This window comes from Streptomyces cinerochromogenes (assembly GCF_014648635.1).
Taxonomy (GTDB): Bacteria; Actinomycetota; Actinomycetes; order Streptomycetales; family Streptomycetaceae; genus Streptomyces; species Streptomyces cinerochromogenes.
This window is the reverse complement of the sequence record NZ_BMRM01000011.1, coordinates 167,538-282,880: the sequence shown is the minus strand read 5'-3', so window position 1 is coordinate 282,880 and position 115,343 is coordinate 167,538. Positions and strand designations below refer to the sequence as shown.

At 74.1% G+C, this 115,343-nt stretch carries 85 protein-coding genes and 3 pseudogenes (2 of these 88 cut by a window edge); 37 read left to right on the top strand and 51 right to left on the bottom strand.

All coding sequences use genetic code 11. The features are described 5' to 3' along the window. The 4 genes from IEZ20_RS22705 to IEZ20_RS22690 all read right to left on the bottom strand — a co-directional run. Window positions 1–673, bottom strand: partial view of a MurR/RpiR family transcriptional regulator gene (locus IEZ20_RS22705; RefSeq protein WP_189301622.1) — the 5' portion only. 245 nt of this gene lie to the left of the window's left edge; the window shows 673 of its 918 coding nt (coding positions 1–673); its start codon is at window positions 671–673; its stop codon lies off the left edge, out of view. A gap of 78 nt (window positions 674–751) precedes the next feature. Continuing rightward, entirely contained in the window at window positions 752–2,665 is a 1,914-nt protein-coding gene (locus IEZ20_RS22700; RefSeq protein WP_189301620.1) for a phospholipid carrier-dependent glycosyltransferase, read from the bottom strand. Window positions 2,666–2,757: 92 nt separating this feature from the next. Next, complete coding sequence (locus IEZ20_RS22695; protein WP_189301608.1) at window positions 2,758–4,665, bottom strand: phosphatase PAP2 family protein; 1,908 nt, start codon at window positions 4,663–4,665, stop codon at window positions 2,758–2,760. A 267-nt stretch (window positions 4,666–4,932) separates the two neighbouring features. Beyond that, window positions 4,933–5,574, bottom strand: a complete 642-nt coding sequence (locus tag IEZ20_RS22690; protein ID WP_189301606.1) for a nucleoside/nucleotide kinase family protein — start codon at window positions 5,572–5,574, stop codon at window positions 4,933–4,935. 85 nt (window positions 5,575–5,659) lie between these two features. Here IEZ20_RS22690 and IEZ20_RS22685 point away from each other — a divergent pair, with 85 nt between their 5' ends. Together IEZ20_RS22685 and IEZ20_RS22680 are read left to right on the top strand one after the other, a co-directional pair. Continuing rightward, window positions 5,660–6,400, top strand: coding sequence for an HAD family hydrolase (locus IEZ20_RS22685; RefSeq protein ID WP_189301603.1), 741 nt, complete (start codon window positions 5,660–5,662; stop codon window positions 6,398–6,400). Continuing rightward, window positions 6,397–8,751 (top strand): glycoside hydrolase family 65 protein, encoded by a 2,355-nt coding sequence (locus tag IEZ20_RS22680; RefSeq protein ID WP_189301601.1) that lies wholly within the window; start codon window positions 6,397–6,399, stop codon window positions 8,749–8,751. The genes IEZ20_RS22685 and IEZ20_RS22680 overlap by 4 nt, the downstream gene beginning before the upstream one ends. A gap of 96 nt (window positions 8,752–8,847) precedes the next feature. On the opposite strand, the gene IEZ20_RS22675 is transcribed toward IEZ20_RS22680, so the two are convergent. Beyond that, on the bottom strand, window positions 8,848–9,339 hold the full coding sequence (locus IEZ20_RS22675; protein ID WP_189301599.1) for a BlaI/MecI/CopY family transcriptional regulator: 492 nt from the start codon (window positions 9,337–9,339) through the stop codon (window positions 8,848–8,850). 105 nt (window positions 9,340–9,444) lie between these two features. Here IEZ20_RS22675 and IEZ20_RS22670 point away from each other — a divergent pair, with 105 nt between their 5' ends. From IEZ20_RS22670 to IEZ20_RS22660, 3 genes are all read left to right on the top strand, one after another. Next, window positions 9,445–11,181: a hypothetical protein gene (locus IEZ20_RS22670; RefSeq protein WP_189301735.1), complete on the top strand. Its 1,737-nt coding sequence runs from the start codon at window positions 9,445–9,447 to the stop codon at window positions 11,179–11,181. 141 nt (window positions 11,182–11,322) lie between these two features. Then, window positions 11,323–12,177 (top strand): proteasome subunit beta, encoded by an 855-nt coding sequence (gene prcB / locus IEZ20_RS22665; RefSeq protein ID WP_189301597.1) that lies wholly within the window; start codon window positions 11,323–11,325, stop codon window positions 12,175–12,177. 434 nt (window positions 12,178–12,611) lie between these two features. Next, a complete protein-coding gene (locus IEZ20_RS22660; RefSeq protein ID WP_189301595.1) occupies window positions 12,612–13,100 on the top strand; it encodes a DUF5709 domain-containing protein in 489 nt (162 codons plus the stop codon). Between the two features lie 77 nt (window positions 13,101–13,177). On the opposite strand, the gene IEZ20_RS22655 is transcribed toward IEZ20_RS22660, so the two are convergent. Then, window positions 13,178–13,384, bottom strand: a complete 207-nt coding sequence (locus IEZ20_RS22655; RefSeq protein ID WP_189301594.1) for a hypothetical protein — start codon at window positions 13,382–13,384, stop codon at window positions 13,178–13,180. Between the two features lie 243 nt (window positions 13,385–13,627). On the opposite strand from IEZ20_RS22655, the gene IEZ20_RS22650 reads away from it, so the two are divergent. The 3 genes and pseudogenes from IEZ20_RS22650 (at window position 13,628) to IEZ20_RS22640 (ending at window position 16,185) form a co-directional block, all read left to right on the top strand. Next, window positions 13,628–15,466 carry a glycoside hydrolase family 15 protein gene (locus tag IEZ20_RS22650; RefSeq protein ID WP_189301592.1) on the top strand — a complete coding sequence of 613 codons (1,839 nt, stop codon included), beginning with the start codon at window positions 13,628–13,630 and terminating at the stop codon, window positions 15,464–15,466. 117 nt (window positions 15,467–15,583) lie between these two features. Beyond that, window positions 15,584–15,847, top strand: a pseudogene (locus IEZ20_RS22645) (FG-GAP repeat protein); the annotation flags it as partial. Between the two features lie 101 nt (window positions 15,848–15,948). Then, window positions 15,949–16,185, top strand: a complete 237-nt coding sequence (locus IEZ20_RS22640) for a hypothetical protein (protein ID WP_189301589.1) — start codon at window positions 15,949–15,951, stop codon at window positions 16,183–16,185. A gap of 12 nt (window positions 16,186–16,197) precedes the next feature. Here the strand turns inward: IEZ20_RS22640 and IEZ20_RS22635 are convergent, their stop codons facing one another. The 9 genes from IEZ20_RS22635 to IEZ20_RS22595 all read right to left on the bottom strand — a co-directional run bounded on the left by IEZ20_RS22635 (window position 16,198) and on the right by IEZ20_RS22595 (window position 28,574). Continuing rightward, window positions 16,198–17,541, bottom strand: a complete 1,344-nt coding sequence (locus tag IEZ20_RS22635) for a tetratricopeptide repeat protein (RefSeq protein WP_189301587.1) — start codon at window positions 17,539–17,541, stop codon at window positions 16,198–16,200. A gap of 62 nt (window positions 17,542–17,603) precedes the next feature. Next, window positions 17,604–20,342, bottom strand: a complete 2,739-nt coding sequence (locus IEZ20_RS22630) for a SpoIIE family protein phosphatase (RefSeq protein WP_229896203.1) — start codon at window positions 20,340–20,342, stop codon at window positions 17,604–17,606. Window positions 20,343–20,477: 135 nt separating this feature from the next. Next, window positions 20,478–22,991, bottom strand: coding sequence for a SpoIIE family protein phosphatase (locus IEZ20_RS22625; protein WP_189301585.1), 2,514 nt, complete (start codon window positions 22,989–22,991; stop codon window positions 20,478–20,480). Between the two features lie 204 nt (window positions 22,992–23,195). After that, window positions 23,196–24,641 carry an NAD(P)/FAD-dependent oxidoreductase gene (locus tag IEZ20_RS22620; protein WP_229896202.1) on the bottom strand — a complete coding sequence of 482 codons (1,446 nt, stop codon included), beginning with the start codon at window positions 24,639–24,641 and terminating at the stop codon, window positions 23,196–23,198. A 32-nt stretch (window positions 24,642–24,673) separates the two neighbouring features. Then, window positions 24,674–25,810 (bottom strand): MAB_1171c family putative transporter, encoded by a 1,137-nt coding sequence (locus IEZ20_RS22615; protein ID WP_308434682.1) that lies wholly within the window; start codon window positions 25,808–25,810, stop codon window positions 24,674–24,676. Between the two features lie 79 nt (window positions 25,811–25,889). Beyond that, window positions 25,890–27,053, bottom strand: coding sequence for a hypothetical protein (locus IEZ20_RS22610; RefSeq protein WP_189301581.1), 1,164 nt, complete (start codon window positions 27,051–27,053; stop codon window positions 25,890–25,892). After that, window positions 27,050–27,664, bottom strand: coding sequence for a toxin (locus tag IEZ20_RS22605; RefSeq protein WP_444545261.1), 615 nt, complete (start codon window positions 27,662–27,664; stop codon window positions 27,050–27,052). Before IEZ20_RS22605 ends, IEZ20_RS22610 begins: the two co-directional genes overlap by 4 nt. Next, window positions 27,661–27,831, bottom strand: coding sequence for a hypothetical protein (locus IEZ20_RS22600; protein WP_189301579.1), 171 nt, complete (start codon window positions 27,829–27,831; stop codon window positions 27,661–27,663). The genes IEZ20_RS22605 and IEZ20_RS22600 overlap by 4 nt, the downstream gene beginning before the upstream one ends. Before the next feature lie 125 nt (window positions 27,832–27,956). Then, a complete protein-coding gene (locus IEZ20_RS22595) occupies window positions 27,957–28,574 on the bottom strand; it encodes a helix-turn-helix transcriptional regulator (protein WP_229896200.1) in 618 nt (205 codons plus the stop codon). A gap of 253 nt (window positions 28,575–28,827) precedes the next feature. Here IEZ20_RS22595 and IEZ20_RS22590 point away from each other — a divergent pair, with 253 nt between their 5' ends. Further along, window positions 28,828–29,895: an ATP-grasp domain-containing protein gene (locus tag IEZ20_RS22590; protein ID WP_189301577.1), complete on the top strand. Its 1,068-nt coding sequence runs from the start codon at window positions 28,828–28,830 to the stop codon at window positions 29,893–29,895. Here IEZ20_RS22590 and IEZ20_RS22585 read toward each other — a convergent pair. Both IEZ20_RS22585 and IEZ20_RS22580 read right to left on the bottom strand, forming a co-directional pair. Continuing rightward, window positions 29,876–30,196 carry a DUF1232 domain-containing protein gene (locus tag IEZ20_RS22585; RefSeq protein WP_189301575.1) on the bottom strand — a complete coding sequence of 107 codons (321 nt, stop codon included), beginning with the start codon at window positions 30,194–30,196 and terminating at the stop codon, window positions 29,876–29,878. The genes IEZ20_RS22590 and IEZ20_RS22585 overlap by 20 nt on opposite strands. Before the next feature lie 126 nt (window positions 30,197–30,322). Next, a complete protein-coding gene (locus tag IEZ20_RS22580; RefSeq protein ID WP_229896199.1) occupies window positions 30,323–31,570 on the bottom strand; it encodes a hypothetical protein in 1,248 nt (415 codons plus the stop codon). A 520-nt stretch (window positions 31,571–32,090) separates the two neighbouring features. On the opposite strand from IEZ20_RS22580, the gene IEZ20_RS22575 reads away from it, so the two are divergent. Further along, the gene (locus IEZ20_RS22575) at window positions 32,091–32,486 is read left to right on the top strand and encodes a PadR family transcriptional regulator (protein ID WP_189301724.1); all 396 of its coding nucleotides are present in this window, start codon (window positions 32,091–32,093) and stop codon (window positions 32,484–32,486) included. 79 nt (window positions 32,487–32,565) lie between these two features. Beyond that, window positions 32,566–33,489: a hypothetical protein gene (locus IEZ20_RS22570; protein WP_229896198.1), complete on the top strand. Its 924-nt coding sequence runs from the start codon at window positions 32,566–32,568 to the stop codon at window positions 33,487–33,489. A gap of 83 nt (window positions 33,490–33,572) precedes the next feature. Here IEZ20_RS22570 and IEZ20_RS22565 read toward each other — a convergent pair whose 3' ends face one another. Continuing rightward, the gene (locus IEZ20_RS22565; RefSeq protein WP_189301573.1) at window positions 33,573–34,538 is read right to left on the bottom strand and encodes a DUF1152 domain-containing protein; all 966 of its coding nucleotides are present in this window, start codon (window positions 34,536–34,538) and stop codon (window positions 33,573–33,575) included. Window positions 34,539–34,695: 157 nt separating this feature from the next. Between IEZ20_RS22565 and IEZ20_RS22560 the strand changes: the two genes are divergently transcribed. Then, window positions 34,696–39,288 (top strand): hypothetical protein, encoded by a 4,593-nt coding sequence (locus tag IEZ20_RS22560; protein ID WP_189301571.1) that lies wholly within the window; start codon window positions 34,696–34,698, stop codon window positions 39,286–39,288. A 76-nt stretch (window positions 39,289–39,364) separates the two neighbouring features. On the opposite strand, the gene IEZ20_RS22555 is transcribed toward IEZ20_RS22560, so the two are convergent. Together IEZ20_RS22555 and IEZ20_RS40740 are read right to left on the bottom strand one after the other, a co-directional pair. Beyond that, a complete protein-coding gene (locus IEZ20_RS22555; RefSeq protein WP_189301569.1) occupies window positions 39,365–40,729 on the bottom strand; it encodes an FAD-dependent oxidoreductase in 1,365 nt (454 codons plus the stop codon). 267 nt (window positions 40,730–40,996) lie between these two features. After that, window positions 40,997–42,865 (bottom strand): C40 family peptidase, encoded by a 1,869-nt coding sequence (locus IEZ20_RS40740; protein ID WP_373303955.1) that lies wholly within the window; start codon window positions 42,863–42,865, stop codon window positions 40,997–40,999. A 362-nt stretch (window positions 42,866–43,227) separates the two neighbouring features. Here IEZ20_RS40740 and IEZ20_RS22545 point away from each other — a divergent pair, with 362 nt between their 5' ends. Together IEZ20_RS22545 and IEZ20_RS22540 are read left to right on the top strand one after the other, a co-directional pair. After that, window positions 43,228–45,294, top strand: coding sequence for a DUF1996 domain-containing protein (locus tag IEZ20_RS22545; RefSeq protein WP_189301719.1), 2,067 nt, complete (start codon window positions 43,228–43,230; stop codon window positions 45,292–45,294). A gap of 79 nt (window positions 45,295–45,373) precedes the next feature. Then, entirely contained in the window at window positions 45,374–46,003 is a 630-nt protein-coding gene (locus IEZ20_RS22540; protein ID WP_189301567.1) for a GNAT family N-acetyltransferase, read from the top strand. A 25-nt stretch (window positions 46,004–46,028) separates the two neighbouring features. On the opposite strand, the gene IEZ20_RS22535 is transcribed toward IEZ20_RS22540, so the two are convergent. Further along, complete coding sequence (locus IEZ20_RS22535) at window positions 46,029–46,742, bottom strand: lipoprotein (RefSeq protein ID WP_189301565.1); 714 nt, start codon at window positions 46,740–46,742, stop codon at window positions 46,029–46,031. Between the two features lie 85 nt (window positions 46,743–46,827). Beyond that, window positions 46,828–47,469, bottom strand: a complete 642-nt coding sequence (locus IEZ20_RS22530) for a class I SAM-dependent methyltransferase (RefSeq protein WP_229896197.1) — start codon at window positions 47,467–47,469, stop codon at window positions 46,828–46,830. A gap of 173 nt (window positions 47,470–47,642) precedes the next feature. Here IEZ20_RS22530 and IEZ20_RS22525 point away from each other — a divergent pair, with 173 nt between their 5' ends. The 4 genes from IEZ20_RS22525 to IEZ20_RS22515 all read left to right on the top strand — a co-directional run bounded on the left by IEZ20_RS22525 (window position 47,643) and on the right by IEZ20_RS22515 (window position 51,228). Then, window positions 47,643–48,101, top strand: a complete 459-nt coding sequence (locus IEZ20_RS22525; protein ID WP_189301563.1) for a flavodoxin family protein — start codon at window positions 47,643–47,645, stop codon at window positions 48,099–48,101. A 1,226-nt stretch (window positions 48,102–49,327) separates the two neighbouring features. After that, window positions 49,328–49,987, top strand: coding sequence for a hypothetical protein (locus IEZ20_RS22520; RefSeq protein ID WP_189301561.1), 660 nt, complete (start codon window positions 49,328–49,330; stop codon window positions 49,985–49,987). A gap of 326 nt (window positions 49,988–50,313) precedes the next feature. Continuing rightward, window positions 50,314–50,439, top strand: a complete 126-nt coding sequence (locus tag IEZ20_RS40440; RefSeq protein WP_256464649.1) for a hypothetical protein — start codon at window positions 50,314–50,316, stop codon at window positions 50,437–50,439. Window positions 50,440–50,478: 39 nt separating this feature from the next. Next, the gene (locus IEZ20_RS22515; protein WP_189301559.1) at window positions 50,479–51,228 is read left to right on the top strand and encodes a bestrophin-like domain; all 750 of its coding nucleotides are present in this window, start codon (window positions 50,479–50,481) and stop codon (window positions 51,226–51,228) included. Here the strand turns inward: IEZ20_RS22515 and IEZ20_RS22510 are convergent. Continuing rightward, window positions 51,210–52,202 carry an acyl-CoA desaturase gene (locus tag IEZ20_RS22510; RefSeq protein ID WP_229896196.1) on the bottom strand — a complete coding sequence of 331 codons (993 nt, stop codon included), beginning with the start codon at window positions 52,200–52,202 and terminating at the stop codon, window positions 51,210–51,212. The two genes, IEZ20_RS22515 and IEZ20_RS22510, sit on opposite strands and share 19 nt — an antisense overlap. A 229-nt stretch (window positions 52,203–52,431) precedes the next feature. Here IEZ20_RS22510 and IEZ20_RS40435 point away from each other — a divergent pair, with 229 nt between their 5' ends. After that, window positions 52,432–54,600 carry a hypothetical protein gene (locus tag IEZ20_RS40435; protein ID WP_189301557.1) on the top strand — a complete coding sequence of 723 codons (2,169 nt, stop codon included), beginning with the start codon at window positions 52,432–52,434 and terminating at the stop codon, window positions 54,598–54,600. Window positions 54,601–54,634: 34 nt separating this feature from the next. Then, on the top strand, window positions 54,635–54,895 hold the full coding sequence (locus IEZ20_RS22500) for a hypothetical protein (RefSeq protein ID WP_189301555.1): 261 nt from the start codon (window positions 54,635–54,637) through the stop codon (window positions 54,893–54,895). 57 nt (window positions 54,896–54,952) lie between these two features. Here the strand turns inward: IEZ20_RS22500 and IEZ20_RS22495 are convergent, their stop codons facing one another. Together IEZ20_RS22495 and IEZ20_RS22490 are read right to left on the bottom strand one after the other, a co-directional pair. Then, window positions 54,953–56,572, bottom strand: coding sequence for a peroxidase family protein (locus IEZ20_RS22495; RefSeq protein WP_229896195.1), 1,620 nt, complete (start codon window positions 56,570–56,572; stop codon window positions 54,953–54,955). A 113-nt stretch (window positions 56,573–56,685) separates the two neighbouring features. After that, window positions 56,686–57,975, bottom strand: a complete 1,290-nt coding sequence (locus tag IEZ20_RS22490) for a cytochrome P450 (RefSeq protein ID WP_189301552.1) — start codon at window positions 57,973–57,975, stop codon at window positions 56,686–56,688. 89 nt (window positions 57,976–58,064) lie between these two features. On the opposite strand from IEZ20_RS22490, the gene IEZ20_RS22485 reads away from it, so the two are divergent. From IEZ20_RS22485 to IEZ20_RS22475, 3 genes are all read left to right on the top strand, one after another. Then, a complete protein-coding gene (locus IEZ20_RS22485) occupies window positions 58,065–58,751 on the top strand; it encodes a lysophospholipid acyltransferase family protein (protein ID WP_189301551.1) in 687 nt (228 codons plus the stop codon). A gap of 270 nt (window positions 58,752–59,021) precedes the next feature. Next, complete coding sequence (locus IEZ20_RS22480) at window positions 59,022–60,269, top strand: beta-ketoacyl-[acyl-carrier-protein] synthase family protein (protein ID WP_189301549.1); 1,248 nt, start codon at window positions 59,022–59,024, stop codon at window positions 60,267–60,269. Window positions 60,270–60,338: 69 nt separating this feature from the next. Continuing rightward, window positions 60,339–61,274 (top strand): acyl-CoA desaturase, encoded by a 936-nt coding sequence (locus IEZ20_RS22475; RefSeq protein ID WP_189301546.1) that lies wholly within the window; start codon window positions 60,339–60,341, stop codon window positions 61,272–61,274. A gap of 42 nt (window positions 61,275–61,316) precedes the next feature. Here IEZ20_RS22475 and IEZ20_RS22470 read toward each other — a convergent pair whose 3' ends face one another. Continuing rightward, window positions 61,317–61,973 carry a GNAT family N-acetyltransferase gene (locus tag IEZ20_RS22470; protein ID WP_189301544.1) on the bottom strand — a complete coding sequence of 219 codons (657 nt, stop codon included), beginning with the start codon at window positions 61,971–61,973 and terminating at the stop codon, window positions 61,317–61,319. Between the two features lie 964 nt (window positions 61,974–62,937). Between IEZ20_RS22470 and IEZ20_RS22465 the strand changes: the two genes are divergently transcribed. From IEZ20_RS22465 to IEZ20_RS22455, 3 genes are all read left to right on the top strand, one after another. Continuing rightward, window positions 62,938–63,813, top strand: coding sequence for a Sco1979 family transcriptional regulator (locus IEZ20_RS22465; protein WP_189301542.1), 876 nt, complete (start codon window positions 62,938–62,940; stop codon window positions 63,811–63,813). A 71-nt stretch (window positions 63,814–63,884) separates the two neighbouring features. After that, the gene (locus tag IEZ20_RS22460) at window positions 63,885–64,700 is read left to right on the top strand and encodes an SAM-dependent methyltransferase (protein ID WP_189301540.1); all 816 of its coding nucleotides are present in this window, start codon (window positions 63,885–63,887) and stop codon (window positions 64,698–64,700) included. Between the two features lie 191 nt (window positions 64,701–64,891). Further along, complete coding sequence (locus IEZ20_RS22455; RefSeq protein WP_189301538.1) at window positions 64,892–65,401, top strand: hypothetical protein; 510 nt, start codon at window positions 64,892–64,894, stop codon at window positions 65,399–65,401. Between the two features lie 66 nt (window positions 65,402–65,467). On the opposite strand, the gene IEZ20_RS22450 is transcribed toward IEZ20_RS22455, so the two are convergent. Both IEZ20_RS22450 and IEZ20_RS22445 read right to left on the bottom strand, forming a co-directional pair. Next, complete coding sequence (locus tag IEZ20_RS22450; protein WP_189301536.1) at window positions 65,468–66,544, bottom strand: glycerophosphodiester phosphodiesterase family protein; 1,077 nt, start codon at window positions 66,542–66,544, stop codon at window positions 65,468–65,470. 292 nt (window positions 66,545–66,836) lie between these two features. Next, complete coding sequence (locus tag IEZ20_RS22445) at window positions 66,837–67,988, bottom strand: PP2C family protein-serine/threonine phosphatase (protein ID WP_189301534.1); 1,152 nt, start codon at window positions 67,986–67,988, stop codon at window positions 66,837–66,839. A gap of 156 nt (window positions 67,989–68,144) precedes the next feature. Between IEZ20_RS22445 and IEZ20_RS22440 the strand changes: the two genes are divergently transcribed. The 3 genes from IEZ20_RS22440 to IEZ20_RS22430 are packed head-to-tail and all read left to right on the top strand — an operon-like array spanning window position 68,145 to window position 69,834. Further along, window positions 68,145–68,831: a nucleotidyltransferase family protein gene (locus IEZ20_RS22440; RefSeq protein ID WP_189301532.1), complete on the top strand. Its 687-nt coding sequence runs from the start codon at window positions 68,145–68,147 to the stop codon at window positions 68,829–68,831. Next, complete coding sequence (locus tag IEZ20_RS22435) at window positions 68,828–69,106, top strand: BON domain-containing protein (protein ID WP_189301529.1); 279 nt, start codon at window positions 68,828–68,830, stop codon at window positions 69,104–69,106. Before IEZ20_RS22440 ends, IEZ20_RS22435 begins: the two co-directional genes overlap by 4 nt. After that, the gene (locus IEZ20_RS22430; protein WP_189301527.1) at window positions 69,103–69,834 is read left to right on the top strand and encodes a metallophosphoesterase family protein; all 732 of its coding nucleotides are present in this window, start codon (window positions 69,103–69,105) and stop codon (window positions 69,832–69,834) included. Before IEZ20_RS22435 ends, IEZ20_RS22430 begins: the two co-directional genes overlap by 4 nt. A gap of 49 nt (window positions 69,835–69,883) precedes the next feature. On the opposite strand, the gene IEZ20_RS22425 is transcribed toward IEZ20_RS22430, so the two are convergent. The 8 genes from IEZ20_RS22425 to IEZ20_RS22390 all read right to left on the bottom strand — a co-directional run bounded on the left by IEZ20_RS22425 (window position 69,884) and on the right by IEZ20_RS22390 (window position 78,352). Then, window positions 69,884–71,128, bottom strand: coding sequence for an MFS transporter (locus IEZ20_RS22425; protein WP_229896194.1), 1,245 nt, complete (start codon window positions 71,126–71,128; stop codon window positions 69,884–69,886). Window positions 71,129–71,449: 321 nt separating this feature from the next. After that, the gene (locus IEZ20_RS22420; RefSeq protein ID WP_189301524.1) at window positions 71,450–72,439 is read right to left on the bottom strand and encodes an aldo/keto reductase; all 990 of its coding nucleotides are present in this window, start codon (window positions 72,437–72,439) and stop codon (window positions 71,450–71,452) included. 205 nt (window positions 72,440–72,644) lie between these two features. Continuing rightward, window positions 72,645–73,871 (bottom strand): cytochrome P450 family protein, encoded by a 1,227-nt coding sequence (locus IEZ20_RS22415; protein WP_189301522.1) that lies wholly within the window; start codon window positions 73,869–73,871, stop codon window positions 72,645–72,647. Window positions 73,872–73,965: 94 nt separating this feature from the next. Then, a complete protein-coding gene (locus IEZ20_RS22410; protein ID WP_189301520.1) occupies window positions 73,966–75,177 on the bottom strand; it encodes a cytochrome P450 in 1,212 nt (403 codons plus the stop codon). After that, window positions 75,174–75,800 carry a GTP-binding protein gene (locus IEZ20_RS22405; RefSeq protein WP_373303954.1) on the bottom strand — a complete coding sequence of 209 codons (627 nt, stop codon included), beginning with the start codon at window positions 75,798–75,800 and terminating at the stop codon, window positions 75,174–75,176. Before IEZ20_RS22405 ends, IEZ20_RS22410 begins: the two co-directional genes overlap by 4 nt. Next, a complete protein-coding gene (locus IEZ20_RS22400; RefSeq protein ID WP_189301518.1) occupies window positions 75,781–76,140 on the bottom strand; it encodes a DUF742 domain-containing protein in 360 nt (119 codons plus the stop codon). Before IEZ20_RS22400 ends, IEZ20_RS22405 begins: the two co-directional genes overlap by 20 nt. Next, window positions 76,137–76,544, bottom strand: a complete 408-nt coding sequence (locus tag IEZ20_RS22395; RefSeq protein ID WP_189301516.1) for a roadblock/LC7 domain-containing protein — start codon at window positions 76,542–76,544, stop codon at window positions 76,137–76,139. The genes IEZ20_RS22400 and IEZ20_RS22395 overlap by 4 nt, the downstream gene beginning before the upstream one ends. Next, complete coding sequence (locus IEZ20_RS22390) at window positions 76,541–78,352, bottom strand: ATP-binding protein (RefSeq protein ID WP_189301514.1); 1,812 nt, start codon at window positions 78,350–78,352, stop codon at window positions 76,541–76,543. The genes IEZ20_RS22395 and IEZ20_RS22390 overlap by 4 nt, the downstream gene beginning before the upstream one ends. An 829-nt stretch (window positions 78,353–79,181) precedes the next feature. On the opposite strand from IEZ20_RS22390, the gene IEZ20_RS22385 reads away from it, so the two are divergent. Then, entirely contained in the window at window positions 79,182–82,556 is a 3,375-nt protein-coding gene (locus IEZ20_RS22385) for a pyruvate carboxylase (protein WP_189301512.1), read from the top strand. Here IEZ20_RS22385 and IEZ20_RS22380 read toward each other — a convergent pair. The 6 genes and pseudogenes from IEZ20_RS22380 to IEZ20_RS40430 form a co-directional block, all read right to left on the bottom strand. Next, window positions 82,536–85,730 carry a caspase, EACC1-associated type gene (locus IEZ20_RS22380; RefSeq protein WP_189301510.1) on the bottom strand — a complete coding sequence of 1,065 codons (3,195 nt, stop codon included), beginning with the start codon at window positions 85,728–85,730 and terminating at the stop codon, window positions 82,536–82,538. The two genes, IEZ20_RS22385 and IEZ20_RS22380, sit on opposite strands and share 21 nt — an antisense overlap. Before the next feature lie 122 nt (window positions 85,731–85,852). Further along, entirely contained in the window at window positions 85,853–86,842 is a 990-nt protein-coding gene (locus tag IEZ20_RS22375) for an NHL repeat-containing protein (protein ID WP_189301508.1), read from the bottom strand. A gap of 189 nt (window positions 86,843–87,031) precedes the next feature. Continuing rightward, a complete protein-coding gene (locus tag IEZ20_RS22370) occupies window positions 87,032–87,496 on the bottom strand; it encodes a hypothetical protein (protein WP_189301506.1) in 465 nt (154 codons plus the stop codon). A 164-nt stretch (window positions 87,497–87,660) separates the two neighbouring features. After that, the gene (locus tag IEZ20_RS22365; RefSeq protein WP_189301504.1) at window positions 87,661–88,875 is read right to left on the bottom strand and encodes a chitinase; all 1,215 of its coding nucleotides are present in this window, start codon (window positions 88,873–88,875) and stop codon (window positions 87,661–87,663) included. A gap of 144 nt (window positions 88,876–89,019) precedes the next feature. Next, window positions 89,020–91,176, bottom strand: a pseudogene (locus IEZ20_RS22360) (glycoside hydrolase family 31 protein); the annotation flags it as partial. A gap of 643 nt (window positions 91,177–91,819) precedes the next feature. Beyond that, on the bottom strand, window positions 91,820–91,951 hold the full coding sequence (locus IEZ20_RS40430; protein WP_268253077.1) for a hypothetical protein: 132 nt from the start codon (window positions 91,949–91,951) through the stop codon (window positions 91,820–91,822). A gap of 280 nt (window positions 91,952–92,231) precedes the next feature. On the opposite strand from IEZ20_RS40430, the gene IEZ20_RS22355 reads away from it, so the two are divergent. Next, window positions 92,232–94,967, top strand: coding sequence for a tetratricopeptide repeat protein (locus IEZ20_RS22355; protein WP_189301502.1), 2,736 nt, complete (start codon window positions 92,232–92,234; stop codon window positions 94,965–94,967). Between the two features lie 186 nt (window positions 94,968–95,153). Here the strand turns inward: IEZ20_RS22355 and IEZ20_RS22350 are convergent, their stop codons facing one another. After that, complete coding sequence (locus tag IEZ20_RS22350; protein ID WP_189301500.1) at window positions 95,154–96,161, bottom strand: Ppx/GppA family phosphatase; 1,008 nt, start codon at window positions 96,159–96,161, stop codon at window positions 95,154–95,156. Between the two features lie 500 nt (window positions 96,162–96,661). Here IEZ20_RS22350 and IEZ20_RS22345 point away from each other — a divergent pair, with 500 nt between their 5' ends. The 3 genes from IEZ20_RS22345 (at window position 96,662) to IEZ20_RS22335 (ending at window position 102,440) form a co-directional block, all read left to right on the top strand. Next, complete coding sequence (locus IEZ20_RS22345) at window positions 96,662–97,819, top strand: FAD-dependent oxidoreductase (RefSeq protein WP_189301498.1); 1,158 nt, start codon at window positions 96,662–96,664, stop codon at window positions 97,817–97,819. Window positions 97,820–97,972: 153 nt separating this feature from the next. Beyond that, window positions 97,973–99,760, top strand: a complete 1,788-nt coding sequence (locus tag IEZ20_RS22340; protein WP_229896193.1) for an RICIN domain-containing protein — start codon at window positions 97,973–97,975, stop codon at window positions 99,758–99,760. 139 nt (window positions 99,761–99,899) lie between these two features. Further along, window positions 99,900–102,440, top strand: a complete 2,541-nt coding sequence (locus IEZ20_RS22335; RefSeq protein WP_189301493.1) for a discoidin domain-containing protein — start codon at window positions 99,900–99,902, stop codon at window positions 102,438–102,440. Window positions 102,441–102,448: 8 nt separating this feature from the next. Here the strand turns inward: IEZ20_RS22335 and IEZ20_RS22330 are convergent, their stop codons facing one another. After that, window positions 102,449–103,399, bottom strand: a complete 951-nt coding sequence (locus IEZ20_RS22330; RefSeq protein WP_189301491.1) for an AraC family transcriptional regulator — start codon at window positions 103,397–103,399, stop codon at window positions 102,449–102,451. 132 nt (window positions 103,400–103,531) lie between these two features. Between IEZ20_RS22330 and IEZ20_RS22325 the strand changes: the two genes are divergently transcribed. Further along, complete coding sequence (locus tag IEZ20_RS22325) at window positions 103,532–103,888, top strand: ANTAR domain-containing protein (protein ID WP_189301489.1); 357 nt, start codon at window positions 103,532–103,534, stop codon at window positions 103,886–103,888. A 22-nt stretch (window positions 103,889–103,910) separates the two neighbouring features. On the opposite strand, the gene IEZ20_RS22320 is transcribed toward IEZ20_RS22325, so the two are convergent. Beyond that, complete coding sequence (locus IEZ20_RS22320; RefSeq protein ID WP_189301487.1) at window positions 103,911–105,077, bottom strand: amidohydrolase; 1,167 nt, start codon at window positions 105,075–105,077, stop codon at window positions 103,911–103,913. 141 nt (window positions 105,078–105,218) lie between these two features. On the opposite strand from IEZ20_RS22320, the pseudogene IEZ20_RS22315 reads away from it, so the two are divergent. Continuing rightward, window positions 105,219–106,672: pseudogene (locus IEZ20_RS22315) on the top strand (aminotransferase class I/II-fold pyridoxal phosphate-dependent enzyme). Between the two features lie 395 nt (window positions 106,673–107,067). After that, complete coding sequence (locus IEZ20_RS22310) at window positions 107,068–109,350, top strand: catalase (RefSeq protein ID WP_189301485.1); 2,283 nt, start codon at window positions 107,068–107,070, stop codon at window positions 109,348–109,350. 57 nt (window positions 109,351–109,407) lie between these two features. Here the strand turns inward: IEZ20_RS22310 and IEZ20_RS22305 are convergent, their stop codons facing one another. The 6 genes from IEZ20_RS22305 to IEZ20_RS22280 form a co-directional block, all read right to left on the bottom strand. Continuing rightward, the gene (locus IEZ20_RS22305) at window positions 109,408–111,075 is read right to left on the bottom strand and encodes a PP2C family protein-serine/threonine phosphatase (RefSeq protein WP_189301483.1); all 1,668 of its coding nucleotides are present in this window, start codon (window positions 111,073–111,075) and stop codon (window positions 109,408–109,410) included. After that, on the bottom strand, window positions 111,059–112,111 hold the full coding sequence (locus tag IEZ20_RS22300) for a SpoIIE family protein phosphatase (protein WP_373303957.1): 1,053 nt from the start codon (window positions 112,109–112,111) through the stop codon (window positions 111,059–111,061). The genes IEZ20_RS22305 and IEZ20_RS22300 overlap by 17 nt, the downstream gene beginning before the upstream one ends. Before the next feature lie 5 nt (window positions 112,112–112,116). After that, a complete protein-coding gene (locus tag IEZ20_RS22295) occupies window positions 112,117–112,563 on the bottom strand; it encodes an ATP-binding protein (protein ID WP_189301479.1) in 447 nt (148 codons plus the stop codon). After that, entirely contained in the window at window positions 112,563–112,940 is a 378-nt protein-coding gene (locus tag IEZ20_RS22290) for an STAS domain-containing protein (RefSeq protein WP_189301477.1), read from the bottom strand. The genes IEZ20_RS22295 and IEZ20_RS22290 overlap by 1 nt, the downstream gene beginning before the upstream one ends. Further along, window positions 112,937–113,830 (bottom strand): STAS domain-containing protein, encoded by an 894-nt coding sequence (locus IEZ20_RS22285; protein WP_189301475.1) that lies wholly within the window; start codon window positions 113,828–113,830, stop codon window positions 112,937–112,939. The genes IEZ20_RS22290 and IEZ20_RS22285 overlap by 4 nt, the downstream gene beginning before the upstream one ends. 341 nt (window positions 113,831–114,171) lie before the next feature. Beyond that, window positions 114,172–115,343, bottom strand: the 3' portion of a protein-coding gene (locus IEZ20_RS22280) for an acyltransferase family protein (RefSeq protein ID WP_189301473.1). 4 nt of this gene lie beyond the right edge of the window; only the last 1,172 of its 1,176 coding nucleotides appear in the window; its start codon lies off the right edge, out of view — the gene reads right to left on this strand; it ends in the stop codon at window positions 114,172–114,174.

The window sequence follows — 115,343 nt, the reverse complement described above, 5'->3', positions numbered from 1 at the left end:
GCGCCACCCGGACGGCGTGGAGCGTCTCCTGGGAGTGCCGGGGCATGGCGAAGGCCAGCACCCAGCTGCCGCCGGCCTCACGGGACTGCAGCAGCGCGTCGTAGGCCACGCTGCCGCCGCGGGTCACCAGCCGCACGTCCGGGTGGATGCGGCGGGCGGCATAGCCGAAGTACTCGGCGAGCGACACCGAGATCCGCAGGCCCAGCACGGTCAGCGGGGTCGAGCGGGACAGCTCGCGGCCGACGCGGATGACCCGGTCGGGGTCGGCGAAGTCCCGCCGCAGGTTCTCCAGGTTCGCGATCTCGGCGTCGACGGCGGCCTGCAGCTCGTTCGCCCGGTCCTCCTCGCCCGGCCCGCCGGCCAGGCTGCTCAGCGCGATCGACTGGAGTTTCTCGCGCAGCGCGGGGTAGCCGCTGAAGCCGACGGCACCGGCGAAGCGGGTCACCGAGGGCTGGCTGACCCCGACCCGGTCCGCCAGCTCGGTGATCGACAGGAACGCGGCCTCGGTGATGTGCTCGATCAGGTACTGGGCGATGCGCCGCTGCCCCGGCGACAGACGCGGCCCGTCGAAGAGCTCCCGCAGCCGGGAGGTCGGGGCGGCCTCGGCCTGGGGCACCGTCTTGCCCGACGTGATCGCTGACGCCTGTGCGCGTGCCTGCTGCGGCGAGGGCACCGGTCGGCCTCCTTTGTCTGCCACGATCACTCAACATAGCTCACCGACCGCCGTGACCAGCGGGTTGGAGCAGCGGCATCACCTCCGGTACAGGCTGATGGAGCGGCCCACCGAGTCGACCGGCCGGCTGCTCGCGATCAGCTCGGCGAGCCGCCCGCGCGCCTTGGCGACGGCGGAGTCCGACACCACCAGCAGTCCGTGCACCCGGCCGGGCGGCACGGTCCGCGGATCGGCGGCGTGGATGCCGTAGTACGACGGCACCCCGCTGCCCTTGTAGACCAGCCACACCCGCTCGCCCGGGTACCGCTCCCGGAGCCGGTCGGCGAGCCGGCCCAGGTCCTGACCCCAGTCCACGTTCGAGTCGTGCAGCAGCCGGTGCGTGTGCGCCGGCCCGCCGAACGCCTCGTTCGCGTACGGCAGGTAGTACGGGAACGTCCGCACCGAACTCACCGCCACCCACAGCATCAGCGCGCCCGTCAGCAGCCCGGACCAGCGACGGCGCGGCGTGGGCACACAGGCCGCGGCCACCGCGCAGAACACCGGCACGAACAGTGCGTACCGGGTGCCGAAGTCCCGCGATCCCGTCATCGCCGCCGCCAGCAGGACCGCCGGCGGCAGCAGCAGGTACGGCGCCGCTGGGCGCAGCCGGCGCCGCGCCACGACCGCCACGGCACCGGCCGCGCCCAGCGCCAGCAGCCCCAGCGGGGTCTTCACCAGCAGGGCGGCCGGCAGGTAGTACCAGAGCGAACCGGTGTACAGGTGCCCGAACAGGTACCCCTGCCAGGGGAGGTCCTCCAGCCCGAACTGCACCCGCATTCCCGCCCGGTACGCCCGCGGCACCGGCAGCAGCTCCACCAGCCGTCCCCGCGGCCCGTGCACGGCCGGCACCGGCTCGGCGGGCAGGAACCGCAGCCGCGGGTCGACGGCCAGGTACACGGCCCACACGACGACGACCGCGACGACCGCCACGACGACGGCGCCCACGAGCGCCCCCGCGGCCCGTCGTTCCGCGAGCCGCCGCAGGACCGCCCGGGCGGAGCGGAGAGGGCCGGAGAGGGGCGGGCCGGAGAGGGAAGGGCCGGAGGGAGAACGGCCGGAGGGAGAGCGGCCGGAGGGAGAACGGCCGAGGGAGAGGGGCCGGGGCAAGGAAGGCCGGCCGGAGGGGAAGAGCCGGGACAGGGAAGGCCGGCCGGAGGGGAGGGGCCGCGGCAGGGAAGGCCGGGGCGGGAAAGGCGGTGGCGGCCGATGCGCGGTCCACGCGGAGACCGCCGCCAGGCCCATCACCACCGGCACCGCCGGCAACGCGCTCATCTTGGTCGCCACGGCCGCGCCCAGGGCCGCACCCGCGAGCGGCAGGTAGAGCACCGGGCGGCGCCGGGCCCGCCAGGCGAGCCAGGCCGAGGTCAGGACGGAAGCGGCCGCCGGCAGGTCCAGTGTGGCCAGCGAACCGTGGGCGATCACATCGGGGGAGAAGGCGTACAGGGCGAGCGCGGCCGACCCGGCCGCCGTACCCGCCAGGTCCCGGGCGAACGCGAAGACCACCAGCCCGCACAGCAGCGTCAGCGCGATCACCGGCAGCCGCGCCCACAGCATCAGCCGCCAGGGGTCGTTGCCCGAGGCGTACAGCAGATGCCGTCCCACCTCGCCCTGGCTGCCGGTGTACGACGGGTCGTAGTGCGGGGCCGCCACCGCCACCCCGGCCGCGATCAGCAGCTTCCCGAGCGGCGGATGCTCGGGGTTGTAGCGCAGCCGGTGCTCGCGCAGGTAGTCGGTGGCCGTCGCGACGTACACCGGCTCGTCGATCGTGGGGGTCTGCTGGACCGCCGTGGTGACCATCGCCGCGGCCATCTGCGCCAGCAGCAGGACGACCAGGAGCGGCACCAGCCACCGCCGGTGCCGGCGCAGCGGCGCGTACCGGCCGGCCGGGACCTGCCGTACCGGCCGCGCGGGAGCCTCCGAGGTGAGGACCGGGTGCTGTTCGTGCGCCATCATCCGCCCAGCGGCTGCACCCGCCCTGCGGTGGCCGGAGGGCGCGGGGACCTGATCATGGCCCTACTGTCGCACCGTTCCCGCCGCCGCGGCCGTCACCGCCGCACGAGTCCTACCGACAGACCTTCTGCCGTGTACACCGGTACGGCCCGCAGCCCCCCGGAGTTCACCTCGATCCGCTCGAACCGTCCGGCAAGCCTCGGCGCGGCGAGGACCGGCAGCGTGCTGCCCGCGGCCGGCGGCCGTTCGGCGTCCAGTCGCAGCACCAGCACCGCCGCGCCGCCGAGCAGCGCCCGGTGCCCGGCCGTCAGCGGCGCCTCGCCACCGGCCCGCACGGTGACCTCCAGCGTGCCCGCCTCCTGGGTGTAGGCGCCGCGGACCCGCAGCCGCCGGGCCACCCGCAGCGTGCCGCCCGTCACGCGCACCTCCCCGTGGCCGAGGGCGTCCTCGGACCCGGCCGCCAGCGTGCCCCCGGCCAGCACGGTGCCGCCGGTGTACCGGTTGCGGCCGGTCAGCGTCAGCGTGCCCGTGCCCCGCTTGGCCAGCCCGCCGCGCCCGTCGATGTCGTTGCGCCAGCTGTCGGCCGCCGAGAAGCCGCCGTCCGCCGCGTCCATGGTGACGGTGACGTCCGTGTCGAAGGCGCCGTAGCCGTCCGCCGCCGCGAACAGGTCCAGCCGCCCCCACTGCTCGAACCCGTCGAGCAGCGCGAACCCGGAGGGCAGCCCGGTGGTGCGCAGGACCTCCCGGCGCTGGTCCGCCGTCAGGTAGGGCAGCCGGGTCTCCAGCAGCACCTCCGCGCCCTTCGGCACGGTCAGCGGCAGCTCGCGGCCCTGCCGGGGCAGGACGTACGTCAGCCGGTGCCGCACCGCGCGCCGGTTCGCGGCCCGGTCGCCGTAGGGGTCGCCGGCCGGGTGGGCGTAGGCGTACAGCGTGTCGGCGGTCGTGCCGGTCCGCTCCGTGAGGTAGGCGAGCGCCTGGGCGCGGGCGGCGGCCTTCAGCGCGGCGTTGGCCGGGTCGGCGAGCGCGGCCGCGGCGAGCGCGGTGGCCATGATCCGGCCCCCGACGACGTCCACCGGGTGGTGCATGCCGGCCGTGATCCGGGTGTGGCTCAGCTCGAACGCCCGCGTCACCAGCTCCTGGAACCGCTCCGGCACGGCGTACGCGTACGCCAGCGCGGCCAGGTGGAAGGCGTTGGTGTGGCCGCTGGGGAAACCGCCGTCGTCGGCGGGGGAGGTGCCGCGCTGGCGCAGCAGCTGCGGGGCCACGACCACCTCGGACTCGTACACGGGGAACCCGAACGCGTCCGTCCGGCCGGTGTCCACGACCTCGCTGTCCCCGGTCAGCCGCCACGGCCGCGGGTACTGGTAGGCGTACTTGGCCGGGTTGCCGGAGGCGTACGGGCCGCGCACCGTGTCGACCAGTTCGGCGACCTTGCCCAGCGCCGAGTCGTGCGCGCCGGCGCCGAGGGCCGAGCCCGCCGGGGCGTTCGCGGGCACCGTGTCGCTGACCGGGGCCGCCGGGGTGCCGTCGGGCGCGCTGGTGATGGAGGTGACCGCCTTCGCGCCCGTCCGGTACGGGTCGGCCAGCGGGCCCAGGCCGGCGATCAGGGCGTGGCTCTGGTGCTGGCGGTCGTAGACGAACGCCTCCTTGGCCTCGGCGTCGGTGCGGCCGGCGGTGACCCGCGCGCAGTAGCGCAGGTCGGCGCGCAGGATGTCGGGGCGCAGCGGGGTGCCGGAGTGCCAGTCGGGCCCGGTCTTCCAGAGCCGGGCGAAGCCGTCGAGGACGCGGACCACCGCGTTCGTCTCGGGCGTGAGGTTGGCCGGGGTGTTGGTCCGGTAGTCGTCGACGAACGCGGCCGGGCCGGTCGCGGCCTTCGCGTCGGCCACGGGCAGCCAGACGGCGGCGGCCGGCACGGTGAGCACACCTGCCGAGGCGGCCAGCGAGGTGGTGAGGAACCCGCGCCGGTTCGGAACGAGGGTGCGGTGCCCGGCGGTTGACGGCATGCCTGTGCCTCTCGGAAAGGGGTCCCGGCAACGCACATGCCGCTGTGCGGACTTGTGCGGTTCCGGGAGAAGCGGTGGAGCGGGAGGACGAACGGGTGCATGTCTAGGGCCGGTTCGTGTCCGGTCGGGGAGGGCCCGGCGACGGGTGGGTGTGCGACGGGTGAACGCGCCGCCGCGAGGCACACGACCGAACGCGGATCCCCGCGCCCCCCGCACCCCCGTGCTCAGCGCGGCACGTCGGTCCCAGCGCCCCGCACCCCCCGTGCGTCAGCGCAGCACGTCGGCCGGTACGACCAGGTCCGCGCGCTCCCGTGTCGTCGCGACCAGGTCGGCGTTGCGCTGGTCGGTGCCCCGGACCCAGGCCACGGCCGCCGTGTGCTCCTTGCCGAACTCCTCGTGCCGGGCGACCAGTCGGCGGATCCGTTCCTCCTCGTCGACCTCGCAGAACCACACCTCGTCCAGGCACGGCCGCACCCGCGCCCACGAACCCTCCTGCAACAGCAGGTAGTTGCCCTCGGTCACCACCAGCCGGGCCTGTGGCGGCACCGGGATCGCGCCGGCGATCGGCTGCTCCAGCACCCGCTCGAAGCCCGGCGCGTACACCACGTCGTCGGTCTCCTCGCGCAGCCGCCGCAGCAGCGCCGCGTACCCGCCCGCGTCGAAGGTGTCCGGCGCGCCCTTGCGGTCCCGGCGGCCCAGCCGGTCCAGTTCGACGTCGGCTAGGTGGAAGCCGTCCATGGGCACGTGCGCCGCCCAGGGCGGGCCGTCCCCGTTGAGGGCGGCCACCAGCCGCTCGGCCAGGGTCGTCTTGCCCGCGCCGGGGCTGCCCGCGATGCCGAGCAGGGCCCGCCCGCCGTCCCGGGGCAGGGCGCGGGCGCGGAGGAGGAGGTCGTCGAAGGTCAGCGGCACACAGCAGAGTGTGTCACCGCCCGCCCGCGCGGTATGTGGCGTGCGCCACTCACTGGAGTGCTCCGGACGGGGAACAGTCCCCGGTATGAGTCAGCTCGGTCTGCCCGACACCATCCAGGCCTGCCTGTTCGACCTCGACGGGGTCGTCACCAAGACGGCCATCGTGCACGCGGCGGCGTGGAAGGAGACGTTCGACGCCTTCCTGCGCGCCTACGAGGGCGAACAGGGACGGCCGTTCGACGCCGTCGCCGACTACGACGAGTACGTCGACGGCCGCCCCCGCGCCGACGGCGTCCGCGCCTTCCTCGCCTCGCGCGGCATCCACCTGCCCGAGGGCGGCCCCGACGACCCGCCGGACGCCCGCACCGTCCACGGTCTCGGCAACCGCAAGAACGAGCTGCTGCTGGAGCGGATCCGCACCGGCGGGGTCGAGGCCTACGAGGGCACCCTGCGCTATCTGGAGGCGGTCCGCGCCGAGGGTCTGCGCACCGCGATCGTCTCCTCCAGCGCCAACTGCCGCGACGTGCTGCGCTCCGTCGGCGCCGAGCACTTCTTCGACGTACGCATCGACGGTGTGGTGGCCGCCCGGCGGAACCTGCCGGGCAAGCCGCACCCCGACACCTTCCTCGCCGCCGCCCGGGACCTGGGCGTGGAGGCGTCCCGCGCGGCCGTCTTCGAGGACGCGCTGGCCGGCATGGACGCGGGCCGCGCGGGCCGCTTCGGATACGTCGTGGGCGTGGACCGGGTGGGCCAGACCGACGCGCTGTACGCGCACGGCGCCGACATCGTCGTGAAGGACCTGGCCGAACTCGGAGGCAAGCAGTGATCACCGACCGGTCGTACGCCGTCGAACCGTGGACCGTCCGGGAGACCGCGCTCGACCTCGACGTCCTCGCCCAGAGCGAGTCGGTGTTCGCCCTCTCCAACGGACACGTCGGCTGGCGCGGCAACCTCGACGAGGGGGAACCGCACGGGCTGCCCGGCAGCTACCTCAACGGCGTCCACGAGGTCCACCCCCTGCCGTACGCGGAGGCCGGCTACGGCTACCCGGAGTCCGGGCAGACCGTCATCAACGTCACCAACGGCAAGATCCTGCGGCTGCTCGTGGACGACGAGCCCTTCGACCTGCGCTACGGCCGGCTCGTCGCCCACGAACGCGTCCTCGACCTGCGCCGCGGGGTGCTGGAGCGGACCTGTGAGTGGACCTCGCCGGCCGGCTCCACGGTCCGGGTGCGCTCCACCCGGCTGGTGTCGCTGACCCAGCGGGCGATCGCCGCCGTCGCCTACGAGGTGGAGGCCGTCGGCGACCGCAGCCGGGTGGTGATCCAGTCGGAGCTGGTCGCCAACGAGAGCCTGCCCGAACCCGACGGCGACCCGCGCGCGGCGAGGGCCCTGAAGTCACCGCTGGAACAGGAGGACGGCTTCGCCGCCGGCAACCGGCTGCGGCTGGTGCACCGCACCCGGCGCAGCGGGCTCCGGGTCGCCGTGGCCGCCGACCACGTCGTCACCGGCCCCGAACGCACCACCACCAGCAGTGAGAGCGGCATCGACGTCGCCCGGCTCACCGTCACCTCCGTGCTGGAGCCCGGCCAGACGCTGCGGGTGGAGAAACTGGTCGCGCACGGCTGGTCCGGCACCCGGTCGCTGCCCGCCATGGCCGACCAGGTCGACGCCGCGCTCGCCGCCGCGGGCCATGACGGCTGGCAGGGCCTGCTCGACGGCCAGCGGTCCTGCCTGGACGACTTCTGGGCCCGCGCCGATGTCGAGGTGGAGGGCGACGAGGAGATCCAGCAGGCCGTCCGCTTCGCGCTGTTCCACGTCCTGCAGGCCGGTTCCCGCGCCGAGCAGCGCGCCATCCCGGCCAAGGGACTGACCGGCTCCGGCTACGACGGACACGCGTTCTGGGACACCGAGATGTTCGTGCTGCCCGTCCTCACCCACACCGCGCCCGCCGCCGTCGCCGAGGCGCTGCGCTGGCGCCACCACACCCTGGACGAGGCCCGCGAACGCGCGGTGCAGCTGGGGCTGGCCGGGGCCGCGTTCCCCTGGCGGACCATCGCGGGACCGGAGGGCTCCGCGTACTGGCCGGCCGGCACCGCCGCCTTCCACGTGAACGCCGGCATAGCCGACGCCGTCGTCCGCTACGTCGAGGCCACCGGCGACACCGCCTTCGAGCGGGAGACCGGCGTGGAGCTGCTGGTCGAGACCGCCCGGCTGTGGCGGTCGCTGGGCCACCACGACACCCACGGCGTCTTCCACCTCGACGGCGTCACCGGCCCCGACGAGTACAGCGCGGTCGCCGACGACAACACGTACACCAACCTGATGGCCCGCCAGAACCTGCGCGCCGCGGCCGACGCCGTGGAGCGCCATCCGGCCGAGGCGCGGCGGCTCGGCGTCGACGAGGAGGAGAGCGCGGCCTGGCGGGACGCCGCCGACGCCATGCACATCCCCTACAACCCCGAACTCGGCGTCCACGAACAGCACGCCGGGTTCACCCGCTACCAGCGCTGGGACTTCGAGGGCACCCGCCCCGACCAGTACCCGCTGCTGCTGCACTTCCCGTACTTCGACCTCTACCGCAAGCAGGTCGTCAAACAGGCCGACCTGGTGCTGGCCATGTACACCTGCGCCGACTGGTTCGAGGAGGAGCACGACGAGGAGCAGATCGCCCGGAACTTCGCCTACTACGAGCCGCTGACCGTCCGCGACTCCTCGCTGTCCGCCTGCTGCCAGGCCGTCATCGCCGCCCGGACCGGCCACCTGGACCTCGCCTACGCCTACACCGCCGAGGCCGCGCTGATGGACCTGCACGATCTGGAGCACAACACGCGGGATGGGCTGCACATCGCCTCGCTCGCGGGCACCTGGATGGCGCTGGTCGCGGGCTTCGGCGGCATGCGGCGCGCCGGCGACCGGCTGCGGTTCGCGCCCCGCCTGCCCGAGCGGCTGCGCCGGCTCGCCTTCCACGTCCAGTTCCGCGGGCGCCGGCTGCGCGTGGACATCGGCGCGGACAAGGTGACGTACGCGCTGCTGGACGGGCCGCCGCTGACGCTGAGCCACCACGGCGAGCTGCTGGAGGTCGCCACCGACGAGCCGGCCGTCCGGGCGGTACCGCCGGTGATCCGCCGTCCGGCCCCCGAACAGCCGCCGCACCGGGCGCCGAACAGCGGCTGAACCGGGCGCCCCACAGCGCTGAACCGGGCGCCGGACAGCTGCTGTCCGGCGCCCGTCGCATTGGCCCGGGCCGGCCTCGGACGCCCCCTGCGGCCGCTATCCGGCGGCCGCGCTCGCCGCTCCGCCCGAGGTTCCGTCTTCGGGTCCGCTTCCGTCGTCGGGTCCGTCTGCGGGTCCGTCCGCGGTTCCGTCTCCGGCTCGGTCTCCGGTTCGGTCTCCGCCGAGCAGCTCGCGCAGGGCCCCCTCCTCCTCGGCGCTCAGGCCGGTCACGAAGTGCCGGAGCGCCGCGATCGGATCCGGGTCCCGGTCCAGGGCCTCGTGCATCACCGCGGCGGTCATCTCGGCGGCCTTCCTCGCCGCCCGGTACGCGCCGCGCCGCCCGTCGGCGTCGCGCCGCACCAGCCCCTTGTCGTACAGGCGGGTGAGGATGGTGTGCACCGTGTTGTACGCGAGTCCGCCGCCGATCCCCTGCTGGATCTCCGCAGGGGTCAGCGGTCGCTCGGTGGCCCAGAGGACGGCCAGCACCTCACTCTCCAGCTCCCCGGCGCCGCGCCGCTCCGCCCTGCCGCGGGACCCTGTGCCAGCCATACTCCAACCTTACAGCGCGTAGGGCCGTCGGCCGGATGGCCCTGTTCGCCGGGCCGCCGCGGGGCGGGCGGCGCTAGTTTGGCCGTGATGTCCGAAGGGGTGGTCATGGCCGGCAGCGCGCACGCGACACTCGATGCGGTGAGCCGCGAGGGCGCGCGCCGCACGTCCGCCGGTTCCGCTCGCGCCTCCCGGCCGGCGGCGGCCGTCGCCGCGCTCTTCACCCTCGCCCAACTCGTCCTCGTGGGGCCGGGCCTGGGGCTCGGCTGGGACGAGACGGTGTACGTCAGCCAGGTCAGCGGACACGCGCCCGCCTCCTTCTTCAGCGCACCCCGCGCGCGGGGCGTCTCCCTGCTGGTCGCGCCGGTCGCGGCCTGGTCGTCGTCCACCGTCCTGCTGCGGGTCTACCTCGCCGTCCTCTCCGGCCTCGCCCTGTTCCTGGCGCTGCGCGCCTGGCGCGGACTCCTCCACGGCCGTGTACTCGCCCTCGCCGGCGCCCTGTTCGCCTCCCTGTGGGTGACCCTGTTCTACGGCCCGCAGGCCATGCCCAACTACTGGGTCGCCGTGGCCGCCCTGGCCGCGGCCGGCTGCTTCCTGCGCGCCCCCGCCGAGCGGACCGCGCTGTGGGGTCTGGCGGGCAACGCGGTGCTCATGGCGTGGATGCGGCCGGTGGACGCGGTGTGGGCGACCCTGCCCCTGCTCGCCGTCGGCCTGACCCGCCGCCACCGGCGGGCGCTGCTCGTTCTGCTCGCCGGGCTCGCGGCCGGCGCCGCGGAGTGGGTGATCGAGGCGTACACGAGCTACGGCGGCCTGGCGCGCCGGCTGTCCGACGGTTCGCAGATCCAGGGCGGCCTCGGCTGGCACCTCGCCGTCGTGGACCAGCTGCGCAGCCTGGGCGGGCGCACGCTCTGCCGGCCGTGCACCGGCGCCCTGCCGCACCCCCTGCTCACCCTCTGGTGGTTCGCGCTGCCCCTGCTCGCCGTGCTCGCCCTCGCGGTCGCCGCCCGCGCCCGGCGTACGGCGTCCACGGCACTGCCGCTCGCCTGCGCGGCGACCGCCGCGTTCCCCTACCTCTTCCTGATCGGCTACGCGGCGCCCCGCTTCCTCCTCCCCGCCTACGCCCTCCTCGCGATCCCCGCCGCCACCACCCTCACCCACCTGCTGACCCCTTCCTCCTCCCGGCCCCGAGGCCGGGCCACGCCCCCGACCCGCGGCCGGACCCCGTGGTGGCGCCGCCGACCGGCTCGGCGCCCGGACCCGAGCGGGGGCGGCCGTCTCCCCAGCGGTCCGGACCGGGGCTCCCGCCGACGCCCGTCCCGGCCCCCGACCACGACCGCGGCCCGGCCCCCGGCCTCCTCCCCGCTGCCCACAGCTGCCATCCGGCCCCCGCTCCCCGCAGCCGCGACCCGAATCCCGGCCTCACCCCCGGCCACCCCGCCCCCGTCCCGGCACCCGCTCGTCACCGTGCTGGTCTGTGCCGCGCTCGTCGCTCACTTCGCGGTGCAGCTCGCCGTGCTCGTGCACACGGTGGGCAAGACCGCCGCGGCCCACCGGGAGTGGGCCCGTACCGCGGTCGAGCTGGGGCGGCGCGGGGTCCGGCCGCCCTGTCTGGTGACCGGGCACGAGGCCATTCCGGTCGCCTTCGCCGCCGGGTGCTCCTCGGGCGCGACGGCCGGGCCCAACGCGAACACCACCGAGGACGGCATCACCCGGACCAGCCGGCGGATGCCGGTCGCCACGCTGGTGCCGGCCGGGTCCGCGCCGCCCGGCTACGCCCGCGACTGGCCGTCCGCAGCCGTCGGCGCGGTCCGCCTCTACTACGTCCTCCCGGGCGCCGGCCCATGACGGCCCCCGGCCGGACCCAGCCGGCGGGTGGGGGGACGGTGAGTGCCGGTGTTCCGGGAAGCTCTGTGAGACCGGGGAGTTTCCCGGGCGCCCGGGGCAGGTAGGACACGGGTACTGCCGGCTGACACAGGAGGGGGAGTCATGCGGGGGAACGACAGCGCGGGCCTGCCGAGCGCGGCCTTCTTCACACCGGGGTCGTCGTCCTTCACCGAGTTCCTGGCCGCGCACCGCCCCCGGCTGCTGCCCACCGCGCCGCCGCTGCCGCCCGGCACCCGGATGGCGCCCGGCCGGTTCCCGCACGGCACCACCGTGCTCGCCCTGACCTACCGCGACGGCGTGCTGATCGCCGGCGACCGCCGGGCCACCATGGGCAACCTCATCGCACAGCGCGACCTGGAGAAGGTGCACCCCGCCGACGACCACACGGCCGTCGCCTTCGCCGGCACCGTCGGCCTCGCCCTGGACATGGTGCGGCTTTACCAGGTGGAACTGGCCCACTTCGAGAAGATCGAGGGCGTTCCGATGACCCTCGGCGCCAAGGCGACCCGCCTCGCGGCCATGATCCGGCAGAACCTGGCCCAGGCCATGCAGGGACTCGCCGTCGTCCCGCTGCTCGTCGGCTACGACCTCACCGCGCCCGGCGGCGGCCGAGGCCGCATCTTCAGCTTCGACGCGGCCGGCGGGCTCTACGAGAAGCAGCGGTTCCACGCCGAGGGCAGCGGCTCGCCGTACGCCCGGGGCGCCCTGAAGAAACTGCACCGGCCGGACCTGACCCGCCGGGAGGCGGCCCTCGTCGCGCTCCAGGCGCTGTACGACGCGGCGGACGACGACTCGGCCACCGGCGGCCCGGACCTCGGCCGCCGGATCTTCCCCGTCGTCTCGGTCATCACCGAGGACGGCTTCGAGCGGTTGCCGGAGACGGAGACGGAGCAACTCAGCCGGGACACGGTCCGGCAGCGCACCGACCGCCCGGACGGCCCGCACGCCACCCTCTGACCACCCCACCCGCCCCCGCTCCGACCGCCCCACCCCGGCTCCGAGCGCCCCACCCCCGGCTTTCCCTCCCCATGGGGAAGGCCTGCCGAGCCCTTTACTGCACATGGGTTGCAGCTACGGATGGAGGGCACAAGGCTGTGGACGGCCGCCCCTGATCCCGCTCCGCCCCTCCCCGCCCGGGCCGGCATCCCTCACCGCCGGGCCCGGCACCGCGTCCGAGGCTCCCGACGCGGCAGGAGTGGATCAGGGTCGGCGGGACGGCCGGCGCGGTGCTCGAACGAGCGCCGCCGGCCGGCCTGTCCGGGCGTCGGCGGCGTCGTCGACCCGGCCTGGGTCAACCCAGAGGGTCAACCCAGGGGGTCAACCCAGGGGGTTAACGGCCCGGCCACGGGAAACGCGGACCAGGACCGTCCGCGAACCCGAAGGAGGCGACCATGAGCGACCAGCAGTCCGAGCAGACCCCGATGGCCGACGACGCCTACCAGCCCACCGGCAGCAACGAGGAACAGGAGGACGCCGGTCCCCTCGACCTGCAGGACGCGGTCGGTGAACGCACCTACGACGACATCCTCGACGAGGGATACTCCCCGCCCGAACGCCCCCTCGGCGTCACCCGGCACGGCACCACCGCCGCCGAGCAGCACGAGGGGGAGACCCTGGACGAACGGCTCGGCCAGGAGGTCCCCGACGTGACCCCGCCGGCCGGCGACGAGATCGGCGACCTGCCCGGCGGCGAGGGCGAACCGGTCGACCCGGAGGCGGGCGAGAGCCGCGCCGGCCGCCTGGTCGCCCCCGACGAGGGCGCCCACACCGACACCACCAAGGAGGAGGTCGCCCAGGACGTCGGCATCGACGGCGGAGCAGCCGGCGCGGAGGAGGCCGCCGTGCATGTGATCCCGGACGGGACCGGACTGCCGGAGTGAGCGCACACGGCACCGGCCGGGCGTGCGCACGCCCGGCCGGTGCCCCCGTTGGTGTCCCTGAACTTCCCCGGACCGCCCTAGGGCAGCAGCTTCTCGATGGCTGCCGGGCCCTCCGACTCCAGCTTGCGACGCGCCCAGTCGAGGGTCTTCGGTGTGACGTCCCTGCCCGCCGCCATCACCAGGTCCTCAGGGGTGACGTCCCTGGGGGGCGCGGAGTGGAGCAGGGCGTCCGGGGTGCAGACGTCGTCCGACGAACGGGACTCTTCGGGTGTGGATGTCGACATGATGCCTCCTCCTCGGTCCGGATGACCGCATCCGTGCCGGTGCCTGTCGAACGGGGCACACTCTCACCATTCCCCTCCCCGGCGGACCCTGCATCTCCAGGCGCGTCGGGAACGGGTGAGGAGCGCGTTCCCCCACCACACGGAATCACTCGCTCCTCTTAAGCTGGAAACCACGCGCACCAGCAGCACACCGGACCGCACCGCACACCGCACCCCACCGCACCGCTCACGGGGAGGCCGCCGATGGCCGAGACCGCGTATCCCGAGGACACCACCCGCAGCCCCGGTTACCTGCCCATCGCCGAGCACGGGCTCATCGGCGACCTGCGCACGGTGGCCCTGGTCGGCAGCAACGGCACGATCGACTGGTACTGCTGCCCCTCCTTCGACTCCCCGAGCGTCTTCGCGGCCGTCCTCGACGCCGAACGCGGCGGCTGTTTCGAGCTGGCCGCCGCCGTACCGGCCCGCACCAAGCAGTTCTACTTCCCCGACACCAACGTGCTGATCACCCGGTTCTTCACCGAGGACGGCGTCGGCGAGGTGCAGGACTTCATGCCGGTCGCCGACGACACCCGCGCCGAGGCGGGCCGGCACCGGCTGATCCGGCGCGTGGTGTGCGTCCGCGGCACCGTCCCGTTCCGCGTCCTGGTCGCGCCCCGCTTCGACTACGGTGCCGCCCCGCACACCCTGAGCGCCCTGGACGGCATGGTGGTGTTCGAGTCCCCCGCCCAGTCGCTGGCGCTCACCTCCACCGTGGCCCTGGAGTGCGACGCACGCGACGCCCGTGCCGACTTCAAACTCGGCGAGGGCGAGTCCGCGGTGTTCGCCCTCGACCAGGTCACCGGCCAGGTGACCCCGCGCGGCTGCGCCCACGCCGAGGCGGAGCACCAGTTCAGCGCCACGGTCGCCTACTGGCGGCGCTGGCTGCACCAGTCCCGCTACCGGGGCCGCTGGCGCGAGATGGTGCACCGCTCCGCGCTCACCCTGAAGCTCCTCACCTACGCCCCCACCGGCGCCATCGTCGCCGCCCCCACCACCAGCCTGCCCGAGCAGCTCGGCGGCGAACGGAACTGGGACTACCGGTACGTGTGGGTGCGCGACGCCGCCTTCGCCGTGTACGCGCTGCTGCGGCTCGGCTTCAGCGGGGAGGCCGAGGCGTTCATGGGGTTCGTCACCACGCACGTCAGCCCCGGCTGCGGCGACGGCTCCGGCCCGCTGCAGATCATGTACGGCATCGACGGCCGCACCGACCTGCCCGAACGCGAACTGCCGCACCTGTCCGGCCACCAGGGCTCGGCCCCCGTCCGGGTCGGCAACGCCGCCGCCGGCCAGCTCCAGCTCGACATCTACGGCGCCCTGATCGACTCCATCTACCTCTACGACAAGTGGGCCCAGCCCATCTCCAGCGGCCAGTGGGACGACGTCTGCCACCTGGTGGACTGGGTGTGCGACCACTGGGACCAGCCCGACGAGGGCGTGTGGGAGACCCGCGGCGGACGCAAGGACTTCCTGTACTCGCGACTGATGTGCTGGGTGGCGATCGAGCGGGCCATCCGCCTCGCCACCCACCGCGGGCTGCCCGCCGACCACCGGCGCTGGCGCCAGGCCCGGGACGCCATCTACCGGCGGATCATGGACCGCGGCTGGTCGGAGCGCCGGCGCGCCTTCGTGCAGTACGAGGGCGGGGACGTCCTGGACGCCTCCCTGCTGATGATGCCGCTCGCCAAGTTCATCGCCCCCACCGACCCCAAGTGGCTGTCCACCCTGGACGCCCTCACCGAGGACCTCGTCTCCGACTCGCTCGTCTACCGCTACGACCCGCAGGCCAGCCCCGACGGACTCCGCGGCGACGAGGGCACCTTCTCCATCTGCTCGTTCTGGTACGTCGAGGCGCTCGTCCGGGCCGGCCGGCTCGACGAGGCCCGGCTGGCCTTCGAGAAGATGCTCACTTACGCCAACCACCTCGGCCTGTACGCCGAGGAGATCGGCCGCACCGGCGAGCAGCAGGGCAACTTCCCGCAGGCGTTCACCCATCTCTCCCTCATCAGCGCCGCCTTCAACCTGGACCGCGCCCTCGGCTGACCCCCGCCGTCCCCGGGCCCGGTGATGATCTGTCACCGCAGTCTCACAGACCGTCCGCGCCCCACAACCACCCCCGCTCCCTCCGGCACCCAGGGCCCCGGCACCGCCCCGCAGTGGTGGTCGCAGAACTCCCCGCACGTCCCCGGCACGGCGGAGGCCGACGACGCCTGGGGCGCCCAGGTCCGCCTCGCCGACACCGACGGCGACGGCCGCGCCGAACTCATCGCCGCGGCACCCGGCGAGAACGCGGGCGACGGCGCGCTGTGGTTGCTCCCCGCGAGCCGGACCGGACTGCTCGCCGACGGCTCCTGGTCCTACGGCGCCGCCTCCCTCGGCGCCCCCGTCCACGGCGCCCGCTTCGGCGCCGTGCTCGACGAGTAGGAACGGCCACCCGATCGGGCGGTGTGTCCGCAGGTCGCACGGGTACCCGGGGCGTCGACAAGCGGAACCGACACAGGGTCCACAGAAGGAGGACACCCCGGATGACCAGCACCAGCGAGACCGGCGACGTCACCGGCACCCGTGACAAGGACTACAACCTCATCTGGTACGTCGAGGCGTGCCTGAGTAACGCCCTGCGCCTGGAGCAGTACATCCAGGACGCCGAGCGCGACAAGGACAACGAGGTCGTCGAGCTGTTCCGCAAGGCCCAGGCCGACAGCCGCAAGGGCGCCGAAATGGGCAAGCAGCTGCTGCGCTCCCGGCTCGACGGCGGCTGACCGCCGCGCCGCTCAGGCGAACCGGGAACCGGGAACGGGCCCGGCGGACCGCACTCGCGCCCGGTCGCCGCGCAGCCACGTGCCGGCCACGGCCGTGGCGAACGCGGTGAACCCGGCGTCGCCGTCCGCCGGGCCGTCGCCGTTCCCGTCGCCCTCGCCGTCCTCGGCGGCGGCCGGGTCCGCACCGGTGACCTCGGCGGCGATCTCCGCCTCCGGCCGGTCGTCCGCCGGCCCCCGTTCGAGCCGCCCGTCGGCGCCCGCCCGCAGCTGCTCGCCCCACGGTGCCACCACCGACTGGTGCAGCAGGGCGGCGCTGTCCGGGGTGACCGCGGGAGGGTCCGTCCAGCAGCACGCGTGCGCGTGCAGCACCTGCCCGGGCGCCCGGTCGAACAGCTCCCCGATCAGCTCCGGCCCGCCGTCGTGCGCCGCGAGCCCGTCCAGGTCGTACGCCACGACGACCGTGTCCGCCCGTCCCGGCGCGAACGGCTCGGCCGGCAGGTCCAGTACCTCCGCCGCGGCGAGACCGAGGATCCGCGAGTCCCGGTCCGGCAGCAGCGACACCGACCGCGGCCGCGCCCCGGTGGCGGACAGCAGCGTCCGCAGCCGCAGCAGACCCCGCAGGCACAGGTCCGGGCTGTCCTGCAGCCAGGCGTAACGGCCGTTCATCCCGGCGTCGAAGCCGTACGGCGACAGCGTGCCGAGGACCGTCCCGCCCATCACGTACTGCCAGCCCCGCAGATCCGCCGCGTCGAGCGGGCCCGCCCGCCCGGCGTCCGCTGCCCGCGCCAGCATGCGGTTCTGCCGCTCCCGTGCGGGCCGCCACCGCGCGTCCTCCGGATCGGACAGCAGCGCGTGCCGGCGCCGGGCCAGCTCCAGGTCGCCCGCCAGCACGGCGTTGAACACCAGCAGATAGCGGTCCGGCCAGTCGGCCAGGCGGTCCTCGTGCCGGACGAGTTCGGCCACCGCCTCCCGGTGCCGGCCCTCGTCCTCGTACGCCGACACCAGCTCCCGCAGCACGGGCAGGGCCCCGCCGCTGCGGCGCAGCGCCTCCCGCAGCGCGGGAATCGCCAGGTCCGGCACCCCGCGCTCCACGCACGCGTACCCGAAGTCGTACAGCGCCCGCGCGTCCTCGGGAGCGGCGGCCAGGGCGGCCGAGGCGTCGGCGAGGTCGGTGAAGCCGGCCTCGCCGGCCGCCCGCCCCACCACCAGGGCCACCTCGGCGAGCGGCGGGCCCTCCCCGGCGGCCCGGACCTGCCGCAGGGCACCGGGCACGTCCCCGGCGTCCAGGGCTTCCCAGGCGGCGAGCAGAGCGGGGGAGGAGGGGCGACGCGTGCGGCGGTTCCTGCGCGAGAACATGCCGGAGATCATCACCCGCCGCACACAGCGCCCTCAAGGGAATTCCCCGGCGCCCCGAACGCTCAGGGCAGCGGCTGCTCCGCCCAGATCACCTTGCCGTGCGGGGTGTAGCGGGTGCCCCAGCGGTCGGCGAGCTGCGCCACCAGGAACAGGCCCCGGCCGCCCTCGTCGGTGCTCGCCGCGTACCGCAGGTGCGGCGAGGTCGTGCTGCTGTCGGAGACCTCGCAGATCAGCGTGCGGTCGCGCAGCAGCCGCACCTCGATCGGGCCGCGCCCGTAGCGGATGGCGTTGGTGACCAGCTCGCTCAGGACCAGCTCCGTCGTGAACGCCAGCTCCTCCAGACCCCAGTCGGCCAGCCGCCGGGTCACCGAGGCCCGCACCTGCGACACGGCCGCCGGATCGGTGGGCACCTGCCACTGCGCGACCCGGTCGCCGCCCAGCACCCGGGTGCGGGCGACGATCAGCGCCACGTCGTCGCTCGGCCGGGCCGGCAGCCGGTCCAGCACGGTACGGCAGGTGTCCTCCGGGGAGTCACCCGGCGTCCGGAGCAGGGAGTCCCGCAGCAGACCGAGCCCCTCGTCGATGTCCCGCTCCCGGTCCTCCACCAGCCCGTCGGTGTACAGCACCAGCCGGCTGCCCTCCGCCAGCTCCAGCTCCGCCGTCTCGAACGGCAGCCCGCCCAGGCCCAGCGGCGGTCCCGCGGGCAGGTCGGCGAACTCCACGGTGCCGTCCGGGTGCACCAGCGCGGGCGGCGGATGGCCGGCCCGGGCCATGACGCACCGCCGGGACACCGGGTCGTAGATCGCGTACAGGCAGGTCGCGCCCGTCACCACGGCACCGCCCGACGCCGGGGTCTCGTCCTGGTCGATCCGGCCGACCAGCTCGTCCAGCAGGCCGAGGAGTTCGTCCGGGGGCAGATCGAGGGAGGAGAAGTTGTGCACGGCCGTACGCAGCCGGCCCATGGTCGCCGCCGCGTGCAGCCCGTGCCCCACCACGTCCCCGACGACCAGCGCCACCCGGGCCCCGGACAGCGGCAGCACGTCGAACCAGTCGCCGCCCACCCCCGCCTGCGCCGGCAGGTACCGGTAGGCGATGTCCAGGGCACCCTGCTCGGGCAGGGACCGCGGCAGCAGGCTGCGCTGCAGGGTGACCGCCATGCTGTGCTCGCGGGTGTACCGGCGGGCGTTGTCGATCGACACCGCCGCCCGCGTCACCAGCTCCTCCGCGAGGGCCAGTTCCTCGGCGTCGAACGGCTGCGGCTTCTCCGCCCGCCAGAAGTTCGCGACACCCAGCACCAGACTGCCCGCCCGCAGCGGCACGGTGATCAGCGAGTGGATGCCGTACGCCAGGACCTCGTCGGTGCGCTCCAGGTCCTGCGCCCGCCAGCCCCGCTCCCCGCGCAGCCGCTCCACCACGACCGACTGCCCCGTGGTCAGGGCGCGGGTCTGCGGCGAGGTGGCCACGAACCGGATCCGCTCGCCGACCGGGTACAGCGGGGCCTCCTTGCGGACGCCGGCGCAGGCCGCGCGGCGCAGCGCCGTCCCCGGCCGCGGTTCCTCCCCGCTCAGCACCGCGTCGAACAGGTCCACCGTCGCGAAGTCCGCGAACCGGGGCACCGCCAGCCCGGCCAGCTCCTCCGCCGTCCGCGTCACGTCCAGGCTGGTGCCGATACCCACCCCGGCGTCGTACAGCATGTTCAGCCGCTCCCGCGCCACCTCCGCGCGGCCCGACAGGGCCCGCAGCTCGGTGGAGTCGCGCAGCGTGGTGACGCTGCCGGGCGGGCCGCCGCGCAGATCGGTGGGCCGCTGGTTGATCGCCAGCAGGCGGTCCTTGACCAGGTGCACCTCGTCCGTGGCGACCCGGCCCGAGGCCAGCAGCGCCGCCGTGTCGTCGTCCAGGCCCAGCTCCCGCACATGCCGCCGCTCGGCGTCGGCGGGCAGGTCCAGCAGCCGGTGCGCCTCGTCGTTGGCGAGCAGCAGCCGGCCGTCCCCGCCGACGATCAGCACACCCTCCCGGACCGCGTGCAGCACGGCGTCGTGGTGCTCGTACATCCGGGTCATCTCGTACGGGCCCAGGCCGCGTGTCTGGCGCAGCAGCCGCCTGCTGACCAGGGCCGTGCCCGCGGTGGCCAGCACGAGTGCGGCGGCCGCCGCGGCCAGCAGCAGCGGCAGTTGCTGGTCGGCGGCCCCGCCCACGTGCGCGGTGGTGATCCCGGCCGCCACCAGGCCCACCACGGTGCCGTCGCGGTCCTTCACCGGCACCACGACCTGCACCAGCGGCCCGAGGGTGCCGGTGATGTGCTCGGTGACCGTGCCGCCGGCCAGCGCCGGGGCGATCGTGCCGACGAACTTCTTGCCGATGCGGTCGGCCCTGGGGTGCGTGTAGCGGACGCCGTCGGTGTTCATCACGACGATGAAGTCCACGCCGGTCGCCCGGCGGGCCGCCTCCGCACGGGGCTGCAGTACGGCCGTGGGGTCGGGGGAGCGCAGCGCGGCGGCCGTGCCGGGCGCGTTGGCGAACGTCTCGGCCACGGCGAGGGAACGGTTCGTCGCCTCCACGTCGCTGTCGTGCCGCACCTGGAGGACCTGGGCCACCACCGCCGCGACGACCAGCAGCAGCACGATCACCACCTGCAGGAGGAACACCTGACCGGCCACGCTGCGCCCGGTCACCGCCGAGCGCAGCACCCCCGGCCGGCTGCCGCCCGCACCGTCTGCCCGCGGCGGTGGGCTGTGCGGTGCGCGCGGGTGCCCGAGAGAACGGGGCGGCCGGGTCGCGGGCCGGCCGGGCAGTCGCACCATGTGCCCATGTCTACACTGCCCGGCGCCGTCAGGCGAGACCGTCACCCAAGGCGCCGTTCGACTGGAGACGGGGCGGCGGTCCTTGCGGTGCGCGGCGGGACGGCGCGGTCCCGTCCGGCCGGCGCAGCCGCTCGGTCATCCGCCGGGGGAGACGGCCGGGCGGCGGGCGGCGAGGAGGAGGGCGACGTCGTCGGGGCGGTCGGTGGCGTGCCGGGCGGTCGCGGTGAGCCGGTCGGCGACCCCGGACAGGGACCGTCCGGCGCCCCGGCCCGCCGCGGCGCCGGCCTCGGCGAGGGCCAGCCGCAGCGCCGTGATGCCGTCGTCGATGTCGGCGCCGGGCCGCTCCACCAGGCCGTCGGTGTACAGCGCGAGGATCGCCTCCGGTTCGAGGAGCAGCTCCGTCACCGGGTACCGGGCCTGCGGATCCACTCCGAGGACGACACCGCCGGGGACGTCCAGCAGCCGGGTGCGGCCGTCGGGGCAGCGCAGCAGCGGCGGCGGATGGCCCGCCCGGGCGATCCGGGCGCGGCCGGTCACGGGGTCCAGGCGCAGGTAGCAGCAGCTGGCGAACTGGCCTGGGTCCAGGTCGATCAGAAGGTGGTTCGTGCCGCTCAGCACCTCGTCCGGCGGCCGGTCGCCCAGCGCGAACGCGCGGACCGCGCTGCGCAGCTGGCCCATGGTGGCCGCCGCCTGCACCCCGTGCCCCTGCACATCGCCGATGACCAGCGCGAGCCCGTCCCCGGCCTCCACCACGTCGTACCAGTCACCGCCCACGTCCATGCCCTGGGTGCCCGGCAGATAGCGCCCCGCGGTCTCCACCCGGGGATGGGCGGACAGCCGGCGCGGCAGCAGCGCCTGCTGCAGACCGCGGGCGAGGGCCGCCTCGTCGTCGTAGCGGCGGGCCCGCTCCAGCGCGTGCGCGATCAGCCCGGCGAGCGCGGTGAGGACCGTACGCTCCTCCGTGCTGAAGTCGCGGGAGCCGTCGAAGCCGAGGATGCAGGAGCCGACCGGCCGGCCTGAGGCGATCAGCGGAAGGAAGGCCCGCGCCCCCTCGACCGCGTCGAGGGCGATCCCCGGGTAGCCCGCCGCGATCTGCTCCATCGACTCGAAGAACAGCGGCCGGCCGGTGGTCAGGGTCTCCACCCCGGGCAGGTGGGCGTCGAGGCCGACGCCTTCGAACGAGGCGAGGAAGCCCTGCGGGAACCCCGTCTCCCAGGCCAGGTAGAGGTGCCGGTCCTGGAGCAGGTAGATGGCCAGGCGCCGCCCTCCGAACGCGGGCAGCAGCTCCTGCATGACCACCTCCGACACCTGCCGGGCCGTCACCGCGTCCGTCAGCGCGATGGCCAGCGCGATCGGCCGGTACAGCGGCGCCATCGCGTGACCGCGCGCCGCCGAGTCCTCGGAGGGGTGCGGGTCGGGGGCCGGTCGCCCGGTGGCGTCCATCCGGGTGGCCGGGGCGAGCGTGCAGGTCAGCAGGTCCGTACCGGGGTGCACGGAGACGGCCAGCCAGTCGCCCTCGCCCTCGCCGGTGCCGTCCTGCTCGTCGGCGGGCCGCAGGGCGTGGAAGTGCACCGGTTCCGGGGACAGCAGGGCACCCCGCAGATGGTCGTCGTACGGCGGTCCGGTCAGCCAGGGCAGCGCGTCCCACAGCGCCCGCCCGAGCAGCGCCCGGACGGGCCGGCCCGCGAGCCGGGCCGCCGCCGGGTTGGCGTACACGATCAGCCCCAGCCGGTCCAGGCAGAACACGCCCTCCGGCAGCAGATCGGCGGCGCCGTCCCCGGCGGCGGACGTACCGGGGTCGAACACCATTCCGAGGACCGCCGGCCCGGCCGTCTCGGCGTCGCCCGGCCACAGGTCCAGCAGCCGCGGTGTGCCGTCCCGGGCGCGCAGGCTCAGGGGCGCGCCCGGGGGCTTCCCGGCGCCGGCGTCACGCAGCGCGGCCAGGATCCGGTGGGCGTCGGCCGGGGCCACGGCGTCCGCGAGCGCCGCCGCCGTCCCCGTGAACTCGCCGGGGCCGAGCCCGAGGAGGGCGTGCAGCCGGTCGTCCGCGTGTACGGCGGACGTCGCCGGGTCCCAGCTGAACCGTCCTACGGCGGCCCGCGCGGACCCGCTGACGGGCGGCCGCAGGCACAACGGCTCCCCGTCCCAGGACACCGCGTTCGTGTCCCCGCCGGCCAGCCCGAGCAGCTCGGTGCCCAGGCGCTCGGCCAGCCGGACGAGCACATCGCGGTCGAACAGCTCGTCCACGGTGTCCGACACTGCCGGGTGGAGCACGGTGAGCACCCCGAGCGGCTCGGTCCCGCCCGGCACCGGCAGGTACACGGACCCGAACGGGAAGGGCAGGCCGGCCGCGAACTGCGGGTACCGGCGCATGGTCTCCGTGGCGTTCGGGAGGACCACCGGGACACCGAGCCGGTAGGCGTCGGCGACCGGGAACGGCCGGTCGACGTGCAGCCGCCACCAGGGCCGGAACAGCGGCCCGGGCAGTCCCACCAGCACCGACAGCCTGAGCAGCCCCGGCACCCCGGACCGCAGGTACACCCCCGCCCCCCGCCCTCCGGCCGCGGTCAGCGCCTCGGTCGAGGCGTCGGCCAGCAACGCGGTCAGCCGGGCCCGCCCCCGGACCGCCTCCTCGTCGCTCCCAGCCATCGGCCCTACCTCGTCCCGTGCGCCTCCGGGTGGATGACACAGCAAGAATGCGCCACGAGACACACGGAACGCACGTGGGCGGGAGGGGAGAGCGGAGAGAAGCGGAGGAGAGGGGGGAGAAGGGGAGGGAAGCCGGCCGATGGCGGGGCGGCGCGGGCCGGCGCCGGGCCGGGCTCGCGCCGCCCGGCCGATGCCGGAACGGGACTAGCGAAGGGGGCCGGAAGCGGGTGAGGGCTCCAGGCCCTTCCTGAGCCGGTCGAGGATCTCGCGCTCCGCGGGCCGCAGCGGCGGCTCCGGGATGTGCGGGAGGGGCGGGCCGGTCAGGGCGGCCAGCAGGGCCCTGGGGTGCAGGACGCGCGTCGGGGCCGCCCTGAGGCTGGTGACGTCCCACAGGGCCGCCGCAGCGTCGAAGGAGCCCGTGGCGGCTCTGGTCAGCCGGCGCGCGTAGCGGGCGGCGACGCGGTCGGCGAAGCCGGGCTGTCCGCCGACCACACCGGGGTACAGGACGTCCATGCCGACGGCGGTGGCCCACGCGGTGTCCACGTGCCGGGCCGCGCCGTGCAGGACACGCCGGGACAGGCCGGGGGCGGCGAGACCGGTCCGCCGCAGCTCGCGGGCCAGGACCTGGGCGCCGAGCGCCGCCACCGACATGCCCTGGCCGTAGGCGGGGTTGAAGGTCGCCAGCGCGTCGCCGAGCACGATGAACCGCTCGGGCCACCGCGCCGACCTCTCGAAGTACCGGCGGGCGTTGCTCGTGCTGCGGCCGCGGCTGACCACCACGTCGGTCAGGGGCTCCGCGCCGGCGATGAGCTGACCGACGATCGGGTGGGGAAGGTCGAGCGTGTACCGGAGGAAACCCTCCGGGTCCTGGGGAGGTTCGCCCCCGCGCGTGCCCCCCGCGCTGACCATCCACCGGTTCCCCTCGATCGGGAGCACCATCGCGCTGCGGCCCGGCCGGCCGTCGTAGGGGTTGGCCTGCACCACCGTCAACGGGAACGACTCCGCGCCCGCCGGTGTGCGGTAGATCCGGGTGGCGTTGGTGAGGCCGGAGTCGAGCCTGCGCTCCTCCACGCCCGTGATGCCGATCCCGGCGAGCCACTTCAGGCTGCCCGAGCCGCGGCCGCTCGCGTCGATGACGAGGTCCGCCTCCACCGCGGACCCCAGGCGCTCGTCCGCGCCGCTGATCCGGACCCCGTGGACCCTGCCGGCATCGCCGAGGAGCCCTTCCACCGTGGCCTGGTGGATCGAGACGTTCGGGCAGGAGTCGAGCAACGCCTGCCGCACGACCCAGTCCAGCAGGGCACGCGTGCAGGCGATCATGTGGGGGCCGCTCCGCCGCCACCTGCGCAGCCAGCCGCTGTCCGGGGTGCGGGCCAGCATCCCGTTGCCGAGGGCGATCTCGTGGGCCCCCGCGTCCAGGAGCCGGTCACGCACGCTCACCGGGAAGAGGGACTCCAGGGCGGACAGTCCGCCGGCCATGAGCAGATGGGCATGCTGACCCTGGGGGACGCCCCGCCGGTTCTCGGGTCCCTCCGGAAGCTCGTCCCTGTCGAGAACGACGATCCGCAGCGCGGGCTCGGCGAGGGACAGGGCCGCGGCGGCCACCAGCCCGGCGATGCCGGCTCCGACCACGACAGCTTTGTGCGACAACTGGTTCTCCTTGTAGTGCTGTTGAGCCGACGTCACTGGGTTCTCACCTGATCCGGTGCCGCCTCACCGAGGCGGTGCACGGCGTGCGCGAGCTCGACCAGATCGATGGTGACGCGGAACTTCTCCGGTGGGTCGGCGGGGCCGTCGCCCCTGCCCGACGCCCGGCGGATCCCGTCGATGATCATCGCCTCCTCCGAGGCGATGCGCGCCCTCTCCCGCTGCTCGCCGCGCTCCACGGCGGCCGCGTACGTCGCGTGGCCGACCCGTTGGTCGAAGTACGCCGTCAACTGCAGCAGCGCGTCACGGATGTTGGCCTCCAGCAGGTAGAGGCGGTTGCTGGGCAGCTGCCACCACAGCTGCCACCAGGTCGGTTCCGCGACCGGTGTCGCCGCCACGTCCTTCACCGCCGACCACAGGGGCCGCAGCGCCCGGTAGGTGGCCAGGCTCTGCCGCTCCGCGGCGGCCGCGGAGGCGAGACGCGGCAGGACGAACCCGGCGGAGTAGATCAGGGCGCCGAGCGCGGCGGCCGGCGGCGCGACGGAGGTGGACAGGAAGTCCAGGTCGTACCCCAGCCAGCGGGCGACGACCGCGGTGACCTTGGCGAGGGTGAATCCGAGGGCGTCGAGCAGCAGACCGGCCAGGATCAGCCGCAGGCCGAGGCGGAGCAGCCCGGTGACCTCGTCGCGGGCCCACTTCAGGCAGACGGCGCTCAGGACGATCGTGCTCGCCAGATGGCCCATGAGGTAGAGGGCGATCATCTCCCGCATGTACGGGGTGTTGGCGTAGTACGTGTCCAGGTCGGTGAGGCGCTCCGTGTGCGCGTCCGCGAGGCTGAACAGCACGACGATGGCGACGATGAGCGTGCCGTAGACGGCCACCGCCATCCGGGTCATCCGGCGTATCTGCTCCTTCGGGCCGCCCTTCCAGTGGATCAGCAGGATGATCAGGGAGCAGCTCAGGGCGGAGATCGAGCCGTAGGTCAGCGGGGCGCCCACGTTGGGGATGCCGGTGGCGTGGTTGACGGCGGCGAGCGTCACCGGAGCGGACCAGAAGAAGCACACGGCGGCGATGAACGCGGTGGCCCGGGTGGCGATGGACAGCGGAGAGCGGGGAGTCCTGCGCGGCCGGCGAAGCATTATGGCGGCCAGAGCCAGAAGGAGAGACGCCATATACACGACAAGGCTCATCTTTCGGTGGCTCCGTTCAGGTCCTGCGGCTGTGGGGGGATGCGTGCGCTCGGTCCGCCGGTCATACCGACCGAGCCGCGGCGGGGCCCGGCTCGACGGCCCGTGCCTCACGCTCGCACCTCTTGACGGCGTCGGCGATGAGGACGAGGGACTCGGCGTCGCGCGGGTGTGAGAGCCGGGCCGGCGCACCGGCGGGCTCCAGCGCCGGCTGGGTGCTGCGCCGCACGGCCGCGGCGATGGTCGCGGCCCACGCGGCGGAGGTGGCTCGGGACCAGTCGCCGGTCCTCTCGAACTCCGCGTCGAGCGTGTGGTCGTAGAGCCTCTCGTCGTAGAGCGTCTCGATCGCGAGGAGACCGTTGTGAATGGTGCTCCAGCGCCAGGTGCCCCACAGCAGCGGCGAGCGCGGCCGCTCGACCCGCAGGGCACGATCCGTGAGCACCGGATCCAGCACGGCATCGAGAGGCGCCAGGCGGAAGAAGTCACGCCAGGCCGCCAAATGGTGGCCGGCCATGGGCAGGAGGACCCCCACCACGGTGAGCACCGCCCCCAGACCGGCGCACAGCGGCGGGATGGACGTACCGAGCACCGCCCAGTCCCGGCCGGTCCACCGGGCGACCACCGCGATCAGTTTGCAGACGCTGTACCCGGAACTGATCACCGTGCCCGTGCCGATCGTCAGCAGACTGGCCCGCAGCCAGGGCCGCCTGCGCACCTCCGCTTCGAATCCCCAGCGCAGCGACCAGACCGCACTGACCGCCGCGGCCGTCAGATGAGCGATCAGGTACAGGACGACCATTTCGGAGATCCAGGGAGTCGTCGCGTAGTACGTGTCGAAGTCGCTGCTGCGCTCCTCGGGGGCGTCCCCGGCCATGAACAGGGCGCCGATGACGGTGAGTACGGCCGTGTACCCGTAGATCCAGCTCCGCGTCGTCCGGCGCAGCGAGGGGCCGCCCCGCCAGCAGGCGATCATGATCAGCAGTGCCGCGCTGTACGCCGTGATGGACGCGTAGGTCAGGGGAGCGGCCAGGTTGGGCACACCGCTGACCCGGTTGATCACCTGCACCGAGGCGGGCGCTCCGAAGAGGAAGCAGAGCGAGGCGAGCGCCAGCACCCCGTTGACCGCGCGAAGCGAGCGTTCGCTCCAGTGCCGGATCAGATCGGGCAGCTTGACCAGCAGACCGATCCACAACAGGCCGCAGCTTATGTAGTTGATCGCCCCGCTCATCTCCGGTTCCCCCGATAGTTGAGAGAGTCCGCGATGCGGCGGGCCGTCTCGCCGGTGATCACATCGCGCTCCATCAGTGCGCGCATCTCCTGCCCGACGCGGATCCCGAACAACTCGGCTTCTTTCTCGGGATCCTCGTCGAAACGGGAACGCGCGGCGGCCGGCTGCGCGCCGTGTACGTGCCCGGCCTCCAGCGCTTCCCAGGCACCGTCCGCCAGCTGCTCGGGGGTGAAACCGTCCTTCTGCCGCATGTGCCACAGCTCGTGGCCGAATATCTGTGCCTGATGCCAGATCTCCGCGTCCTGCTCGATGATGACGTCGTCCTGGTCCGTGCGTTCCAGCCACATCCCGGTGGCCTTGAACTCACGCGGGATGTGGACCCGGTGCACCACGAGCCTGCGGTCGCCACGCCACCGCCGGGCCGACTCGACCAGGGCCTCGAACAACGACTCGGGATCCTCCGGGGCCTCTCCGGCGGACAGCTCCTGGTCCGCTCCGGTGCTGCTCAGCCTCGCCCGGACCGGGGCGATGAGCAGCTCGGCGAACTGCCGCATCTCCCTGTCGCGCTGCCGTAACCGCTGCCATTGACGCAGCCGGGTCATCGCGGTCACAGGCCGCCGTCCCGCCCGCCGGGAGCAGGGGCCTTCGGGGGCTGGGGCGAGCTGAGCGTTCCGGCGGTCAGGGGTGAGCCGGTCACGGCCGCGGTCAGGGGTGAGCCGGTCACGTCGGCGGTCCGAGGCGAGCCGGTCACGTCGGCGGTCAGGGGTGAGCCGGTCACGTCGGCGGTCCGTGGCGAGCCGGTCACTCCGGCGGTCCCTGGTGAGTCGGACACCCCAGCGATCCGTGGCGGGCGGGACACTTCGGCGGTCCGTGGCGAGCGGGACGCCCCGGCGGACCCGCGGATCACCACGCGGCCCCCTTGCGGTCCGGGCCGCCGCCGTCGGCGCCGGATACGGCGGGCCGGGTGATGCCCTCCGCCCACTGCGCCATCGCCCGCACCCCGCTGGGCGACAGCAGTCCCCGCGCGGCCAGCCGGAGGATCTCGGGCGTACGCAGCTCGGCGAGCGGATCCGACTGCGACTCAAGGCGTTGCAGATGCCGTTGCAGCGCCTCGTTGAGCGCCTCCGGCTCGTCGGCGAAGAAGAAGCCGGGCGGCAGGGAGAAGAACCGCCGCAGCCGGTCGGCGGACTCCAGACTGGGCAGGCCCTTTCTGCGCCACTCGCTCATCGTCTGACGGGTCACGCCCGCGGCGGCGGCGATCTCTTCGAGGGTGTACTTCTTCCCGTCCTCGCGCCGGCGCGTCTCGCGGAGGAGGTCCAGCCGCTGCCGTACGCGCTCCGCCACCGAGACCTCCCGGGCCCGCCCGCCGGCGAGCAGGTCCTCGACCACGGCCTGGGGGATCCCCGTCTCGAAGGACAGGTCCCGCGTGTTCAGCACGTCCGTCAACGCGCCCGGTCCGACGGCGTGGTGGAGGCGTTCCAGGGTTCCGGCCAGTCTTGCGTAGGCATCGTCTGCTGCCACCGAGCATTCTCCTGGGCGCGTCGCTGATCAGGGGCGGGGGGACGTACGCGAGGGTATCCGCATCGTCTCCACCGGTCGACAGTGTCGAGAAAACCTGCATGGGAGCGCAGGCTGAGTTGACATTCCGTGGCGTCCAGTAGCAGGATCACCGCGCAGGGTGATCCAACAAACCAGCTGTGCGGTTTGGTTGTCGTAGCCGAGCCTCCCAGCGGAGTCCAGGCTGTCCGCCCCTACCCCGCCGTGAGGTGACGCGATGTCTGAGCCCTTGTTACTGATCGGCGCCGGATCGGCAGCCGCCGGGGCGGAGTTCCATCTCGCGCGGATCGCCGCCGCGCACCCGGTCGTACTCGTCGACACCACCGCGCCGGCCTGGGCCAGACCTTATCTGCTGAAGCACATCGCGGCCGACCCCGCCCACTGTCCGGCCACCGAGGACGCGGTCATGGGCCACGCCTCTCGTCACGACGTGTGCGGGGTGCTCAGTCACGTGCCGGACCATCTGGTCACGGCGTCGCGCCTCGCCGGCCGGTTGGGTCTTCCGGCGGCCTCGGCCGAAGCGTTGGCCGTGTTGAACGATGCCACCGCGCTACGCGGACTGCTGTCACGCCACCACATATGCCAGGCCCGCATGCCGGAAGCCGTCGACGACCATCCCGCCGGGTCCGCCGTCTCCGCCGAGACCGTCGTCCTGCCCGACGGCGACATCCGGATCGTCGCCGTCACGCGTACGACCCTCGCCTCGGCCGGCGGCCGGGAGGCGACGCGCCACTCCGTCTACGCGCACGACAGCCTGCTGCACAACCCGTTGGTGCGCCAGACCGTGCAGCGCGTGGTGCGGGCCGTCGGCCTCACGTTCGGGGTCCTTCACATCGGCATGAAGCTGACCTCCCTCGGTCCGCGCGTCACCGACGTGCAGGCCCGCTTGGCGGACGATCTCATCCCGTTGCTCGTCAAGCGGGCCACGGGAGTGGACCTCCCGCTCGTCTCCGCGGCCCTGGCCGCGGGCAGGACACCCGACCTCACCCCCACCCGGCAGAGAGCGGCGGCCGTCCGTTTCGCCTACGCCTCCGTGAGCGGCCGCATCGAACACCTCGACGTCTCGCCCGACGCGGCCCGCCAACCGCTGCTCGAGTGCATGGGCCTGCTCCAGCAGCCGGGGAACCACGTCCTCGCGGCGCCCGGAGCCGGCCTGGACGACCGCCTGGCCTACTGGGTCGTGTCGGGTCCCGACAGGGAACACTGCGATGCCGCTCTCGACGACCTGGCGCAGCACCTGAGCGTCGGCATCACCGCCGCGGCGGTCAGCGGTCAGGCCGCGTGACACCGGGGAAGGACCCGGTCCCGCTCGTCTCCGGCGGCAGCGGCAGGGCGGCCCGCAGGCCGCGCAGGGCGAGGAGCAGGACGCCGATGTCGTCGAGGTAGACCGGATCGGGCAGCAGATCGACCGGCAGCAGCAGATACGCGACCGCGCCCCAGAACACCCAGCGCGGCCCCGTCGGCAGCCCGGCCCGCCGCAGCGTCCGACGCGCACGCACCAGCCGGACCAGCAGACCGACGGCGACGGCGAGCAGCCCCGCGGCGACGACGGCGGCGATCGTCAGAAGCGTCATGGTCGTGTCCATACGGAATCCTGGCCCCGGTTCCTTGTCGGTTCCTCGTCCTGGCCGAGCTCCTACCCCCTGGCCGAACTCCTACATCCTGGTCGAACTCCTACATCGTGGTCGAGCTTCTGCATCCTGGTCGAGCTTCTACGACGACCGGTCATCGGCGTCCTCGTCCGTGCCCCCGCCCTGGCCGGCCTCCCGCGCGGGCCCGGCGGGGGCGCCGCTCGGTGCGCCGGCCGGTGTGCCGTCCGGGGAGACGTCCGCGGCGGGCTCCGCCTGCTGCCGGCCCCTCGCGGTCAGCTTCAACCGTTCGAACGTGCGCGTCAGCTGCTGCAGAGCGGTCGGCGTCCGGGCCGCGGGACGCTGCTGGGGCACGGCGGGCACGGGGACGTCCCGGTAGGCGGCGAGGGCCTCCAAGGCCTCCTCGGCGGCCTGCTTGTACAGGTCCCGGGACTTCGTCATCGCCTCCAGCGCCTCGGCGTACATGGCGACCAGCCGCCGCTCACGCTCCAACTGCTCCTGAAGGGTCATCAGCGTCCAGTTGTCGCGCAGGTCCGTCAGCGCCTCCTCGGCGCCCTGCGGCAGCGGCCGGGGCAGGGCGACGAAGTGCCGCAGTGCCGTGACGAGCTCGGCCGGTTCCGAACCGTCCAGGAAGACGCTGCGCACGCTGTGCTCCCGGCCGTCGTAGCCGTCCTCCGGCGCCGGATCCGGCGGCAGTAGCACCGCGCCGCCGCGCGGCACCTCGACGCCGAGGTCCTTCAGCGCCCAGTTGACGCCGCGCAGCTGCTGCGGAGCGGCCCGGTGCTCCACCACCCGGTGCCGCAGACCGGGCGGCAGCAGGCGCGCCAGCGGCAGCCGGCCCTGCTCGTCCGGGGTCATCGCCTCGTGGACGACGACATGGACGCACCACGCCTCGCGGGCCGCGTCCCGCAGCAGGCGCCGCATGTCCTTGTCGTCCTCGGGCAACGCGTTGACCTGCCGGAAGCGCAGGCCGGCGATCGTGGGGTGGTGGTCCCAGGAGCCGTCCTCGCCCTCGCCCGAGCCGGACTCGGGCCAGAACAGGGTCGCGGGCGAGGGCCACGCGTCGTCCCACGGGCGCTCCGCCTCCGCGACCAGCCGCCACTCGTGGCCCTGCAGCCGGCCCCGACACGGTACGAGGGTGAGCCGGGCCCGCACGGTCACCGTGCCGCCGGCCCGCCAGCGCGCCTCGAAGACCCGCGGTTCCGGATCCCCGGCCGAGGGCGGCTCGGCGAAGTCGTCGATGTCCCCGCTGTCCTTGTGCCGGCGCAGGGTGCGGCGGACGACGTCCTCGGGGGCGGGACCGGTGTGGCGGCCCCGGGCCGCCCAGAGGGTCTGCGGGATGGTGGCGCGGTCGCCGGCGGAGTTCGACATGAGCCAATCTGCTGATGGGGGCGGGTGAGCTTCCCAGTATCACCGCTCGGCGGGCGACACGGCGGCCGGGGGGTTCGGCCCGCGCGTCGCCCGGAGGTGTGACCGGCGCACGGGGTGTGCGCCACACGCCCGGGGCGCGTGCCGTACGCCCGGGACGGGCGCGGTGCGCGTCAGACGACCGCCGCACACCCGTGCCCGGCCCCCGCGCACGGCGCCCACAATGTCGGACGAACGGGGTCCGTCCGTCCATCCGCTCAGGGGCGGACCCCGTTCATCTCCTCACTCTCCGCACCCACCTCGGCACGGCCGCCACACCATGGACCGGCCGCCGTCCCCGGGATCTCCACCTGCCACCGCCGGGATCTCCACCTGCCACCTCTGGGGCGCCCCCTTGAGGCTCCCGGGAGACCACCCGCAGGAGGGCGTCCCGGCCGTCGCCCCGGTCGGCACACCCGATCGTGTGAATCCTCGCGATATATATCGGCAGCCGATATATCATCGTCGCATGACAGCGAAGAGCATGACCCGAGCGGCGTTCCTCGTCCTCACGGCGCTCGCCGACCAGCCGCGGCACGGCTACGGCATCCTGCGCGAGGTCGGGGAACTGTCCGACGGGGAGGTCCAGTTGCGAGTCGGCACGCTGTACGGCGTGCTGGACCGGCTCACCGCGGACGGCCTGATCGTGCTGGACCGGGAGGAGGTCCAGCAGGGCCGGCTGCGGCGCTACTACCGGCTCACCGACGAGGGCGTCGCGGCACTCGACGCGGAGGCCGAGCGGATGGCCGCCGGCGCCGGTGCCGCCAAGCGGCGCATCGCGGCCGGTCGCCGCACCGGCGCCCCGTCCCGTCCCGCCGCCGAGGGCCCGGCCGGACTGGAACCCCCCACCCCGCCCGGACTCGCGGGAGGCTTCGCATGACCCCACCCTGCTGGAGACCCGCTACCGCGCCGTCCTGCGCCTGCTCCCCGCCTCCTACCGGCGTGAACGGGAGGAGGAGATGGTCGAGACGTACTTGGGGGACATCGACCGGGACCTCCAGGACCAGAGCCGGCCCACACTCGGCGAGGTGGCCAGCATCGCCGCGCTCGCCGTGCGCTGCCGGCTCGGCGCGCCCGGCTCACCCCGCCGGTACGCCGTCCTCGGCTCGGCCGTCCGCCTCTTCGCCCTGGCCGCCGTGCTGCTCCAGGCGGCCTCCGCCGTCGTCGACCGGATCCTCGAGCTGACCTGGTCCCTCACCCACGGTGCGAGCGGGCGGCAGATGTTCCTCAGCGGGTTCACCGGCCGCGGTGCGACCGACACGGTCGCCGCCGTGCTCACCTGGACGCTCCCCCTGCTGTGGACGGTGGCCTACTTCGCCCTGCTGCACGACCGCCGCCGGCCGGCCCGGTACAGCGCGCTCGCCGCGGCCCTGCCCACCCTGTGGCCCCTGGTCCGTCCGCTGGCCGGGGACGGGGTTCCGCCGGGCGTGCCGTGGTACGAGCTGTCGGCGGTGCTGCTGGCCTGGCTGCCGGCGCTCGCCCTGTGCGCAGCCCACCACCGGGACGCGCCCGCGGCACGGCTGCCCGCCGGCTCGCCCGGACTGGTGTTCCTGGCCGGGTGCGTGGTGACCGGTGGGTCCCTGGTGCTGCTGCCCGGCGCCGCGGACTTCGTGTGGGCGCCCGCCACCGGCTTCGTCGTGGGCGCGCTCGGCTGGCTGCTGTGGCGCGCCCGGCGCGGGGACGGTACGTCCCCCGGGGCCGCCCTCGCCCTGGCGGCGCTCGGCCTGCTCGTCCTGGCGGCGCGGGTCACGGCCCTCTACCCGTGGCTGCACGTCCCCGGAGCCGGCGTCCTCCTCGGCGGCGGCCTCGGCCAGATGGCGGCCCTCGTCCTGCTGACCGCGGCGCTCGCGGTGGTCGGGGGCCGCGATCTCGCCCGACGCTGACCGGACCCTCGGACGACGCGGGCCCTGACATGACGGGGCCCTGGCGCTCTCGCATGACGCGGGCCCTGGCATGACGCGGGCTCTCAGTGCGGGAACGCCCGGGGCGGCCGCTGCCGGGGCACCTCGTCGCGGAACCCGGCGATGACCGTGCTGATCTGCCGCATCAGCACCGTGCCCTCCAGCCGTTCCAGATAGAGGTTGGCGCGCGCCAGCGCGGGCAGGTCCACACAGAAGTACAGGGCCATCAGCGGGTTGACGAACAACTCGCTGTCCCGGGTGCGTTCGGTGAACCGCACGTCGCCGAAGTCCCCGCGCAGCGCCGCCGAGACGGACCCCTGCACGATGCTCGGGCGGCTCGTGTGGCAGTCCTGGGCGTGGGCCACCGCGTCCAGGTAGGCGGCACCCTCCGGGCTCTCGCGCGGGAGTGAGAACGCGCCCAGATAGCCGCCCGCGCGGTCCAGGGCGGCCAGGTTCTCCAGGACCAGCGCGTGGTTGACCCCGTGGTAGGCGTCCACGCCGAAGCCCAGGCAGGCCACCAGCCGGTGCGGGACCTCCGCGAGCCCGGAGACGGCGCCCAGGCTCGCCATGTCCTCCTCCGGCGTGCCGAGCCCGTGCTCGTCCCCGCGCATCAGGATGTCCGTGCCGCCGTCCACCAGCACGATCGCGTCCACCCCGCCCAGATGCGCGAGGAGGGCCCGGTAGGCGGCGCGCAGCGTCTCGACCCCCGTGAGGGGAAAGGCGTACACGGTGTCGGGCAGGCCCTGCGACCGCAGCCACCGGGCGAGCGCACGCTCGGGGAAGTAGTCGCCCCGCAACGGGGTGTCCGGGCGGACGGCGGCGACGTCCTGCTCGACCCAGCTGTCCAGGTCCAGGCCGTACAGGTCGGCGAAGGACAGGTTGGCCAGGTGCACCTCCTTGCCGGCCGCCCGCAGGGCGAGGGCGAGGGGCAGCCCGGCGTAGACGTCGAAGCCGCCGCCGGCACCGGCGACGAGCACGCGACGGGCCTCGCGCAGGCGGGCGAAGAACGGGGGTTCGGACAGCGAGAACACCGCAGGACCCTAACAGGGCCGCACCCGGGGGCGGTTCGGGGTTTTCGCGCTACGACCCCGCAGACGGCCCCGATTGTCCACAGGGCCGGTCCCGCCGCCTGCCAAGGTTGTCCACAGGGCCCGGACGAGTGTCGGAGCCTCGTGCCAAGATCGCCGCATGCTCACTCACGACCTGCTGCCCGCGGAACCCCACCGGTCCAGGACCTACACCCTCTGGGTGACGTCCCGCGATCCGGGCGCCGAGAGCGCCGCGGCCGCCCTGCTCGACGAGGTGTCGGCGGCCGTGTCGTCCGCGTATCCCAAGATGGGGCGCTGCCTTGAGCGGCTGCGGCGGCCGGCGAGCGGGCTGCCTCCCGCCCACCTGCCCTGGTTCTGGGACACGGTGGCGCACCGCCTGCTGGGATACCCCGGCGGTGCCGCGGCCAAGGCCTACTCCCTGGCCCGCAAGGCGGAGCAGGAGCACGCGCTGCCCGTCGACCCTGCCTGGCGGCGGGCCAACGCACTGCTCTTCGCGGCGCACGGAGCCCTGCCGGTGAAGGAGCTGAGCGAGCACCAGCGCTGGCTGGCCGGGCAGTCGGCGCCCGCCGAGGCGCACGCGGAGTACGTGCGCGTGCTGACCGCCTGGGCGGCCTCACCCGGGGACCTCCCCGCCGACCTCGCCCGTCGTATCGGGGCGTCCGCGCGGGCCGCCGGCCTGGGCACGGACGAGGACGCCCGGGTCCTCGGACAGGTCCTCGGCGCCGCCCGCGGCAAGGCGGTGCCGGACGCCCTGCTGGAGGCCGCCGCCGGACCGCTGGGCGACCATCCGCAAGGCCCGCGCGTGCAGGCCGCGTTGCTCGACCTGTTCCCGGACTCCCGCAAGGACGCGGCGGCCTGGCTGCGGTTGCTGCTGCGCGGCGGCATCGTGGACGCGGCGGCCGCCGGGCAGTTGGAACCGGAGGGCGGCCTGGCCGGCTGGCTGGGGCGGTACACGCGCACGTACCGGCACCAGAAGGTGGCGTACGGCGGCGTGGCGAGCCAGCCCATGCCCGCCGAACTGTTCGAAATCGTCTCCCGGTTCGCACCCCGGCTGCGCGCCGCGGGCACACCCGTGGTGATCCACGAGGACAAGTACCGCTGGCCGGCCCTCGACGCCGACCTCCTGGACGCCTGCCTCGCCGAGGGCATCGAGGTGGCGGACCCCGGCGACGCCGTACGGCTGACGTTCTGGGACGACCGGTCGCGCCGGGACCTGAGGGCCCTGGCCGCGCACCCGGTGTTCGGCCGGCGCCTCGAAGGCACGGTGCACGAGGGGCTGCGCGGCTCCGGCACCGCGATCACCCGGCTGCCGCGGAACGCCGGCATCGCCGCCGAGGTGCACAGCCGCATCGAGGGCCTGCTCGCCGCGCTGCGCGGCGGCGGGCTCGCCGCGGCCGACGAGGCGGTCACCGAACTGTCCGGCCTGCTGGACCGGCCCACCGCCGACGCCCTGGACGGCATCGAGGAGGCGCTGGCCGCGCTGGACCTCACCGGTCCGCTGGCCCGTGCCCTGCGCGCCGGACTGCCCGAGGAACTGGGCTGGCCCGCCCTGGACGCGGCCCTCGAGGAGTTCGACCCGGCCGACACCCTCCAGGTCACCTGTACCTGGCCCGTCCTCACCGTCTTCGGCGGCGACCGCGCCGTGGCCGTCGACCCCTCGGGCGCCCGCGCGAGGTGTTCCTTCCGGGTGCCGGAGGAGGCGACCTCGCACGCCGTCCATTACGTCGGCGGCCAGTTCCTCGTCAGCTGGCGCACCGGCGACCGCTACTCCTCCGCCGACCAGGCGTACTGGACCGACCGCCCGGAGGAGGTGTTCACCCCGGAGGACCGCTTCGGTCTGCGGCCGTACGGCGGACTGATCCGGGGCGGGTTCGGGTACCAGTTCGAGACCCCGGACCGCGGCGGCCGGTTCGACGGCCGACGAGTGCTGCGGCCGGGCGGACGCGAGGGCATCGGCGGGCACGAATTCCAGCTGAGCGACGGCCGGCGCTTCTTCGGCGCCCGGGTCTTCCACACCCGCGGCAACTGGACGCCGTACGACCCCGCGACCGGTGCCCCGGCGGCCGACCGTACCCTGCCGGACTTCCACCGCGACCGGGAACTCCCGCCCGGCATGGAGGAGTTCGAAGGCGGCCAGTACCTCGCGGTGCTCCCCGAGGACGCCCCGCCCTCCCCGTTCGGCCAGGACGGACGGCTCGTCGGCTGCCGCGTCCTCAACCGCACGCCCCACCAGGGGCCCTCACCCACCGAGTTCCTGCTGGAGACGGTCGACGGCCGCACCGCCCGCTACCGCAGCCGCCGCTTCGGCCGCCACCCCTGGGGCATCATGAGCCTCCCCGAGGGCGGCGAGGACGCCGTCACCGTCGGCGAGGTGACCGTCCGCTGCCACGCCGCCGCGGACAACTCCCTGCTCTGGCAGGTCCACGGCTTCGTCCCGCCCTCCGGCCGCGACCGCGACCACCCGCCCACCCTCGGCGAGGCAGCCGGCCCGGTGCCGCCGCCCGCCTTCTGGCACTTCCTCACCCCACGTGACGAACGCTCCTCCAAGGCGCTGCGCACCATCGGCGACGCGACCGTGCGCGCCCTCCTGGACGCCGCCCGCGACACCGGTGACGACGATGCACTGCGCGACCGGGTCACCCGGCTGCTGCCCGAAGCCGGTGACGCCCGCGTGCGGGACGGAGTGGTGCGCGCGGCCCGGCTCGCGGCCGACGTGCTGCGGCGCCGGAAGGAGCTGTCCCGGCGCGTCGGCATCATGCGCTCCGGCCCGGTCGTGACCCTCTCCGCCGACATCCCCGACACCGCCCTCGTCCCCGCCCTCTCCGGCCTCCTGCCCGACCTGCGCCCCTACGAGGCCCACGGACCCGAGCGGCACCCCGGTACCCTCACCGCCATCGCCGCCGACGGCCGCTTCCTGCGCGGCGAGATCGACGACGAGACCCGCGGCCTCGCCCCGCCCGCACGCCCCGCGGAATGGCAGGTGCTGCTCGGCGCCATCGACGCCGCCGCCTGGCGGGCCGCCGTCGAGACCACACCCGAGGCCGAGCGCACCGCACTGAACGCCCTGCTGCGGACCTGGAGCCGGCAGCCGTTCGCCGAACCCGGCGGCACCTGGCGCACCGGCCGCGCCCCGCAGGAGGAGCTGACCACCGGGACCCGCGCCGCCGCGGGCCCCGCACGCGGCGGACTCCGCCGCTTCGTCCAGCCGGCCACGGCCCCCGCACCGGCCGGCACCGAGGAGGAGCAGACCGTCACGGTCACCCGGGACGACGGCGGGCGCCTCACCCGCCTCCTGGAGCTGGTCGAGGAGAACGGACCGGTGCCGCTGACCCCGGAGGCCCTCGCCGTCTTCTCCTGGCGCACCGGAGTACGCCGCCCCGTCGCCACCCTCGCCCTGGCCGGCCTCCCGCGCCGCGCCGGGCACGACGACCACGCCAGGATGCTGCGCTCCAGGCCCTACAAGGCGAACAGGACCACGGCCGCCGAGTACGACGGCTTCTGGCACCGCCTCGGCCCGCACGGCCGACGCCGCATGCTCGCCGCCGGCGTCCCGGAGGACCCCGCCGACCTGTGGACGGCGGACGGACCCGTCCGGGCCGCGGAACGGATGGCGGCCGTCTGGGCCGAGCTGCTCGGCACCCGGCCCTACGTCGACGAGGAGCTGGCGGACGCCCTGGAGGCGGACCTGGGCCTGCCCGCCGACTGGGCCCGCGCCCTGCCCGCCGGCCGCCCGCCGGCCGAACCGGGCGGACACGTCCTGGTCGGCAGCCGCACCGGCCGGCTGCACCTGCACCAGGAGGAGCCGGACGGCAGGGCAGGCGCGTGGATACGGAGGGACCGGGCGCCGCACACCGAGACGCTGTCCGTGATCGCCTGGGCCCTCACCGAGCGCCCGGTCGGCGACCCCGCGGCCGAGGAGGCACTGAAGCTGTACGAGGGCCTGCGGGCGTGGTTCGCCGCGCCGTGGACGCTGGTCGAGCTGGTGCCGTCGCCCGCCCTGGCCCGGGCCGCCGCCGGGGACCCGGCCTTCCGCCCCTTCACGGGCACCCTGGTCCCGTGCCCGGAGCCGCTCCTGGACACCGTCCCGGAAGCACCCACGGCGCTGGAGGACGGGACGTTCGTCGTCGCGGTCCCCAGCGGTGACCTGTTCCTGCGGACGGCCGCCCTAGCGGAACCGGAGCGTGCGGCTCGGGCACGGGACCTGTGCGACCGGCTGGACCTTCCCGGGCTGCAGGAGGAGGTCACGGGGATACGGGCGCTGCTCGACGGGCTGGGCCGGATGGCGGCCCGCGCCGCCGGGACACCGGTGCCCGCGGGCGGTTACGAGGCCAATCCCGCGCTCAGCGCCCCGGCCCTCGTCGCCGAGGTCGCGCGGCGGCTCGGTGTCGGTGCGGACGCCGCCGCGCTCCACCTCCAGCTGCGCGCGCTCGCCCGGCCCACGGACCGCAACGTCCGCCGCTGGAACGGCTGGTCGGCAGCCCGGCACAAGGCGGCGCAGGCGGAGCTGGTGGCGGTCGGGGCGGTGGAGACCGGCCGGCGCGCCCGGGCCGGGCGCACGGCCTTCGCCCCCGGCACCTGGGAGACCCTCGACGCGCCCCACCTGCCCGTGGAGTCGGACAAGTTGGGCACACACGGCGCGGTCCGCGCGGGCAAGGGCGTGCACGGCCCCTTCACCCGGCTGCTGTCACCGGTGCCACTGCACGAACTGTTCGCCCGCGCGGCGGAGCACTGAGGGGGCGTGGGGCGCGCCTGAACGGCGGCGGGGCCGACGCGCAGGCGCCGGCCCCTGGGCCAGGGGAGCCGGAAGCTTACGCCCCGCTCTCCCGCAGCATGTCCTCACGCTCGACGATCTTCACGCGCTCGCGGCCCTGCGGCTCGCCCAGGGCACGCTCGGCGGCGTCCAGCCTGTACCAGCCCTCCCAGGTGGTGAAGCGGACGTTCCGCTCGGCGAGGAAGGCGTCGACGGCCTCCGGCTCGGGCGAGGCGGGGGTGTGCAGACGGCCGCTCGCGTAGTCGTCCAGCAGGTTGGCCACGGTCTCGTTGGCGTCGCCCTTGGTGTGGCCGATGAGGCCGACGGGGCCGCGCCGGATCCAGCCGGTGACGTACGTGGACTGCACGGGGGTGCCGCCCTCCTCGATCACCCTGCCGCCCTCGTCCGGGACGGTGCCGGAGTCGATGTCCCAGGGCAGCTTGGGCAGCTTCTCGGAGAGGTAGCCGACCGCGCGGTAGACGGCCGTGACGTCCCAGTCCTTGAACTCGCCGGTGCCCTTGACGTTGCCCGTACCGTCCAGGGCGGTGCGCTCGGTGCGCAGGCCGACGACCTTGCCGTCCTCACCGAGGATCTCCGCAGGCGACTCGAAGAAGTGCAGGAACAGCTTGTGCGGGCGGTTGCCGACGTCCCGGATCGCCCAGTTCTCCAGCGTCTTGGCGACCATGTCCGCCTGCTTGTTGCCGCGCCGGGTCTCGATGGAGCCCTCGTCGTAGTCGATGTCCTCGGGGTCGACGATGACCTCGATGTTCGGGGAGTGGTCCAGCTCGCGCAGCTCCATCGGGCTGAACTTCGCCTGCGCCGGGCCACGGCGGCCGAAGACGTGGATCTCCAGGGCCTTGTTGGCCTTCAGACCGTCGTAGACGTTCGGCGGGATCTCGGTCGGCAGCAGCTCGTCGGCGGTCTTGGCGAGGATGCGGGCGACGTCCAGGGCGACGTTGCCGACACCGAGCACGGCGACCTTCTCGGCCTCCAGCGGCCAGGTGCGGGGCACGTCCGGGTGGCCGTCGTACCAGGAGACGAAGTCGGCGGCGCCGTAGGAGCCGTCCAGGTCGATGCCCGGTATGGGCAGTTCGCGGTCGGCCGTCGCGCCGGTGGAGAAGATCACCGCGTCGTAGAAGGCGCGCAGGTCGTCCAGGCTGATGTCGGTCGGGTAGTCGACGTTGCCGAACAGGCGGATCTGCGGCTTGTCCAGCACCTGGTGCAGGGCGGTGATGATGCCCTTGATGCGCGGGTGGTCGGGCGCGACGCCGTACCGGATCAGGCCGAACGGGGCGGGCATCCGCTCGAAGAGGTCGATGGACACACCGGGGTCGGCGGCCACCTCGGACTTGAGCAGGGCGTCGGCGGCGTAGATCCCGGCGGGGCCGGCTCCGACGATGGCTACCCGCAGGGGGCGCGGCATGATCAGGTTCCCTTCGAGCGTGAATGGGCGACTTGATCAGGAAGCCTAAACTAAGGCAGACCTAAGTTGGTACGGGGGTCTGGTCTATGACCTCATAAGTTGATCTTATGGGTGACCCAGGAGTTGCTTATGCGGGGCCCCGCGGGCAGGCGCGGACCGGCCCGGACCGGCGGCGAGAGGGCGCTCCATCGTGGCGGCCGAGGCCATGACCTCGTTCCTGGGGATGTCCGGAGCCGCCGCGCCCACCGGCGCAGCGGCTGGTCCGGGTCAGGCCGGCCGGACGATCCGGTGGATCGCCGCCTCGCCGGCGCCGTAGACGGACTCCTCCCGGATGGTCGACCCCGGCCCCGGCGCATGCACCATCATGCCGTCGCCGACGTGCAGACCCACATGCCGGTCGTCGTCGAAGAAGAGGACGAGATCGCCGGGTTCCAGGTCGGCGAGCGTCACCGGGGCACCGGCGAGCGCCTGCTCGTACGCCGCGCGGGGCAACGTGACACCGGCCGATCGCCACGCGGCCTGGGTGAGGCTGGAGCAGTCGTACGAATCCGGCCCGGTCGCCCCCCAGACGCACGGCTTCCCGATCTGCGCCCGGGCGAACGCGATGGCCTTGGCGGCACGAAGGGCGCGGGGCGACGCCGGGGTGGGGGCAGGGAGGGGGAGGGCGCTGGAGGGGGTGAGGGGGGCGGCGGCTGTGGTGGCGGAGAGGGGGGCGGCGACGCCTGTGACCGCCGTGGTGTCGGTGAGCGGGGGGAGGGGGCCGGGACCGGTGACCGGGGCGGATCCCGTGCTGGTGAGTGCGGTGAGGGATCCGGTGTCGGTGAGGGCGGTGAAGGGTCCCGTGCCGGTGAGTGGGGCGAAGGTCCCGGTGTCGGTGAGTGCGGTGGCTCCCGTGCCGACGGCTGGGGTGAGGGATCCGGTGTCGGTGAGGGCGGCGAAGGGTCCCGTGCCGGTAAGTGGGGCGAAGGTGCCGGTGTCGGTGAGTGCGGTGGCTCCCGTGCCGACGGCTGGGGTGAGGGATCCGGTGTCGGTGAGGGCGGTGAAGGATCCCGTGCCGGTGAGTGGGGTGGCTCCCGTGCTCACGGCTGGGGTGACGAACCCGGTGTCGGTGAACGGGGTGAAGGATCCCGTGTCGGTGAGGGTCGTCAGGGAGCCGGTGTCCAGGAGCGGGGTCGGGGAGCCGGTGTCGACGGCCGACGTCGCCGTTGCCGGCTGGGCGGGTGTCGCCCACTGCGGCTGCTGCCACTGTTCCGCCGGCTCGGCCGGGGCGGAGTGCGGCAGTGGCCGGGTTCCGGCGGCCCAGGCGGGCTCGGCGGCGGTACCGGGCAGGGCGAGTCGGCCGGTGTGACGGGACAGCAGGTCCCGCGCGGTGTCGAGCTTGCGCCGGTTGCCGGCCTTGGAGGCGGCGGGGGAGGGGCGGCCGGGTACGGCGGCACCGGGCAGCGTCCTGGGTGCCTGAACGGCGAGGCCCTGTGCGGCAGCAGGGCTCACCGGTGCCGGCGCGGCCCAGCTGCCGCTCGGTTCGGCCATGGTCCCACCGGTCGACGCCGGTGCCGCGCCGGGCGGTTCGAGGCCCTGGACGCCCGGGAGTGACGTCTCCGGAGACCGTGGCGGTCGGTTCACGGGGGCCGCCGGTGAACCGGCCGTCAGCTCGGCCACCGCGCGGGCCGCGCCCGGTTCGAGTTCGAGGGCCTGCCGCTCACCACCCGGCAGAGCGCGGACGTCCCGGTCGCCGCCCGGAAGGGCGAGGGCACCCCCGCCTCCCGGCAGAGCGAGGGCATCTCCACCGCCCGGCAGGGCGCGCGGCTCCCGCTCGCCCCCTGGGAGGCCGCCCATCCGCTCCCGCCCCGAACGCGCGGGCGCCGCCGGTCCGTCGGTGAGCCGGTCCGCGGGAAGCGCGGCGGGGACGGTCGGACCCAACTTGGCGCGTGCCGCGTCGAACCACTGCCGGGCGACCTCGTCGAGCCCCGGATCCGGGCGCCGGCCCGTCCGCTTGGCCAGCGGTACGCCCCGGGACCGGCTGCGGCTCCGCCCGGCCATGGCCCGTGTCGCGTTGAAGTTACCGGTGGCGTTCTCGGCCTGGTCGTAGAGGGATGCGATCCGCTGCCGAACCTCGTCGCGGCTTTCCGGCGCCATGGAAGACGTGCTCCTTCCTTGCCCCACAGGGCAGTTCAGCGGCTCGCCGGGGCAGAGCCGGGCGGCGGCCTCGCGTCAACCTAGCCAACGTGTGTGCCTCGTGTGAAGGTTGAGGTGTGAAATGTCCGATACATATTCGTGATGTTCGCGAGGGAGTTCGACGGGGAAGGGGCGGAGACCATGGTTTCCTGTGAGATCCCGGTGAATTCGCGATTCCGTTGAACACGGCGGCTCCGCCCTCCGTATGAAGCCGGGGAACTCCATGCCCGACCGGCGAACTCACACAGGGGACGACCTTGGTACGCAACAGCCGCAGACGCCCGACGGGTGCACGACGCGCGACCCTCGCAGCGGTCGCCCTGATGCTGGGCGGGGCCGGGATCGTCGCGGCGAACGTCTACGCCTCGGCGAGCGAGGGCTGGGGCGACGGATCCGGCGCGGGTACGGCCGGACAGGTCCGGTCGACGGGCATGGCCACCATCGACTGCCCCGACGTCGGCAGCCGGTTGACGGCGGTACCGGACGCGGCCCGCGCGGACGTCGACCGTGAACTCGCCCAGCTCGACCAGCAGACCGCGGCGGCCTACCGGCAACTCCAGCAGGCGGGACAGGCCGTTGGTGCGGACGGGGAGGCGTACTCCGGCGCGGTCGACGACACGATCATGAACCCGCTCGAGGAGAAGCGGTCGGCGTCCATCGGGCGGATCGCCGATGCCATCGACCGGGCGGGCGAGCGCCCGCAGGGCCTGGACTCCCTGGCCCCCTGCACCCTGCGCCCCGCGGAGACCGGCCAGTCCACCGGCACACCGGGCGACGGCGGCGGACAGGACGGCAGCGGCCAGGGACAGAGCGGGCAGGGGCAGAACGGCCAGGGACAGAGCGGCCAGGGGCAGAACGGCCAGGAGCAGAACGGCACAGGCCAGGGCGGCGCGGGGCAGGGCGGCAACGGGCCGGTCGCCTCCGACTACGCGGACATCACCGCCGTACCCCCGGACGCACCGGCCCCGGCACCGCAGGACGGTGCCTCACGCGGCACCTTCACCTCCGACTGCGGGGTCAACGCGAACGGCCTGTTCAACTCGGACAACGTCATCGTCGCCCCCGGTGTCTCCAACGGCGCCCACCACTTCCACGACTACGTCGGCAACCAGGCCAACACCGCCTTCGCGAGCGACGAGGACCTGGCGCGGGCCGGCACCAGCTGTGCGGACCGGCGCGACAAGTCCTCGTACTACTGGCCCGTGCTGCGGCTGCAGGACGGCACCCAGGAGCGGGACGCCGGGGCACCGGGCGGCGGAACGGAGGGAAACGCGGGCCGGATCGTGACGCCCGAGCAGGTGACGCTGACCTTCGTCGGCAACCCGCGCGGCAAGGTCACCGCCATGCCGCGCCTGCTGCGCATCATCACGGGGGACGCCAAGGCCTTCGTCAACGGCCCCGGCAACGCCAACGCGTCCTGGAGCTGCACCGGTTACGAGAACCGGCAGCTGAAGGACAAGTACCCGCTGTGCCCGCCCGGCAGCGACGTCGTGCGCACCTTCCGGTTCCAGAGCTGCTGGGACGGCCGCAACATCGACAGCGCCAACCATCGCACGCACGTGGCCTTCACCACCGACGACGGCTCCTGCCCGGCGGGCTTCCGGCCCATTCCGCAACTGGTCCAGCGCATCGTCTACGACGTCGACGCGCCGAGCGTGACGGACGGCGGACGGACCGTCCCGCTGTTCGCGGTGGACTCCTTCCCGGAGCAGTTGCACAAGCCCGTCACCGACCACGGCGACTTCATCAACGTCTTCGACGAGGACCTGATGCGCGAGATGGTCGACTGCATCAACTCCGGCCGCACCTGCGGCGCTTCAGGTGACGACTCCGGTACGACGGTGACGCCCGCGCCCACGCCCCCGCCCGCGCCCGGTTCCGGCTCAGGTGCCACCGCCGCTCCCGGTGCCGGCGTCACCCCCGGCGACCCCGCCCAGGGCGGCTCTTCCGCCCCCGCCGCCCCGCATCCCTCGGCCTCCCGGCCCGGCGACGCCCCGCGGAACGACGTGACGACCTCACCGGCCCGCACCACCAAGCACGACACGGACAACACGGCCGGCACGGCCAACACGGCGAACACGGCCAACACGGAGAAGAGAGATGGCAAGGCCGCCCCGGCCGCGCCCGCCGCACCCCGCTCCACACCGGCGCGTCCGGCCTCGACCCGGCCGGTGCCGTCCCCGTCCGCACCCGCCGCTCCGGCTTCGGGCGGGTCCACCGCCGCCGCGTACGCCCCGCCACCGGCCACCCAGCCCGGACCCCAGGCCGCCGAGACCGCCCAGGGCGGTCTGGCGGAGACGGGCGCGCACCTGTGGCCCGCGGCCCTCGGCACGCTGCTCGCCCTGTCGGGTCTGTTCATGTTCCTGCGGGCCAGGCGTCTGCGCTACTGACCGGTCCCGTGTGCGGTCGGCGACACCCAGGGCGCCCGGCCCTTGTGAGAGCGCTCCCATCGGGTCGAGGATCCGGGGTATGCAGACTCGTCAGCAGACCCCCGCCATACGCCCCTACCGCACCGCCGACCGCGCCGACGTCGCCGACATCTGTGTGCGCACCGCGCTGGTCGGGGGCGACTCCCGGGCCGTCTACCCCGACCAGCGCCTGATGCCCTCGCTCTTCGCCGAGCCGTACTGCCACTTCGACCCGGACCTCGCCTTCGTGCTGGACGACGGCGGGGGCCGGGCCGTGGGGTACATCGTCGGCACCGCCGACACCGAGCGGTTCGTCGAGGACTTCCGGCGGGACTGGATCCCGCGGCTCGCCGCCCGTTATCCGGAGCCGGTCGCGGCACCGCGTACGCCCACCGAGGAGATGATCCGCCTCCTGCACCACCCGGAGCGGATGCTCGTCCCCGAACTGGCCGCCTACCCCGCCCACCTGCACATCGACCTGCTGCGGCCCTGGCAGGGGCAGGGACACGGCCGCCGTCTGCTGCGGGCCTTCCTGGACGCCCTGCACGGCAAGGGCGTCCGGGCGGTCCACCTCGGCATGGTCACCGCCAACACCGCCGCCCGCGCCTTCTACGACCGGGTCGGCTTCCACGAGATCCCGGTCGCGGACGCCGGACCGCTCACCTACCTGGGCCGGGCCACGGCCCCTTGAGCGAGCGGGGCGCGGCCGGCGGGTCTCAGGCGAGTTCCAGTGTCTGCTTGGCGAGGTCGTACGCGGGCCGCATCTCCTCGTGTTCCTCGGTGTCCATGCCGCCGAGGTGGAGGACGACGGGGCCCGCGGGCGTGCTGACCGCGAAGGCGCTCTCCTTCTTCGTCTCCTCCAGGAGCTTGCTCGTGTAGAGGTACTCCACCTCGACGGCGTCGAGACCGCCGCCGGTCCTGAAGGAGTGGTACTTCTCCTTGCTGACGTTGTCCTCGGCGGCGACGAACGCGCGCAGCGCGCCGTCCGCGTCCGCGTCGCCGGGCTTGCCGGTCCACACGCGCAGGAAGCCGATGTTGCCGGCCGGCTTGGCGTCGATCTCGCAGGCCGCGGTGACCGGCCCCTGTCGCAGGATGGTGTCGGCGAGCGCCCCGCTCAGGTCGCCGTCCTCCCCCTTCGACGCCTTGGCCAGGTCCTTCTCGGCGTCGATCGACTTGGCCTTCCAGTCCTTGGCGAGGGCGAAGCTGACGGGCAGTTCGCAGGCCGAACCGGCCGTGCCGATCGTGCCGCCGCGGGCCGCCGCCGTCCCCTTCGCTCCGGTGCCCCCGGCCGCCGTGCCCCTGGCGCTCGCCGACGGGCTCGCGGACTTCCCGCCGTCGCCGTCAGTCGACCCCGCGCAGCCGCCGAGCAGCGCCGCGAGCGCCGCCGCGGCGATCACCCGGCTCCCGACGATCCCCACTCTGACCTGCACTGTCGCCTCCCCTTCGCTGCGGAGCGGCCACTGTAACCGAGGGCACCGACAGCACCGAACGGCAAGGGGGCTCACCGGTCGCGGGTCACTGCGCTCCGCGCCGGGCGAGCAGGAACAGGTGCGGCTCGGGTACGGCATCGGGGTGGGCCGGGGTGAACACCTCGTGCTGCTCGGACAGCACCGTCAGGCCCGCGCCGGTCACCAGCCCGGTGAACGCCTCCGCGGCGAAGCTCGTCACCCGTACCGGCTGCCCCATGAAGACGGCCTCGACGTCCTCCACGTCCAACGGCACGGTGGCCAGCGCGACCAGACCGCCGGGCCGTACCGCGCGCGCCAGCCTGGCCACGACCGCGGTCTGCTCGGCGCGGGTCATCTGCAGCAGCGAGAAGTAGGCGCATACGGCGTCGAACGACGCGTCCGGCAACGGTGTGTCCCGGATGTCGGCGAGCCGGAACTCGGCGTCCGGGACCTGCCGGGCGGCCAGGTCGACCATGACCGGTGAGACGTCGAGGCCCAGCACCCGGTGACCGGCCGCGGCGAGGGTCTGCGCGGTCGGCCGTCCCGTCCCGCTGCCCACGTCCAGCACCCGGCTGCCCGGCGCCAGCAGTTCCAGCAGCCGGTCCAGCGACGCCCGGTGCGGTGCGGAGCCGGCGAACGCCCGCTCGTACGCCGGCCCCAGCGCGTCGAACACCACGGCGGCCGGTACCCGGCCGTCCTCCTCGGTCACGGTGCCTCCTCGGTCACGGTGCCTCCTCGATCAGGGAGGCTTCACGGTCACGGCGACTTCCGGTCACGGCGACTTTCGGTCACGGCGGCTCCTCCCGTCGTCCCCGGCACTCGCCCGACGCGCGCCGCGGCGACGTTTGCCACGGGCCGTGGACGCACGGCAGGGTGCCGCATGTGCCTACCCTGCTGATCGTCCATCACACCCCCTCGCCCCACTGCCAGGCGCTGTTCGAAGCGGTCGTGTCCGGTGCCACGACACCGGAGATCGAGGGCGTCCGCGTCGTACGCCGGGCGGCCCTGTCCGCCACCGCCTCCGACGTGCTCGAAGCCGACGGCTACCTGCTCGGCACCCCTGCCAACCTGGGCTACATGTCGGGCGCCCTCAAGCATTTCTTCGACCAGATCTACTACCCCTGCCTGGACGAGACCCGGGGCCGCCCGTTCGGCTTCTGGGTCCACGGCGGCAACGACGTCACCGGAGCCGTCCGCGCCGTCGAGACCGTCACCACCGGCCTCGGCTGGCGTCGCGCGGCCGAGCCGGTGACCGTCACCGGCGACCCGGGCAAGGCCGGCACCCAGGCCTGCTGGGAACTGGGGGCCACGATCGCGGCGGGCCTGATGCCCGGCGTCTGACCGGCCCGGGTGTCCGCGGCGCGGCCCGTGAGGCGCCGGTGCGCGTCGCGCGGCCACCGGGGTGATCTTCGTGCGGTCGTGCCCGGTGACCGGCGTGGGCCGGAGCCCACCCGTAGACCCCTCTGTTAGTACGTTTTACGTGTTAATAGGGCATTTAGGGAGGTGCCGACAGGCCCTCGGGACACGGCTTCCCGTCGTGCTGCCGCTGCTCATGGCCGTGTACGGCACACCTGCGCAGCGGGCCGTCGCCGACGGCGCGGGAAGCCAGGGCCTCGCCCTCCAGGTCGCCGTCGACGACAGACCGGGCACCGAGGCGACCGACCCCGGTGTTCGCGTCGGCCGCCCGCTGGTGAAGACGTACCGCCTGATCAACCGCACCGGGGCCGACCTGTACGACGTGGAGGTGAGCGACCCCGGGCTCCCGGACGCCGACATCCGCTGCCCCGGCGGCGGCGATCACCTTCCGATGCTCCGCGGCCTCGACTCGGCGACCTGCACCGCCCGTGCCACCGCCCGCCCGGGCATCTGGGTCGCCGACGTCACCGCCGTCGGCCGCGTACCGTCCCTCGGCGTGGAGTCCCGGGCGGCCGCCCGCTCCGGGTACGCCGGCGTCGGCGGCGAACTGGCCCTGGCCGAGACGGTGACGACCACCACCGGAGTGCCGGGCCCGGTCCTGGCGCCCGGCCGTGCCACCGTCTTCTACGACGTGACCAACACCGGCAACCGCACGGTGTTCGGCCTCCGCCTCGCCGACCCCGTCCTCCAGCCGCCCCTCATCGTCTGCCCGGCGGGCGGTGACACCGTCCCGAGCCTGGAACCGGGTGGTACGGCGCGGTGCGTGGCGACCGTCGAGCGGCCCCCGGGGTGGTACCTCAGCGAGGGGCACGTGACGGGAAGCGACCGGACCAGCACCCTCCTGCCGGACGGCTGCCTGGAACCACCGCCGCGGCTCAAGGCCGAGGCGACCGGTGAGTTCACGCTGCACGAGCCACCACCACCCCTGCCACCGCCTCCGGCCCCGCCCCCCGTACCACCGCCCCCCGCCCCGACCCCCGCCCCCCTTCCCGTCCCGCCTCCTTTCCCCCCTCCCGTGCTGCCCCCGCCCCCTGCCGCCCCCGCGCCGGTCCCACCCCCGGCCCCCGCGCCTCCCCCCGCGCCCCCGGTCCTGCCGGTGCCCCCCGGAGTCGTGTTCCCCCCGCCCCCGCCGCTGCCTCCGGCGGGTACGGGTGCGCCCCTGCCCGGGCTGCCTGTTCCTGCCCCGGGGGCGGCGGCTCCCGGCGCGGCTGCCGGTGCAGCCGCCGGTGCTGGAGCGGGCGTGGGTGCGGGGGTCGGGGTGGCGGCGGGTGCGGGTGCCGGTGCCGGTGTTGGAGCGGGCGTGGGCGTGGGTGCGGGTGCAGGCGTGGGTGCGGGTGCCGGAGCAGGCGTGGGTGCCGCCGGCGGTGGTGGTGCAGCTGCCGGTGCCGCCGGCGGTGGTGCCGGTGCCGGGGCGGCAGGGGCCGCGGGCGCCGGGGCAGGCGCTGGTGGGGCCGCTGGTGCCGGCGCGGCTGCCGGAGCAGGTGCCGCGGCGGGCGTCGGCGCGGTCGCCGGCGCGGGCGCAGGTGCCGGTGCGGCAGCCGGGGGAGCGGCGGCGGGTGCCGGTGCGGGTGCTGCGACTGGGGGAGCGGCGGCGGGTGCCGGTGCGGCAGCCGGAGGAGCGGCAGCCGGTGCCGGTGCGGCGGCTGGGGCGGGTGCCGCGGCGGCCGCGGGTGCGGCAGCCGGGGGAGGAGCCGCAGCCGCAGGAGGAGGAGCAGCGGCTGCCGCAGGCGGCGCGGCGGCCGCCGCTGGTGCTGCCGCCGGTGCGGCCGCAGGCGCCGCCGGCCCGGGCGGGACCACCGGAGGCGCGGTGACCGGCGGCGGAGCGACCGGAGGTCAGTCGGCGGGTGGCCAGGCCACCCAAGGCCAGGCCACCCAAGGTCAGGCCACCCAAGGTCAGGCCACCCAAGGTCAGGCCACCCAGGGCCAGTCCGGTCAGGGGCAGACGACTCCAGGCCGGAACACCCAGGGCGAAGCCACTCAAGGCCAGTCCACCGGAGGCAGGTCCACCACGCCGAGCGGCCCCCCGACCACACCCCCCACCACCTGGCCCCCCTCCACCTCGTCCCCCTCCACCACCTCACCCCCCGGCACCGCCTCCCCCCGCACCGCTTCCCCGCACCCCCGCACCCCCTCCATCATGTCCCGCTTCATCCGCCCCGGCGGTGGTCCGACGGGGCTCGGGCTGCTCGTCGTGCTGTTCCTGCTGCTGATCCCGGCCGTCCTCGCCGCCGTCCTCCTCGGCTCGCGGCGCATCGGCAGGTAGGCGGCGGGGGAGACACCGAGACGACAGGAGACGCACCCGATGATCGAGACCTTCGCCGTGGTTCTGGGGATCGCCGTGGTCACCGCGGGCATCGTGGTGATCCGGCACCACTACTGGCCGCCCGCCCCGGACGAGGAACCCCGCGAGGACGTCGCCGAGTACATCTCCATGATGGTCGGCGTGCTCTACGCGCTCGTCCTCGGTCTGTCGATGGTGTCCGTGTGGGAGACCCGGTCCGGCGCGGTGGGCCATGTGCAGGCGGAGGCGAGCGCCGCACACCAGATCCGGTTGCTGTCCGCGGGGCTGCCGGCGTTGGAGGGGGAACGGACCCGGGGGGCCGTCGACGCGTACGTGCACCATGTGGTGTCCGCGGAGTGGCCCGCGATGGCGGTGGGCCGGCCGCCGGGCCGGCGTGGCTGGGAGCTGCTGAACGACCTCCGGGCGGCCGGCCAGGTGCCCGCCGACGCCACCCCGGCCCAGCAGGCCACGCTCCAGGAGACCCTGGCCCAGCTCAGCGTGCTGGACGACGCCCGGCGCGGCCGGGAGGCGGACGTGGCCGACACCCTGTCACCCGTGCTGTGGTTCGGGCTCATCGTCGGCGGGGTGCTCACGGTGACCTTCATGTTCATGTTCGGGGTGCGCCGGAGCTTCACGCACATGGTGATGGTGATGGGCCTGAGCGCGCTCATCACCTTCACCGTGCTGCTGGTCTACCAGCTGAACGAGCCCTTCAACGGCATGTTCGCCGTCGACCCCTCCCCGTTCACCCGCTACTTCACGGGCAGTTGAGGATGCGGCACTCGCCGGCCGGCCGCCTCCGGGCGCAGCCGGGCGGTGATCCGCCGCTCGTCGGGCCACCGTACGTCGTAGGCCCAGCCCCGCCGTTCGAACCGGGCGATCAGCCATGCCGTGAGGTCCGGCTGGCCGCGCAGTCCGCCGTGCCGGGCGCTGAGGGGGTCGGCGTGGTGGAGGTTGTGCCAGCCCTCTCCGAAGGTCAGCATGGCCACCCACGGCACGTCCCGGGACTGGTCCCGGGTGGCGTAGTGGCGTGGACCGAAGGCGTGGGCCACGGAGTTGACCGACCAGGTGACATGGTGGACGACGGCGTACCGGACGAGGCTCGCCCAGAAGAAGGTGACCAGCGCGGACCGCGTGTCCTGGGTGACCGCGAGGACCAGGGCCGGCGGCAGCCCCAGGGAGACGGCGATGGTCAGCGGGTACCAGCGGTCCAGGCGGCGTACGTCCGGGTCGGCGAGCATGTCCGGCGCGTAGCGCGGGTAGTGGGAGCGGACCGGTGAGGAGAACCAGCCGACCTGGGCGTGCCACAGCCCCTTGAGCAGCGCCCGCCGGGTGGTGCCGTACTTCCACGGCGAGTGCGGGTCGCCCTCCCGGTCCGCGTACTGGTGATGGCGCCGGTGCTCGGCCACCCACAGGGTCACCGGGCCCTCCATGGCGAAACCGCCCGCGACACCGAGGGCGAACCGGAGCGGTCGTTTCGCCTTGAACGACAGATGGGTGAAGTGCCGGTGGTAGCCGGCGGTGATGCCCATGATCGACAGCGCGTACATCCCGGCGCCCAGGGCACCGTCGTACCAGCGCGGCCCCCAGCCGCCGGCCAGGGCGACGGGCAGGACCAGGGCCAGCGCGGCCAGCGGGCCGACCACGATCGTGAGCAGGGTGCCGGTGCGCAGCGGCAGGCTGACCGGGACGGTGTCGGGGAGCGGGGCGCGCAGGCCCTCCGGGTGTTCGGAAGACAGGGTCACGGTGCGCCCCCCGCGGGGCGGGGCGGGGCGGTACAGGGGGTCATGTGCGGCGATTATGTGGCAGCCATATGCCCGTCGGGCCCAGGCTCGGCGGGCGGTACGGCACCCGGCGGCATGCTCTACCTGGATGGATGAAGGTGCGGGAGCGATCCCCCTGGCCGACCATGGGACCGAGGCCGCCGCCTCGGGCGCGGCCCCGCCCCATGTCGTCGAACCCAGGGAGCGTCGGATGCGAGCGGACGGCACCGCACCCGGACGGCCCGCGCCGGACGGTCAGGACGCCAGGGAACTGCTGCGCCGGTGCGCGCGGGACGTGGTCGACGTCGCCGAGGGCATCCGCGCGGTGTCCGAGCGCACCAGCACCGCGCTGTTCGCCCCGGCCCTGGCCGCCTCCGCGCGCCGCCGTCCCCGTACCGGCCTCGCCGCCCGGTGGGCGCTGCTGCGGGCCCTGACGAACAAGCAGGGCCTCGGCGGTTCGGCGATCACGGCACCGAAGGGGGTGGGGCACGTCCTCGGCACCGCCGGGGAGGTGCTGGGCCGGGAGAGCCTGGCCGCGCTGGTGGCGGTCACCTCGTTGCGGCTGCGGATCGCGGCTGTGCTGGTCGACCACCCCGAGTTCGTGCGCGATCCCGGTATGCGCCGGCTGACCGAGGCCGTCACCGCCGACAAGGACCTGGCGGCCGTACGCTCCCTGCGCGCCCTCTTCCGCGACCAGGGCGCCCAGCGAGCCCTGTCCGGGCTGGCCCCGCTGATGGCCGAACTCCTCGCGATCCGCGCTCTGCTGGACGAGGACCCGAAGAACGACGAGACCGGCTGGGCGCTGGCCACCGGCCGGGAGCTGTCCGCTGACCCTCTGCACGGCATCAGCGCCGCCCGTCTCGCCGGCCTGGACAAGGGCGAGGGCGCCGCCGAGGCCGTCGAACTGACCGACCAGGAGCGGCAGGTCATCACCCCGGAGGGGTCCTTCCTCGGCTTCCTGCGGAACATCGAGATGCTCTCCACCGACGGGCGGATCCTGCTGCAGAACGTGCGCGGCCCGGACGGTGTCGTCCGCTACGTCCTCCAGGCGCCCGGCATGGCGCCCGGCCGGCCCCGCAACGACTCCCCGCAGGACTTCGTCGGCGCCTGGCGCAACCTGTTCATGCCCGACTCGCCGTACACCCGGTCGATCCTGCTCGCCCTGAAGGACTACGGCATCCCGCGCGGCGCCGACCTCGCCCTGATCGGGCACAGCGAGGGCGGTATCGCGGTGATGAACCTCGCCCAGGACGAGGAGTTCTGCCGCACCTACCGGGTCACCCACGTCATCGCCGTGGGCTCACCGGTCGACAGCAAGAAGCCCGCCGACCCGCGCACCTGGGTCGCCAGCATCACCAACCAGCACGACATCGTGCCCGTCCTCGACGGCCGCGGCGCGGGCACCGCGTTCGACCCGCATCCGCACTGGTACGAGGTCGACTACACCGGTCCCACCCACGAGTTCCCGCTGTGCCACATGCTCCACGAGTACATCGAGCACCTCAAGACAGTGATCCCCGAGGCCCGCGAGCGCGTCGACGAGGCCCTCGCCCCCTACCTCGGCCCCGTCGTGCGCACGCAGGCCTACCAGCTCAAGGACCGTGCCAACCCGCCCGAGGGCTACCCCTTCCTCACCCTCCCCACCACCTCGGTGCCCACCACCGCCGGCCCCATCGACGTACCGGTGCGCTACTACGACTCCTCCGCCGCCCACCTGTGCTACACCGTCGGCGCGGACACCGCCCGCGGTCTGCTGCCCGACGTCACCTGGATGACACCGAGCCGCCTCGGCCGCCGCGCCATGGCGGTGCTGTCGCTGTACGAGCACCGCTGCACCACGATCGGCCCGTACACCGAGATCGCCCTGTCCGTGCTGGTGGACGACCTGTGGCGGCCCCGCCCCCACGACGCCGCCGTGGACCTGCTGCGCCGCGTCGACCTCAGGCGCACCGGCCGCCATGTGCTCTGCCTCGCCGTCACCAGTGAGGAGGCCCGGGTCGTCGCCCAGGAGATCTGGGGCCAGCCCGCGCGCCGGGTGACCGCCGAGGCCGATCTGACGGGCCGGCGGATCGGCGTGCGCTCCCCGGACCTCGGCCTGGCCGTCGACGCCCGCCTCGGGCGCGGCGTGCGCTGCCCGGAGGCCGACTGGATCCTCTACGGCCGCCGGGGCGAGAGCACGATCCGCACCCTGGTCCGGGCCCACGGCAGGCTGCGGCTGCACACCGGCGGCGGCGTCCGGCTGCGGCTGGACACCGCGGCGGCCGAACCCCTCGCGGGGCAGCTGCGCCGGCTCGGCATCGACACGGCCCGGCCCCGGTTCGTCCTCACCTGCCCCCAGTTCATGCTCCACCGCAGCGCCGGCGCCGTCCTGCCGCGCTGACACCCCACACCCCCACCGCCCGCGGGAGCACGCCATGGTGACCGAGTCCCCCGACATCACGTCGTACGACACCGAACTCCTCGACCAGGCCGAGGCGCTGCGGGCGGACGCCGGCCTCATGGAGGAGTACGCCCGGCGGCTGCGCGCCACCGCGGCCACGCTGGGCGGCTGCCCCACGGCACCCGAGTGGAGCGGCCCCACCCTGGAGCGGCAGGCCGCTGCCTGCGACACGGCGGCGGAGCAACTGCGCACCGCCGCGGAGACGCTGCTCGCCCACGCGGGAGCCAGGGACTGAACCGAGCGCCGGCCGGCGGGCCGTGCGGTCGGCGGGCCGTAGCGCCGGTCGCGCCGGTCAGTGGGCCGCGGCCCGGGTGTCGGCCGCGCTCCGGCCGAGCGTCACGACGTAACGGCCCTTGTCCTCCGGGAGGTTGCGGTGCACGAGGTCGGAGAAGCCGCGTGTGCCGCGGACGATCTCCAGGCCCTCCGCGGAGAAGGTGGCCGGTCCGAACAGGCGGGGCGCGAGCAGCGGGTTGTTCAGCGCCTCGGAGAACGCGTCGACGGAGATGACGCGTTCCAGCAGCCGCCCGAAGATCGCACCGGGCTCCGGCTCCTCCGCGAACAGCCCCACGTACAGTTCGATCGCGTCGACGTCGCCGTACAGGTCGAGCAGCGCCTCCTGCACCCGCGGGTCGCCGGAGATCTGCCGTGCGTCGGTGACCCGGGGGAAGCCGTAGTGGGCGCGGTAGTCGTTGTACGAGGCCAGTCGCAGCTCGCGGCCCACGGCGACGCTGCGCTCCTCGATCGGCAGCAGCAGCTCGTCGGTGTTGAACAGGCCCGACAGGCCCGCGGGCTGGCGGGACAGGTCCTCGAAGAGCGGGCCGAGGCCCCGCTCCACGACCAGCTGCCCGTTGGCGATCGTCCGCGCGAGCGGCACCGGGCGGCCGGCGATGGTGTACGTGGACGGGATCAGGCTGTGCCAGCGGTAGACGAGACTGAACTCGATCGTCGCCCGGTTCTCCCGGTGCCACACCCCCCGGTCGGTGCGGACCGGGTCGAGGACGAAGCCGAAGTGGTACGGCGTGATGTGGTTGATGTACTCCTCCAGCATCACCCGGATCATCGTCACGATCAGCGTGTTGCGGGTGGTCTGGAAGACGCGTTCGTCGTCCCAGTCCGGGTGGGCGGCGGCGAGGATGCCGGCGACCCGGTTGTGCTCGCGCAGGAACAGGACGGTCAGCGCCATCGGCCCGATGTGCGCGTGCGCGCGTTCCCCGCCGCACGCGAACAGCGTGTCCACGAACTCCGCGGGCACCTCGTCGAACCGGACCGGTCGGATCGCCCGGAACTCGTCCCTGATCCTGCCTCCTTCGCACAGCGCGGGCGGGAACTCGGCGCCGTCGACGACCCGGCTCTTCAGCCGGCCGCCCTCGAAGGTGCGCAGGCAGGCGGTGACGTCCTCGCGGTCGCCGTACAGCTGGGACATGTCCAGGGTGTGCGGGGAGTCGGTGCGGCGCGGGTCGCCGGTGGCCGCGTGGCCGCGCAGGAAGCCGTCGGTGAACCACTGCGCGAACGCCGGCAGCAGCGCGCTGGACCGGGTGCAGGAGCGGCCCTCGCCCTCGCGGCGGAACAGTTCGGCGACCTTCTCCGGCGCGGGCAGGCCCCTGGGCGGCCCGGCCGCCGGCGGCAGGTGGCGGCCCACCCAGGAGCGGTCGGTCAGCGAGTCCCAGGAGGTGTAGGGAGCCTTGGTGCTCAGGGGGTTGGGGCGTGGCGGCGCCTTCAGTACGGCCAGGTCGGTCAGCTTGGAGTTGAGCCTGCGGTGGAGCCACCGGCTGCGCTGGGCCGCCTGCCAGGCCGGGCCGTAATGGGTCAGCAGATGTGTCTCGAAGCGATTGCGCAAGCCGTCCCGGGACCGGTCCCTGGCCCCGGTCCACGGCACGGTCCGGGTCCGGGGCGGGCGAGAGATGACGGTCATGGGTCCTCCGGTCGGTCGCGGGGCGGGTCCCGGTGCCGGGCCGCGGTCAGGTGTGGGGCAGGGCCGGGCCGCGGTCGGACGTGGATCAGGTCCGGGTCGTGATCAGGTGCGGGTCAGGGCCGGGCCGTGGTGACGGCGGGGCGGCCGGAGCGCACCGGGTAGTGCTGCGGGAACGGGGTGCCCGCGTAGTCCAGGGCGCGTTCACCGCCGGGCAGCGGGCGTATGCCGGGGCGCAGCAGCACACGCCGTACCAGCTCGGGCACGATCACCTGGGCCGCGTACCTGCCGACGCAGTCGTGCGCGCCGTAGCCGAGGACGAGGTTGTGCGCGGGCGGGCGGCCGGGCCGGAACTCCTGCGGGGCGTCGAGCACCTCCTCGTCGAACATCGCCGACGCGAAGCAGGCCATGACCACGCTCTTGGCCGGGATCACCGTCTGCCGCGGGGTGCCCGCGGCCAGCACGTGGTCGCGCAGGCACAGCCGGGGCGTGATGGGCACGAACGGGTGGAAGCGCAGCGCCTCCCACACATAGGCGTCGAAGCGGGCCGGGTCGCCCTCGCCCGCCGCGCGCACCGCCTCGGCCAGCGCCTCGGGCCGTACGGCGAGTTCCTTGAGCGCGGTCGCCGTGCACTGGGTGGCGTTCTGCTGGTACCCCGTCAGATAGCCGACCAGGTTGGCGTTGATCCGCTCGTCGTCGAAGCCGTACTCGTCGGGCAGCCGGGTGCGCAGCATCCGGCCGAGGACGTCGTCGGGGCCGCCGTCGTGGGCCGTGTCCCGGCGGCGGTCGATCAACTCGGCGACCCGTTCGTGCAGTTCGCGGCCGGCGGCGACGCCCGCCGCGTGGATCTCCGGGTCACGGTCGGGGTTGACCGCGAACGCCCACTGCATCCGCCGGGTGCAGGAGTGCAGGGTCTCCTCCTCGATGCCGGTGAACCCCAGGTAGGCGATGGCCACACGGGCGGCGGCCACCCGGGCGTAGTCCTGGACGAGGTCGAAGGTGTCCGCGCCCCGGCGGGTCACCTCGTCCAGCACCTCGTCGGCGATCCGCGCGGTCAGCTCCCGCACCCGGGGCGCGTCCTCGGCGGCGAGCACCACCTGCCCGTACCCGCGCTCCCGCCAGTGCAGGTCGGCACCGTCCCGGGCCAGGATGAACGGCGCCCCGAGCACGTCCTCCAGCGCCGGGCCGAACACCCCCACGGTGAACGTGCCGGGCGCCGACAGCACCTCCAGGACGTCGGGGTGCCGGGTGACGAAGACGCCGACGGGTGTACTGAACACCGGCCGGCGGGCGCGCAGCTCGGCGAAGAGGGCTGCCCTGCCGTTCGTCATGGCGGTACGCAGCAGGGCCACCCGCTGCGGGACGTCGTCCTCCGGGATCGCGTCGTACGCGGCGAGAAAGTCCATGACGGCCATTCAGCCACCGGCCCGTCGGCACCGCACGCCAAACAGGCATTCGGGGCAGTATGGGCGAAAGCGGTGGAGAGGAGTGCGTGATGCTGTCCGCATGGGCCGGGGCCCTGGTGCCCGTCTTCAGCGACACGAGCGTGAGCGGCGCCCGGCACCTGGCGCAGCCGCCCGGCAGAGGCTGCGTCCTCGCCGCCAACCACACCTCGTTCTTCGACCCGGTGCTGCTCCTCGGTACCCTGCACCGGCTCGGCCTGCGCCCCGCCGTGCTCGCCACCGCCGGGCTGTGGCGGGTGCCCCTGCTGGGCCGGGCCCTCACCCGGGAGGGCCATGTGCCCGTCCACCGGGGCAGCCGCCGCGCCCCCGACGCGCTCCGTGCCGCCGCCGACGCCCTGGCCGCCGGCCGTGGCGTACTCGTCTACCCCGAGGGGGGCCTGCCCCGCTACCGCGCCTCCCACGACCGCCCGCCCGGACGCCTGAAGTCGGGAGTGGTCCGGCTCGCCCTGTCGACCGGCGCGCCGGTGATCCCCGTCGGGCACGCGGGCGCCCGCCGCGTCTCCTCCGGCAGCCGCGCCAAACAGCTCGCCGGCTGGGCCACCGCCCCCGTGCGCCGCCCCCGCGTCCACGTCCACATCGGCCCCGCCCTCCGCCTCGACACCTCCGCCCACCCACTGGACGACCTGGAGACCGCGCTGGCAGAGGCCTGGTCGAGCGCGGTCCACGCCCTGGACGGCGACGCCGACGGGAACGGCCGCCCGACTGCTGGACGGCGCTGACGGCTCGGGGTCCGCCCGCCGGATGGGGGCCGCCCGCTAGGAGGTCGCCCGCCGACTCGGTGCCCCGCCCGCCGGCTCGGTGCCCGCCCGCCGGCTCGGTGTCCGCCCGTCGGCTCGGTGTCCGCCCGCCGGGGGAGGTCCGCCTGCCCGCAGGGCGACACCGCGCGCCCGGTCCCGATTCGCGCATCCGGGTGGTAGCAGCCCCCGACCTGGGCCGAAGGAGTTGTGGCGGGGCAAAAGCGCGTCGTCCGGCCCGGATAATCACGGCCCATGCAGCAGGTGAGAACAGGCGTACGCCGTGCCCCCGTCGCCGTCACCGGACTCGGACTGGTAACCCCGGCGGGCATCGGCCGGGACGCGGCCTGGGCGGGCCTGTGCGCCGGACGGTCCACCGCCACCGCCGATCCCGCCCTGGCCGGGCTGCCCGTGGCCTTCTCGTGTCAGGTGCCCGCCCTGGACGCGGCCGGCCTGCTCGGACACCGGCTGGCCCGCCGGCTCGACCGATTCACGACCTTCGCGCTGCTCGCCGCCCGCGAGGCGGTCGCCGACGCCGGACTCGACACCGACGGCTGGGACGGCGCCCGGGTCGGCGTGGTGATGGGCGTCGGCACCGGGTCCATGCAGGGCTGGCAGGCCGAGTTCGACCGGCTCGCCGACCACACCCCCGAACGCGTCTCCCCGCTCGCGCTGCCACGCAGCGTGCCCAACATGGCCGCCGCCGAAATCGCCCTGGACCTCGGCGCGCTCGGCCCCAACATGGTGGTCAGCACCGCCTGCGCCTCCGGCACCAGCGCGCTCGGCCTGGCCCGGGACTGGCTGTTGTCCGGCCACTGCGACCTGGTCCTGGCCGGCGGCAGCGAGTCCGCCCGGCTGCGGATGACCGCCGCCTGCTTCGCCCAGATGCGCGCCCTGTCCCGCCGCGCCGACACCCCCGACGCGGCCTCCCGCCCCTTCGACCGGGACCGCGACGGCTTCGTGCTCGGCGAGGGCGCCGCCGTCCTCGTCCTGGAGCGCACCGAGGACGCCCGCGCCCGCGGCGCCCGCCCCGCGGCCCTGCTCGCCGGGTTCGGCGCCTCCTGCGACGCCCACCACTTCACCGCACCGCACCCCGACGGCGACGGCGCCGCCCGCGCCCTGAGCGGCGCCCTCGCCGACGCGGGCCTCGGTCCGGAGGACGTCGACCACGTCAACGCGCACGGCACCGCCACCCCGCAGGGCGACGCGGCCGAACACAACGCCCTGCACCGGGTCTTCCACCGGCCGCCGCCCGTCACCGCGGTCAAGGGCACCATCGGGCACGCCATCGGCGGTGCCGGGGCCATCGAGGCGGCCTGCACCGTGCTGACCCTGCGCCACCAGCTGATCCCGCCCACCGCCAACCTGGACACCCTCGATCCGGCGATAGACCTGGACGTCGTCACCAAGGCGCCCCGACCGCAGCGGATACGAGCCGCCGTCAGCAACTCCTTCGGCTTCGGCGGCCAGAACGCCGTGCTCGCCTTCACAGCCGTCGAGTAGTCCGCCCCCGGCAGCCCGTCCCGGCAGTCCACCCCCCCGGCAGTCCGTCCCGGCCGAGAAAGGGTCGCCATGTCCTCGGAGTTCTCCGGATCCACCCCGCTGGCGGCCGGCACCCGGTCCTGGCCCACCGGCGAGCAGGTGATGATCGGCGTCTTCGTCGCCGTACCGTTCCTCGCCCTCCTCGCCGCCGTGCCGCTGGCCTGGCGGCACGGGCTCAGCCCCGTGGACCTCGCACTGGCCGTCGCCTTCTACCTGGTCAGCGGGCTCGGCATCACCGTCGGCTTCCACCGGCACTTCACCCACGGCTCCTTCAAGGCCAGACGGCCGCTGCGGATCGCCCTCGCGCTGGCCGGCAGCCTCGCCGTGCAGGGCCCGCTCATCACCTGGGTGGCCGACCACCGCAAGCACCACAAGTACTCCGACCGGGACGGCGACCCGCACTCGCCCTGGCGGTACGGCCACTCACCCCGCGCCCTCGCCAAGGGCATGCTCCACGCCCACCTGGGCTGGCTGTTCGAGACCGAGCACGCCTCGGCCCGCCAGTACGCCCCCGACCTCGTCCGCGACCGCACCCTGATGACGGTCTCCCGGCGCTTCGGCGTCCTGGTGCTCGCCTCCGTCACCCTGCCCGCGCTGCTGGGCGGGGCACTGACCCGGTCCTGGCAGGGCGCGCTCACCGCGTTCTTCTGGGCCGGGCTGGTCCGGATCTGCCTGGTCCACCATGTCACCTGGTCCATCAACTCCATCTGCCACGCGACCGGTTCCCGCCCCTTCCGCAGCAGGGACCGCTCGGGCAACGTGTGGTGGCTGGCCCCGCTCTCCCTCGGCGAGTCCTGGCACAACCTGCACCACGCCGACCCCACCAGCGCCCGGCACGGAGTCCTCACCGGCCAGCTCGACGCCAGCGCCCGGCTGATCCGCTGGTTCGAACGCCTCGGCTGGGCCTACGACGTGCGCTGGCCCGACCGGCGCCGGGTGACCGGGCGCCGCCAGGACACGCCCTGACGCTCACGGGCACCTGACGCCCACGGGCCACGTCCCTGGCGGTCAGCGGCAGCGTGAGGGGGACGCGGTGTCGTGCCGGTGCCAGACGGCGTCGACCACGCGGCCGTCGGGCAGGGTGTGCCGGCGCGGCCCCTGGTCGGGGGCGAGCCCCGCGCGGGTCAGCGACCGCCGGCTCGCGGTGTTCCCCGGCTCGGCCCCGGCCCGGACCGTGGCCAGTCCCAGATGGGTGTGGGCCAGCGCCAGCCCCGCGCGGAACAACTCCGTGCCCAGGCCCTGACCGCGGCAGCCCGGTGCCAGCCAGCCGCCCATCTCGCCCGCCCGTGGCTGGAGTTCCAGGGCACCGGCGTAGCTGAGGTCGGACCTGCGCACACAGACGAGCAGGAGCGGGTCGTCCGGGGCGGGCGTGTACGGCTCGGCCAGGACGCGCGGGATCCGGCGGCCGTCGTCGCCGGCGGGCCGCCAGGCCAGCAGCGCCCGGCGGGTACCGGGGTCGGGCAGCACCTCGTCCGCCCGGGTGCCGAGCCACCGCTGTGCCTCGGCGTCCGCGCTCGCCGCGAGCGCCGCCACCACGTCCAGACGCGTCCGCGGAGTGAACAGCAGCAGTCGCTCGGTGGCGAGCACGTGCCGGCCGGGAGCGCACCGGCCCGGCACGGGGAGCCCGGACCCGGTCCGGCTGCGGCGGAACAGCGACCAGACCATCGGACCCCCGGCACCACGGCACACGCGGCGGACCCGGGACCCGTACGGAACCCGGCCGCCCGCGGGTGCGGACGCTCCGCACCGGCGGTGAATCTAGCGGGTCGCGGGGCGGATGCCGTAAGCGGTACGGCCTCAGCCGGCCTGTTCCTGGGAGCCGGGCCGGGGGCGGGTGCGGGTCCAGGACGGGTCGGCGGCCGGTACGGCGGCGGGGGCGGGCGTGACGGCGGGGGTGGTGTGGTGCATGACTGTCCTTCGGACGAGTGGGGGATGGTCCGGGTGGTGCGGTCGGTGCATGTGGGGGGTGGGCGGCGAGGCGGGCGAGGCCTCCTCCGCGCCGCTGCGGAAGAGGCCTCGCCCGTGCCGGTGTTCGTCAGCGGGCGCCCGGCGGACCGCCGGTGCCGCGGCGGGCGGCGGGGCAGGGGAGCGGGACCCGGCGGGCGGGCCGGGCGGCCCCGGAGGCGAGCCGGTCGGAGCCGTGAGGCCCAGGGAGTCGACCGGGACGCTCGCCTCCGGGTGGTACGGGGACACCGGCCTGGACCGGCAGCCGCTGCGGCACCGACGCCGGGAACACCCCGCCCCGCGGGGAGCGGCGTCGGGCCGGTCTGCGGTCGTGGGTCGGTCGGAGGGGAGAGGGCGGGGTCATCGCCGTGCGCCTTTCGTCCGGCCTCGCAGGCGTGGGTGTGCGGGCGTCGGGCCGGCCGCTCGGGCAGCAGACGTCACACCGCCTGACAGCAGGCCGTGCAGGCGGCCTGTCTCCCCCGAGCGGGCCGCGCCGTCCGCTCCGTGGGTCGGCCGGAGCAGTGAGTCCACTCTGACACCTGCCAACCACGCTCCGCAACCGGCAAGTTGAAATTTGCAAGTGGCCAAGTGCATGCTGCATCAGCCAGAACGTGATCGAATGGGGGCCGGGTCACCGCTCGCGTGCGAGGGTGACCATGGGACCGGACCTGAGGAGGGGGTGGGCGTGACCGCGGACACCGACTGGGGCGGCGCTCCTTCCGTGCTGCGCATGATCCTCGGCAGACAACTGGAGGAACTGCGCACCCGGGCCGGTCTCAGCTACGCCGAGGCGGGTGCCGCCATCGGGGTCAGCCACTCCACGATCCGGCGCATGGAGGCCGCCAAGGTGGCCCGGCTGCGGCTCGCGGACGCCGAGAAACTCCTCCAGGTCTACGGCGTCACCGACCAGCAGGAGGTCGACACCTTCCTGCAGTCCGTCCGCGAGGCCAACAAACGCGGCTGGTGGCACACCTACCGCGACGTCATGCCCGAGTGGGTCGCCGCCTACCTCAGCCTGGAGCAGGCGGCCGTACAGATCCGCGCCTACGAGAACCAGTTCGTGCACGGGCTGCTGCAGACCGAGGACTACGCCCGCGCCCTGCTCACCACGGCCGGCCCGCACGCCCCCGCCGAGGCCACCGAACGCCGCGTCGCCCTGCGCCTGCGCCGCCAGGAGCTGCTGTCCCGGCCGGCGCCGCCGCGGCTGTGGGTGGTGATGGACGAGACCGTGCTGCGCCGGCCGGTCGGCGGTCCCGGGGTGATGCGCGCGCAGATCGACCGCCTCGTCGAGGTCAGCCGGCTGCCCCATGTCACCGTGCAGCTGATGCCGTTCGCCCACGGGCCGCATCCCGCCCTGTGGGCCGGTGCCTTCCACCTCTTCCGGTTCCGGGCCCGCGAACTGCCCGACATCGCCTACCTGAGCGGCCTCGCCGGAGCCGCCTACCTCGACAAGGCCGAGGACGTCGTCGTCTACCGGGAGGCACTGGACCGGCTCAGCGCCCAGGCCGCGCCCGCCACGAGGACCGAGACCCTGCTCGGCGCGCTGCGCAAGGAGTGGTGACCGGCACCCGCAACCGCACCCGCCCCGACGCGAAGCCCCCCCGACCCCTCGACCGAATGGGAGACACGGCGTTGCCCGACAACGGATGGCCGGCCGACCGCATCGACACCGAGAACGCCCATTCCGCCCGCATCTACGACTACATACTCGGCGGCAAGGACTACTACCCCGCCGACCAGGAGGCGGGCGACGCGATGTCCCGGGAGTGGCCCGCGCTCCCGGTGCACATGCGCGCCAACCGCGACTTCATGAACCGTGCCGTGCGCTGGCTCGCCGAGGAGGCCGGCATGCGCCAGTTCCTGGACATCGGCACCGGCATCCCGACCTCGCCCAACCTGCACGAGATCGCCCAGGCCGTCGCCCCCGAGTCCCGGGTCGTCTACGTCGACAACGACCCGATCGTGCTCACCCTCTCCCAGGGCCTGCTGGCCAGCGCCCCCGAGGGCAGGACCGCGTACATCGAGGCCGACTTCCGTGACCCGGCGGCCATCCTGGACGCGCCCGAACTGCGCGAGACCCTGGACCTGAACCAGCCGGTCGCGCTCACCGTCATCGCGATCGTCCACTTCATGCTGGACGCGGACGACGCGGTCGGTGTCGTACGCCGGCTGCTGGAGCCGCTGCCCTCCGGCAGCCACCTGGCGATGTCCATCGGCACCGCCGAGTTCGCGCCCGAGGAGGTGGGCCGGGTCGCCCGCGAGTACGCGGCCCGCAACATGCCGATGCGGCTGCGCACCCTCGACGAGGCCCACGAGTTCTTCACGGGCCTGGACCTGGTCGAGCCCGGCATCGTCCAGGTGCACAAGTGGCATCCCGACGGCAGCGGTGAGCAGGGCATCCGCGACGAGGACATCGCGATGTACGGCGCGGTCGCCCGCAAGCCCTGACAGACCCGGGGCCGGGGTCCGACCCACCTCCCGGACCCCGGCCCCGCCCCGGCCGGACGAGAACAGCCCCCGAAGCGGAATGACCGGAACAGGTGCGTCGGAAGCGGAACCGACCCCGGGGAAAAGAGGTCTTAGAGTCCGTGAACAGCCGGATCAGTCCGGTCGTACCGAAACCGGGGGGATTGACACACATGTCGTACACGTCCGTTCGTGGTCGCAAGACCCTTCTCACCGCCGCCGCCCTCACCGCGGGCCTCACCCTGGCCGCCGTCACGCCCGCCCTCGCCGGGGCCTCCGCGAGCCACACCACGCGCGCCGCCGCCGTGTCGTCCGCCCAGGGCGACCCGCGCAACGTCACCCAGCACGTGGCCGACTTCTACGGCGCCTACATCGACGCCGTCTGGGCCACCGACGACCCCACCGCCGCGGCCGGCGCCAAGGCGCTGCGCGGGTTCTACCTCTCCGCCGCCGCGCAGAAGCAGGTCGCCTCCTACGAGAAGAAGCAGCACGCCGACGGCATCCTGTTCGCGCAGAACGTGCCGGTGAAGTGGAAGGTGACCTACACCGGCTCCGGGATGGGCCACGCCACCAGCCGGGTCACGCTCACCTGGAGCGACGGACCGCACGCGCAGGTCAGCCGGATCGACGTCCAGTCCGACCTGAAGACCCTGAAGATCACCGGTCTGAAGCCGGCCGGCTGACCCGGGGACACGGGCGTGGGGCCCGCCCCGCCCCATTCGGGGCGGGACCCACGCCCGCCGCACCGGTCAGCCGCGGCCTGGCGGGCGGTAGGAACGCGGCAGCGGCATCCCGCGATCGGCCATGATCCGCCGGACCCGGTCGGGATAGTCGGTGATGATCCCGTCGACGCCGAGGTCCATCAGCGCCCCGACGGTCGCCGGGTCGTCACAGGTCCACGGCACCACCTTCAGCCCGCGGGCGTGCGCCTCGGCGACCATCGCCGCGTCGGAGTAGAACCGGAACCCCGGGTCGCCGACCTTGCCGTTCTGCGGGAAACCGTAGGTGGGGGAGAGGGTGGTGACCCCGGGCAGGGTCGCGGCCGCCCGGACGAAGTCCCCGCCGTAGTCGTCCGCGTCGATACCGCCCAGCCACGGGGACGCACCGGGCTCGCCGACCCGGAGGAAGTCGTAGTTGGTCAGCGCCACCAGCGGCCACCTCGGCGCCAGCCGGTGCATCACCCTGAGCGCGCCCCAGTCGAAGGACTGGATGGTGACCTGGCGCTCGACGCCCGAGCGGTGGATCTCCTCGTACACCCGGCGGACGAACACCTCGCGCGGCGCGGTCTGCTCGGGCGCGCCCGCCTCCACCTTGGTCTCGATGTTCAGCTTGACGTCCCGGGCGCGGTAGCTCCTGACCAGGTTCAGCACGTCCCTCAGCTCCACCATCCGGAAGCCCTCGACGACCTCCTGCTCGGGGAAGCCGGGCAGCTGCCGGTAGCCGCAGTCCAGGGTCTTGACCTGGGCGAGGGTCAGGTCCTTGATGTACTTGCCGACGTACGGGTACAGCGGGTCACCGGGCGCGACCGGGCCGGTGTCCCTGCACTTGACTCCGCTGATCTGCCGGTCGTGGTTGACGACCACCCTGAGATCCCTGGTGACCTGGGTGTCCAGTTCCAGCGTGGACACCCCGAGCCGCATCGCCTTGCCGAAGCCCTCCAGGGACTCCTCCGTCGTCATGCCGAGACCCCCGCGGTGCGCCTGGAGGTCGAAGCGGGCCTTCGCGGGTCCGGCGGGCGCCGCGTGCGCGGCCACCGGGGACAGCAGCGCCGGCAGCAGGGCCAGGCCGGCGAACAGGTGTCGTACGGTCGGGTGTCGTACGGGCAACGGGAACCTCCGGGGAGAGGAGCGGGAGAAGCGGGGAGAAGCGGGGCGGGGAGGACGGGCGCGGCGCCCTCCGTCCGCGTTCCGCGGCGGCGGCCGGAGCGCGGCTGTGAGCACGGAGGCCGACTGGCGCACGGGCCTCCCTGTGGTCGAGGCCCCCAGATTCTCGCAACGCCCCGCCGCCGCGGGCCACCCTCCGAACCGGACATGGCCGCACGGCCGGCTGAACGCGGGCGCCGACCGGCCTTTCCCGGGCGCGCCCCGGCCTCCGGCCCACCCCCGCCCCCGCCCGCCCTCACCCCTGGCTGGTCGTGTCCTCTCGGCCGTGGTGGTGGTGGCGGCGGCGGTCGCTGGTGGTGCGGTGGATGGCGATGAGGGCGGCGTCGTCGCCGAGACTGCCGCCGGCGTGGGCGAGGAGGTCGCGACGCAGGTGGTGGATCAGGGCTTCGGGGCTGTCGTCGGTCCAGCGGGCGACCCGGTCGGCGAGGGGGTAGAAGCGGCCGTGCTCGTCCCGGGCCTCCACGACCCCGTCCGTGTAGAGCAGCAGCGTGTCACCCGGCTCGAAGGAGAAGACGTCCAGCGTGTGCTCGGTCCCGCCGTGCACCCCGAGCGGGGGCGACGGGTGCAGGCTCGGGACCGTCACGGCGTGGCCGGGGCTCAGCAGCAGCGGCGGCGGATGGCCGCAGCTGGTCATCCGGGTGACCGGATCCCGGTCAGGGATCTCCACGAGCAGCGCGGTGGCGAACCGCTCCCCCTCCTCCTCCGGGGTCTCCAGGTCGGCCGCGTAGCGCGTCACGCTCTGGTTCAGCCGGTTCGCCAGTTCGGCCAGCGGGATGTGCCGGTGTGCGCTCTCCCGGAACGAGCCGAGCAGCAGCGCCGCCTCGCCGATGGCGGGCAGCCCCTTGCCCCGCACGTCACCGATCAGGAGGCGGACGGAGCCGTCGCTGACGGTCGCCGCGTACAGGTCGCCGCCGATCTGCGCCTCGTCCTCCGCGGCCAGGTACAGCGAGGCGATCCGCAGCGGGCCGATCTGCTCGGGCAGCGGCCACATCAGGACGTGCTGCGCGGCCTCGGCGACCGTGCGGACCTGGGCCAGCTGGGCCTGCCGGCGCTCCCGCAGGACGCTGTAGAGGACGGTGAGCACCACGAGCACCGTGAGCGTGATGATCTGCACGATGTGGTTGCTCGTACCGATCCCGCCGTGGTGGATGCCGATGAACACCTGCGCGGCCACCGCGAGCGCCCCCACGCCGGCCGTGGTCCGGGGCCCGGCGAAGGAGGGGGTGAGGGCCGGGGCGATCACCAGGGCCGGCCCCAGATGGACGTTGGAGGGCGTCCGCAGGTCCACCACCGTGATCACCAGGATGAGTGCGACCGGGAGCACCAGCAGCGCGTGCGCCGACTGCCACGGCTGCCGCGGGCCCGCCCCCCCGCTCCGGGGTGCCATGCCTACCAGCGTGCTCCCGGGCGGGTCGCCCGGCCACTCGCCGCCACGGGTGAACCCGTACCCCCATGCCGTGTCGCCGACGTCGCGGAGGGTACCCGTACGGCTCCCGGGGGGCCGGCCCGGCCGCCCGGGTGCAGGGTGCCGAATGGAGAGGTCATGACGCACAACGGGGAGGACACCGCGCCCGTGAAGCGGCCGGAGGTCACCGGACTCCGGCTCGCCTCGGACGGACCGGACGCACAGCCGATGCCCGCGCCGGATCCACCGGATCTGCCGCACGACCGCAGCCAGGCGATCCTGGAGGCCGCGAAACAGATCGGCGCGCTGCTCAAACGCGCCGGTCATACGTTCGCGCTGGCCGGCAGTGTGGCCGTCTACGCCCACGGCGGCAGTCGCTACCTCCAGCACGACGCGGACTTCGCCATCCTGCCCGAGGACGCGGAGGCGGTCGCCGCCACCCTGCGGGAGGCCGGCCTGGGCGTGCGGACCCCGCTGGAGGACTGGCTGCTGAAGACCACCTGCCACGGGCAGAACGTCGACATCATCTTCGCGCTGGCGCACCAGCCCGTCACCCGGGAGATGCTCGACCGGGCGCACGTCCTGCCGGTCGACTCCGTCCTCATGCCCGTGCTCTGCCCGACCGACCTGATCCACAGTCTGATCAGCGCCTTCTCCGAGCACTACTGCGACTTCGGGTCGGTGCTGCCGGTGGCCCGCGCCGTCCGCGAGAAGGTCGACTGGGACGCGGTCCGTGCGGCCTGCGGCGACCAGCCGATGCCGGCCGCCTTCCTCTTCCTGCTCGAACGGCTGAACGTGATCGACGCCCAGGAGGGGCAGCCATGACCGACACGAGCCCGCCGCCCCCGCCGGCGACGGCCAACCTCGACTACCGCGTCGCCCATCTCGCCGAGCACCTGGCCGCCGGAGACCTCGCGGAACTCGGCGTACGGCTCGAACTGCGCGGCGACGCCGTCCTGCTCACCGGCACCGTGCCGTCCACCCAGTGCCGGGACGACATCCTGCGCATGGCCCGCGAGGAACTGGCGGGGCACCCGGTCCACAGCGACCTGCTCATCGCCGGGACGTCCTCGCCCGACCACGGAGAGGACCTGACATGATCCGCGTCGCGGCCGTGGGAGACATCCACATGGGCCCCGAGAGCCAGGGCACCCTGCGGCCCTCCTTCGAGACGCTGCCCGGGTGTGCCGACGTCCTGCTGCTCGCCGGCGACCTCACCCGGCACGGCACACCGGAGGAGGCCGCGATCGTCGCCCGGGAGATCAAGGATCTCGGGGTGCCCGTCGTCGCCGTGCTCGGCAACCACGACCACCACGACGAGCGCCCCGAGGAGGTCACCGCGATCCTCCGGGACGCGGGCGCGCACGTCCTGGAAGGGGAGGCCGCCGTCGTCGGCGTCGACGGCGCCCGGATCGGGGTCGCCGGGACCAAGGGCTTCGGCGGCGGCTTCGTCGGCCGCTGCGCCGGGGAGTTCGGCGAACCGCTGATGAAGGAGTTCGTCCGCTACACCCGCCGGTGCGCCGACGGGCTGCACAGCGCGCTGAAGCACCTGGACGAGCAGGACTGCGACGCACGGATCGCGCTGACCCACTTCTCGCCGGTGCCGGACACCCTGGCCGGGGAGCCGCTGGAGATCTATCCCTTCCTCGGCAGCTATCTGCTCGCGGAGGCCATCGACACCGGCGGCGCCGACCTCGCGGTGCACGGCCACGCCCACGCGGGCACCGAGCACGGCATGACCAGCGGGGGCGTCCGCGTGCGCAATGTCGCCCAGCCGGTGATCGGGCAGGCGTTCCACGTGTACCACCTGCCCGGCCGGCACGGCTGAGCACGTCCGAGGCCGTGCGCCACCCCCCGGCCGGGACGCCGTACGGCCCTCAGGCCGCCGTCTGCAGGGCCTCGCGGCCGGAGACGTCGCCGTCCTTCGTGCGCAGCGTCAGCGGCACCGGCCCGCCGCGGCGGCGCAGGAGCAGACCCGCGCCGACCGACCCGGCGATGAGCAGTCCGCCGGCCACCAGCGCGCCGCGCGCCCCGGCCCACTCCATCAGCAGGCCCAGCAGCGGGGGGCCGCCGAGGCCCCACACCGTGCCGATGCTGCTCCACACCCCGAGCACCCGGCCCCGCAGATGGGGCGGCGGGTCGGTCTGCAGGACGGCCGTACCGGCGGTGTCGGAGACGGACTCCACGACCGCCATCGGCAGCACCAGCACCAGCAGCACCGCCAGGGACGGCGACAGACCCGCCACCACCTGGAGCAGCGCGCCCGCCGCCGCGAGCAGGCCCACGGTTCGCACGGAAGGCCTGCGCAGCCGGGCGCCGAGGACCGCGCCGAGGATGCCGCCGACGGCGAGCACGGTGGAGACGGTGCCGAACGCCCCCGCGCCGCCGGCCAGGGGTCCGGTGACGAGGACGGCGAGCGTCAGGCCGTAGTTCCGGCCGAAGACGGAGCTGAGCCCGGTGATACCGGCGAGCGCGACCAGGCGGGGGCGGCGCGCGAAGAAGGACAGACCCTCGCGTACGGTCATCTCCCCGCGCACCGGAACGACCCGCGGCCCGGGCTCCTGGGAGGCGGTCCCGGGCGCCGGCCGCAGGAACGGCACCACTGCGGCCACGAACAGGAACGACAGCCCGTTCGCCGCGTAGGCGGCGCCGGTGCCGAGGAAGCCGACGGTCACGCCGGCCAGGGCGGTGCCGGCCAGCCGGCCGGAGCTGTGCACCAGCGCGCCCACCCCGATCGCGGACGGCACGTCCGCCACCGGCACGAGATCGTTGCCGAGCAGCGCGCAGGCCGGACCGTCGACGGTGGCGATGACACCGGTCACGGCGGCCAGCACCAGCAGCGCCGTCATGTCGATCCGGTCCAGCGCCACGAGCAGCGCCGTCGTGAAGGCCACCGCGCCGAGCAGGGCCTGGCTCACGGCGACCGTCAGCTTCCGCGGCCAGCGGTCCACGGCCGCGCCGCCGAGGAGGCTCACGAACAGCGCGGGCGCCGCCTGGACGGACATGGACAGACCGGTCGCCGCGGCCGAGCCCGTGATGTGCAGCACGAGCAGGTTCTGCACCGTGAGCTGCATCCACGTACCGGCGTTGGAGACGAAGTTGGCGGCCGACCACCACCGCATGCTCCGGTACCGCAGGGAGCGCCACGGCGAACGTGAGGCCGGGGCGGTGGCGGGCGCGGACGGGGGCAGGGCGGAGGAAGAGGACACGGCGGGGTACACAACCAGGCGATCGGAGCGGACCGGCGGATCCCGTCGGTCCGGCGGCGTTGCACGGCCGGGCCGCCTGGTCAGGGCGTCGACCATGGTGGCAGACGGGACACCGCGGTCGACGCCGGCCGGCCCGCCGTCCCGGGCCGGTATTCCCCAAACACCCGCTGCCCCAAGCCGGTTGGCACCCGCGTGGGGTTCCTCACAGAGAGGGCGGGGAAGCGGGGTGCCCGGTCAGCGGTTGACCGTACGCATCCCCGCCTCGTCGTACCGCTCACCCGCCGCCCGAGGCAGCTCGGCGTCGATGCGGGCCAGGTCCTGCGCGGTCAGCTCGATGTCGGTCGCGGCGGCGTTCTGCTCCAGGTAGGTGCGGCGCTTGGTGCCCGGGATCGGCACGAGGTCCTCGCCCCGCGCCAGCACCCAGGCGATGGCCAGCTGGGCCGGGGTCACGTCCTTCTCGGCGGCGATCTCCTTCACCTTCTCCGCCAGCCGCAGGTTGGCCTGCAGGTTGGCGTCCGTGAAGCGGGGGTTCTCCCGACGCCAGTCGTTGGCGTCCAGCTCGTCCGGGGAGCTGAAGCGGCCGGCCAGGAAGCCACGGCCGAGCGGCGAGTACGGCACGAAGCCGATGCCGAGCTCCCGGCAGGCGGGCAGCACCTCGGCCTCCACGTCCCGCGACCACAGCGAGTACTCGCTCTGCACCGCGGTGACCGGGTGGACGGCGTGGGCGCGCCGGATGGTCTCCGCGCTCGCCTCGCTCAGGCCGATGTACCGGACCTTGCCCTCGGCGACCAGCTCGCCGAGCGCGCCGACCGTCTCCTCGATGGGGACGTTCGGGTCCACCCGGTGCTGGTAGTACAGGTCGATGTGGTCGGTGCCGAGCCGCTGGAGCGAACCGTGCACCGAGGCCCGCACGTGCGCGGCCGAGCCGTCCTGCCGGCCGACCGTGCTCATGTCGCCCGGTACGGCGTCGTCCATCCGGTAGTTGAACTTCGTCGCGATCACGTACGCGTCGCGGTGCCCCCTGATCGCCTCGCCGACGAGCGACTCGTTGGTGAGCGGCCCGTAGACCTGCGCCGTGTCCAGGAAGTCGATGCCGAGGTCGAGGGCGCGCCGGATGGTCGCGATGCCCTCCTCCCGGTCGGCGGAGCCGTAGAACGCGGACATGCCCATGCACCCGAGCCCGATGGCCGATACCTGGAGGTCCCGCAGCCTGCGCTTCTGCATGAGGAATCCCTTTCTCGCACCCTTGATCGTCGTTCCGGCACGGCACACGGCCTGTCTCCATCTAGCGACGGATCCCGGCACCCGGCATCCCGTGGGGGACGCCGGGCCCGGGGCCCTGTGCGTGCCGTCGGTGACGCTACGAGCTGGAGCGCTCTCGAAGTCAAGGAGCGGTCCCCCGCCCGCGGGGGCTGCGGATTCCTGCGGGCTACGGATTCAGGAGCACCGGCAGTTCGAACAGGTCGTTCTGGGTGACCACCGGCTTGTTGCGGAGTTCGGCCGCCGGAACGGCCAGGTCCAGGCGGGGGAAGCGGGCGTACAGCGCCGGCAGGGCGATGCCCGCCTCCAGCCGGGAGAGCGCGGCGCCGGGGCAGACATGGGGGCCGTGACCGAAGGAGATGTGCCGGTTCCTCGTCTCGCGGGTGATGTCGAACCGCCCCGCGGTCGGGCCGTGCGCGTGCTCGTCGCGGCCGATCGCGCCGTACGACACGATCAGCGCGTCCCCGGCCGGGATCACCTGGTCGCCGACCGGCACGTCCTCGGTCGCGAACCGGATCAGGACGTGGGAGGTGGGGGTGGAGAAGCGCAGGGTCTCCTCGATCACCGCCGGCCAGTCGGCCTGCCCGGACAGCACCAGGTCCCGCTGCCCGGGGTGGGTGGAGAGGTTGACGACGGCGTTGACGATCAGGGAGATCGTCGTCTCGTGGCCCGCCGCCACCATCAGCTGGAGGGTGGAGACGATCTCCTCGTCGGTGAGCCGGTCTCCGTCCTGAGAGGCGAGGACCAGCGCGCTGGTCAGGTCGTCGCCGGGCTCGGCCCGCTTGGCCGCGACCGTCTCGGCCATGATCCGCGCCAGCTCGGTGAGGGTCGCGACGACCTCCTCGGGCGGGGTCTGCGTGGAGAAGAACTTCTCGAACAGCACCTTCAGCCGGGGCAGCCGCGCCTCCTCGATCCCCATGAGGTCGGCGATGACGTACATGGGCAGCGGGTAGGCGAAGGCCGCCTTCAGGTCGACGGCGGAGCCGTCCGCGGGCAGCGCGTCCAGCAGGTCCTGGGTGAGCTTCTCGATCCGCTCCCGCATCCGCTCCACCCGGCGCGGGGTGAGCGCCTGCGCGACCAGGGTGCGCAGCCGGCGGTGGTCGGCGCCGTCCACCGTGAGCATGGAGCGGCCCGGGTTGGCCAGGCCGATCAGCGGCCAGTCCGCGGGTATCTCACCGCGCCGCCAGGCGCCCCACACGTTGATGTCCTTCACCAGCCGCGGATCGGTGAGCAGCGCCTTCGCCTCGGCGTGGTGGGTGACGGCCCACACCGGTACCCCGCCGGGCAGCTCGACGGCGGCGAGCGGGCCGGCCGCGCGCAGCGCCGCGCTCTCGGCGTCCAGGTCGGTGACGAAGGGGTCCAGGGCGATGCGGGGTGCTTCGGTACCGGTCGTCATCGTGACGTGCCTCCCAGGGCAGGGGTCGGAAGTACGGCGAGCACGGCGCCGGTCCCGGGGACGGGCCCCGGGGGCACGGCGGAACAGCGGGTCGTCACAGGGCGGGTACGGGGGTGAAGCGGACGGGCAGCCGGGTCAGCCCCCTCAGCCACGGCGAGGGACGGCGGGTGAGGGACTCGGCGGGCACCGCCAGGTCGATGTCCGGGAGCCGGTCCAGGACCACCTCGATGCCGGTGCGCGCGATCACCTCGGCGATCTCCTGCGCGGGGAACGGACAGCGGTGCTCGCCGTGGCCGAAGGAGAAGTGCGCGTTGTTGCCGCCGGTCAGCGCGGAGGCGTCGGTCCGCACCTGCGGGTCGGAGTTGGCCCCCTGCAGTCCGAGCAGCAGCAGGTCGCCCGCCTTGACGGCCCGGCCGCCGAGACGGGTGTCGCGGGCGGCCCAGCGACCGGCCACGTTCTGCGTCGGGGTGTCCTCCCACAGCACCTCGTTCATCGCCTCGGCGACGCTGTTGCGCCCGCCGAACAGGGAGGCGGCGAACCGGTCGTCGGTCAGCATCAGCCGCAGGGAGTTGCCGATCCAGTCGGCGGTCGGCTGGTGCCCGGCCGCCATCATCACCATCAGGTCCTGCGCGATCTCCTCGTCGGTGAAGCCGCTCTCGTCGGCGAGCATCCGGGAGACGACGTCGTCCGCGGGCTCCTTCCTCCGGTCGGCCAGCAACTGGCCCATGGACGCGGCGAGATGGGCCTGCCCGGCCAGCGCCCGCTCCCGGCCGTCGATCATGTCGTTGAGGGCGGTGACCAGTCCGGGGCCGTCCTCGTCCGGGAAGCCGTACAGCCGGGCCAGGACCCGCACCGGCAGCAGCATCGCGTACTGCGCGACCAGGTCCGCCTCGCCCGCCGCGCACAGCGCGTCGATCAGCTCGTCCGCGAACCGCTCGGCGTGCCCGCGCAGTTCGAACGGGTCCACCTCCTCCAGCGCGTTGCTGATCATGCCGGCGCGCTGCCGGTGCCGTTCACCGACCGTGTAGAGGATCGACGGCTGCTTGCGGCCGATCATCGGCAGCAGCGGCCAGTCGGCGGGGATGTCGTCCCACTGGTTCCACAGGTCCGAGTCCCGGCTGAACAGCACCGGGTCGCCGGTGACCTGGTGCAGCTCGCGGTAGCCCAGCACCAGCCAGGCCGGGACGTCGCCGTCGAGCAGCACCGGGACGACGGCGCCGTGGTCGCGGCGCATCTCCCGGTACAGCCGGGCGGGTTCGGTCTGGAACCGGGGCCCGCTGAGCGGGACGGCGTCGGGGGTGGTCACACGAACTCCTGTCGGGGCAGGCCCGCCCGCGCGGACGGGTCGGCGTACCGGTTCTTCACGTGCTGCACCAGCGTGATCAGCACCTGCTTGCCCGACTCCCGGGAGCGGGCGTCGCAGTCGATCAGCGGCACCTGCGGATCCAGGTCCAGGGCCTCGCGGACCTCGGCACCGGCGCGGACGGGGCCGCCGAAGTCGTTGCAGGCCACGACGAACGGCGTGCCGTGGTGCTCCAGCCGGTCGATGGCGTACCAGGAGTCGTCGATGCGCCGGGTGTCGACCAGCACGACCGCGCCGAGCGTGCCGGAGAACAGCCGGTCCCACAGGAACCAGAACCGTTCCTGGCCCGGCGCCCCGAACAGGTACAGCACCTTGCGGGCGTCCAGACTGATCCGGCCGAAGTCGAAGGCGACCGTGGTGGCCGACTTGCCCCGCACCTGGCGGATGTCGTCCACCGTCGCACCGGCCTGCGTCATCGTCTCCTCGGTGTTGAGGGGGCGGATCTCGCTGACCGAGCGGACCAGCGTGGTCTTGCCGACGCCGAAGCCGCCCACGACCACGATCTTGAAACCCTGGTCGGCGGAGGCGCCCAGGGGGGTGCGTGCCTCAGAGGTTGCGGAGTCCAACGAGCACCTGCTCCAGGATGTCGGGATCGGTAATGGCGGGCCGGTGCGGATGGCGGGCGCTCACCCGGCCCGCCGCCAGCAGGTCGGCCAGCAGCACCTTGGTGATGCCCACGGGCAGCCGCAGCTCGGCGGCGATCTCCACCACCGAGGTGGGGGACCGGGTCAGCTTCAGGATCGCCACGTGCTCCGACTGCATGCCGGTCACCGGTTCCGACTCGGCGACGACGAGGGTGACCAGGTCGAAGGGGTTGTCGGGGCCGGTCCGGGTGCGTCCCTGGGTGAGGGTGTACAGCCGGTCCGGGGCGTCGTCCCGCCCCGGACGGTTGCCCGGTCGGCTCATGAGCTGCGGGGCAGAGCGGTCAGGTACTCGCCGAGCTGCTCCACCAGTTCGCTCATGTTGTGGCCGACGACACCGGCGTCCGCGTCCTCCGTGGTGACCACGGCCAGATGGGCGCCGGCACCCGCCTCCACGATGAACAGCACACCGCCGTAGAACTCCGTCATCGCCGAGCGCACCCCGCCGCTTCCGTCGCCGAACTCCACGGACGCCCCGTGCGAGAGCGACTGGATGCCGGCGGCGATCGCGGCGAGCTGGTCGGCCTGGTCGACGGTCAGCTCCGGAGTCCGGCACAGCTTCAGCCCGTCCCGGGACAGCACGAGCGCGTGCCGGGCACCCGGGGTCCTCTCCAGCAGGCCCTCCAGGAGCCAGGTCAGCTTGTCGTCGGTGGTGGTCGGGCCGGTCATGAAGTGGTGTCGCCTTCCAGGTGCACGTGCGGGTGAGAGGGGGCGGGGGAGCTGTGCCCGGCAGCGCCGTACGACGCTTCGCCGGCACCGCGGGAGGAGTCGTGCGCGTCCGGCGCGGGGCCGTGCGGGGCGTCGGCCGTCCGGCTGTCCCGTGCACCGTCCCGTACGGGTACGGCGCCCCGGTCGTCCGGCGCCGTGGCGTGCGCGGGGTCGGTCTGCGGGGCGGTGCTCGGGGGGCCGTCGTCCTCCGGGGGCGGGGCCGGGGTCCCGGCCTGGTCGTCCGCGACGGGCGGGGGCGCCGCCGGTGCCGACGGGCGTACCGCCTGGCGGAAGCTGCTGAAGCGGGCCGCGCGGGCCTTGCCCTCGCCGGCGGCCGGCGCGGTGCGGGACGTGGCGGTGCCCGGCGCGGACCGGGCGCGCTCGGCCGCGGCGAGCGTACGGCCCCGGCGCCGCTTGGGCAGCCCGGCCGGGCCCGGCTCCGACGGCGCGGCGGACTCGGGGACGGCGGCGGCTTCCACGGCGACCGGTGCCGCAGCGGACAGGTCGCCCTTGGGGCGGGACGGGCCGCTCTCCGGGTGCGGGGCCGTGGTGGCCGGGCCGTTCTCCGGGTGCGGGGCCGTGGTGGCCGGACCGTTCTCCGGGCGTGGGGCCGCGGTCGCGGGCCCGGCCGGGGCGGGGCTGGTCAGCAGGGACTGCGGGATGAGCATCAGCACACCCGTGCCGCCGCGCGCCGACGGCCGGAACGACACCGTCAGCCCGTGCTTGCGGGCCAGTCGGCCGACCACGGCGAGGCCGAGCCGGGTACCGGTCAGGCCGCCCAGCCCGGTGATGTCACCGGAGACCGCGCGCTCGGCGCGGCGCAGCTGCACCTCGCCCATCACCAGCCCGCTGTCCTCCACGGACACGATGACCCCGGCCGGCACCTCCTCCACGTAGACGTGGACCTCGGCCGTCGGCGGCGAGAAGTTCGCGGCGTTGTCGAGGAGTTCGGCGAGCGCGTGCATCACGCCCTCGGCGGCGTGCCCGGCGACGGCGGCCTCGCTGACCGAGTGCACCCGGACCCGCCGGTAGCCGGCGATCCGGCCCATCGCGCCGCGCAGGATCGACTCCATCCCGATCGGCCGCGCCCACCGGCGACCCGAACGCGCCCCCGTCAGCACGGCGACGGAGTCCGCGAGCCGGCCGGCCTGGGCGGTGCGGTGGTCGAGGTGGAGCAGGTCGGCCAGTACGTCCTCGTCGGTGTGCCGGTCCTCCATCGCCCGCAGGTCGGCGAGCGTGGCCGTGGCGAGGGCCTGCATCCGGGCGGCGGCGTTGGCCGTAGCGGAGAGCGCGGTGGCCCGCTCCCGCCGGGCCCGCTCCGACTCGCCGCGGAGCCGGGCGTTCTCCTGCCGGAGCCGGTCCAGCTCCCGGGTGCCCTCCTCCTCCAGACGGGCCCGTTCGGCCGCGAACGACTCCGTGAACTCGGTTCGCTGCTGGGCGAGTTCGTCGATGAGTCGCTGCTGCTCCCGGCGTGCCTCCTCGGTCGTACGGGCCTGCTGCTGGAGCAGCCGTCCGACGTCCTGGGTGACGCCCTCCAGCCTGCGCCGGGTGGTGCGCTCGGCCCGCAGGGCGTGGGCGGCCGTGGCCACCGCGACGCTGAGCACGACGGCTGCGGCGCCCGCGCCCCAGGCGAGCGGGGTGCGCACCGAGCCCGGCGCCACCGCCACGGCCGCGAAGACCGCGAGCGCCGACAGGACACCGGTCACGGCGAGGGCGGAGACGAACGTACGGAGGGAAGGTCGGTCGCCGGGGTGCGTGGGCGCGGTCATCGGTCCGGTCTGGTCCTCGCGGCAGAGAGGGCTGGGTGGGGCGGGCAGGAAGGCTCGGGTGGTGCGTGGTGACACCGGTGGTGAACTGGCGGTCACTATACGAGAGTTCCTGATCGAAACAGAAAGATTCCGGGTGCGTTCCGGTAACCGGACGCTCACATCGGAGGGCCGCACCCGATCTCGGCGCTCGTGTTCCGGTGCGCGGGGCGGTCGCCGGCCAGGGGCACGGGGTGCTGCTCTTCCGCGAGGTCGGCGAGCCCGCCGAAGGCATCCGGGAATGCCGGACCACCCTCAGCGCGCCGGCCGAGGCCGCCTCCCGTATGCGGAGTACGCCCGGCGGCCCCGCCCCTGCTGACCGGCGGCTCCGGTCCCCGCATGCTGCGGGCCACCGCCCGCCACGCCGACCTGGGGAACGGCCGCTGGGCCGAGGACCCGGCCGGATTCGCCCCCGCACCGCACACCGTCCGTCCCCGGCGTCTTCCACACCCGCGAGTGCACACACACCGGGCCGCCCCGCTTCACCAGCAACACCGAGGCCGCCCTCACCGCACCCCCGCGCCGGCACGGCGGCGGCCACGGCGCCCGCTCCGTCCTGGGGGAATCGATCCGCGCGGCCCTCGCCGCGCCCCCGCCGGCCTTCCCCGAGGGGCTGCGCTGCCGCTTCCGACCGGGACGGCCCGGCGCGCCCCTGTGGCGCCGCCCACCCTGTCGGTGTGATGGTTTTCGCATCTCGACCCGTGCGGGCACCCCCTATGGTGTCCGCGAGTACGGCAGGGCGTGGCTGACACCAGGGTGTTCGTCGCCGGCAGGCAGCTGAAGGGAATCCAGAATGTTCCGCAAGGTGCTGGTCGCCAACCGTGGCGAGATCGCCATCCGCGCGTTCCGGGCGGGCTACGAACTCGGCGCGCGCACCGTCGCCGTGTTCCCGCACGAGGACCGCAACTCGCTGCACCGGCTGAAGGCCGACGAGGCGTACGAGATCGGGGAGCCGGGGCACCCGGTGCGGGCCTACCTCTCCGTCGAGGAGATCGTGGGCGCCGCCCGCCGGGCCGGCGCCGACGCCGTCTACCCGGGCTACGGCTTCCTGTCCGAGAACCCGGAACTGGCCCGCGCCTGCGAGGAGGCGGGCATCACCTTCGTCGGCCCCAGCGCCGCCACCCTGGAGCTGACCGGCAACAAGGCCCGCGCGGTCGCCGCGGCCCGGGCCGCGGGCGTGCCCGTCCTGGGCTCCTCCCAGCCCTCCCCCGACGTGGACGAACTGGCCCGCGCGGCCGAGGAGATCGGCTTCCCGGTCTTCGTCAAGGCGGTCGCGGGCGGCGGCGGGCGCGGCATGCGCCGCGTGGAGGACCCGGCCCAGCTCCGCGAGTCGATCGAGGCCGCCTCCCGCGAGGCCGCCTCCGCGTTCGGCGACCCCACCGTCTTCCTGGAGAAGGCCGTCGTCGAGCCCCGCCACATCGAGGTGCAGATCCTCGCCGACGGCGAGGGCAACGTCATCCACCTCTTCGAGCGGGACTGCTCGCTGCAGCGCCGCCACCAGAAGGTCATCGAGCTGGCCCCCGCGCCCAACCTGGACCCGGAGCTGCGCGACCGGATCTGCGCCGACGCCGTCCGCTTCGCCCGCGAGATCGGCTACCGCAACGCCGGCACGGTGGAGTTCCTCCTCGACCGTGACGGCAACCACGTGTTCATCGAGATGAACCCGCGCATCCAGGTCGAGCACACCGTGACCGAGGAGGTCACCGACGTCGACCTGGTCCAGGCCCAGCTGCGCATCGCCTCCGGCGAGACCCTCGCCGACCTCGGACTCTCCCAGGACAGGGTCACCCTGCGCGGCGCCGCCCTCCAGTGCCGCATCACCACCGAGGACCCCGCCAACGGCTTCCGCCCCGACACCGGCCGGATCAGCGCGTACCGCTCCCCGGGCGGCTCCGGTATCCGCCTCGACGGCGGCACCACCCACGCCGGTACGGAGATCAGCGCGCACTTCGACTCGATGCTGGTCAAGCTCACCTGCCGGGGCCGCGACTTCCAGGCCGCGATCGGCCGGGCCCGGCGCGCGGTCGCCGAGTTCCGCATCCGCGGTGTCGCCACGAACATCCCGTTCCTGCAGGCGGTCCTGGACGACCCCGACTTCCAGGCGGGCCGGGTCACGACCTCCTTCATCGAGCAGCGCCCGCACCTGCTCACCGCCCGCTCCTCCGCCGACCGCGGCACCAAGCTGCTCACCTACCTCGCCGACGTCACCGTCAACAAGCCGCACGGCACGCGGCCCGAGCTGCTCGACCCGCTGACCAAGCTGCCGCCGCTGCCCGCCGGCGAGCCGCCCGCCGGATCCCGCCAGCTCCTCGTGGACCTCGGCCCCGAGGGCTTCGCCCGGCAGCTGCGCGAGTCGCCGACCATCGGCGTCACCGACACCACCTTCCGCGACGCCCACCAGTCCCTGCTCGCCACCCGGGTCCGCACCAAGGACCTCCTCGCCGTCGCCCCCGTCGTCGCCCGCACCCTCCCGCAGCTGCTCTCCCTGGAGTGCTGGGGCGGCGCCACCTACGACGTCGCGCTGCGCTTCCTCGCCGAGGACCCCTGGGAGCGGCTGGCCGCCCTGCGCGAGGCCGTCCCCAACATCTGCCTCCAGATGCTGCTGCGCGGCCGCAACACCGTCGGCTACACCCCGTACCCGACCGAGGTCACCGACGCCTTCGTGCAGGAGGCCGCCGCCACCGGCATCGACATCTTCCGCATCTTCGACGCCCTCAACGACGTCGGCCAGATGCGCCCCGCCATCGACGCCGTACGCGAGACCGGCACCGCGATCGCCGAGGTCGCCCTCTGCTACACCGCCGACCTCAACGACCCGTCGGAGCGCCTGTACACCCTCGACTACTACCTGCGCCTCGCCGAGCAGATCGTCGAGGCCGGCGCCCACGTCCTCGCCGTCAAGGACATGGCGGGCCTGCTGCGCGCCCCGGCCGCCGCCAAGCTCGTCTCGGCGCTGCGCCGCGAGTTCGACCTGCCCGTGCACCTGCACACGCACGACACCGCCGGCGGCCAGCTCGCCACCTACCTCGCCGCGATCCAGGCCGGCGCCGACGCCGTCGACGGCGCGGTGGCCTCCATGGCCGGTACGACCTCCCAGCCGTCGCTGTCCGCGCTCGTCGCCGCCACCGACCACTCCGACCGCCCCACCGGCCTGGACCTCCAGGCCGTCGGCGACCTGGAGCCCTACTGGGAGGGCGTCCGCAAGATCTACGCCCCGTTCGAGGCGGGCCTCGCCTCCCCGACCGGCCGGGTCTACCACCACGAGATCCCCGGCGGTCAGCTGTCCAACCTGCGCACCCAGGCCGTCGCCCTCGGTCTCGGCGACCGCTTCGAGGACATCGAGGCGATGTACGCCGCCGCCGACCGCATCCTCGGCCGCCTGGTCAAGGTCACCCCGTCCTCCAAGGTCGTCGGCGACCTGGCCCTGCACCTGGTGGGCGCCGGAGTCTCCCCGGACGCCTTCGAGGCGACCCCCGACAAGTTCGACATCCCCGACTCGGTGATCGGCTTCCTCCGCGGCGAGCTGGGCACCCCGCCCGGCGGCTGGCCCGAGCCGTTCCGCACCAAGGCCCTCCAGGGACGCGCCGCGGCCAGGCCCGCGCCCGAGCTGTCCGCCGAGGACCGCGAGGGCCTCGCCAAGGACCGCAGGGCCACCCTCAACCGACTGCTGTTCCCCGGCCCGACCCGCGAGTTCGAGACGCACCGCCAGTCCTTCGGCGACACCAGCGTGCTGGACAGCAAGGCCTTCTTCTACGGCCTGCGCCCGGGCAAGGAGTACGCCGTCGACCTGGAGCCCGGCGTCCGGCTGCTGATCGAGCTGCAGGCGATCGGCGAGGCCGACGAGCGCGGCATGCGGACCGTGATGTCCACGCTCAACGGCCAGCTCCGCCCGATCCAGGTCCGCGACCGCGCGGCCGCCTCCGACGTCCCGGTGACGGAGAAGGCCGACCGGTCCGACCCCGGCCATGTCGCGGCACCCTTCGCCGGTGTGGTGACGCTGGCCGTCGCCGAGGGCGACGAGGTGGCGGCGGGTGCCACGATCGCCACGATCGAGGCGATGAAGATGGAGGCCACGATCACCGCCCCGAAGGCGGGCCGTGTCTCCAGGCTGGCCATCACCCGGATCCAGCAGGTGGAGGGCGGGGACCTACTGGCGGAACTCGCGTGACCGGTCCGTCAGGCCTTCCTCGTAGATCTGCATGAGGCGCGGGCCGAGGTGCTTCACCGCGGTCGTGCGGAACTCCTCGTGCGCGAAGCGGAGCCGCGGCTCGGCCGGACCCCCCTCCTCCGCCGTGAGGAGGCGGCCGATGCCGCCCCTGAGGATCGTCTCCAGCCGGTAGGGGGCCTGGCCCGTCAGCCGGGCCAGGTCCGACCTGGTGATCCCCGCCGGGTTGGCCGCGATCAGGCCGATGACGTCCTGGTTGTCCTGGTCCGCGGTCAGTACGGTGTACAGCTCGTCGAAGGCCTCCCGGGAGACGTCCCGGGCCACGGAGGACGGCCCCAGTAGGCGGACCCGGCAGTGACGCAGCGGGTGCCCGGCGGGTACGTCGTCGGGCAGCGGCGTGCGACGGCCGGCGACGAGCACGCGCAGACCGTCGTCCGGTTGCTGCGGCAGCAGTGAGGCGATGCTGGGCAGGCCCGTCTGCGGGCCGCGGTCCTCGTCGAGACCGTCGACCAGGAGCAGCAGCCGCCGGCCCTCGGCGCGGGCCCGCGCCGAGGCCCGCCCGAGCAGGCGACTGCGCAGCTGGTCCCGTGCGCCGGAGTGCATCGTGGCTCCGGGCACGGGTTCGTCGAGCAACCAGGCCAGCTGTTCGACGAGCGAGTCGGTGAAGGCCATGCTGTCGGCGTGCCCCGCGGAGCGGTGCGTGGCGAAGAACGCCACGACGTCGACGCCGGAGGGGGGACGCAGGGCGAAGGCGGCGAACAGCGCCGTCTTGCCCGACCAGGGGGCGCCCTGCCAGCGGGCGTACGGCTCGTCCCCGTGGCAGAAGGCCGTCAGCTCGGCCAGGTCCGTCTCCCGGTCGTGGAGCACGGCGGGAGCCAGGGCGCGGATGTGGTCGGCATAGGGGGCCACCCGCTCGGGCTCCGGGCGGGGGATCTCGGGCAGCTTGTCGAGCTGTCCGAGCCCCAGCAGCGCGGCCAGCTCGGGTGAACCGGTCAGGAAGCGCTCGATCCGGACGGCTTCGAGGTGACCGGGGCCCTCGGACGGGTTGACCGCGTGGATGATGCCGACGATGTGCCCCTCGGTCCACACCGGTGCGCCCCCCATTCCCGCCCAGGGGGAGGGGCCGCCGTCTGTCGGTTCGTGCGGCGCGCCGTTCACGGTGATCTCGAGCGTGCCGCTGCGGAGGTTGGACAGCGTGGACGCGGTGCCGAACAGGTGGGCCAGGTCCCTGATGATCAGCCCGCTCTGCCAGTCCTGACGCCTCTTGTAGGCGGGGAAGCCCGCGGCTTCCACGGTGACCACCGCGGGCCGGCTCGTGATGCGGCCGTAGCGGACGGGAGGGACGACGGGGGCGTGGCTGGGCGGCTCGAACCGCAGGAGGGCGACGTCCGCGCTGTCGTCCACCCAGGCGACGGTCGCCGGGCCGGTCCATTCCTCGGAACCGAAGGTGAGCCGCAGGCGGATGTCGGCGTCGTCCTGCACCGCGTGGGCCGCGGTCAGCACGCAGTCGTTCGTCACCCGGTAGCCCGAGCCGCCGGAGCCCAGGGTCCGCACCTCGGCGATGCGCGCCGGGTCCAGGTGCCGGGAGGAGACGGCGTCGGCCTCCGTCCGCGCAGGCCGAGCGGATTCCCGGACCTCCGGCGGGTCGGCCGGGAAGAGGGTGACCGAGATCATTCCGTGCCGGATCACCACCACCGGTTCCGGCGATCCCGCGGTCTGGCAGTCCGCGACCGACCGGGGCAGCCCCAGGCCGACGGACTCGACCAGCTTCACCCAGGTCAGCAGCCGGGCCAGACGGAAGTTGCGGGGCTGTGACTGGCCCTCCAGGGCGCTCAGCCGTACCTGCCCGTCGGGCCTGTGCGAGGGGCCGCCCCAGGTGCCGGGACTGGTCACCTCGATCCGGTCGTCGAAGACGTGGACCTGTACGCAGGCCGCCTGGTCGGTGTAGTCCCGGTGGACGACGGCGTTGGCGATGATCTCCCGTACCGCGATCATCGGATAGCGGTAGGCGGGCTCGCTGAACGCGCTCGCGGCGGTGGGCGACTCGCCGAGCGCGGTCGAACTCGCCACGAAGTCCCTTGCCTGGACGATGAGTTCGGGAACCGTGCCGTGCAGGTCGAGGCTCTGCACGGGATCCGTCTTGCGGGTCCCGCGGAACCGGACGCAGCGCACCATCGCCGAGGGCAGCAGTGCCGTCGGGTTCTGTCCGAACAACAGGACCCCGGTCACGGTGGGGTGGCCGTTCTTCAGGAGCCCGGCCCGCTGGAGGAACTCGCCGGACGTCAGCTGCTCGGGCAGGGCGGCCGCCATGTCGTCCTTCAGGCCGCGCCGGAACGCCTCGATGAGCTTCTCGCTGAGCGTCTCGCCCGGGGCGATGTCGTCCATGGACACCGGGCGGCCCCCGGCACGGTGGTCGCCGCCGGTGGGTCCGGGCTCCGGAGGCGGCGGCGGGACCGCCGGCTGCTCGGCCGCCGGTGCCGGGCGGCGGGCGATGGGGACGGCTCCCGCCCCGTCGAAGGTGCGGTGCGGCGCGTGCCCGTCGAACTTGACCTGCGCGAGGTAGGTGAAGAGGTCGTCCAGGTCGACCACGTGATCGTCGTTCCGGTCGACGGCCTTGGTGAGCAGTCCGTCGACCAGGGCGCGGGTGAAGGGACTCGGTTCGCCGCGCGCCTCCGCGTCGGCCGCCCGGTCCGCCGCCGAGGTGGCGGCTATCAGATAGCGCCCCTCGCCGGACAGCGCGTCGAGGAGGCCGTCGTCGCCCTTGAAGCCGCCGCTGTGGCAGCAGTCCAGGATGACGATCTTCACCTGGGCGAAGCTGTCGTCGATGGCATCCGACAACGTCGCCGCCGGGAGGGCGGTCCCGCGCAGTCTGTCCGTCCGGGTGTCGCTCGCGCACAGGAAGAGCTTCCGGTTGCGGTTGCGGCCGTGCCCGCTGTAGTAGAAGAGCAGGGTGTCGTCGGACTCCGCGGTGCTGAAGAACTCGTCGACCGCGCGGACGATCTCCCCGGCGTCGGCTTCGGTGACCAGACGCACCTCGCTGCGTTGGAAGAGACCCGCCGTCGGGTCGGTGAGCGCGTCCCGCAGGAGCAGCCCGTCGGCCTTCGGGCCCTGGAGTTCGGACAGGGCGCCCGGGTCTCCCGGGAACCGCGAGTTGCACACGATCAAGGCCCGGTACATGCAATCCTTCGCGGTCCGTGCGGAGTTGGCGGCCGACGGCCAGCTTATGCCCTGCCCGTCGGCGCCCGCCAGACACGCGCTCGCCGCCGGCCGGACCGGCCGGCGGCGACGGGGTGCGGGGCCTACCCCCGGCCGATGAGGTGGCGCAGGCGGGCGAGGAGGAGGTTGGGGTCCCGCCGGGTGGTGAAGGCGGCGCTCGGCACGTACACGGTCCGGCCGCGGACGGCCACGGAGGTGGGGTTGGACAGGCCGTCCTCGGCGGTGAGCACGGGGTGGACACTGCCGTCCGGGTGGATCAGGACGACCTGGTTGCCGGAGTTGAGCGCGGCCAGCACGCTGCGGCCGTACCCGGGGAAGGCGAAGTCGTCGATGCCGGTGAGCCCGTCGGCGCGGGTCTCCACGGGGCCTGCGGTGCCGTCCGGGCCGACGGGGATGCGCAGCAGCGTGCCCCGGTCGCTGTTGGACACCCACACGGCGTCCCGGCGGACCTTGATGCCGTTGACGCCGGAGCCGTGGGCGGCCGGCGCCGGGAGCGGAGCGAGCGCCGGACCCGATGCCCACTTCGTGGCCGTGCCGCCGGCCTGCGGGACGCGCCAGACGGTGCCGCGCACCGAGTCGGCCGCGTACAGGACGCCCTGCCGCTCGTCGAGGGCCAGCCCGTCGGGCAGCCCGTCGGACGGCAGCGCGGCGATCTTCTCTGGCGCGCCGCCGTCGGGGGAGAGGCGCCAGATGCCGGTCCTGCGGGTGCCGGTGGCGTAGTTGACGTACAGCGTGCCGTCGTGGGCGCGGGCGATGCCGGTGACGACCGCGCGGTGCACGAGGGGGGTCGCCGGGTGGGCCACGGCGGGCAGGGTCGCCCGGATCCGGGTCAGGCCCTCGGGGGTGACGTGCGCGATCTGCCGCGCGTAGGCGAAGGTCAGGTCGGCGGAGCCGTCGGGGGCGAGCGCGATGTTCTCGGGTGTGCGTCCGGCGGCCAGGTCGAAGTGGGTGAGGACGCGCGAGTCCGTGACGAGCCGCTCGCTGCCGGGGGCGGGCGGGGCGGGCGTGGCGGCGACGAGGCCGAGCGCGAGCACGGCCGTGGCGGCGCCGGTCAGGCGGGAGGGTCGGGGCATGTGACCTCTTTTCGGTCGGCGCGCGGGGCGCCGGCGTGCGGGTCACACCAACATGACCGGGGAGGGGCCGCCGGTGGCGGGAGCCGGGCCGGGGTATCGCCCGCGCGGACCACCGGCACGCGCCCCGCGGGGCGCGCCCGGGTGACGCTCCGGCCCACGGCGCGGGCCCCGGGGCGTCCGTACCGGCCGTCAGTCCCAGAGCGGGTACGTCATGACCTGCTTGAAGCCGTCCGGACGGTTCTGCGGGTAGGTGAGGCTCATCCGGTCGTACCGCTGGACCCGGGGGTGCTTCTTCCAGGGCTTGGCCTGGTCGAGCCGGATGGTCACCGGGTAGGAGCGGAAGGTGCCGGCCGCGCAGTACGGCTTGCAGTCGTTGACCATGTTCACGCCCACGGCGGTCGCCCCGTCCGGGCCCCACTGCGACCAGTGGAGCCCGGTGAGCCGGCTGTTGCCGTCGCCGCAGGCCAGGATGAAGTCACCGGGGCGGACGGTGCGGTGCCACAGGCAGTCCACCAGGACGGGCTGCGAGGCGTCGGCCCGGGGAGGCGGCGGGGTGGTGGTGGCCGGCGGGCCGGCCGTGGCCGTGGTCATGGCCGCTGTCAGCAGGGCTCCCGCCGCGAGGGTGACCGCTGTTCCCACCACTGATCCGCGCATGGCCGCTCCCACCCGTCGTGCTGTGTCCGACCGCGTGCACCCGACGCTACGACCGTCCCGCCGTTTGCACCAGTCGCGCAGGTCGGGCCGCGTGTCCGCCGTGCGGGAGGGGTGAGCCCGCGGAAGGCAAGGCCGGAATCGGACACGTCACGAGGGCCGGCGGTTCAGCAGGCGCCCTCGTCCTGCCAGGGGCCCCACTGCGAGGCTCCGGGCGCCTCGTTCTGGGTCCACCACTTGGCCTTCCAGTTGTGCTTGCCGTACGAGACCTCGTCGCCGCCCGTGTACACCGCCGTGGAACTCCAGGCCGGCTTGCAGGAGGCGGGCGTCGGGGTCGGCGTGGGGGTGGGGGTGGGCGGGGTGGTCGGCGGGGTGACGCCGGCGAACTTCACGGAGTACTTGGCGAAGTCCCACGCGTTCTGGGCCACGCTGGAGCAGGTGCCGGAGGTACGGCCGCCGTTGTCGGCCGGTGTGCACTGCCGGTCGCGGTTGAGCGACCAGAACGTGAACCGGTCCATGTGGTGGCTCGTGGCGTAGTCGAGCACGGTCTGGAAGTCGGCCTGGGTGAAGTACTCGCCGGTGTCGCTGCGGCCGTTCATGCCCGAGAAGCCCTCGTGGGCGTAGGCGGTCGCCTGGTCCCAGCCGAAGGTGGACTGCAGGATCGTGTTGAAGTTGGCGAGCGCGCCGGTCTGGCTCGCCGCGCCGTTGAAGCCGCCGTCGAAGGGCATGATGGAGAAGTTGTTCGGGGTGAAGCCCTGCGCCTTGGCCTCCAGCAGCATCTGCTTGCCGAACCAGCCGGTGCCGTCCGCCGTGCCGGCCGTGGTCACGGACACGTACAGCCCCGGGTTGTTCTGCTGGAGGATCTTGGCGGCGCCGATCTCGTTCCTGATCGCCGCGCTGTTCTCGTACTCCGGCTCCTCCAGGTCGAAGTCGATGGCGTGCAGTCCGTACCTGGTGACGACCTGCTGGTAGGCCGCAGCCGTGGACGCCGGGTCCGCGCAGGCCTGGCCGAGCTTGGTGCCGCCGTAGCCGCCGATGGAGACGGAGACGTCGCCGCCCTTGGCGCGGATGGTGCTGATCACCGACTTCACGGCGGTGTCCGAGGCGACCGGTGCCGTGCCGCCCCAGGTCGGGGTGCAGCCGCCGCCGTCGGGGGCGAGGACGAACGCCAGCTGGAACGCCTTCAGCCCGGTGGCGTCCATGATGGCGGCCGGGTCCGGCGGGTCGTTGTCCAGCGGCATCAGATAGGGCGCGGCGGCGTACCAGCGGTTGTCCAGCGCGGTGGTCGCGCCCGAGGCGCTGCTCGCGACCAGTGCGGTGGTACCGGCGGCGGCGAGGGTGACGGCCGCCGCCGCGCCCAGACATGCCCGAAGACGTCTCATGCGTGCCTCCAGAGGGTGGGGGCCCCAGAGCGGGGAGCCCCACCCTCCGGGAGCTGTTGCGGTCACGTCAATCATTTGGACTAGACCAACGTTCACTTTGGACTAGACCATACGATTCCTTTACCTGTGCTTACCCTGGTCGACCAGGCGCAGAGTGAACCCGCGGTCGAGCGACAGGCTCGGGGTGCTGACGGTGGTGACCCGGGTGCCGGCGTCGTACGACCAGGCGCCGGGCGGCAGCTGACGCCCGTCGAGCAGGACCCGCGCGGGTGCCGCGCCGCCGTGCACGGTGAACCGGTACGCGCGGGCGTCCGCCTTGCCCGCGTAGTCACCCCGGCTCGCGCCGGCCGTCACGGTCGTACCCCTGGCGTCGCCGCGCACCGACACCCGCTGGGTGGCCGCCGCGCCCTTGGCGAAGTCGCGGGTCACACCGTCGTCCTCGTACAGCGTGTAGCGGCTGGTGCCGTGCGCCGCCGGGTACAGGTCCCAGTCCAGCTCGTGCCGGTCGCGGGTGAGCCAACTCGTCGTGCCCTTCGGCCACATGGGCACGATCGCGCCGGCGCGCACGAACAGCGGCAGGGTGTCCAGCGGGGCGTGGTAGCCGTTCAGCGTGGTCGGTCCCTCGTAGGTGCGCCCGGTCCAGTAGTCGGTCCAGGTGCCCTTCGGCAGATAGATGCCGTCGCGGGTGTCGGAGTCCTCGTACACCGGCGCGACCAGGAAGTCCGGGCCGGACAGGAACTCGTACTTCGCCCGCGCGCCCAGGGTCTCCGGGTCGTCCGGGTACTCCAGCCACAGCGGACGCACCGCACCCACGCCCGTCCTCGCCGCCTGCGCGGACAGGGTGTACATGTACGGCAGCAACCGCTCCTTCAGCTGGAGGTACTTGCGGTTGACGGACGTGTACGGCTCCCCGTCCCGCCACGGCTGCTGGTCGGCGGGCTTGCCGGTGGTGAGGTCGCTGGCCCAGCCGTCCATCGTCATGACGGCCGGCAGGAAGGCCTTCCACTGGAGGTCGCGGGCGTACATCTCGGCGTCGTGGCGGTAGATGCTGCCGATGTCACCGGTGTTGTAGGCGATACCGGACATCGTCGCCCCGGCGTACGTCGGGATCTGCCAGCGGATGTAGTCCCAGGACAGCTTCTGGTCGCCGCTCCACAGCACCCCGCAGCGCTGGGCACCCGCCCAGGACACGGGCAGCCACACGAAGCCGCGCGCGTCGCTGTTGTCCTCGATCCCCTTCTTCGCCGCGTCGCAGGCGTCCAGCGCGAACTTGTAGCCGTTGCCGACCCAGGCCACGTCCAGCTTGGCCACCCGCTGACCGGCCTTCACCTGGTCGGCGAGCTTGTCGATGCCGTCCTGGGTCCACAGGCCGAGCTGGGCGTGGTGGTCCTGGAGGCCCTTGGCGGTCTGCTCCAGGTTCTCGTACCCGCAGCCGTACCCGTCGTTGACCAGCATCCAGCCGAGCGGCATCCGGTGCTCGGTGTAGCCGTCGGCGATCTTCAGCGCGTCCAGGGTGTGCCGCTCGCCCCGGTTGGCGTTGTGCAGGTAGCAGTCGGAGTCGCCCGGTTCGAGACCGTAGACCGGCGGCATGAAGGGCCTGCCCACCAACGCCGTGTACGCGCCGATCACTTGCTTGGCGTCGCCGAGGAAGTAGTAGGCGTCCAGGCGCCGTTCCTGCTGACCGGTCGTCACCGGGGAACCGAAGGTGTAGACGCCCGGCGCGAACGTGTTGCGGAAGACGCCGTAGCCCGCGCTGGAGAGGTAGAAGGGCTGGGAGTTGTTGTAGCCGCCCTCGTTCCAGTCGAAGCTGTTCGCGACGTACATCGTCCGGCCCCGGTGCGAGAAACCGCCGTTCTGCTCGCCGCCGCCGAAGAACTGCTCGTCCGCGCCCCGCGCGAGGCTCTGCCGCATCCCGCCGGTGGACCAGCGCAGCGGCTTGTCCTCCTGCCAGATCCGGGTGCGGTTGTCCGGCCGGTACAGCCCGAACCGCAGCGGCTTCTTGTAGACGCGCAGCACGGCCTGGGGGGACCGGATGCCGTAGTAGTCGCCCGCGTCGAACGACGTCGTGTGCCGCTGGAGCGGGGGCTGCCGGCGCACGATGGCGGAGCCGGCCGGATCGCTCAGCGAGCCGGACGGGTCGGCCCGGAGCCGCAGTCGGCCCCCCTCCAGGAAGTCGGCGCGGGCGGTGAGCCGCCCCGCGCCGATGGTGTAGCTGCCGTCGCCGCCCGAGAAGGACGTGAGGTCCCCGGCGTCCGTGGTCGCGGGCAGATAGGCGGTGCCGGTGAAGGAGTTGTCGTGCACGTCGTACGGCACCACGAGCACGTGGTAGGTGCCCGAGGCCCGCGGGATCACCGTGGCCTCGGGGTCGGCGGTGCCCGCGCTGGACGCCACCTGCTTGCCGTGGTCGTCGTAGACGTACAGGTCGAAGTCGTCCGAGGGGCGTTCCCATCCGATCGACAGCGGGATGCCGCCCTCGGGGTTGTCGTCCCAGTAGCCGTCCGGCACCGAGACCGTGAGGTCGAAGCGGGCGCAGACCGTGCCGTCGGGGTCGGTGGCGGCGTCCGGGCACTTCTCGGGGCCGCCGCCGGTGCCCTTGGCGTAGACGGGGCTCTGCCAGCTGACGCTGCTGTGGGCCGGGTCCAGGACGGCGCCGGCCGCCGGTGCGGCGGCCTGGGCGGGGGCCGGGGCGGCGAGCGCGGTCCCGGCCAGGACGCTCGCCAGCCCCAGCGGTATCCAGGCCGGCCACGGCACACGGTGTCGGAGTCTTCGCACGGCGGAACAGCTCCCCTCGCACCTTTGCGGACTGACTGTTCTTACGGCGGTGTTGCTCGGAAACGCTTGAAACGAGCGCCGATCAAGCAACTTCACGCACGAAGCCTCAGGGTTGACGCAGGCTCATGTCAATACCGCGAGCGGCGGGAGGGGGGATGTCCCTCCCGCGCCCTCAGCGGCTCCGCCACCACAGCAGCCAGCCCGCGACCAGAGCCGAGCCCGCCGCGCCGGCCATCCCGCGTACGACCGCGAACAGGGCGGCCCGCCCCAGCCGGCGGACGGTGCCCCGGCGCCGCGGCGTCAACCTTTTCCGCACGCCCATCGGAGACGCAAACCCCGGCCGCTCGCCCCTCGCACGCCTCGTCCGCTTCTTCACCGCACGTTCCTTGCGCATCTTCACCGCAGGTCCTTTCCGGTTCCTCCGGCTCGACCCGAGCCGTCGGCCCGCAGTCTGCTGCCGTGTCGTCCGACCGCCCCGGAGCGGCGGGGACACCGGGCGAACTCGTCCTACGCTGGCTGTTCGGCGCGTTGCCCGCCCTGCCCGCCGCGGGCGGGAACGGACGGCGGGCAGAAGGGGGATGTGGGTGACAGCGCGGTCTCAGCAGGCCCAGGCGCTCTACGAGCAGTTGCGCGCCCTGGAGCAACGCGCGCGGGACGCACTGCGCCGGACCGGCCGTCGGTACTCGCGCAGGGAGGTCGCCCGGGCGCTCGGCAGGTCCCCGTACGGCAGAACGGTCGAGAGCCGGCGGATCAGCGACTGGGTGCCGCTGGACCGGGCCAGGGAACCCAAGGTCCCGAGTGACAGGTGCGGCGACGACGTCCTGGCGCTGGTCCGACTGTGGAGTTCCTGGGCGGGCGAGGAACCCGACGAACGCTGGTGGCGGGATCTGCTGGACACGGCACAGCCGGTACGGAGGCCCCGCTCGGCGACGCCCGCTCCCGGACGGCCGGTGCGCGAGTTCACCGATCCGTTCGCCCTGCAGGTGCACCGGGCCATCGACGGCGGCGCCGGCCGGGAGCTGCCGCTCTACGTCCGGCGCGCGCACGACCGGTGGCTGTCCGACGTGGTGAACAGCGTTCTCCGGCGCGGCGACGGGCGGTGGACCAGCGCCATCGCCGTACTCGTCGGGGACTCCTCCACCGGCAAGACGAGGGCGTGCTGGGAAGCGCTCGCCCTGCTCCCCTCGGACTGGCGACTGCTGCACCCCCTCGTACCGGACCGCTCCGAGGCGCTGATCGCCGCGCTGGAGGACATCGCTCCGCGCACCGTCCTGTGGCTGGACGAGGTGGACCGTTTCCTGAGCGGTGCCCGGGGCGAACAGGCGGCCGCCCTGCTGCGCGAGGTGCTCGACGACCCGCGCCGGGCCCCGCTGCTGGTGCTCGGCACCACCTGGCCCGAGGAGTGGGCCGAGTTGGTCAAGCCGCGCAGGGCCGGCGAACGCGGTGATCCGCACGCGCACGCCCGTGCCCTGCTGACCGGCAGGCACCACCGGGTCCCGGACGCCTTCGAGGACACCGACCTGCCCGAGCTGAGGCGCCTCGCGGCCCGGGACCCCCGGATCCAGGAGGCGCTGGACCACGGCGAGCAGGGGCGGATCACCCAGTACCTCGCCGGTGGCCGCGCTCTCCTCGACCGCTACGAGACCGCCACCGCGCTGGAGCGGGCGCTGATCGAGTCGGCCATGGACGTCCGCCGGCTCGGACACCAAGTGGCCCTGCCGCGGCTGCTGCTGGAGGCGGCGATCCCGCACTACCTCACCGGCCGCCGGTACGACATGGTGGCGGACGACGACCTCGAAGCCGCCCTCACCGATCTGGGCGAGCCGTCGCGCGGAACGTCCGGGCCGCTCACACCGGTCACCGTCCGCCGGCCCGGCCGCCCTCTCGTCGTCACCGACACGGTCCGGCTCGCCGACTACCTGGACCAGCACGGCCGCCGGGAACGGCACACCGAGGTCCCGCCGGCCGGGCTGTGGGACGCCCTCGGGGACCACGCGGCGCCCGGCTCCCTGAGGGCGCTGGCCGAGTCGGCCGGAGAACGGGGGCATCTGCGGATCGCGCTGCGTCTCCTGGTGGCCGCGGCCGAGGCGAAGACACCGGGAGCCGTACTGGCCGTCTCCCAGTTCCTGGAGGAGCACGACAGGCACGACGAGGCCCTGCTGTGGTGCCTGCCCCTCGCCGGCACAGGGGACCCGGACGCCATGGCCCGGGTGGCCGGAATCATGGAGGAGACCCGCAGACGGGACGAAGCCGTCGTCTGGCACACGCGCGCGGCCGAGGCGGGGTGCCGGGAGAGCTGGATGTACGCGGGCATGCTGCTGCACGGCGCCGGACGGCACGGGGACGCGGAGGCCTGTTTCCGCCGCGCGCTGGACGCCGGTGTCTCCCGCGCGCGGGGCCCCCTGGCCTCTCTGCTGGAGCACCTGGGCCGTACGGACGAGGCGCTCGTCCACCACCGGCAGGAGGCCGAGGCCGACGGCGGGTACGCCGTGATGCGGGCCGCCGACCTGATGCGCCGGCGCGGCGACAGCGGCACCGCCGTTCTGGTCTGGCTGCTGGAGCGGGCACGGGAAGAGCTCGCGAGGGAGGAGGTCAGGCTTCCGTGGGCGGGGACCGCGCTGCTGCACCACCTGGCCGAGGACACCGGACTCCGGCACCGTCTGCGGGAGCATTCCGCGGCCGGTGAGGACGGCGAGGTGCGGCGTGCGCTGACCGTCATGGTGTACCTGGGGGAGGAGTTCGCCAAGGCCGCCCGGCGGACGACGGCTCAGGGCACCGCCGAGGCGCCGCGGCAGGACGGCGACCCTGCCGAGGCGCTCGCGCGGTACGAGGAGGAGGCGGCCGAAGGCGGGCGGGGCGCGGCAGCGCACGCCGCCGCGCTGTGCGAGCGGTTGGGGCGGCCCGCTCAGGCCGCCGACTGGTACCGGCGGGCGGCCGAGGAGGGGGACCTGGACGCCCTCGGGCACACCGCGCGCCTGATGACGCCGGCCGAGGGCCCGGACGCGGCGTTCGCCTGGCTCATGGCGTGCGCCGACCGCCGTGCCGCGGCGGAGTACGGCGAGGCCCGGGCCACCGTGGCCCAGCTGCTCCACGCCGCGGGGCGCACGCGGGAGGCGCTCGACTGGCTCCGCCGCGCCTCGCAAGCCGGTGACCCGTATGCCTGGCGGCAGTACGCGGACCTGCTGAAGGCGGCAGGCCGTACGGAGGAGGCGGAGCGGCTGCGGCGGTACGGCTGGGAGCCCGACGGCGCGATCTCGCCACCGTGGAGCGCGGCCCCGCCCGACCCCCTGCCTGTGCGAGGGCCGGCCGAACGGCCTTGAACCGGCCCGCGGTTGCGACGGGGGGCACTGGCGGTCGGTACTGCCGCTCGTGCACTGGCGGCCCGCACTGCCGCTCGGTGCCCGGCGGCCGGCGCTATCGCTCGGTGCCCGGCGGTCGGTACTGCCGCTCGTGCACCGTCGGCCGGCGCTGTCGCTCCGTCCCCGTCGGCCGCGGGCCGCGCCCGGTCACGCGGGTGGGCCGGCGATGCGCAGGGTGGCCGCCGGTGCCGGTGCGGGGGCGGCGGTCTCGCCGGTGACGTCCGTCCACCAGTCGGATCCGTCCTCGACGTAGCGCAGCAGCACCCCCTCGCGGATCGCCCAGGGGCAGACGACGGCCCGGGGCAGGCCCATCAGCTTCAGCGCGGTGTGCCCGACCACCGCTCCGGCCAGGCTCTGGGCGGCGCGCGGCGCGGAGATGCCGGGCAGCTGGGCGCGTTCGGCGGCGGGCAGCGCGGCGAGGGAGCGCACCGCCTCCCGCAGGTCCCGGCAGGCCAGCTCCCGCTCCACGAACGGCCCGAACCGCCCCGGCGCGGCCCCGCACAGCCGGGCCAGTTGCTGGAACGTACGCGAGGTGACGGCGGCGGTGCGCGGACGCTCCCAGCGGATCCGGGCGGCCACGTCCCGCAGTTCGTGGCGGATACGGCGGCGCAGCACCTTCAGCTCGGCCGCCCCCGGCGGGTCCTGGACGCCCAGGTACTCCTGGGTCAGCCGGTTCGCGCCGAGCGGCAGGGAGGCGGCGAAGTCGGGCAGCCGGCCCCGGCCGAAGGCCACGTCCAGCGCGCCGCCGCCGATGTCGAGCAGGGCGAGGGGGCCCGCCTTCCAGCCGAGCCAGCGGCGGGCCGCCAGGAAGGTCAGCTCCGCCTCGGTCTCCCCGGGCAGGGTGCACATTCGGATCCCGGTGCCGGACGCCACCCGCTGGAGCACCTCCTGACGGTTGGTGGCGTTGCGGACCACCGCGGTCGCGAAGGCCAGCGGGCCCGCCGCGTGCCAGCGCCGGGCCGTGGCGCCCGCCGCGGCCACCGCCTTCACCAGCTCCTCCACCGCCTCGTCGGCGAGGGCGCCGTCCGGGCCGACCTGTTCGGACAGGCGCAGCTTCCACTTGACGGTGTGCACCGGCAGCGGAACGCCACCCTCCACATCGGCGATCACCAGACGGACCGTGTTCGACCCCGCATCCACCACGCTCACCCGCATGGCCGGGAAGTACCCACTTCACCGGCGACAACCCGTCACACGGGGGGCGTGCCGATGCACGCCGTCACCCTCGCGCGCTTCAGGACCCGCTCGCCGGGCGGTCCGACGCGGCCCAGGAACGCGAGGCGCACGGGCCCGGGCTCCAGCGGACGCCCACTGCGAGGCAGCGTGCGGGCGCACCCCCCGCACACCCCTCAGTCCCCCCACACCACGTCCGCCCGGGCTCCCGCCCCCCGTAGCAGCTCCGCGGCCCGGACGGCCGCCCGCCTGCCCCGCACCGGTGAGCAGCACACGGAAATCCGGCTCCTCCACCCGCAATCCCCCCCTCTCTCTCGCTCGCGGTCCCCCTCCCTCGCCCGCGATCCCCCTCCCTCGCCCGCGGTCTCGTCCCCGGCCCTGTCCGGATCCCGCCCTCCCGGCTCCCGACGGTCCCGCACCTGCCCTTAGATGGCCAGGACCACTGTCGGCGGGCGGAGCGGCGGGTGACCGGAGCGGATGCGATGAGGGTACTGGTGATCGGCGGTGGCATCGCGGGGACCGCGACCGCCCTCGGCCTGCACAAGGCCGGTGTCGACGTCACCGTGTTCGAGGCACACCCGGACACGGCCGAGGACATCGGCGCCTTCCTCACCCTGGCGAGCAACGGCATGCGCGCGCTGGCCGAACTGGACGCCACGGCCGCCGTCACGGCCGTCGGTTTTCCGCTGACTTCCCTGCGGCTGCTCGACAGTAAGGGCACCGAGGTCACGCACGCACCGCTCGGCGAGGCCGACGACCCCGCGCTGCGCTACCGCTGTCTGCGCCGCGGCGAGCTGAACGCGGCCCTCCAGGGCGAGGCGGTCCGGCGGGGCATCCGGCTGCGCCACGGGGCCCGCCTGGTCGCCGTGACCGACGGACCGGACGGGGTCACCGCCCGCTTCGCCGACGGCACCACGGCCACCGGGGACCTGCTCGTCGGCGCCGACGGACTGAAGTCGGCCGTCCGCCGGCTGCTGTTTCCCGAGGCCCGGCCGGGGTACTGCGGCCAGCGGGTCTACTACGGCTACACCGGCACCGCACCCGTGACCGCCGCTCAGGGCGCCATCACCATGGTGCGGGGCAGTGCCACCGCGTTCGGGTACACGGTGTCCCCCCAGGGGCGGACGTACTGGTTCGCCCGCGCCGGCGGCGGTCCGCTGCCCGCCGCGGCGGCCGCCGCGCCCTCCGCCGGACTGCGCGCACAGCTGCTGCCGTTGCTCCGCGAGGACAGGACGCCCGCCGCCGACCTGGTCGCGACCGCCGACGGGGAGATCATGGTCGTCAACGCGATGGAGATGCCGCTCGGCGCCCCGTGGCACACCGGACGGGTCCTGCTGGCCGGTGACGCGGCCCACGCGGCCTCCCCGGCCACCGGCCAGGGCGCCTCCATGGCCCTGGAGGACGCCGTCGTCCTGGCCAAGGCGGTGCGCGACCTGCCGGACCCCGAGCGCGCGTTCACCGCGTACGAACGCCACCGGAGGCCGCGGACCGAGCACAACATCACCGTCAGCGGCGGCCTCTCCCGCGGCACCCGCGCACCCTCCCGCCCGGCCCCCGTCGCCGCCCGCCCCGCCGGACCGGACGAGCGGCTGCTGCGCCAACTGGCCTGGGACACCCCGCTGTCGCCCGAACCGTACTGACCGCCGCTGCGTGCGCGAACGTGGTCGCAAAGACCGGCCCGCGCGCACGAAAGTGCAAGAGGCGGGGCGTGGGAGTCCATTGCCGGGGTGCGGCCGGAGCCGGATCGTTCCGTGCAACCGGCCCTTCGGCAACAAGGAGCACCCGTGCGACCGTTGAGCAGAGCAGGCGGCACCGTCGCCGCCGCCGTCGCCCTGGTCCTGGGCGGCGGCACCGCGGTGCCCGCGCAGACCTCGTCCCCCGGCGCCGCCGGCTACACCGTGACCGTGGGCACCCCGGTGCCGTTCGCCCACCCCACGGACACCCCCGCCACCCCCTACCTCGACAGGGACGGCACCTTCCACTACCAGCAGTCCGCCGCGCTCTACGGCGCCGGCGACCCCCGGGTGTGGGACTTCTACACCGGCAAGGACTTCGACAGCGCCGCCTTCGACCGCACGCTCAGCGAGGCGGCCGACCCGGCCAACCCCGCCGACCGCAACGACGACACCACCTGGCGCTGCAACAACAGCCCGACCGGGCGCGAGGCGACGTACGCGCCGGCCGGCTCGGGGTACGCGCAGAAGAACTACTGCGACCTGTCCGGGGTGTGGGTCGACCCCGACACCGGCGACTGGTACGGCCTGGTGCACAACGAGTTCACCCCCCAGCCCTTCGGTGACGGACTCCACTACGACGCCGTCGACTACGCCGTCTCCACCGACCAGGGCCGCACCTGGACCGTGAAGGACCACGTGATCACCTCGCCGTACAGCACCGGGCGCGGTGACACCACGGCCTTCCCGCACGAGACGTACTCCTACGGAGACGGCGACCAACGCCTGTTCGTGGACCCGGCCTCCGGCTACTTCTACGTCTATTACGGCTCGCGGATCATCGACAAGAGCGGCGGCTGGAAGGCCTTCTACGAGCACGTGGCCCGCGCCCCGATCGCCGCGAAGATGGCCCCCGGCTCCTGGCGCAAGTGGTACGACGGGGCCTGGTCCCAGCCCGGCACCGGCGGCCGGGAGAGCAACCTCGTCCCCGTCGACGCCGGCCACCCCACCGGCTACACCCCGGCCGACGCCGAGTACGACCCGGCCAACACCGGGACCGCCGCCCAGCAGATCGCGGCCGGCACCATGCCCCCGACCTCACCCCTCTTCGTCCTGAACATCGCCTACGACGCCCACCTCGGCCTGTACATCGGCACGCCGCAGGCCGTCGACCAGAGCGGCCACGCACCGCAGTACCTGTACGCCACCGACGACCTGGCCACCCAGAAGTGGCGGCTCATCGGCGACACCGGCGACTACACCACCGCCTCCTGGTACCGCTGGTTCCTGGACCGGGCGAACCGCACCGGCTCCACCGTCGTCGGCAGGACCTTCCGCGCCTACTGCTCCTTCGGCTGCTCCCACGACGCCTCCGGCGAGTACGTCGACATTACCGTCGACTCCGCCGCGCCGGCCGCGCCGCCGGTGGAGACCGGCCGCAGGTACCGCATCGCCGCCGGCACGGGCCGTGTCCTCGCCCAGGCGTCCGGCGGTACCGCCGTCACCTCGGTGGCGCGGCCCTCCGGCTCCGCCCGCGAGTCGTGGTCCTTCACCCCCACGGGCGACGGCGCCTTCACCGTCGCCAACACCGCGACCGGCCGGCTGCTGAGCGTCGACTCGGGCCGGACGGCCGGCCGCGCCTGGGGCGCCCGGCCCACGGTCACCGCGGCCCGGGCCGGCGGACCGGCCGTCGGACAGCAGTGGTTCGTGATCCCCGGCTCCGCCGCCGGCGGCGGTGACCGCCTGGTCAACCGCTACAGCGGCCTCGTCCTCGCCCTCTCCGCGACCACCGGCCGGCTCGCCGAGACCACTGCGCTGCGCACCTGGACGGACACCACCGGCGGCACCGTCGGCGACGGCCGCACGGCCGCCGAACAGACCCTGTCGCTCAGGCCGTTGGAGGGCTAGCCGCCGACGTGCTCGGCGGCGGCAGTCGAAGGATGTGGTGTCACAAGGCTTGTGGGCCGCTTGGTTCATCACTTAAATCAAAACATGAACTAAGCCATGGGGTGAACCCTTTGCATCCCCACACGTCTGGAGCCGCCGCATGAGACTGAGATCCCTGGGCGCAGCGCTGGCCGCCACGGCCGCGCTGCTCGCCCTGCCCACCACCCACCCCGCGGCCACGGCCGCCGAAACCCCCTTGTCCCAGGGGAAGTCCGCCACCGCCTCGTCCGAGGAGAACGGCGGCACCGCCGCCGCCAAGGCCGTCGACGGCGACACCGGCACCCGCTGGTCCTCGGCCGCGAGCGACGACCAGTGGGTCCGGGTCGACCTCGGGGCCACCGCCACCGTCACCCGGGTCGTCCTCGACTGGGAGGCCGCCTACGGCAAGGACTACAAGGTCCAGATATCCGGCGACGGGACCAGCTGGACGGACCTGAAGTCCGTCAGCGGATCCGACGGCGGCACCGACACGGTCGACGTGTCCGGCCGCGGCCGCTACGTACGGATGCTCGGCGTGCACCGGGCCACCGCCTGGGGCTACTCCCTGTGGGAGTTCCAGGTGTACGGCAGCACCGACGGCGCCCCGTCCGCCTGCGGCACCGCCAATGCCGCCCAGGGCAGGCCCGCGACGGCCTCCTCCACCGAGAACGCCGGCACACCCGCCTCCGCCGCCTTCGACGGCAGCACCGCGACCCGCTGGTCCAGCCAGGCCGCCGACCCCCAGTGGCTCCAGGTGGACCTCGGCTCCGTCCAGGACCTGTGCAAGGTCGACCTGACCTGGGAGGCCGCCTACGCCAAGGACTTCCAGATCCAGGCCTCCGCCGACGGACAGACCTGGAACACCCTCAGGAGCGTCACCGGGGCGACCGGCGGCACCGCGTCCTACGACGTCAGCGGCTCCGGCCGGTACGTCCGCGTCCACGGCACCGCCCGCGGCACCGGCTACGGCTACTCCCTGTGGGAGGTCGCCGTGCACACCGGCACCACCGGCGTCCCGCCCGTCCAGGGCGGCGGCGACCTCGGCCCGAACGTCATCGTCGTCGACCCCTCCACGCCGAACCTCCAGCAGAAGTTCGACGACGTCTTCGCCAAGCAGGAGTCCGCCCAGTTCGGCACCGGCCGCTACCAGTTCCTGCTCAAGCCCGGCACCTACGACAACATCAACGCCCAGCTCGGCTTCTACACCTCGATCTCCGGCCTCGGCCTGAACCCGGACGACACACAGATCAACGGGGACATCACGGTCGACGCGGGCTGGTTCAACGGCAACGCCACGCAGAACTTCTGGCGTTCGGCGGAGAACCTCGCCCTCAAACCGGTCAGCGGTACCGACCGGTGGGCCGTCGCCCAGGCCGCGCCCTTCCGCCGGATCCACGTCCAGGGCGGCCTCAACCTCGCCCCCAACGGCTACGGCTGGGCCTCCGGCGGCTACATCGCGGACTCGAAGATCGACGGCACGGTGGGCCCGTACTCCCAGCAGCAGTGGTACACCCGGGACAGCTCGGTCGGCGGCTGGACCAACGGCGTGTGGAACATGACCTTCTCCGGCGTCCAGGGCGCACCCGCCACCAACTTCGACAGCGGCCCGTACACCACCCTGGACACCACCCCGGTCTCCCGCGAGAAGCCGTTCCTGTACCTGGACGGCTCCGCCTACAAGGTGTTCGTCCCGGCCAAGCGCACCAACGCCCGGGGCGTCTCCTGGCCCGCGAACGCCGGTACGTCCCTCCCGCTCGACCAGTTCTACGTCGTCAAGCCGGGCGCCACGGCGGCCACCATCAACCAGGCCCTCGCCCAGGGCCTCAACCTCCTGTTCACTCCCGGCGTCTACCACCTCGACCAGACCCTCGACGTCACCCGCCCGAACACCGTCGTCCTCGGTCTCGGCCTCGCCACCCTCGTCCCCGACAACGGCGTCGACGCGATGCACGTCGCCGACGTCGACGGCGTGCGGCTCGCCGGATTCCTGATCGACGCCGGCCCGGTCAACTCCGCCGCCCTGCTCCGCATCGGCACCCCCGGCGCCACCGCCGACCACTCCGCCAACCCCACCACCATGCAGGACGTGTTCATCCGCATCGGCGGCGCCGGACCCGGACTCGCCACCGACTCCGTGGTGGTGAACAGCGACGACGTCATCATCGACCACACCTGGATCTGGCGCGCCGACCACGGCAGCGGCGTCGGCTGGGACACCAACCGCGCCGACTACGGCCTGCGCGTCAACGGCGACGACGTCCTCGCCACCGGCCTGTTCGTGGAGCACTTCAACAAGTACGACGTCTACTGGAGCGGAGAACGCGGCCGGACGATCTTCTTCCAGAACGAGAAGGCGTACGACGCCCCGAACGCCGCCGCCATCACCCACGACGGCATCACCGGCTACGCGGCCTACAAGGTCGCCGACTCGGTGAGCACCCACGAGGCGTGGGGGCTCGGCAGCTACTGCAACTACACCGCCGATCCGTCGATCGTCCAGGCGCACGGCTTCCAGACGCCCGTGGCACCGGGGATCAGGATGCACGACCTGCTGGTGATCTCCCTCGGCGGCAAGGGCCAGTACGCGCACGTCGTCAACAGCACCGGCGCACCCACCTCGGGCACCGACACGGTCCCGTCCAAGGTGACGTCCTTCCCCTAGGACACCGCTCAGCCGCCGGCCAGGGTCTCGTGCGGGGCCCGCTGGTAGGTGTCCCGGTACAGGGAGGCGAAGCGGCCCGGATGGTGGAAACCCCACCGGGCCGCGATCTCCGTGACCGTGGCTCCGGTGCCGGGGTCGGCGGCCACCAGGTCGTGATGGGCGTGCGCGAGCCGTACCCGGCGCAGCTGGGCGAGCGGAGTGGTGTCCAGGTGGCGGCGGAAGGCGTACTGGAGCGCGCGGGCCGTCACATGGGCCGCGGCGGCGATGTCCGCGACCGTCACCGGCTGGTCCGCGTGGTCGTCGATGTAGGCGAGCGCGCGGCGCAGCACCGCCGGGTGCGCGTCGGCGCTGTCGGCGGCGGACCCGTCCAGCGCCGTGTTCGGGAACGCGGCCAGCACGCTCGCGGCCAGGTGCTGGGCCGCCGTGGCCGCGACCAGCGGCTGGTCCGCCATCTCGGGATCGGCGAGCACCGTGTCCCGCAGATGGACGATCGTGCGGTACAGATGCCGCGCCGACACCGCCGAGCGCGGCCGGTGCCCGGTCAGCCGTACCGGCCGCGAGCCGTCGGCGTCCCCCGCCACCTGGGCGAGCAGCGTCGGTTCCAGCATCGTGATGTTGTACCGGGCGTTGCAGATCCGGCCCGTGTACGGCAGGTCCGGCGGTGCGAACAGCACCACGTCACCCGCGCCGAAGGAGTCCTCGACGCCCTGGAAGGCGTGGTCCCGCACGGTCCCCTCGTGCATGACGCACAGACAGATCCGGCCGAGCGGGGTCACCGAGTAGTCCATCTCGAAGTCCAGCGCGAGTTCGTCGACACTCACCGCATCGATGCCGGTACGGCGGATCCGGGCGCGGTGGGAGCCGGGGCTGCCGCTGCCGATCCGCATCCGGGCGTAGGCGCGGCTGAGGAAGTCCTCCGTGACATCGAGGTCGTCGCTGTCGAAGGTGAGTGTCTCCATGGCCTCCCGCTGCCCCTGATCCCCGCGTGTATGGGGCTTCCACCAGCCATTTTTCGTTTTCTGTACGGAGGCTTGCCCTGTTGTTCGCCTGGCGGCTGGCGGGCAGCGGCCGCACCACTGAGGGTGAATCGCATGATCGGACCCGACGAGCGGACGGAGCATGAGCAGGTGAAGGCACTCCGGGACGAGGTGGACCAGCTGCGCCAGGCGCTGGTGTCGCACGCCCTGGTCGACCAGGCGATCGGCGTGGTCATCACCGTGGGCGGTCTGCGGCGGGAGCAGGGCTGGGAGGCCCTGAAGCACATGTCGCAGCACACCAACGTCAAACTGCGGGAGGTGGCGCGCTGCCTGGTCGAGTGGCCGGCCCGGCGCACGCTCCCGGAGGTGATCCGCCGGGCGTTGCCGGCCGCCGTGGAGCACGCGCGTGCCCAGACCGGTGCCGACCCCCGCGAGGCCGAGCGGGAGGCACCGTCCGGCCGGCCGGGGTGAGCCCGGCCGCGGGCGGGCGCGGTCAGGCCGGGGCGCGGCGCAGGTCCTCCCACGCGCGGTCGCGGAGCCCCGGTTCCCGCAGGACGTCCACGGCCGTGCAGGCCAGCGCCTCCACCACCGCCAGGAGCACACCGCGGGCCCGCTCCGAGGCCGCGGCCTCGGCGAACTCCGGCGTGTGGTCGGAGCCGTCGGCGCCCATGATCGCGACGAAGGGATGGATCGCGGGCACCCGGCCGCTGACGTTGCCGATGTCGGAGGAGCCCAGGTAGACGCCCGGAACCGGCGGGGTGAGGGTGATGCCGGCGTGGTCCAGGTGCCCGGCGAACCGCTCGGACAGCACCGTGCTGTCCCGGAAGTGCTCGTAGCGCACGCTCGCCCGTTCCACCGTGACGGCCGTCCCGGTCGCCAGCGCGACGCCCTCGGCGGCGGTGCGCAGCTGCCCCGCCAGCTCGTCCAGGGCGGCCGTGGTCAGGGCGCGCAGCCCGAAGCGGCCCTCGGCGTACTCCGGGACGATGTTCGTGGCCGTGCCGCCCTCGGTGACGATTCCCTGCACATGGGACCCCTCCGGCAGCCGCCGGGCCAGCGCCGACAGCACGTTGAACAGCTCGATCAGCGCCGCCAGCGCGTCGATGCCCTCCGTCGGGTTGCCCGTGGGATGCGCGGCCCGCCCCCGGAAGCCGACCCGGTACTGCTCCTGCGCGGTCAGCGGCGCCCGCACCCAGTCGTACACCCCGGGGTGGAACATCAGAGCGGCGTCCACCCCGTCGAAGACCCCGGCCTCCGCCTCCAGGGCCTTGCCGCCCCCGCCCTCCTCGGCCGGCGTGCCCACCGCGAGGACCGTTCCCCCGGCGCCGTCCCGCACGGCGTCCGTGACCAGGGCCGCTCCGAGACCGGCCGCCGCGATCAGGTTGTGCCCGCAGGCGTGCCCGAGCCCGGGCAGGGCGTCGTACTCCAGCGGGAACGCCACCACGGGCCGCCCCTCGCCCGAGCGGGCCGTGAACGCGGTCGGCAGGCCCGCGATCTCGCGCCGCACCTCGAAGCCGGCGCCCTCCAGCTCGCCGCTCAGCAGCGCCGCCGCCCGGTGTTCGGCGAACGCGGTCTCCGGCTCCGCGTGCAGGGCCGACGCCACGGCCCACAGCGCGTCGGCGCGCCGTGCGGCCTCCTCCCGGATCCGCTGGTACAGGGACACGAGACCTCCTCCGGTTCGGCGGTGTGGTGCGTGCCGGCCCGGGTTCCACCCGGACGGCCCCCTGACACCGGACGGAGTGTTTGGGGCGCCCGGCCGGTGCAACACGGTGGAGGCGGCACCGACCAGCTCAGGAGGAAAGCCATGGACCACTCGCGCGTACCCGTCCTGGAGGCACTGCAGGAATTCCGGCGCCGAGGCGACGTGGCATACGGGCCGCCGGGTCACAAGCAGGGCCGCGGGGCCGATCCGCGCGTCGCCGAGATCGTCGGCATGGACGTCTTCCGCTCGGACGTGCTCTCCCTGAACGGCCTGGACGACCGCCGTCAGTCGCAGGGCGTGCTGCAACAGGCCGAGGAGCTGATGGCCGACGCGGTCGGCGCCGAGCACGCCTTCTTCTCCACGTGCGGCAGTTCCCTGTCCGTGAAGACCGCGATGTGTTCGGTCGCCGGGCCGGGCGAGAAGCTGCTGCTGTCCCGCAACGCGCACAAGGCGGTCATCTCCGCGGTGATCATCAACGGTGTGGAGCCGGTCTGGGTCCACCCGAAGTTCGACACGGAACGGCACATCGCCCACCCGCCGGAGCCCGACGACGTCCGGGCCCGGCTGCGCGAGCACCCGGACGCCAAGGGCATGCTGCTGATCACGCCCACCGACTGGGGAACCTGCGCCGACATCCGGGGCGTGGCCGACGCCTGCCACGCCTCCGACGTGCCGCTCATCGTGGACGAGGCGTGGGGCGCGCACCTGCCCTTCCACCCCGGGCTGCCGACCTGGGGCATGGACGCGGACGCCGACCTGGTCGTCACCAGCGTCCACAAGATGGGCGGCGCGATCGAGCAGAGCTCGGTGTTCCACCTCCAGCACGACCGGATCTCGCCCGACGTCCTCAAGCAGCGCGAGGACCTGCTCGGCACCACCAGCGCCTCCTCCCTGGTCTACGCGACCCTCGACGGGTGGCGCCGGCAGATGGTGGAGCAAGGCCACGGACTGCTGGACACGGCCCTGCACCGCGCCGAGCGCATCCGGGCGCGGCTGCGGGAGCTGCCGGGGCTGCGGGTGATGGGCGGCGAGATCATCGAGGAGGGCCTGGCCGCCGAGTTCGACCCGCTGAAGATCGTCGTCGACGTACGGGAACTCGGCATCAGCGGCATGCAGGCGGCCGAGTGGCTGCGCGCCCACTGCCACATCGACGTGGGCGGCTCGGACACCTGCCGGATCAGCGCCTCCATCACCCACGCCGACGACGAGACCGAGAAACTGCTGCTGGAATCCGTGCGCACGCTGGTCGAGCGGGCGGACACCATCGAGCGGCAGCCCCCCGTCCACCTGCCCGAACCCCACGTCCTCGAACTCGAACAGGCCGTCCTGCCCCGCGACGCCTTCTTCGGACCGGCCGAGCAGGTACCCGCCGAGCGGGCCGTGTCGCCGCCGAGGTGATCTGCCCCTATCCGCCGGGCGTGCCGGTCGTCGCACCCGGCGAGGTGATCACCGCGGAGGCCCTCGACTACCTGCGCAGCGGTGTCGCCCACGGCTTCCTCATCGCGGGCGCGGCGGACCCGGCCCTGGAGACCGTGCGGGTGACGGCACGCCCCTGACCGTCCGGCCCGGCTCCACGCGCCCGGCCGCGCCCGGACTGCGCCGGCCGCCGCCACCGCCTAAGGTGGCGTGTGCGGGCGGCCGGTTGCCTGCCTGCCCCGGGTCAAGAAGCCGGCCCTGCTGCTGAACACGTCGTCGGCAGGGGGCACTTGGCCCTGCCGGTGGTCCCCGGGTCCGGACCAGCGCGTCCGGCGGGCCTCCTGCCCCGGCAACTCGACAGGAGACGGCCCGACTTCACCCCGACCGGAAATCGCCGTGATTCCCGGTTTCGGACGCCCCGGCCCGGGGACCTCGGTACGAGTGCCGATGGCACCCCCTTTCGTTCGAATTCCACCCGGTATATCCCGGTGTCGGCCGCATGCCCCCGGCGTGACCAGCGAAGGAACAGGTACTGATGAGCGAGACGAACCCCCTGAAGCGAGCGGCGGACAAGGTGGCGGACGCCCTCCAGGGCGGGCCCGCGGGCCCCGAGGACGGCATCCCCGGCAAGCCCGGAGCCGAGTCGCCGCCGGTCGCCGAACCGACCCGGCCTCGCGAGCCGCTGCCCCCCAAGCCCGACCAGACCGGCCCGGACACCGTCTCGCCCACCGGGCAGCCGACCGGCGCCGACCAGGCCCGGATGGCGCAGAGCGGCAGCTACCTGACCAACGCCCAGGGCACCCGGCTGTACGACACCGACCACTCCCTCAAGGCGGGCCCCCGCGGACCGGTGCTCCTGCAGGACCACCACCTGCGCGAGAAGGTCATGCACTTCGACCACGAGCGCATCCCGGAGCGCGTGGTCCACGCCCGCGGCGCCGGCGCGCACGGTGTGTTCCGCAGCTACGGCACCGCCGCCAACGTGACCAAGGCGGCGTTCCTCGCCGAGGACATCGAGACACCGGTGTTCGTCCGCTTCTCCACCGTGCTCGGCTCCCGGGGCTCCTCCGACACCGTCCGCGACACCCGGGGCTTCGCGACGAAGTTCTACACCAGCGAGGGCGTCTTCGACCTGGTCGGCAACAACATCCCGGTCTTCTTCATCCAGGACGCCATCAAGTTCCCGGACGTCATCCACGCCGGCAAGCCGCACCCGGACCGGGAGATCCCCCAGGCCCAGAGCGCCCACGACACCTTCTGGGACTTCGTCACCCTGCACACCGAGGCCACCCACCACACCCTGTGGAACATGTCCGACCGGGGCATCCCGCGCTCGTACCGCACGATGGAGGGCTTCGGCGTCCACACCTTCCGGCTGGTCAACGCGGCCGGTGAGACGACCCTGGTGAAGTTCCACTGGAAGCCCAAGCTGGGCGTGCACTCGCTGGTGTGGGAGGAGGCGCAGATCATCAACGGCGTCGACCCGGACTTCCACCGCCGGGACCTCGCCGACGCCATCGAGGCGGGCGCCTACCCCCAGTGGGAGTTCGGCATCCAGACCTTCCCCGACACCCCCGACCAGACCTTCGAGGGCATCGACCTGCTGGACCCGACGAACATCGTCCCCGAGGAACTGGCCCCCGTGCAGCCGATCGGGCTGCTCACCCTCGACCGCAACCCGTCGAACTTCTTCGCCGAGACCGAACAGGTCGCCTTCCACGTCGGCCACCTCGTCCCGGGCATCGACATCACCGACGACCCGCTGCTCGCCGGCCGGCTCTTCTCCTACCTGGACACCCAGATCACCCGGCTCGGCGGCCCCAACTTCCCGCAGCTGCCCATCAACCGGCCGCACGCCCCCGTCAACGACATGCTGCGCGACGGCATGCACCAGACCGCCGTCCACCGGGGAACGGCCCCCTACCGCCCCAACTCCCTCGACGGCGGCTGCCCGTTCACCCCCGGCGCGCAAGCCGACGGCGCGTACGTCGAGACACCCGTACGGATCCCGGAGGCGTCCAAGGTGCGCGAGGCACCCGAGTCCTTCGACGACCACTTCAGCCAACCGCGCCGGTTCTGGCTCAGCATGAGCGCGCCCGAACGCGAGCACATCATCGGCGCCTACACCTTCGAACTCGGCAAGTGCTACGAACAGGCCATCCGTGAGCGGGCGTTGCAGGTCCTGGCCAACATCGACCCGGAGCTGTGCGAGGGCGTCGCCGCCGGCCTCGGCCTGCCCGCACCCGCGCCCACGGTGCCACTGGCCGACGTCGCGCCCAGCCCCGCCCTCTCCCAGCTCGGGCAGACCTGGCCCACCGACGGCAGGATCATCGGCATCATCACCGGCCCCGACGGCGACCTCGACGGCGTACGGGCCGTACGCCAGGCCGTGCTGGACGGCGGCATGGTCCCGCTGGTCGTCGCCCCGGCGGGCGGCACCGTCGGCGACGGCGCGGACGCCCTGACCGTCCAGCGGACCTACGCCACCGCACGCTCCGTGGAGTTCGACGCCCTCCTGGTGGCCGGCACCCCCGGCGTGGGAAGCGACGCCTACGGCGCCCGGGACGCCAAGGCCGGCCAGCCCAGCACCCACCAGGCCACCCCCGACCCGCGGGTCGGGCTGCTGCTGGCGGAGGCGTACCGGCACGGGAAGGCCATCGGCGCCGCCAAGGGCGGGGAGAGCGCGCTGGAGGCGGTCGGCATCCCGCTCGACGCCCCCGGCGTGATCGCCGACGACTCCGCCACCGCCGTGCTGCAGCAGCTCACCCGGCTGCTCGGCGCCCACCGTGTCTGGGAACGCTTCCCGTCCGCCGCCTGACGGCACGCACGCCCCACGGCACCGCCGGCCCCCGCCACGGGGGCCGGCCCACGCGGTTCAGTCCAGCGTGGTGCGGCACAGCAACAGGCAGATGTCGTCGTCGTGCTCGGAGTCGTGCAGCATCGGCTTGAGCAGCGCGTCGGCCGCCGCGTCCAGATCCACCAGATCCGCCGCACCGAGCGCCCCCATGGCCTGCGCCAGCCGGTCGATGCCCGCGTCGATCCCGGCGGACCGCCGCTCCACCAGACCGTCCGTGTACAGCGCGAGCGTGGACCCCGCCGGCAGCTCCACGGTGTGCTCCTCGTAGATGAACGGCACCGGAACGCCCAGCATGATCCCCGGCCGGGTCTCCAGCACCCGCACCTCGCCGCCGGGACCGCGCACGAGGGCCGGCGGATGGCCGGCGGCGGCCCACACCACCTTCGGCTCGCCGGGCGTGAACCGGGCGATCGCGCAGGTCGCGTACAGCTCCGGCTGCTGGTGGCGGAGCATCCGGTGCAGCAGGGTGAGGATCCGCGCCGGGCCGTTGCCCTCGACGGCGTAGGCGCGCAGCGCGGTGCGCAGCTGGCCCATGATGACGGCCGCGCGCAGCCCGTGCCCCGTGACGTCCCCTATCACCGCCAGCACACTGCCGTCCGGCTGCGGAAAAGCGTCGTACCAGTCGCCGCCGATGTTCAGTCCGTGCGTCGCCGGCAGATAGCGGGCGGCCAGGTCCAGGCCCCGGGTGGCGGGCAGCTCGGTGAGCTGGGCGCGCTGCAGGGCCTCGGCGACGTCCCGGTGCTGCTCGTACTGGCGGGCGTTGTCCAGGGCGATGCCCGCCCGCCGGGCCAGCTCCAGCAGCATGACGGTGGTGTCCGGGTCGAAGCGGTCGCCGGGCGCGGCCAGCGTGAGCACGCCCTGCACGGTGCGCGCGCCGAGCGGCAGGCACAGCAGCGGCCGGTCCGGGGAGAGCGCGGAGGCCGGCAGGTCGTCCACGCCCGGCAGCTCACCGGGGTGGGGCCCCGCGTGCTGGGGGCGGCCGGTGCGCGCCGCAGTCACCGTGGCCGCCGCCCGTTCGCCCGGCGGGGTCCGCTCGTCGTCCACGAGCCAGAGGTCAACGTGCCGCGCGTACTCCGGGACCAGCAGCTCGGGCAGCCGGCGCAGGATGTCCTCGTGGTCGAGGGAGGCGTTCAGCGCCGCGCTCGCGTTGGCCAGGAAGGTCAGCAGACGGCGGGCGTTCTCCGCCTCCGCGCGCGCCGCCCGCTCGGCGTCGAGGAGGTCCCGCTGTGCGCGCGCCGCCGCTTCCAGTTCGGCGTGCAGCGCCAGCACGCCCTGGTTCGTCTGGTGCAACTCCTCCCGGTGGAAACGGAGAAGCTCCTCCGTCTCCGTCAGGCGCGCCAGCAGGGTCTCGGCGTCCGCGTCGGCGTCCAGCAGCGCCTCGGCGAGCGGGGCGCCGCCCGGGCCGGGCGGCGGCACGGTCACGGGCAGGGGGCAGACGAGCGTGTCCTCCCAGGGTTCCGGCCCGCCCAGGGCGACCCGCAGCCGCCCGCCCGGGCCGGCGGTCACGGCCAGGTCCGCGCCGCCCGCACCGAGGCCACGGCGCAGCCGGGCACCGAGCCCGGCCAGGAAGCGGGCACGGTCGAACGCGGGCACCCCGGCGTCCGCCAGCATCCGCGCCAGCAGAGCGCGGGCACGGGCCGCGTCGGCAGCGGAGGCGATGGTCCATTTCTCAGAGGCGGCTGTCATGGGCGCTGGTCCGGCGGTCGGGGGCCAGTACGGCCACGCTGGTGTCGTCGCGTGTGGGGCGGGCGGGGCTGCCGGCGTCGCGCAGGATCGCCGCGGCCACCACCGAGGGGTCCTGGCCGAGCAGCCGGGGATCCTCCGGCGGCCTCCAGCGGCTGGGCAGTCCGTCGCTGTGCACGACGAGCAGGCTGTCCCCGCGCCACGGTACCCGGCGCACCGGAACGTGCGCCGGGAAGTACGCCCCGACGATCCCCGGGTGGGAGACGAGGGACGTCCAGGAGTCCCCGGTGCGCACCCGGGCGCCCACGTTGCCGACCCCCGCGAAGCAGAGTTCTCCCCGCTCGGTGTCCGCCTGGGCCACGACGACCGCCGCGCCCCGGGTCGGCCGCAGCACCGCGTGCAGCCGGCGCAGGATGTCCGGCGGCGGCAGATCGGCGCAGCGGCGCAGTTCGGCCACCGCGGCGGAGGAGGCGTGCGCGGCCTTCGGACCGTGCCCGAGCCCGTCCGCGAGCAGCAGCGTCAGCAGCCTCCCGGACCGCACCCAGCCCCAGGCGTCACCGCACTCCTCGGCCCGCCCGAGGGCGACCGTGATCCCGCCCACGGGCACCGGTGCCACGCGAGTGCCGCGCCTGCCGGCCTCCGGGTCGATCCGGGCCGCCGCCACCGTCCCCCGTCCCGGCAGGCTGTACAGGTGGAAGTCGCTGGCGCTGCGCCGACAGCTGCCCAGGCCCGCGCCGAGCGAGCCCTCGGCGGTGGACCAGCCGTCCCGCAGCGCGGCGTCTACGTCGGCGATGCCCGGCCCGTGGTCGAGCGAGAACAGCTGCACCGAGGTGCCCGCCCCGCCCGTCGGCGGATCGACGAGGTTCACCACCATGTGGCCCCCGCCCGCGTGCCGGAGCAGGTTGGTGGCCAGCTCGGTGGCGACCAGCTCGGCGGCCGCCGAGCGCGCGGGGACCAGCTCCGCCTCCGCGCACGCCTCACGGGCCGCGATCCGGGCGTCCCGGACCCGGGTGGAGTCGTGCACCGGGACCTCCCACACCCGGCTCATCTCACCCCCGGACGCGAGGCGGGCACCTGGGCCACCCAGGCGACGGCCGTGACGGTCGTCCCCCGGCCGGGCTCGGTGTCGACGCTGAACTCGTGCACCAGCCGTTTCGCTCCGCTCAGCCCCAGTCCGAGGCCGCCGCCGGTGGTGTACCCGTCGGTCATGGCCAGCTCCAGGTCACGGATGCCCGGACCGCTGTCGATGAAGCACATCCGCAGTCCCCGGGTGCGTCCGTTGTCCAGCGGCGTGATCTCCGCCCGTCCGCCGCCGCCGTGCACCAGCGTGTTGCGGGCCAGCTCGCTCGCCGCCGTGACCAGTTTCGTCTGCTGCACCAGACCGAAACCGAGCTGCGCCGCGCACTGCCGCACCTGCTGCCGGACCCAGGCCAGATCCGCGTCCGAGCCGATGGGCAGGCTCGTCGCGGACGCCTGGCCGGACTGCTGCATCAGCTCCCTCCCCGGGACAGCAGTTCCATGGCACGGTCCACGTCCAGGGCGGTGACCAGGCCGGGCAGGGTGAGCCCCAGCTCGACCAGGGTGATCGCCACGGCCGGCCGCATCCCGGCCAGGACCGTACGGGCCGCCAGCAGCCGGGCCGTGGAGGCGATCTCCGCGAGGACCCGGCCGAGGAACGAGTCGACGATCTCCACCCCGGAGATGTCGATCACCACACCGGTCACCCCGCTGGTGGCGACCCGGCTGGTGATGTCGTGCTGCAGCTGCTCGGCCATGCCGTCGTGCAACTCGCCCTGCAGGGAGACCAGCAGGACGTCGCCCAGGGCGAGCACCGGGACCGCCGGCTGACCGGGAGTGGGCTGGTTCACCGCGCGCTCGCACCCGCGTCCGCACGGGACACCTCGATGCCCTGCTTGCCCAGCGCGTAGGCCAGCGCGTCGGACAGCGAGGCACGGGTGAGCACCGAGCCCAGGTCGATGCCGAGCTGCACGATGGTCTGCGCGATGGCCGGGCGGATCCCGGAGACGATGCACTCGGCACCCATCAGGCGCGCCGCGGCCACCGTCTTCATGAGGTGCTGGGCGACGAGCGAGTCCACCGTCGGCACCCCGGTGATGTCCAGGATCGCGTACCGGGCCCGCTGGTCGACGATGGCCTCCAGCAGCGACTCCATCACCACCTGGCTGCGCGCGCTGTCCAGGGTCCCGATCAGCGGGACGGCGACCGTGCCCTCCCACAGCTTGATCACCGGGGTGGCCACTTCGAGGAGCTGCTGGCGCTGCCGTTCGATCAGCTCGGCGTTGGCGTCCAGCGCCGTCTCCATCACCACCAGGCGCAGCGTGCCCAGCAGCAGGGTCAGCGCCAGGACGCACTCGTGGGCCTGCGGGGTGGCGGGATCGGCGAACTCCTCGCGCAGCAGCTCGACCGCGGGGGCACGCAGCCCGGCCACCTCCTCGGCGATCTGGGCCGGGGTGGATCCGGTCCGGGCCCGGGTCGCGGACATCCGCCCCAGCTGCTCGCGCACGGTGCCGAAGCCGGGCGCCCGCACGTCCTCCAGCCGTCCGCTGACCGCCACCTCGGACAGCGCCTCGACCACCGCCTTGCACGCCTCGACCGCCTCGTCGCGGGAGACGGTGAAGACCGAGCGGAACAAGGGGGCGTCGGCCCAGCGCTGGGCGATCTGCTCCTTGCGTTGCTCCAGGAAGGAACCGACGATCTGCGGTGCCGATCCGGCCGCGTCCTGTTCGGACACTCTCATCCTCTCCTCTCGCACAGCCGGGTCCGCCGGTCGGCCGGCTCCCCGTGGCCGATCACTGCCGGCCGCCCACCGTAGCTGGCCCGTCCCGGCCGTCCAAACGCGGTTCTCGGCACCGCTTTCACGCAATTCCCCCCAGGTCGGAAGCACTGTGCACCGAGCGGCGGACGGCGCGCGCCGCCGGGCCGGTGTCGGGACCCGCCTACCCCGAAAGCCGCGGGACTCTCCTCGCTGTTGCGCACGTCACCCGCGCGTGCGACCGGCCGCGTCCGCACCGGGTGACGCGGCCGGTCACCGGGCCGGGCGGACACCCTTCCCGGCGTGCGCCCGGCGTGGTGACGGGGTCAGTCGCGCGCCGCGGCCGGGACCTCCCGGCGGGCCGGCACCGGGTCCGGGTCGTGCGGGGGCCGGCGGCGGCGCAGCAGCAGACGCCGTGCCGGGCGCTCCACCCCCTCGTACAGCGCCCAGGACAGGCCGAGGGAGACGGCGAACGCGGCCGCGGTGACGGCCAGCCCCGCCAGGGCGCCGAAGTGCGGCTTCCTGCCCAGCAGCTCGGTCGCGGCGCACAGCACCAGCAGGTGGATCATGTAGAAGGCGAACGACAGCTCCCCGAGCCGCACCATCCGCCGGTGCCGCCACAGGGAGGGCAGACCGTGCAGGTCGGCGACCGCGGCGGCGGGGATGAGCAGGGCGAAGCCGGCGAGGGTGCACACGGTGGCCGAGTAGCCGGGTGTGACCTGCGGGACCAGGAAGTAGCCGATGACGGCCAGGGCGAGCGAGCCCTCCAGGCCGGGGCCGCGCCAGCGACCGAGCAGCACCAGCCGCGCGGTGACCGCGCCGAGCACGAACTCGGGCAGCCGGGCGGCCGGGAAGGAGTAGATGGAGTGGGTCCACCAGTGGTGGGCGTCCGCCCAGGCCAGCACCAGGACCGCGGCCACCGAGAGGCCGCCCAGCGCGGCCGAGCCGCGCGCACCGAGCCGGCGCAGCAGCAGGAAGAGCAGCGGGAAGGCGGCGTAGAAGAAGGCCTCGCAGGCCAGGGACCAGCTCACCGGGTTCAGCGTCTGCCACCACGGCTGCCACCAGGAGTGCAACAGAAGCGCGTTCGCCAGTGCCTGCTTCGCCGTCGGCCGTGGCTGGTGCGCCAGCGTGCAGGCCATGAGGAGGGCGACGGCGAGGGTGGCCAGGTGGACCGGGTAGATCCGGGCGACGCGCCGCCGCCAGAAGGCCGTCGCGCGGTCCCGGGGCCGCGCGGACCAGGTCAGGACGAACCCGGACAGGACGAAGAAGAACGACACTCCGGTGGCGCCGGCGCCGAAGGCCCAGGACACGAGGCGGCCACCGGTGCCGCCGAACCAGCCGAAGTTGTGCACGTGCAGTCCGAACACCAGCAGCGCCGCCATCCAGCGCAGCCCGGTGAGGGACGGCAGCGAGGGCGGGACGGCCGGTGCGGGAGACCCGGCGGTCGCCGCGCCGGTCCGGGCGGGCGGCGTCCGGAGCGCCCGGGTCGTCGCCGTGG

What these genes read in the sequence shown, in the direction of transcription:
- IEZ20_RS22635 (WP_189301587.1), bottom strand. Translation starts at nt 17,541, where the DNA reads ATGTTCTCGCGCAGGAACCGCCGCACGCGTCGCCCCTCCTCCCCCGCT.
- IEZ20_RS22585 (WP_189301575.1), bottom strand. Translation starts at nt 30,196, where the DNA reads ATGGACACGACCATGACGCTTCTGACGATCGCCGCCGTCGTCGCCGCG.
- IEZ20_RS22425 (WP_229896194.1), bottom strand. Translation starts at nt 71,128, where the DNA reads ATGCGGTGGTGGTCGGCCGCCAACTTCGTCTCCAACGCCGGTACGTGG.
- IEZ20_RS22435 (WP_189301529.1), top strand. Translation starts at nt 68,828, where the DNA reads ATGACCGACACGAGCCCGCCGCCCCCGCCGGCGACGGCCAACCTCGAC.
- IEZ20_RS22700 (WP_189301620.1), bottom strand. Translation starts at nt 2,665, where the DNA reads ATGATGGCGCACGAACAGCACCCGGTCCTCACCTCGGAGGCTCCCGCG.
- IEZ20_RS22380 (WP_189301510.1), bottom strand. Translation starts at nt 85,730, where the DNA reads ATGTACCGGGCCTTGATCGTGTGCAACTCGCGGTTCCCGGGAGACCCG.
- IEZ20_RS22615 (WP_308434682.1), bottom strand. Translation starts at nt 25,810, where the DNA reads ATGGCGTCTCTCCTTCTGGCTCTGGCCGCCATAATGCTTCGCCGGCCG.
- IEZ20_RS22675 (WP_189301599.1), bottom strand. Translation starts at nt 9,339, where the DNA reads ATGGCTGGCACAGGGTCCCGCGGCAGGGCGGAGCGGCGCGGCGCCGGG.
- IEZ20_RS22540 (WP_189301567.1), top strand. Translation starts at nt 45,374, where the DNA reads ATGCAGACTCGTCAGCAGACCCCCGCCATACGCCCCTACCGCACCGCC.
- IEZ20_RS22480 (WP_189301549.1), top strand. Translation starts at nt 59,022, where the DNA reads ATGCAGCAGGTGAGAACAGGCGTACGCCGTGCCCCCGTCGCCGTCACC.
- IEZ20_RS22625 (WP_189301585.1), bottom strand. Translation starts at nt 22,991, where the DNA reads ATGGCTGGGAGCGACGAGGAGGCGGTCCGGGGGCGGGCCCGGCTGACC.
- IEZ20_RS22545 (WP_189301719.1), top strand. Translation starts at nt 43,228, where the DNA reads ATGCTGGGCGGGGCCGGGATCGTCGCGGCGAACGTCTACGCCTCGGCG.
- IEZ20_RS22485 (WP_189301551.1), top strand. Translation starts at nt 58,065, where the DNA reads ATGCTGTCCGCATGGGCCGGGGCCCTGGTGCCCGTCTTCAGCGACACG.
- IEZ20_RS22455 (WP_189301538.1), top strand. Translation starts at nt 64,892, where the DNA reads ATGTCGTACACGTCCGTTCGTGGTCGCAAGACCCTTCTCACCGCCGCC.
- IEZ20_RS22430 (WP_189301527.1), top strand. Translation starts at nt 69,103, where the DNA reads ATGATCCGCGTCGCGGCCGTGGGAGACATCCACATGGGCCCCGAGAGC.
- IEZ20_RS22400 (WP_189301518.1), bottom strand. Translation starts at nt 76,140, where the DNA reads ATGAGCCGACCGGGCAACCGTCCGGGGCGGGACGACGCCCCGGACCGG.
- IEZ20_RS22295 (WP_189301479.1), bottom strand. Translation starts at nt 112,563, where the DNA reads ATGCAGCAGTCCGGCCAGGCGTCCGCGACGAGCCTGCCCATCGGCTCG.
- IEZ20_RS22420 (WP_189301524.1), bottom strand. Translation starts at nt 72,439, where the DNA reads ATGCAGAAGCGCAGGCTGCGGGACCTCCAGGTATCGGCCATCGGGCTC.
- IEZ20_RS22365 (WP_189301504.1), bottom strand. Translation starts at nt 88,875, where the DNA reads ATGAGACGTCTTCGGGCATGTCTGGGCGCGGCGGCGGCCGTCACCCTC.
- IEZ20_RS22370 (WP_189301506.1), bottom strand. Translation starts at nt 87,496, where the DNA reads ATGCGCGGATCAGTGGTGGGAACAGCGGTCACCCTCGCGGCGGGAGCC.
- IEZ20_RS22685 (WP_189301603.1), top strand. Translation starts at nt 5,660, where the DNA reads ATGAGTCAGCTCGGTCTGCCCGACACCATCCAGGCCTGCCTGTTCGAC.
- prcB (WP_189301597.1), top strand. Translation starts at nt 11,323, where the DNA reads ATGCGGGGGAACGACAGCGCGGGCCTGCCGAGCGCGGCCTTCTTCACA.
- IEZ20_RS22580 (WP_229896199.1), bottom strand. Translation starts at nt 31,570, where the DNA reads ATGTCGAACTCCGCCGGCGACCGCGCCACCATCCCGCAGACCCTCTGG.
- IEZ20_RS22570 (WP_229896198.1), top strand. Translation starts at nt 32,566, where the DNA reads ATGGTCGAGACGTACTTGGGGGACATCGACCGGGACCTCCAGGACCAG.
- IEZ20_RS22650 (WP_189301592.1), top strand. Translation starts at nt 13,628, where the DNA reads ATGGCCGAGACCGCGTATCCCGAGGACACCACCCGCAGCCCCGGTTAC.
- IEZ20_RS22330 (WP_189301491.1), bottom strand. Translation starts at nt 103,399, where the DNA reads ATGGAGACACTCACCTTCGACAGCGACGACCTCGATGTCACGGAGGAC.
- IEZ20_RS22630 (WP_229896203.1), bottom strand. Translation starts at nt 20,342, where the DNA reads ATGGTGCGACTGCCCGGCCGGCCCGCGACCCGGCCGCCCCGTTCTCTC.
- IEZ20_RS22335 (WP_189301493.1), top strand. Translation starts at nt 99,900, where the DNA reads ATGAGACTGAGATCCCTGGGCGCAGCGCTGGCCGCCACGGCCGCGCTG.
- IEZ20_RS22655 (WP_189301594.1), bottom strand. Translation starts at nt 13,384, where the DNA reads ATGTCGACATCCACACCCGAAGAGTCCCGTTCGTCGGACGACGTCTGC.
- IEZ20_RS22325 (WP_189301489.1), top strand. Translation starts at nt 103,532, where the DNA reads ATGATCGGACCCGACGAGCGGACGGAGCATGAGCAGGTGAAGGCACTC.
- IEZ20_RS22345 (WP_189301498.1), top strand. Translation starts at nt 96,662, where the DNA reads ATGAGGGTACTGGTGATCGGCGGTGGCATCGCGGGGACCGCGACCGCC.
- IEZ20_RS22555 (WP_189301569.1), bottom strand. Translation starts at nt 40,729, where the DNA reads ATGCCGCGCCCCCTGCGGGTAGCCATCGTCGGAGCCGGCCCCGCCGGG.
- IEZ20_RS22500 (WP_189301555.1), top strand. Translation starts at nt 54,635, where the DNA reads ATGGTGACCGAGTCCCCCGACATCACGTCGTACGACACCGAACTCCTC.
- IEZ20_RS22305 (WP_189301483.1), bottom strand. Translation starts at nt 111,075, where the DNA reads ATGACAGCCGCCTCTGAGAAATGGACCATCGCCTCCGCTGCCGACGCG.
- IEZ20_RS22670 (WP_189301735.1), top strand. Translation starts at nt 9,445, where the DNA reads ATGGCCGGCAGCGCGCACGCGACACTCGATGCGGTGAGCCGCGAGGGC.
- IEZ20_RS22440 (WP_189301532.1), top strand. Translation starts at nt 68,145, where the DNA reads ATGACGCACAACGGGGAGGACACCGCGCCCGTGAAGCGGCCGGAGGTC.
- IEZ20_RS40435 (WP_189301557.1), top strand. Translation starts at nt 52,432, where the DNA reads ATGCGAGCGGACGGCACCGCACCCGGACGGCCCGCGCCGGACGGTCAG.
- IEZ20_RS22415 (WP_189301522.1), bottom strand. Translation starts at nt 73,871, where the DNA reads ATGACGACCGGTACCGAAGCACCCCGCATCGCCCTGGACCCCTTCGTC.
- IEZ20_RS40440 (WP_256464649.1), top strand. Translation starts at nt 50,314, where the DNA reads ATGTCCCGCTTCATCCGCCCCGGCGGTGGTCCGACGGGGCTCGGGCTG.
- IEZ20_RS22375 (WP_189301508.1), bottom strand. Translation starts at nt 86,842, where the DNA reads ATGCCCCGACCCTCCCGCCTGACCGGCGCCGCCACGGCCGTGCTCGCG.
- IEZ20_RS22640 (WP_189301589.1), top strand. Translation starts at nt 15,949, where the DNA reads ATGACCAGCACCAGCGAGACCGGCGACGTCACCGGCACCCGTGACAAG.
- IEZ20_RS22285 (WP_189301475.1), bottom strand. Translation starts at nt 113,830, where the DNA reads ATGAGAGTGTCCGAACAGGACGCGGCCGGATCGGCACCGCAGATCGTC.
- IEZ20_RS22385 (WP_189301512.1), top strand. Translation starts at nt 79,182, where the DNA reads ATGTTCCGCAAGGTGCTGGTCGCCAACCGTGGCGAGATCGCCATCCGC.
- IEZ20_RS22575 (WP_189301724.1), top strand. Translation starts at nt 32,091, where the DNA reads ATGACCCGAGCGGCGTTCCTCGTCCTCACGGCGCTCGCCGACCAGCCG.
- IEZ20_RS22695 (WP_189301608.1), bottom strand. Translation starts at nt 4,665, where the DNA reads ATGCCGTCAACCGCCGGGCACCGCACCCTCGTTCCGAACCGGCGCGGG.
- IEZ20_RS22560 (WP_189301571.1), top strand. Translation starts at nt 34,696, where the DNA reads ATGCTCACTCACGACCTGCTGCCCGCGGAACCCCACCGGTCCAGGACC.
- IEZ20_RS22475 (WP_189301546.1), top strand. Translation starts at nt 60,339, where the DNA reads ATGTCCTCGGAGTTCTCCGGATCCACCCCGCTGGCGGCCGGCACCCGG.
- IEZ20_RS22470 (WP_189301544.1), bottom strand. Translation starts at nt 61,973, where the DNA reads ATGGTCTGGTCGCTGTTCCGCCGCAGCCGGACCGGGTCCGGGCTCCCC.
- IEZ20_RS22310 (WP_189301485.1), top strand. Translation starts at nt 107,068, where the DNA reads ATGAGCGAGACGAACCCCCTGAAGCGAGCGGCGGACAAGGTGGCGGAC.
- IEZ20_RS22495 (WP_229896195.1), bottom strand. Translation starts at nt 56,572, where the DNA reads ATGACCGTCATCTCTCGCCCGCCCCGGACCCGGACCGTGCCGTGGACC.
- IEZ20_RS22395 (WP_189301516.1), bottom strand. Translation starts at nt 76,544, where the DNA reads ATGACCGGCCCGACCACCACCGACGACAAGCTGACCTGGCTCCTGGAG.
- IEZ20_RS22445 (WP_189301534.1), bottom strand. Translation starts at nt 67,988, where the DNA reads ATGGCACCCCGGAGCGGGGGGGCGGGCCCGCGGCAGCCGTGGCAGTCG.
- IEZ20_RS22350 (WP_189301500.1), bottom strand. Translation starts at nt 96,161, where the DNA reads ATGCGGGTGAGCGTGGTGGATGCGGGGTCGAACACGGTCCGTCTGGTG.
- IEZ20_RS22660 (WP_189301595.1), top strand. Translation starts at nt 12,612, where the DNA reads ATGAGCGACCAGCAGTCCGAGCAGACCCCGATGGCCGACGACGCCTAC.
- IEZ20_RS22390 (WP_189301514.1), bottom strand. Translation starts at nt 78,352, where the DNA reads ATGACCGCGCCCACGCACCCCGGCGACCGACCTTCCCTCCGTACGTTC.
- IEZ20_RS22590 (WP_189301577.1), top strand. Translation starts at nt 28,828, where the DNA reads ATGTCTGAGCCCTTGTTACTGATCGGCGCCGGATCGGCAGCCGCCGGG.
- IEZ20_RS22490 (WP_189301552.1), bottom strand. Translation starts at nt 57,975, where the DNA reads ATGGACTTTCTCGCCGCGTACGACGCGATCCCGGAGGACGACGTCCCG.
- IEZ20_RS22610 (WP_189301581.1), bottom strand. Translation starts at nt 27,053, where the DNA reads ATGAGCGGGGCGATCAACTACATAAGCTGCGGCCTGTTGTGGATCGGT.
- IEZ20_RS40740 (WP_373303955.1), bottom strand. Translation starts at nt 42,865, where the DNA reads ATGGCGCCGGAAAGCCGCGACGAGGTTCGGCAGCGGATCGCATCCCTC.
- IEZ20_RS22515 (WP_189301559.1), top strand. Translation starts at nt 50,479, where the DNA reads ATGATCGAGACCTTCGCCGTGGTTCTGGGGATCGCCGTGGTCACCGCG.